Raw genomic sequence first — 115,343 nt, forward strand, 5'->3', positions numbered from 1 at the left:
AGAAAATCTTATAGATTCCATTTATTTAGAATCGGACCTTTATTTTATGCCTAGTCTTTTTGAACCTTGTGGGATCAGTCAGATGTTGGCCATGCGCAATGGAAACCCATGTTTAGTTCATCATACAGGAGGACTAAAAGATACTGTTTCCCATTTAAAGACAGGATTTAGCTTTGACGGGGATACCTATGAAGAGAAAATCAAAAGTATGTTGGATTCCTTTGACTTGGCTTTGGATGTTTATGCGAACGATAGGTCCACTTGGAAAAAAATACAGGCTGCAGCCAAGAAAAAACGTTTTACGTGGGCAAAATCCGTAGATAATTACTATATGTACCTCTACAATTTTGACAAGAGCTAATTAAGCTGTCACTTAACATTTATTTGTGTTTTTGTACTGGTAGAAATAAACAGCAGAAATTGTTAATGGCTGTGCTTTTTCGTAATTTCCGCTTTCTATTTTATTAAACTCTTAAATTATACAATGTCGGATAAAGCTATACTCGAATATGAAGGTAAAAGATATGAATTCCCAGTTATAAAAGGTACTGAGGACGAACTGGCCATAGATATTAAAACGTTACGGTCCGTTAGTAACATGGTGACCATTGATCCTGGGTATAAGAATACAGGCTCTTGCGAAAGTGCCATTACTTTCTTGGATGGGGAAAAGGGCATATTGCGCTATAGAGGGTATTCTATAGAGGAATTAGCCGAAAAAGCGGATTTTCTAGAGGTGGCCTATCTCTTGATTTTTGGTGAACTGCCTAATAAAGAACAGCTTACCAATTTTCATAACGATATAAAAGAAGAGTCCCAAGTAGACGAGGAAATGAAAAAGATTTTGGATGGTTTTCCAAAGTCAGCTCATCCTATGGGAGTACTATCATCATTGACAAGTGCTCTGGTCGCTTTCAATCCCACTTCTGTAGATGTCTCTTCTGAAACAGCTATGTATAACTCGATCGTTCGTATTTTGGCCAAGTTCCCGGTATTGGTAGCATGGGCACAGCGAAAAAAGAAAGGATTGCCATTGGATTATGGTGATGATAGTCTGGGGTATGTGGAAAACATCCACAAAATGATGTTTAAAAAGCCCAATCAAGAATATAAAAGAGACTCCATAGCCATAGATGCATTGGATAAATTATTGATTTTGCATGCGGACCACGAGCAAAATTGTTCCACTTCGACGGTACGTATTGTAGGTTCATCCCATGCTGGTCTGTTTGCGTCTCTTTCTGCGGGAATATCAGCATTATGGGGTCCGCTTCACGGTGGTGCCAACCAAGCGGTTTTAGAAATGTTGGAAGCGATTCAGGCAGATGGCGGTGATACTAAAAAATATATGGCCAAGGCCAAGGACAAAGACGACCCTTTTAGGCTAATGGGCTTTGGTCACAGAGTGTACAAAAACTTTGATCCTAGAGCTAAGATTATTAAAAAATCTGCAGATGAAGTTTTGGGGAATCTAGGCATACAAGACCCTATTTTGGATATTGCCAAAGGGTTGGAAAAAGAAGCTTTGGAAGATGAGTACTTTGTAAAGAGAAAACTATATCCAAATGTAGATTTCTATTCTGGAATTATCTATCGTGCATTGGGAATCCCTACCGAAATGTTCACAGTGATGTTTGCATTGGGAAGATTGCCAGGTTGGATTGCACAATGGAGAGAAATGCGCTTAAAAGGAGAACCTATAGGAAGACCTAGACAAGTATATGTTGGTGAAAACCATAGGTCTTTTGTCAAGGTAGAAAACAGGTAATTTATACTTAACGTTGAAAATTTAGGAAGGACGGCATTTCAACAGAATTGCCGTCTTTTTTGTTTAATACTTTTACAATGCTATCACCAGAAATTAGATTCAAATCTTTGTCTTTTTCATAGCATATGCGCATAATACCAAAATGATAGTATGTTTTTATTTCCGATAATGCGTTGGTACTGATTTTATCTTTACTTCTTCGGTATTCATTATGTATGAATTCATGCGAATCCAAAGTGTTCAGATTTTTTATCGTATTGTTCAATGTGTTTTTATATTGATCCAAACATCTATTCATTTCCTTGAGCAAAATGGGTTGCTCCTTTAATAATTGGTTTACATCTACGGATGAAAATTGGGATAGATCGGTTTCGTGAAGACAATCGGAATATTTTGTGTCATATTCTGAAAGCTTATTGTTCTTAGAATTGAAAGTATGGGAAAATGAAATGCCATCAGGTAAAGAATCCATGGACAATAAACCAATGCAGACCGTGGTCACAAAACAAAAAGAGAAAACAACTTTTTTCATAGCTAAAGTTCTTTGTTGTTTAAATGTAGTAATTATGATGATTTTTTTGCACTTTTAAAGAAGAAAAATCATGATAAATATTAGTTTTATATCATTGAAAATCAAATAGTTGTGAAATAACTAATTTAATATGGCAAGTCTGGTATAAAGCCTTAGACATACTGATTTTTTTTCTTTTTTTGTCAAAGGGAAATCGTTAGTAAAGCACTAGTTTTGCCATACAATTTTTAAGGATTATGTCCTATATAAAAAGGAAGTCACTTAATTATTCAAGTATACTTTTATGATGCAGTTGCATATTCAAAATGAAACAGATCTATTGAAGGCCGTGATTTTGGGAACGGCAGAAAACTGTGGGCCAATACCAACTCCAGAAGAAGCTTATGATCCAAAGTCGTTGGAACATATTTTGGCGGGAACCTATCCAAAAGAAGAGGATATGGTAAAGGAGATGAAGGCTTTTGCACAAGTTTTTGAAAAATACAGTGTTGAGGTCATTAGGCCTGAAGTGCTAAAAGACTGCAATCAGATTTTTTCGCGTGATATAGCCTTTGTGATCGAGGATAAACTGTTCCATGCCAATATTCTTCCAGATAGAGAACGCGAGTTTGAAGCTATTCATAAGGTTTTGGAAAAAGTAGACCCTATTAAAATTGTTCGTCCACCCGAAGAAGTTCACATAGAAGGAGGCGATGTAATGCCTTGGAACGAATACATCTTTGTAGGCACATATACTGCTGATGATTATCCCGATTACATAACCGCACGGACCAACAAGGCCGCTGTAGCATATCTAGCGGAACAGTTTCCGCATAAAACGGTAAAATCTTTTGAGCTAAGAAAATCCAATACAAATGCAAAAGAAAATGCACTGCACTTGGATTGCTGCTTTCAACCTGTGGGCAAGGATAAGGCCATTCTCCATAAAAATGGGTTTTTGGTAGAAGAAGAATACCAATGGTTGGTAAACTTTTTTGGTAAAGAGAACATTTTCGAAATTACAAAGGACGAAATGTACCAGATGTTCAGTAATGTGTTTTCCATTTCGACTGAAATAGTCGTTTCGGAGCAAAATTTTACGCGGTTGAACGATTGGCTACGAGAAAAAGGTTTTACCGTAGAAGAAATACCGTATGCGGAAATTGCAAAACAAGAAGGGCTGCTTAGATGCAGCACATTACCATTAATAAGAGAATAAATTTAGTTTTTGATGCAGATTACCAATAGCATTTTAATGATTAGGCCCGTCAATTTTCGTATGAACGAACAGACAGCGGTCAACAATTACTTTCAAGAAGAATTGAGCTTAAAAAACAATGAAATAAACAAAAAAGCCCAGAAAGAGTTTGATGATTTTGTAGATAAACTTAGAAATCATGGGGTCAATGTGATTGTTGTTGATGATAAAAAAGAAACAGATACTCCAGATTCTATCTTTCCCAATAATTGGATTTCGTTTCATGATAGTGGTATCATCTGCGTATATCCAATGTTTGCACCAAACCGACGAAAAGAACGAAGGGAAGATATCTTTGACGTGCTCGAAGAACATGGTTTTCATATAGACAACATTGTTGATTATACCGCTGCGGAAGAGGAAGGTGTTTTTTTAGAAGGAACGGGCAGTATTCTAAAAGATAGGGTCAACCAAAAAGCCTATTGTGCCCTAGGGGAACGAGCAGATGAGGGGCTCTTTATAGAGTTTTGTGAAGATTTTGACTGTTTTCCCGTTATTTTCACGGCCAACCAAACAGTTGATGGCAAAAGGCTGCCAATCTATCATACCAATGTAATGATGGCCATGGGCGAGACCTTTGCCGTAATCTGTTCAGATACCATTGACGATAAAAAAGAACGCAAAAATGTAATCGAGCACCTTAAAAAAGATGGTAGGGAGATAATTACCATTACAGAAGAACAGATGTACCAATTTGCGGGAAACATGCTTCAGGTCATTGGTGCCAACGACCAACGTTTTATGGTAATGAGTTCGGCAGCATATAAAAGCTTGAAACAATCCCAAATTGAAGCTATCGAAAAGCACTGTGAAATCATCCATAGCCCCTTGGATACCATTGAGACCTGTGGTGGGGGCAGCGCACGTTGTATGATGGCCGAAGTGTTTTTACCGAAGGCTTAATTTAGGTGACAGGTGACAGGTGACAGGTGACAGGTGACAGGTGACAGGTGAAGGTTGACGGTTGACGGTTGACGGTTTTCCTTTGTAGTTGAGCTTGAGTTTGTCACTTGAACTTGATTTTTGAATTTGAGTTTGGACTTCAACTTCTCAACCCAACTATTAATCCTCGTATTGCTGAAACCACTTCTCGCACTTCTATGGGGTCGAAAGAATCGGGTTCTAAATAGAATAGCATTTCTATACCATAATCCAATACTTTTCCTAATTCTTCAGGACTGCCATAAGTGTCTTCAATCCATTGAATTAAATATTCACCTTGTTTCATTTCACTTTGAACTTGTCATATATGACATTTATAACCGTAAATATAAATCTTTTATTCACTTGTCAAATATGGCAAGTATGAAAAAAGATGAAGTTTTAAGGAAAATCGGTGAAAATGTGAAAAATGTCCGTTTGAAAAAAGGGCTTACACAGGTAGATTTAGTGGGAAGAATTGAAGCCAGAATTGACACCACAAATATTTCCAGAATAGAAAAAGGTAGAACTAACGCGACCATTCATACATTGTTCCGTATTAGTGAAGCCTTAGAAGTACCTCTATCTGAAATCTGCAATCTAAAATCTATTCAGTTACCGTAAACTCCCGTATTGCCTGATTGGGTTCCATAATATTATAACCTTTCCAAAACTCAGGATTATAGGCCGATAAATAAGTTGCTTTTACGGTTTCGTCCTCTGTAATTCCATCTAAACCAGATTTAGGGATTGTATTGGAATCAAAAACGACCATTTCAAACTTTTCGGTGTTGTAGTTAATGACATCTAGGGCTAGGGACAGTTCATTCTGTTTTCTACGCCCTTTTACATGTTTGTTCTTTTCAATCACTTTTAAAGGCCTGTCCACACCCATTTTACGTCCAAAAGTCAAGGCCATAAACTTAATGTTGTATTTGTCCTTTCCAAATTTGGAAAAAACCGTACTCCCGTTATACTTCTGTTCCCTGTAGCTAAACCCTAATAGTTTAACACTCTTAATGGGTTTTACATTTTCATAATCTATCCGCATAATGGCAAAATCCTCTATGTTTACAAAAAGCTTTCCCTTAAAATCCGCACGTCCCGATGGTTCATAGCCAATAATATATACACCTTGATTTTCCAGTTCTGAATACCCAAGAAGCTCAAAGTCATACCGATTCAGTTTTTTGACAACATCCAGCTTTGATTTTTTCCCAAAGAGCTGGTTATGTATTTCGTTTAGCACATACTTTCGGTTTCCAAGAAAATCGCTCTTTTTTGGTTCTTTGAGTTCAGCTTCAAGTTCATCCGTATCTTCCTCCGCATCCAGAATGGAATCTACCTGAACTTTTTGCCCAAATATTCCAGACTTTATTTTCAAATATGAGTCAGGTTTTACGTTGGCCTTAAAAATAGTTTCAAGCTTCTCCGAAAGTGCCTCCATAGAACCTTCGTTGCTTTTATCGTACAGTTCCGCTGCTTTAATGACCTCTAATTTGTTCTGTTCATCGGAACGGTAAAAATCGCCAAGGGTTTCTGTATAGTATTGTGAGTTACGCGGAAGAATCGTGATGACACTGTCAATGAGTTTTTTATCAAGCTCTTCTATAGTGGATTTTTTAAATTCGATATCAAGTCTTTGCAAAGTATTGAAACTGGATTGTCTCAAAAAAAAACGTTGTTTTAAGGGCGCTTTATTATAGTTTGCTGGAAGACGTTCCTCCACTTTTTCCATAATGTCATCTACACTAAGTTCCTTATTAAAAAGATAGACACCACTAAGTTCAATGGCTTTTGGGGTAACGGCAATCACGCTATCCAAAATCCGCTCAAAAGAAATTCCAGTTTTGGCATATCCCATGCTCGACACATAAATGGAATCCAGTTGTTGTTCGGATTCGTTCAGTTCAAAACTAAAGCGGCCTTCTTCATTGGTAATAACACCTTGGTTTTCGCCATACTGAACTGTTGCATAGGGAATAGGTTGCTTGGTCTTACTGTCTATTATTTTTGAGGTGATGGTCTGTGCGGATATGTTTAATTGAAAAAAAAAGAAACTAAAGGTGAATGCGACAAACTTGATGTATTGCATAGTTATATTTTTCATGGTCGTTTAAAGAAAAGACACCTTTTTATGGTAAAAGGTTGCTTATAGCTCTAAATTTTTGAATTTATTCAAGTAAGTTTCTCAAAGTTTAGGCCAGAATGCTAGGTTTTGGAAATATTTCTGATCATACCTCCAAAAATAAAATAGTGAAAGGGTAAAACACTATACCAGTACAACCTTCCCCTAAGTCCTTTTGGCCTAAATGTTGCTACTTGGTGAAGGGTATTGTTGTTATCTATCTTAAACTCCAGCCAAGCTTCTCCCGGCATGCGCATTTCGGAAAAAAGCAAAAGACGTTTGGATTTTTTATCTGCAAGAAGTACGCGCCAGAAATCAAGGGCATCTCCAGGGAATATTTTATCAGGATTGGTGCGCCCACGTCGTAAACCTGGCCCTCCATTGAGTTTATCCAAAAATCCGCGTATTTTCCAAAGCCAATCACCATAGTACCATCCTTGTTTGCCACCAATTCGCCATATATTTTCCAGAACCTCATCTTCATCTGTAATGGACATCTTCTTTACATCTTTCAGAACCCCATATTTTGGTACCTGTATGTATTTTTCTAGATCATCACTTGTTCGGCCGCTGGCAATACTATCCTTCCAACTGCTCAAGACCAGGTTTTGCTCAATTTTTTTAAAGGCCATTTCAATGGCTTGTGGATAGGTATGGGTTTTAATGCCCAATAGTTGCTGTAACTTATCATCTTTGGCAACGACTTCCATCTTCATGCTATCTACCAGGTTAACGGCTAGTTTGTATGAGGTTGAGGTGACAAAATAGAGCCAATAGGAAGACAGCTTTGGTGTCATAATGGGCACGGTAAGTATCCAGTTTTTAAACCCTCTCACTTCAGCATATTTATGGAGCATTTCTTTATAAGTAAGAACATCTGGCCCACCAATGTCAAAAGACTCGTTGTAGGTGTCTTTATTGCCCAATACACCAGTAAGAAAATTGATAACGTCTCTTATGGCAATGGGCTGGGATTTTGTCAATACCCATTTTGGAGTAATCATAAAGGGAAGTTTTTCGCACAGGTCTCGAATAATTTCAAAAGAAGAACTTCCGGATCCTACAATGATGCCGGCTCTTAAAACTGTTAAATTGAACCTTCCTTGGTATAAAATATCCTCTACGTTTTTTCTGGAGCTCAAATGTTTGGAAAGTTTTTCGTCATTTACGATGCCGCTTAGATAAATAACCTGCTGTATCGATGTTTCCGATACATATTCATTGAAACTTTTAGCTGTTATGGCCTCCTTTTCATCAAAATCATCAATAGATGAGGTCATGGAATGGATAAGGTAATAGGCGGCATCAATATCTTTAGGGATTTTAGTTGAATCGACTTCTTCCAGAAAATCAATTTCAACTACCTGAATCCTTCCCCGTGTCTTTTTATCGATGGACAAACGTTTTTCATCCCGAACGGCACAGATGACTTCGTGGCCAAGTTCCAACAAACGTGGTAATAAGCGCATTCCAATATAGCCGTTGGCACCGGTTAGAAGAATTTTCATAAATCCTCAATTGAAGTGGGGGCATTGTCAGCTTTATAATCCAATAGCTTTTTAAAAAACTTTTGTATCGCTTTGGTGTCGGACCTTACCTTTATAAAATAACTATCACGGTAGATGGAATAAATTGCAAAGTCACCTTTATAGATAGTGAGTTTATAATAGGGGATAATCAGGCCATAAGTTTCCAATAATGACCTAAAACGCACGATGATGCCTTTTGGACGCATTTCAATATTACATGCATTCAGGTTGTTGTCCAGAATCAATAGATTCTGGATTTCTATGCTGGTTTCCGTAATAAAAAGTTTTGGAGAACCTATTCCTTTTAAGGCAAAGCGTTCTTTTAGGGTAAACGGTTTACCGACCGCCTCGTCAATTTTTTTGGTGATCGTTTTGTCGTTGTAAGAAACATTTAAAAGCATAGCAAACCGTTTTTTTTCAATTTTAAAACAATGTTTCTGGATTATCTAAATAAATATGGTAGTCTGTATGTTCCTAATAGATTTTATTACTCCACTATCAAAAAAAGAGGTCTACTTGGTTACGACCATCACCACATGCGTATCAACTTTAATCTTCCTAATGCGGGCAATAGTTTTGTGGATAGCAAAATAGACCAATACAAGGATATTGCCTTGCAAACGTTCCATAGCATTGTTTTCCATAAAAATAATCATAATAAGAGGTTTAGCCACTTATATCTACTTAGAAAAGGGTAAAAAATATGTAGTTTTGCTGGCTGAAAAAGGCTTTCTAGATGAGTTTACAAAATGAATTGTCCAAAAATGTTGTCACTGCGATAACCGAACTATACGGTGCGGAATTACCATCTGTAGAGTTTCAACCTACTCGCAAAGACTTTGAAGGAGATATTACGGTGGTAGTTTTTCCTATGTTACGGGTGGTAAAAGGAAACCCTGTTGAAATCGGCACTAAGATTGGGGAATATTTAGTGGAAAACGTTGCAGCGATTGAGAAATTCAATGTGGTGAAAGGCTTTTTAAATCTGGTGATTCATGATGTATTTTATATCGATTTCTTTAACTCGATCGTTAATGAGAAAGATTACGGATTTGTAAAAACTGCGACCAAAGATGCGGTCATGGTGGAATATTCTTCGCCAAACACGAACAAGCCTTTGCATTTAGGCCATATCCGAAACAATTTATTGGGCTACTCCGTAGCGGAAATCTTAAAAGCTTCGGGAAAGAAGGTCTATAAAACCCAAATTATCAATGACCGGGGAATCCATATCTGTAAAAGTATGTTGGCCTGGCAGAAATTTGGTGAGGGTGAGACTCCTGAATCGACTGGATTGAAAGGCGACCATTTGGTGGGGAAATATTATGTGGCTTTTGATAAGGTATATAAAGAAGAAATTGTTAAAATCACTTCCGAGGGCATAGAAAAAGAAAAAGCTGAAAAGGAGGCGCCCATACTATTGGAAGCACAAGAGATGCTTCGGAAATGGGAAGCTGGGGATGCGGAAGTTGTTGCCCTTTGGAAAATGATGAACGGTTGGGTGTACGAAGGGTTCGATACTACCTACAAAAACCTTGGAGTTGATTTTGATACACTCTATTATGAAAGTGATACCTATCTTTTAGGAAGGGATGTTGTAAAAGATGGTCTTGAAAAAGGCGTTTTCTTTAAAAAAGAAGATGGTAGTGTTTGGATAGACTTAACGGATGAAGGTCTTGATGAAAAAATCGTATTACGTTCAGATGGTACGGCAGTTTATATGACCCAAGATATTGGAACGGCCATTCAACGGGTAACGGACTTTACAGATATCAATGGAATGGTATACACTGTTGGCAATGAACAGGATTACCATTTTAAGGTACTTTTCTTAATCCTGAAAAAGCTTGGGTTTGCTTGGGCAAAACAACTTCATCATTTAAGTTACGGAATGGTCGATCTGCCCAGCGGTAAAATGAAGAGTAGAGAAGGAACCGTTGTGGATGCCGATGATCTTATCGATAATATGACCCGTACCGCCGAGGAGATTTCTGAGGAACTTGGTAAATTGGAAGGATATTCCAAAGAAGAGAAGCAAGAACTCTATAGCATTATTGGTCTTGGGGCTTTAAAATATTATATCCTTAAGGTGGATCCCAAAAAACGTATTCTTTTTAACCCTGAAGAATCCGTGGATTTTCAAGGGAATACCGGGCCTTTTATTCAGTATACCTATGCAAGGATTCAATCTATTCTTAGAAAAGCTGATTTTGAAACTTTAGCTACGCTTGATACAAAACTGGTCTTGCACGAAAAGGAAAAAGAACTATTGAAACACATTCAGTTATTTCCCGAGACCATTCAATTGGCGGCCGAAAGTTATAGCCCAGCTTTAATAGCCAACTATACTTATGATTTGGTAAAAGAGTTCAATTCCTTTTATCAACAGGTTTCTATTTTAGGGGAATCTGATGTACATAAAAGACAGTTTAGGGTGCTCTTGTCCAAAAAAGTGGGAGCTATTATCCAATCTGCATTTCAACTTTTAGGAATTGAAGTTCCTGAACGAATGTGATTTGGGAATTACAGGCGTGGACATATTTGGATTTTGTTGCATTTTATTTATCCTAAGCTATCTTGGTTACATCATATACTATGCTTTTGGTCTATATGGCATAAATCCATTTTTAAAACCCAGTCCCTTAACTACAAGAGAAGAAAATCGATTAATTGGGCTAATTGGTTTTCTTGGCCTTTTGGATGAAGAAAAAAGAGCAACGTTTTTTAAAAGGGTCTCTTGGTTTAGGTCTAAAAAGACGTTTTCTTTTAAAGGACCTGTAGAGAACAAGGAAGAACTAAAACTTTTGATCAGTGGTGCAGGTGCCTTGTTGACCTTGGGTATGAAAAATTATAAATACATTAAGTCGGTACAGCAGATTGTTATTTATCCATCGGAGTATTATTCTATCATTAATAAAAAACATCATTTAGGAGAATATAACGTAGGTCTCAAAACTTTGGTTTTTTCTGCGGATACTTTGGTGCATGGGTTTGAAAGCAGTACCGATAACGTAAATTTAGCCATACATGAGTTTGGGCATGCACTTTTTTTCGAAACAAAAGGTAAAAATACGTGGGAAGCACTACGATTGCAATGGGGCTTTAAGAAACTAAAAAAACTATACGGTACTCCTGAATTAAATAAAGAAGCATTAGGATTGAATTATTTTAGAAAGTACGGAAACACGAATGTGTTTGAGCTTTTTTCCGTGTTATGTGAAAACTTTATGGAGACCCCGGTTCACTTTAAAGAAAAATCCCCAGAAGTTTATCGCATCGTAAAACAGATGCTGAATTATCATTTTTCCAAATCACATTGAAAGGTGTGGTTTCTTAATACATAAAAAACACCGCCCTTTAGAGCGGTGTTTCCTTAACCAACTAAATAAATGAGCTCAGAAAGACCTCATTTTCGTTTGAAAGATTTATGCTTCAGCAGTTTTGCTGGTTTGTGATACGGCAAGACCATAAATTACCAATCCAAACCCAATTTTGTTAATGGCATCACCAATGTTGTAAATCACATTTAAATCCAGACCTCCAAAGATTCCTTCATACCATCCTGGCGTACCTGCCATATACCCTATAGGATATATTGCCCATCCAACCAATACGAACCAACATAAGGTTTTGTGTGCTTGCAAGACCGAACCTCCTGCTTCGACAGCCAATTTTTTCGCTTTGCCCAACCAAATGTCGTAGACAATAACAAAGTAAGCAATACCGGATACAAGACCCCATAACCAAGCATTGTCTCTGTCTACAGCTTCTCCTATGTACCCAGTGACCAACATCACAACTGAAAGGAATATCAACCTCCACATTAAAGATGTTTTAGCACCTGCTACGCGTAGAATTAAAAAGAATTCAACGCACATTAATGGTACCGTTAATACCCAATCTACATATCTGAAAAACGTTGGTGATTCTTCAAATCCAGACCAATAATCTCTCATGTACCAATAGTGTACTGCGGCAATAAATGTAATCAATCCTGAAACTAAAATGGATGTTCTCCATTTTCTGTCAAAACTGTTCATCGATAAAAAGAAAAATGCGGAAGCGGCCATCATGGCCATGCATCCTACAAAGAACGTGAAGCCCACATAATCATCGGTAGCAAGTTGCGCTACCATGGGCAGTGATGTAAATAAATTTTCCATGTTATTTTGGTGTTAATTAATTTTGTTTAACCAAATCTAATAAAAATTAAACAATAAATTCATATTTTTGTTTATTATTTTTTATCAATGATTCAACAAAAAGAGTTAAATTTTGTCAAATTGAGAAGTGCTATGATAGTGGTTACCATCTTTGCATTGTGGTTTTCCGTATTTTCAAATGATGAGGTTGAGGGTTTTGTTTCTTATTTTTTCATATTTACTTTTGGCATCCTACATGGTTCAAATGACATCAGGCTAATTCAGGTGAGTGCAGAAAGAAGTAAAGGTAAAGTCCATAAAATGAAGGTTTTTGGGTTGTATGTAATGACTGTTTTACTGATACTGTTAATTTTTTCATTCTTCCCGGCGTTGGCATTGATTTTCTTCCTTCTTATAAGTGGATTCCATTTTGGAGAGCAGCATTGGAATAAAAACCTGATTAAGAAAACCAAATGGGACGTATTGTTATTTACATTTTACGGATTATTTATTTTGTTTATCATTTTTTATGTAAAACATGAACAGGCATCTCTCATTATCCAGGATATTTCTGGTTTAGCTCTAGAAAAAAATAGTTATCTCATCGCTACGGTAGTCATTGGTATACTTTTTTTGCTACAATTGGGCTTGTATTTTTATTTCAATCTGTTGAAAGCAAATATCTGGGAAGAGCTATTCTTTTTATTGGTCTTTTTTATCATATTCCAAACCGCCTCTTTACTTTGGGGTTTTTGTATATACTTTGTGGTTTGGCATAGTATACCTTCCTTGGTGGATCAAATGAACTATCTCTATGGAACGTCTAATAAGTTGACTTTTATAAAGTATTTGAAATCATCATGGATGTATTGGGTGATTTCTTTGGTAGGACTTTTTGGACTGTATTTTCTCCTTCGCGACAACAACCAGTTCTTCACTTCGATTTTACTGTACTTTTTGGCTGCTATTACATTTCCGCACGTTATTGTTATGTCAAGACTTGAAAAATAACTAAAAATTAACCCTAAAGCTTACGTTTGGTGTAATTCCCAGTGAAACGTTTTCCACTGTTTCAATTTGGTTGTCCTCAGTTACGCGGTAGTATTTGTCAAGCGTGTTTTTTCGGTTGGTAATGTTCAATATTGAAACTCCAGCATTGGCGTTAATGCCTTGACTCAACTTAAATTTATAGATGGCAGAGGCATCTGCCCTAATGTACTGCGGAAGTCTACTGCTATTGGGTGACTTGTAATTGATTCTTGTTGGTAAAACAGAAGTATTTAGGGCAATGTCACCATCCTCTGGTTCTGTAAACGGTTTTCCAGTACGATAATTGATCCCCAATCCTAATTTCAGGTTTTTATAGGTATACGTACCAGCCACAGAAATCGTATGCCTTATGTCCAAATTATTGGGAAAGCCATTTGGGACTATGGCATCAAAATTATAATTGTTATCGTTGAAGGTATAGCTTAACCACGTACTGTATTTTTCCCCTTTTTTGTTTATCAAAAACTCAAGTCCTTTAATAGTATAACTTCCTATTTCCCCATTAAATTGATTTTGGTTCTGAAAGCCTTGGGTATTGGTACTTATTCCATCTACTTCTTTGTAGAACCCTTCGACTCCAAGATAAAAATTGTTATTGTCATAATTTATGCCGATCGAACCTTGTCTACTTCTGGTTATCGGTAGCGTATCATCATCGGATAAGACCCACCTGCGCTTTTCAATGCCCAAGAAATTTTGTTCCAAGTCTATAATTTGGTTAACGGTTTGACTCTTGAACTCTCCTAAAACTTCTCCCCGTATATGTTTTGCAAGCCTAAAGTTGAGGTTGAGGCGGGGCTCTATAATAAACTTGGAGAACGTATCCACATTCTCGATATAATTAAACCGCAAGCCTCCTTTTGCAATAAATCGGTTCTCTGGAGTGCTAAAGCGGATTTCTGTATGTGGCGCGTGAATTCTTATCACACCTTTCACTTCACTGTCGAAAGGTGGCTGGGTCAAATTTGTAGTGTTTACGATACCTGTCTCTATATATTGATATCCATTTTTCCATGTAAAACTATTCGATATGGCATAATCCGTATCTAATTTGATGGCATTTTCACTCACCTCATTATTTTGTAGTAAAAACTGAATCCGATTTCCAAAAAAACTTTGTGAATCTAACGTGTAGCGCGAATAATAGACGTTTAGGTTGGAACTGAACTTGTTTGTCCAATTGCTTTGCAGTTGTACACCGATCGACAAATTATTTTGTGTTAAGACACTATTTGTGGTTTCTGGCTCGGTCAAATTGGTCTCCGAGTATTCAAGATTGTTTGTTATGCTGATAAGGTTTACCCTAAACTTGTGCTTGTCATTGATATCATAAAGTAGTTTTCCCGTAAAATCATAAAAAAAGAAATTTTCATCCCTGATGATATCTTCATCTATGGTGACATTATTTTGATTGGTTACCTCGCTATCCTGAAATGCTCTATCAAAAAATTTTGCATACGTGGGCGTATTTAAAAAGTCTGTTGAAGAACGTCTGGCGGAAAGTTGTATTCCCACTTTATCGCTCAAAGGGATTTGGCCATAGATATCTCCACTTATAAAGTTAAAACCTGCACCGCCTAAAATAGTATTGGAAAGTTCGTTCCTGGTTTCCATTTGTATAACACTGCTTACGCCATCGCCATATGTAGAAGGTGTTCCGTTCTTTATTACGGTGACTTTATCTGTCAAATACGGATTAAAAGCAGAAATCAATCCAAAGAAATGTCCGGATTGATACATTTTGATTCCATTCCAAAGCAATAGATTTTGATCATTGGTGCCACCTCTTACGTTAATATCGGATACTGTCTCATCAATGCTTTTTATTCCGGGCAGCGCTTGGACCGTTTGGAGGATATCTGGTTCTATAAGTCCGGGTAAAATTCCAAAATCCGAGGTGTTTAAAGTAATGCTGGCATCCATTTCCTTTATAATACCCGAGGTGAGAAATTGATATACCACAACTTCATTGAGTTCTTCATAATGTTGGGCCATAAGAATTTTGGCACATCCGTTCTCCTTTACAATATCTTCAACACTTAGGTATTGTGTAGTATAACCTAGATATCTAATTTTAAGCGAAGCGTTCCTTGGGATAGTATCAAAGGTAAATGAACCTTCCGTATCTGTAGTTACGGCTATTTTGGTTCCAATAATCTCTACTGTAGCCCCTGAAACGTTATTTTTTGCAAAATTGTCCAATACTTTTCCGCATATGTTAACAACTGCATTTTTGGTCAATGCGTAATATCGGTCATCTATTTTCTCGGTTTTTAGCTGTAAATGTTGTTCAAGAAAATTTAGAATGTCATTTAATGAAACCACATTTTCAGGTATGGAAATGGTCAAGTTGTCCAAATCCTTATCAAGGTATGAAAACTTGATATTGAAACGTTCTTCCAGATTTTTTATATAATTAGTGAGCACAACAGGTTTATCCTGTTCTTCCTGAGCATTGATATGGGCGCAATACAGAAATAACAGGAACCCTAAGAAGAGTTTAAAACACTTGCTACGGAGTGTTCTTGGCATAGAAAAGTACGTTGTTACCCTCAATTTTGTATGTAATGCGAGATGGGGTGCTTATACTTTTTAACGCCATATTTAGGTCTGTGTTGCTAAAAGTTCCTGTAAATAATAAACTTGTATCAACATCCTTGGAATTTACCTTGATATCATACTGTCGTTCCAGTTCTTTAAAAACATAGGATAATGGGATACTGGCAAAATTACTTTCGTTATTTATCCATGAAGGTTGTATGCCTTTTGGTTTGGAAACCTCCATTACCTCTCCCTCAAGTACTAAAAAAGAAGTACCTGCAGGTAATTTGGTATCTAGATTCTTGTGCGAGACGCTTACTAAGCCTTCATAACAAGTAACCTCGAAAAAACCTTCTCTATTTTCAACGTTAAACTGGGTTCCCAATACAGAAACAGTTCCATGATCGGTTGAGACAGTAAACTTTTTTCCTTTAGCAACCTTAAAAAAAGCCTCTCCCTTTAGTTTGACATTACGTTTTTCATTCCATTTTTTTTCACTGTAAGAAACTTTTGAATCTGCGTTTAGGATAATTTTTGAACTGTCCGGTAACAACAGCTCTGAGCGTTCTGCCAATTGGGTGGTAACTGTTTGATCCATTGAATTGACAAAAAAGTAAGAACCCGTCAGCAAAACAACAATAACAGCAGCAACACGCAGGAATTTTTTAAATGGATTTAGGGTGATAACTTTTGGAGCATTCCCAATTCGTTCATTTTGTAGCTCCATTAAAGATTTGTCAACATCGAATTCAGGGGCTACTAACGTACCCGAAACCTCTTTTAGCTTTATAAAAGAGGCATACGCATCGGATTGCTTAAATTCCGCAAGCTCATCTTCGGAAAGTTCTCCGTTAAGCCATTTTGCCAGATAATTTTCTTGCATGGGTGCTATGCTTTATAGTTTGTAACAATTTGAGAGTTAAAAACCCTACTTTTTGGTTCTCAGTTCTCAGTTCTCAGTTCTCAGTTCTCAGTTCTCGGATTTCAGATTTCAGATTTCAGATTTCAGATTTCAGAAAAGTGCTTTTAAAGATAGCTCATAAATGATTATATCCTTTTATTGTCAATGTACTTGTATTTTTTAGGCTAAATCTTATCAACCATCAAATCCCATCTATCTCCTCGCGTAGGCTTTTTAAAGCCAAGTGCATTCTTTTTTCTATAGCCTTTAAGCCTACACCTTCTATTTCAGCAATTTCAGCATATTTCTTCCCATCTATTCTATTGAGTAAGAATGTAGTTCTTTGGTTTTCGGGTAAATTGTTCAATGCCTTATCCAATTTCTCCTTGTATTCTTTTTCTTCCAACAAAAATTCGGGGGACTCATTGGAGTGCTCAAGCGTTGGTTGTGCGTACTTCAACCGTACCTTTTCTGCCTTTATTACATTTAAATAGGTATTGTTTGCAACGGTGTACAGATACGATTTTGCCTTTTCGGGCAGTACTTTTGCACAGTTCTCCCATAGCTTTACAAAAGCTTCTTGCACTGCATCGTGTGCTTTCTCTTCATTCCCAAATTTATAATATATGTAATTGAATACCGTTTTGGAATTAGTCTTGAATATAGAACTGAATAGTTGTTCTTCGCAAACATTTTTCATTTAAAAAGGTTTGTCATTTGTCCAAAGATATTTTAAAAAATTGAGCTTGAGTAGGGTTTTTTAACCGAGAGTTGTTTTAACATTGTAGTATGATTCTCTATGTCAAATCATTATGAAAAAACGTATTGCTAGTTTAATTTTTCTAGGTGTTTTTATCATGGCACTCAATTTTACGGCCTGTCAAGAAGGACCAGAGGAAATAATTGAGGACGCTGCTCAAGAGACGATAACATCCAATTCAAATATTGGTATGTTGATTAAAAAAACTTCTTCTAACGATGGCTCTTTTGATAATATAGTGGACAGGGCCAGTTGTATCGAAGTACAATTTCCGTATACAGTAGAGGCAAATGGGGTTCAACTTACTATAAATTCAAGAAAAGATTTTCAAGCCATAGAACGGATTTTTGATGAGAGTGATGTGGACAATAATAATTTGGATATTTTTTTCCCAATTACGATAATTTTAGCCAATTACGATGAGAAAGTAATTAATACTAAGGAAGAGCTACTGGAATTGGCTGCAAGTTGTGTTGAGGGGGGAAATGATGACAATATCGAATGTGTTGATTTTATATACCCTTTGACTCTTTTTTCATTTAACCCAAACAACCAGCGCACGGGAGAAATTACAGTAACTAGCGATAGGGAACTAAGAATGTTCTTTAAAGGATTAAACGATACTGATCTTGTAGGTGTGGAATTCCCATTGACTTTACAAAAATTTGATGCTACGGAGATTGTCATAAACACCAATAGTGAACTTATTACTGCATTGGAAACGGCAAAAGACGAATGTGATGAAGATGACGATAACGATTTTAATGATGACGATTTTGATGAACAACAATTTGATGCCTATCTAGGACTATGTGAATGGGAGATCACGGAAATGGTCAGTGAAGGTAATAGTCAAGTAGAACAATATGTTGGGTATACATTGGCGTTTTTGGAAGAAAACATTTTGCTGTTAAAAGATATGAACGGAAACACTTTTAATGGCACTTGGAGTTCAAACTTTACAACCCAAGGTGCATTAGTGACGATACAGCTCGAAGAATTTATTGAATTTAACCTTGAATGGTCGGTGTCTGAAATAGCACAAATTACCATAAGGTTCAATTTCAGCAACGAAAACAAAATAATACTTGAGCAAAGCTGCATGGACGAAACCGGGGCAATTACACACTAGCAGAGACTGGATGTATACAGATGCTATAAGATGATTATGGTATATTAAATGATTAAAGCTTTTTAGAAAAAGAAGATTTCCCCATTTTTTTAGAAAAGGACGGCTATCCCTAAAACCGTCCTTTTCTTTTTCTGGCCAAATAGTGTTTTAAATTAAGATCTCTCAATTATTTTTTAAGAAGGGGGGTGGGGTATATTTTGTTTAGCCTGTTCTATCAATGTAACAGATAAAATAGTAACATAAACAAAATGATCATGAAGTATTTAAAGCAAATTTTTTTAAGTAGTGTATTAATCCTTACCGTATCATGCGATAATAACGAGGATGGGAATGATGATTTCAACAGCAACGATTTTTTTGACAGTACCGATGTAATGGCAATGGAGAATATTGCCGAAACTGGTAGCTGGAGAGTTGCAAAATTTATTGACGATGGTGTTGATGAGACCGATGACTTTGCAACATATGCCTTTATTTTTAATGAAGATGGAAGTATTGTTGCGGATAATGGCTCTGAAACGGTAACAGGTTCTTGGAAAATTGAATATGATGACGATGACGATGACAAGTCAGATGATTTGGAGCTTGAAATATCCTTTTCAACATCAAACGATATTCTGGATGATTTGGACGATGATTGGTATGTTCTCGAATACAGCGTAAATCGTATTCGTTTAGCTGAAGATGATGATTTGGATGACGATGATGACGATGACGACGACGACGACGACGATGATTTTTTAACTTTTGAGCGAATCTAATAGGAGATTATAATTTGAGATAGTATGGATAAGGAGCAGTTATTTTACCGCTCCTTTTTCATTTGTGCATTTTCATTAACAAAATGTGGGCTTCCCATTGCTTATTCTTAAATTTGTCCTTCTTAAAAAATTAGGTAACAAGATGTTTGATAATTTAAGCGATAAGTTAGATAAGGCGTTACATGTCCTTAAAGGGCATGGTCAGATAACGGAAATCAATGTAGCGGAAACCCTAAAAGAAATAAGACGGGCATTGCTCGATGCCGATGTCAATTTTAAGATAGCCAAAGAGTTTACAAATAAAGTCAAAGAAAAAGCTCTTGGTCAGAATGTACTGACCAATTTACAGCCTGGCCAGCTTATGGTCAAGATCGTAAAGGATGAACTGACTGCTTTAATGGGGGGAGATGCCGAAGAAATTGACCTTTCAGGAAACCCTTCGGTCATTTTAATGTCTGGTCTGCAAGGTTCAGGTAAAACTACGTTTTCAGGGAAACTGGCGAATTACCTGAAGAACAAAAAAAATAAGAAACCACTTTTGGTTGCTTGTGATGTATATCGTCCAGCGGCTATAGACCAGTTGCACGTAGTTGGGGAACAAATTGGGGCAGAAGTATTTTCGGATAGGGATAACAACGATCCCGTTGCAATTGCCAAAGCAGGTATAAATCACGCAAAAACTTTGGGTTGCAATGTAGTTATTATCGATACTGCGGGTCGTTTGGCGGTTGACGAGCAGATGATGACAGAAATTGCCAATATCCACAAAGCAATAGCACCACAAGAAACACTGTTCGTGGTAGATTCCATGACAGGACAAGATGCTGTGAATACCGCAAAAGCCTTCAATGATATCCTAAACTTTGATGGTGTCATACTTACAAAGCTGGATGGTGATACCCGTGGTGGTGCGGCCATTTCCATAAAATCCGTGGTGGATAAGCCTATCAAATTTATCGGTACTGGAGAGAAAATGGAGGCAATCGATGTCTTTTATCCTTCCAGAATGGCAGATAGGATTTTAGGAATGGGAGATGTGGTCTCTTTGGTAGAGCGTGCCCAGGAACAATTTGATGAAGAACAGGCACGTAAAATCCAAAAGAAAATCGCCAAGAACAAATTTGGGTTTGATGATTTCTTGAGCCAGATACAGCAGATCAAGAAGATGGGGAATATGAAGGACCTCATGGGAATGATCCCAGGCGCGGGAAAAGCATTAAAGGGATTGGATATCGATGATGATGCCTTTAAGCATATTGAAGCTATTATACATTCCATGACGCCCGAAGAACGCTCAACACCCTCAAAGTTGAATGCAAGTCGGAAAAAGCGCATCGCTAATGGTAGTGGGCGAACGGTGCAAGAAGTAAATCAGTTGCTGAAACAGTTTGAGCAGATGAGCAAGATGATGAAGATGATGCAAGGCGGTGGAGGTAAAAAAATGATGCAAATGATGCAGAATATGCGTTGATTTTAGTCAGTAGTCAGTAGTCAGTAGTCAGTAGTCAGTAGTCAGTAGTCAGTAGTCAGTAGTCAGTAGTCAGTAGTCAATAGTCAATAATTTGTTATCTAAAATAAGTGTATAGATGGAAATCCTAGACGGGAAAAAAGTATCCAACGACATTAAAAATGAAATCGCGGCCGAGGTTGTCAAAATGAAGGAAAAAGGAGAAAAAGTTCCTCATCTTGCGGCAATAATCGTCGGTAACGATGGAGCAAGTCTTACCTATGTAGGAAGTAAGGTGCGATCCTGCGAACGTATCGGTTTTGAGTCTACGCTCATCCGTATGCCAAGTACAACATCGGAACAAGAACTACTTAAAAAAATACATGAGCTCAACGAAGATGAAAATATAGATGGTTTTATAGTCCAACTTCCACTTCCAGAGCAAATAGATACACAAGAAGTTATTATGGCCATTCATCCAGATAAAGATGTTGATGGCTTTCATCCAACGAATTTTGGTAAAATGGCGTTGGATATGAGTACATTCATTCCTGCTACACCCTTTGGAATTCTTGAACTTCTTGAACGTTACAATGTTGATACCAAAGGCAAGCATACGGTCGTAATCGGTCGCAGCCATATTGTTGGTAGGCCAATGAGTATTTTAATGGGCAGAAAAGGATGGCCCGGAAATTCCACGGTTACCCTTACCCATAGTCATACCAAAAATATCACCCAGATTATTTCTCAAGCAGACATTGTTATCTCAGCACTTGGGGTACCTAAATTTCTTAAAGCGGAAATGGTAAAGGACGATGCAGTAATAATAGATGTGGGCATAACCCGTGTCCCCGATGATTCTCGTGAAAGAGGATATTATATTACAGGAGATGTGGATTTTGAAAACGTTAGCAAGAAGGCTTCTTATATTACTCCGGTTCCAGGGGGCGTAGGTCCAATGACAATAGCCATGTTGTTAAAAAACACCTTATTGGCAAGAGAACGCCATAGAATGAAAAAATAATTATTCGTTTTCCTTTAATTGGGTTTCTTCGTCTGGGGTCAATATTTCCAAATCTTGGTCGCCTTCGTCATTGGTACAACTTGTAACGGCCATTGTGGAAAATACTAAAGTAATTAAAAGTAAAATTGTCTTCATCATCTGGTAATTTAGTAGGCGTTATACCTGTATGATTTCTAATTAGATAACGCTAAGTCCTACCCAAATAGTATCTAGAAATGGTTGAAAAAAGAATTGGTTTGAAGCAAGGTTTAAATTCAGTATCTTTTAATTCAAATTCAACCATCCATGAAAATTCGAAAATATTTTCTTTTATCCTTTTTATTGGTGCTAAGTTCTTGCACTAAAAAAGAAGAAGCTACAAGCCGTATTTCTGTGTCATTTTCTAATGAAGCAAGCGAAAAAGCTTTAGATGGGCGTTTACTGCTAATGCTTTCTACAAACGATGAAAAAGAACCCCGTTTTCAAATAAATGGAGCGTTGAATACACAATTGATTTTTGGTGTGGATGTGGAAAATATGAACCCAACAGAAGAGTTTGTCTTTGATGATACTGTTTTTGGATTCCCTTATGCCAGTCTAAATAAAGTACCTCCGGGAGAGTACAATGTGCAAGCACTTCTTCACACCTATGAAACCTTCAATTTAGCTACTGGACATACGGTTAAATTGCCAATGGATAATGGAGAAGGCCAGAAATGGAACAGGTCTCCGGGAAACCTATATAGCGAGCCTTTTAAGATTAAAATCGACGAAAATGGAATTAAGAATGTTAATGTGGTCATGGATAAAGTAATTCCACCCATTGAAGAGGCAAAAGACACCGAATGGATAAAACATATAAAGATTAAATCTGAAAAGCTTTCTGAATTTTGGGGAAAGGACATGTACTTGGGAGCTCATGTGCTACTTCCAAAAGGTTTTGATGCGCATCCAGAAGCAAAATATCCATTGATGATTTTTCATGGTCATTTTCCCAGTGATTTTGGCGGCTTTAGAACAACACCGCCAGACCCAAATACAAAGCCTGAGTACTCGGCACGTTTTAATGTTGAGAGTTACAATATTGTACAGCAGCAAGAAGCGTATGATTTTTATCAACGCTGGAACGAACCTGATTTTCCAAGGTTTCTAATCATTGAAATTCAGCATCCAACACCATACTATGACGATTCCTATGCGGTCAATTCAGCTAGCCAAGGCCCTTATGGTGATGCGATCACGCATGAATTGATTCCGTACATAGAAAAAGAGTTTAGGGGTATGGGAGAAGGATGGTCTCGGTTCTTGTATGGTGGCTCTACAGGTGGTTGGGAAGCTTTGGCAGTACAAGTAAAATATCCGGAAGAATACAACGGTTGTTTTGCTGCTTGCCCAGACCCTATTGATTTTAGGGCGTATTGTCTCACCAATATTTACGAGGACACAAATGCTTACTATTATGAAAGCGAACACAAACAATTGGAAGTTCCTGCACACCGGGACTATCTGGGGCAAATTCAGACTACCACCAAAGAGTACAACCATTTGGAATTGGTCTTGGGTACAAAATCAAGATCGGGACAACAATGGGATATTTGGGAAGCCACCTATTCTCCTCAAGGTAAAGATGGGTATCCAGAGCGTATCTGGGATAAAATGACGGGAGAAATCAATCCAAAGGTCGCCGATTATTGGCGGGAAAATTTTGACCTTAGGCATATTTTGGAACGGGATTGGGATAAATTGGGCGAAAATTTAAAAGGTAAAATTCATATCTATTGTGGGGATATGGACAACTATTATCTCAACAATGCAGTTTACTTAATGGAAGACTTTTTGGAAAATACCACTGACCCGCATTATGACGGTGAGGTATTATATGGCGATAGGGCCGAGCATTGTTGGAACGGAGATCCAGAATTACCAAATCACATAACCCGTATGCGCTACAATACCATGTATGTGCCTAAAATTATGAAACGTATAGCGGAAAGTGCCCCAAAAGATGCGGACTTAACAAGCTGGCGGTATAAATAAATCATGAAGAATCCAACAAACAAGATAGCTTGGGTAGTATTTGCCTTTTTGGCCATAGGAGTAGGTCTGTATCCATTGGTCTATGCATATTTTGGGAGACAATTTGGCATATTGCTCTCAAAGAACGCCGAGCTTCTATCGAATACAGTTTGGAACATTGGTTTCTATGGGCACATTACATTTGGAGGCCTGGCATTGATGACAGGATGGTCACAGTTTAGTGAAAAAATTCGTTCCAAGAACTTAAAACTACACAGGAATCTTGGTAAATTTTACGTCTTTACTGTATTGATAAGTGGACTTTGTGGCGTATACATCGCTTTTTTTGCCACTGGTGGGTTTATAACATCGTTAGGATTTTTCTGTTTAGGCGTAGTTTGGTTGTATACTACGCTAAGAGCTTATACGGCTATACGATCAAAGGATTTGACCCTGCACCAAGGGATGATGATTTACAGCTACGCTGCATGTTTTGCCGCGGTCACACTGCGTATATGGTTACCTCTTTTAACCATTGTATTTGGAGCATTCTTGCCAGCCTACAAAATTGTGGCTTGGCTTTGTTGGATTCCAAATATAATATTCGCTTTCTTCTGGATACGGAAAAAAGGTATTGTTTTAGTTTAAAATTTCTGTAACGTATTTTCAATTGAGTCGTCTTACCCCAGAAATATCATTAAAATGCATGTATGAACATCAATGGAACATGCAGATTTTTTGGTAGCACACTTAGAAAACGAACAAGTCACTAAACTGGAAAACGACTAAATGAAAGCTTATTACTACACCCCAATTCTCATTATTTTTTTAAATACAAACCTTGCACTGGCCCAAAATGCACCAATTAAGAATTTTGAAGCTTTATGGAATCTTTTTGATCAAAACTATGCCTCCTTTGAAGAAAAGGGAATTGATTGGGACGGGGTAAGAAGAACGTATAGCGTAAAAATAAATAAAAACACTTCTGATAATGAGCTTTTTACGATTTTTAAGGAAATGCTTGCACCACTTAACGATTCACATGTAACGTTAAAGGCAAAGAGTATTGATTCTTCTTTTAAGGCAAGAAGACCATCAAGAATAACAGATGCACTAAGTTCAATTCCCAAAGCGGATAGAAGGGTTAAGTTTAGAGAAATGACAGAAGAAACCTTGAAAGTAAGTGGGTTTGAAAATTTAAACGAAATAGGTCCAGAGTTTAGGGGAGAACGACTTTTTACTTATGGTAATAACGGAAAAATAGGATATCTACGTTTTATGAGAAGTTTTAGTAAACTTTCCAAAATGAAAGGTCCTACCTTGGAGAAAGAGCTTGATATCATTTTTTCTTCTTTTGAAGGTTTGGAGGGAATCATTTTAGATGTTCGCTTTAATATTGGAGGTGATGATGCTTTTTCTCAAACAGTTGCAGGTCGGTTTGTGAGCAAAAAGACGATAGGTTTTTACAAACAGACCAGAAAAAACAAAGAATTCGGAGTATTACAAACGAAGTATATTGAACCTGCCGGAAAAAATCCGTTTACCAAACCTGTTATAATGCTTACAAATGATAGAACCGTAAGTGCAGCAGATGTTCTGTGCATAATGATGGCACCAATGCCCAATGTTACTCTTATTGGCGAACCTTCAAATGGTTCTTATTCTGATATGTATGAAAGGAGGCTTCCAAATCGATGGGAAATTTCATTGAGTAACCAACGTTACTTAGATATAGATAAAAACAATTATGAAGGACAAGGAACACCAGTAGATGTTGAAGCACTTAATACATTTGATGATATAAAATCAAAAAACGATACCGTATTGCTAACAGGACTGGACTTTCTTAAGAACTAATAATGGACCATTTTTATTTGGCGAACAGTTGTTCCATATCCTTAAAGGCCTTAAACTCCAGAGCATTGCCAGCAGGATCTAGGAAAAACATTGTAGCCTGTTCCCCGGTTTCTCCTTCAAATCGTATGTAGGGCTCAATAACAAATTTTACATTTTTGGATTTGAGGGTACTGGAAAAAGACTGAAAAGTATCCCATGGCAATACAACTCCGTAATGCGGAACAGGTACATTTTTTCCATCGACCGTATTGGTATGTACTTCCTCTTCAGATTTAGCTTTGTAATGAATCACTACTTGATGACCGAACAAATTAAAATCTACCCAATGGTCGCTACTACGACCTTCTTCACACCCTAAAACATCTTTGTAAAAGGTTCTGCACTCATCTAAATTGTGAACGGGAATTGCTACATGGAAAGGTGTTACATTTTTCATATTGGAGACTTTTAGTAAAATTAGGACATCATGCCTAAGTCTCCAAGAAATTAACAATTTGGTCGTTCACTTCCTCTTGGTGCATGGAATGCCCCAAACCTTCCGTTGTGATCAATTCACTTCCCTTCCAATTTTTATGTACTTTTTCTGAAGCATGATATGGAGCAATAAGGTCAAATCTGTCATGGAACAACAACCCTTTCTTTGTATTCGACTTGGCAAATTTTGAAGCGGAAAAATCAGGGATTCGAAATCCAAACCGGTTAAAAATATAATTGTCCAATGCTGTCATGACACGATTACTGAATCGTAATAAGTCCTGGTAATGGTCCATAATTTCATGAAACTCGGATGGAGCCCCTATGATGACCAATTTTTCCACTGAAGGATTCGGATTTTTAAATTCATTGTACATAAGCGTCATTCCACCTACAGAATGCCCAACTAGATATTTAGGATTGTACTTTTTGATTATATGGTGCACCGCCTCTTCATATAAAGGAACATACAAAAGCTTGCCAGTAGAATATCCATGGGAAGGTGCATCAAATGCTATAACATCAAAATTGGCTTTGGTCAATTTTTTGATAAGGTTACGCCAACGAAACGTATTGCTTTCCCAACCATGAACCAGTAAAACAGTTTCTTTGGTTCCCGGCCAACGGTACGATTGTAACTTATGGCCAGCCACCAATTCTGTTTCGTTCTTTGCACTATCCAAATAATCCTTTTGTTGTGGTAGCACCCTTCCTTTTCTTACGGTACAAAATAAAGTGAAAGCTTTACTGGCGGTCTTCTTGGGTGTAAAAAGAGAAAGTATATTAAAATACGTGCCATAGATTCTTGGAAGTATTACAGCTATAAGTTTTTTCATATGGTTACTTTTTGTAACTTACTCTATAAAAGAGATTAAAAATACAGATTACTTTTTAAAATACTTGGGGTTACTAGAATCAAATCAGGTGTAATTATGGAAACTATTGCTGATAATCAAAAAGTTAGAACTGCAAAAAAATTAGAAAAAATGTTTGGACATATTGACTACAAACATCCGCCAGAATTATGCCCTGTGCGAGATGTAATGTCCGTAGCATCTGACCAATGGAGTACGTTGATTATTCTTTGGTTGGGTTATTTTCCTATATTGCGATTCAATAAGCTTAAAAAGTTTGTCTACGGTATATCGAATAAGGTATTAAGCCAACGCTTGAAAGTTTTGGAAGCTGATGGGTACATCTCCAGAAAAGCTTATGCCGAAGTGCCCATTAGAGTTGAATATAGTTTGACGGAATTTGGTCAATCCTATGTGGAAAAATTATTGGAGCTAACCGAATGGATGCAAGCCAATAGCCCAAAAGTTTTGGCCAATCGAGAAAAATATGGATTGCTATGATGCTAGCTTAATCCCATCCCAACATCATGTATTTTATTTTGGCATCATCGGGTATTTGAACCGCCTCAATAGTTGAAGTGCCGTATCGAAGATTAGCGGGCAATTCCTCCTTGTCGATGGTAAAATAAATATTGCTGCCCTTCGGGAAAACCACAATGCTTTTTATAGTGGTCACAATTTTTTTGATGGGATATTTTTGCTGAATTTCTCCAAAAGTACTGGCCAGCCCAATACCTTTTTCGGTTTCATACCGTATATCAAAGATTCGCACATTCTCTACGGTCGGTATGCTATCCAAACTAGGTGTCAGTGTCAATAGATGTTTCCCACCTTTTTCAAATACCTTCACTTTTCTTGTTCTTGTTCCAATTTTAAGATTCAAAGTGTCTTTTACAATAGAATCTTGCACAAAAACAGTTTCTAAATCATTTATAGGTGTCGTATTCAAAAGCATACCGACACTATTTTCTGAAATTAAGAATGTAGTATCTTTTTCTTGGCATCCAAGAAAAACCAACAAATTCAAAACACCAAATACCAATATTAATTTTTTCATTCAACTAACAACTAACAACTAACAACTAACAACTAACGGATAACTTTTTTTAAGACTCCAAGTACACCGCGAATAAAAGTAGCACTGGTCAACACCTTTACAACAGGATTCATTCGGGTGCTCTTTCTGGCAGAGGTACTTCTTCTGGATGTAGCTTTTTTTTCTTTCTCTTTTTCGGCCTCTTTCTCGGCTACTTCTATTTTTTCATTGAGAATTTCATAGGCACTTTCCCTATCAATATCCTCATTGTATTTTTTAATGAGTTTGGACTTGCCCAAAACATCTTTTAGCTCAGTATTCGTTAAAACGTCCATTCTGCTCATGGGCGCGCGTAGCATAGTGGCCGCAAGTGGCGTAGGTCTTCCCTTTTCATCCAAAGCAGAAATTAAGGCTTCACCAATTCCTAATGATGTCAAGACCTCTTTGGTATCATAAAATTCAGAATCTGGATAATTTTCGGCAGTAAGTTTAATGGCTTTTCTATCCTTCGCCGTGAAGGCTCTAAGCGCATGCTGTACTTTAAGCCCCAACTGTGACAAAACTGCATCTGGGACATCGGTTGGGTTCTGTGTTACAAAATAGAGCCCAATACCCTTGGAACGGATTAGTTTTACGATACTTTCAATCTGGTCCAATAACGCCTTTGACGCTTCCTTGAAAATCAGATGGGCTTCATCTATAAAAAGAATCAGTTCTGGTCTGTCACTATCACCTTGTTCTGGGAATGTACTGTAAATTTCAGCCAAAAGACTCAACATAAAGGTTGAAAAAAGTTTGGGCTTATCTTGAATGTCGGTCAATCTAATGATGTTGATAAAACCTCTACCATTTTCATCTATCCGAACCAGGTCGTCCACTTCGAATGATTTTTCACCAAAGAACAAATCTGCCCCTTGTTGCTCCAGCTCTATGATTTTCCTTAAAATAGTTCCCGTAGAGCTGGTTGAGATTCTTCCATAGGATTCCTGAAATTCTTTCTTCCCTTCGCCAGTGGCATATTGCAATACTTTTTTAAAATCCTTTAAATCCAATAATGGAAGTTTGTTATCGTCGCAATATTTAAAAACAACCGCGACAATACCTTCTTGTGTGACCGTTAGGTCCAAAATTCTTGAAAGCAATACAGGACCAAATTCTGAGACCGTGGCACGTAAACGAACCCCATTTTGTTCTGAAAGGGATAAAATTTCTACAGGAAATGCGGTCGCATTAAAAGGGATTCCAATTTTTTCATGACGCTCATCTATTTTGGGATGGCCAGGACTGGGTTGTGCTATACCACTTAGATCACCCTTTAGGTCCATTAACAATACTGGAATTCCCTTGTCCGATAAATTCTCGGCAATCACTTGGAGTGTCTTGGTCTTTCCCGTACCTGTTGCTCCAGCAATCAACCCATGGCGGTTAAGAGTTTTCAACGGAATCTTTACTAAGGCATTGGTGACAGTTTCACCATTAAGGATTCCTGCGCCCATGGTTATAAAATCACCTTTGGTCGTGTAGCCTTTTTCAATATGTTCAAAGAATTTTTCTTTGCCTTCCATGGACTTCAATTTCTGATAAAAATAGGGTAATTTTAAACAAATCTAAAAACACGATTATGAAACTGGTTCAACGTTTTTTTCTTTCTGTTCTCATGCTTGGAATATTTGCTACGTCATATGCTCAGGAAACCACGGAAATTGTTTTTCACAAATCGCATGAAGTAAAAAAACAAAAAGCTCCTTTTAGTGATGTGGTGCAAGCAGGAAACCTTTTCTTTTTGGCAGGACAAATAGGAATGGACCATTCTACCAGAACCATGGTCGAAGGTGGCATAAAAGGTGAGACCGTACAGGTGATCAAAAATATTGAAGCTGTATTGGCACAACATGATATGAAATTGGAAAATGTTGTAAAATGTACCGTTATCTTAAGTACTATGGATGATTTTGGTGCGTTTAACGAAGTGTACTCCAAGTTTTTTACAAAAAAGCCTGCAAGAACCACTTTTGCAGCTAGTGGATTGGCAAGAAACGCCAAAATTGAGATTGAGGTTGTCGCTGTCAGATAACCGATGATTACAGACAGATTGTTCTAAAATCCCTTTTTTAGGAATACTGATTCCAGAAACCTACTAATCGGAAAATCCAACCATCCAACCTATCTTTGCAAAATGGTTTCAGAACAGGTTATGGATTTGGTGGAAAAAGGGTTGATGCTTCCTTTAATGGAAGAGTTCTACACTATCCAAGGAGAGGGGTTTCATAAAGGTACGGCTGCTTATTTTATACGTGTTGGTGGCTGCGATGTAGGTTGCCATTGGTGCGATGTAAAAGAAAGCTGGAATGCCGATACACATCCACCTACTCAAATTGGAAGTATTGTTGAGAATGCTGCCAAATATTCAGATACTATTGTTGTTACAGGTGGTGAGCCGCTCACTTGGGATATGGGGCCATTGACCTCTGGATTGAAGAACATGAACCTAAAAACCCATATTGAAACTTCTGGGGCATATCCGCTAACAGGTATTTGGGACTGGATTTGTCTTTCACCTAAAAAGAATAAGCTCCCTGTTGATGAAGTTTATAGCGTTGCCCACGAATTGAAGGTTATAATTTTCAATAAGCACGATTTTATATTCGCTGAGGAGCAAGCTGCAAAAGTTAATGGAGATTGTATTTTGTATTTACAGCCAGAGTGGAGTGTGCGTGAAAAAATGGTTCCACTAATTGTGGATTACGTTATGGAGCATCCAAAGTGGAAAGTATCCTTACAAACCCATAAATACTTGAATATCCCCTAGGAGGTTAAATTAGCGTCCGCCGTTGTTTTGTAAATCCAAAATACATTCGGCATCAAGACGTGGAACTGCAGCAGACCCTCTAGCGACATTGCTTTCCAGCATTTTTAGGATTGTATTCCCATTTAAGTTACATGCCGAACGCAACCCTGAAGTCTTTCCGGCTAAACTCAGCATTCTTGCTGCGGAACTTCCAAATACCAATTCAGCGCGCATTAGGCAACCTTCAACGTTACAATGATCATTACCAATAGGGTTGCCATTATCATCCAGGACGGGATTGCCATTCTCGTCCCTTTGAATGTCTTCATGTTCATTAATGGCTTCAGTACCTAAGTTTACCAATCCGAATAAATGTCCAAATTCATGATTTAACGTGGCCGTCTCAACATCTGTAACAGTTATTGCCGAGCTCCTACTTGCCAAACTCCTTATGGTGGATTCGTAAATTATCATGGAAGTATTTCTGTATACAGCTCCTAAAGTAACCAAGCCTTCGTCCAAATCATCACCATCTGATGGTGCATCTGCAAAATAAATGTAGATGGCCAAAGTGCTACCGTCGTTGTATGCTGTTCTATTTTCTTCCTCTAAATCCGCAATTTCGTCCAAAATCAGTGTTTCCTCATTTGGAGAGGGTAATTCCCTATATGTAACTTCAATATCCGTTTTAAAAGTCCTATCGGATAGATAGCCCACAAAATTATCAATTGAGGTTTCTGTAGGGCGAAATCCGCGAACATAGGTAATTTCAATCAATAGTTTATCAAAATTCACATTAGATAAAATATCGTTCGCAGAAGACCCTGTAGCTTGTAAGTTAGGTGTTTTGTTTACAGTTGCTGAGGAATTGGAGTCATCGTCCGAATCATTGGAACAGCTACTGGCAAATGCCAAAACAATTAATAGAAGAATCAGATTTTTCTTTTTCATAGCAAAATGATATGTAATGAAAACGCCAATGGGCGAATTCTATTATACAGGTAACGAAAGTCTTGCCAAATAGTCGTAATGTTTCCCTTGGCTTACAAGCTCGCAATTAAATCCATTGGTTTCACATGCGTTTTTTAACGTATTAAAATCAACATAGAGCCAATTTAACGGTGGTCCTTTATGTCCTTTATATTCCAATGTAAAACATACCTCTCCATAATACTCTAAATTGTTGGGAACCCAAAACCCACCATCTTCATCTTGGTCGAACATGTAGATGATATCGCTTGAATCCAATAGAATTTGCCCGTTTGGCAATAACAATGATTTTAAATGACTCATAAACTTAGCTAAGTCTATCAACTTTCCTGCCAAACCAATGCCGTTCATAAGTAATAATAAAGTATCAAATTTTGATTCGTTATAGTTGAGTATGGTATTTTGTACGGTTGTTTTTACACCCCTTTCTTTGCAAACTTCTATCGCTCCTTTTGAGGTGTCCAAAGCGGTAACTTCCAATCCTTTATTTTGAAGGTATAGTGCATGACTTCCTGCACCACAGCCTATATCCAATACTTTTCCCTTTGCCAAACGTAACGCTTTTTGCTCCAAGAGTGGCATTTCATTATAGCTGCGGAACAGGTAGGGTAGCGGGATAACATCTTCCTCATCAAGTGAAGAATAGGTTTTTATATCTTCTGAATAGTTTTTATTCTGATAATCCAGTAAAGCTGTACCAAAAATATCTTCCATACATTAAAATCGAATACTGCAAAAATGGGACTTTAATCGAAGATAAGGGTTTAAATGAAATCCATTTTTTAAGTTTGCTTCATGATGAAGAAGGAATTTGAGCAATTGCCTAAAAAAGCAAAAGAAAAGCATGCAGAGAATAAAAGATTTTTTGCGAAGCTCAGAAAACGTCCTCCAAAAGATTTGGATTATGTTATGCAGGACCTTCATGATGCAGAATTTCAACGCACGGATTGCCTCACTTGTGCCAATTGCTGTAAGACAACAGGGCCTCTTTTCACCAATGCCGATGTTGAGCGAATAGCTAAGTACTTTAGAAAGAAACCTTCGCAGTTCATTGATGAATACCTTCGGGTCGATGAAGACAACGACTATGTACTAAAAGAAGTCCCTTGTACATTCTTGGGAGATGATAATTACTGTTCCATTTATTCGGTGCGTCCTAAAGCATGCCGTGAGTTTCCCCATACAGACCGAAAAAAGTTTCAACAGATTACTAACCTTACTTTAAAGAACGTTGCTATTTGCCCCGCCGCCTTTAATATTGTCGAAGAAATGAAGCGTAAAATCAAGTTTTGACGATTTCTTATATTTGAAGGTATGGAGCAGATAATCACCTATTTCGAAAATATACCCGCATTGCACCGAAGCCTAATTCTAATCGGTGGAATTACCTTTTTTTGGGTTTTGGAAGGCATAGTACCGCTCTTTAGTGTTGATTACAAAAAGTGGCGTCATTCCGTTCCTAATTTTTTCTTTACGCTTACAACAATAATTGTCAATTTTCCTTTGGCGTTTTTACTATTGAAAACAGCGGATTGGTCAGTGGAAAATGAGTTTGGAATTATTAATTGGCTTCCGGAAATGCCGTTATGGTTATACGTTTTGTTGGGTGTCATGCTATTGGATTTGATAGGAGCCTATACTGCACATTTGGTGGAACACAAGGTAAAACCCCTTTGGATGGTGCATTTGGTACATCATTCCGACCATAATGTAGATACCACAACAGCCAATAGACATCATCCTTTAGAAAGCCTGATTCGTTATACATTTACCTTGATAGGCGTTTTCATTGTTGGAGCGCCAATAGGTATCATTATGCTCTACCAAAGTCTGTCTGTGGTGCTTTCACAGTTCAATCACGCCAATATACGCTTGCCAAAAAAGGTTGATGATGCCATAAGTTGGATTATTATAAGTCCGGATATGCATAAAGTGCACCATCATTACCAACTTCCCTATACCGATTCCAATTACGGAAACATCTTTTCGATTTGGGACAGGCTTTTTGGGACATACATGAAAATGGATGTGGATAAAATAGTCTATGGAGTTGATACTTTTCCTGATGAGAAAGAGAACAGTAGCATTATTGGTTTGTTAAAGCAGCCTTTTCACAAATACCGCAAGCCGACCACAAGTGATTAGTCGTAAATCAGATATTTTTTTCGGATAGCTTTAAAGGTCTCCAATTCTTCTTGCCAAGTAGCTTTTATCCCATCTTCTGAAAGTCCAGCTTCAATTTGTTTTTGTAACTCAGGGGTGCCCGAATGTTTGGTGAAGGATTCGGTCTTGAAGAATTTTGACTTATCCGAGGTGTTTGTATATGCATCAATCAACCACTTTAAGGACATGGTATTCATGCGTTTTTCTTTAGATAGATCCCTTCCAAAACATGTTTTGCCTTCTTCTTTTGGATACTTGGACCCAAAATTTGGTTGAGGTACATAACTGAAATCATATTGGGTACTGTCCAAAAACGATGCTCCATAGCGTTGAAATTGAAACTCGGTACCTCTCCCGGCATTTACATTGGTTCCCTCAAAAAGCCCTAAGCTGGGATATAGATGTATGGAAGTATCGTTGGGTAAGTTGGGCGATGGTCTAATCGATAAGCTATAATCGGTATTTCGGGTATAATTCTCAATAGGAATGATGGTCAAATCAGCAATAACTCCATCAGTGAGCCACCCTTCCGTATTGATCATTTTTGCATATTCCCCAATGGTCATTCCATAAACTAGAGGAATCGTGGTCATTCCCAAAAAGCTTGTATGTTCTTTTTTCATTGTCGGTCCATCAACATAACTTGCATTGGGATTGGGTCTGTCCAACACAATTATGGGAATGTTATTTTCAGCACAAGCTTCCATCACTAATTGCAATGTTGCGATATACGTATAGAACCGCACCCCCACATCTTGAATGTCAAAAACAACAATATCCAAGTCCTGTAATTGTTCCTTGGAAGGTTTTTTGTTTTTTCCATATAAGGAAACAATGGGAAGTCCGGTTTTAGTATCGATGCCGTCCTTGACCACTTCACCAGCATCTGCTTTTCCGCGAAATCCATGTTCTGGCGCGAAGACTGTTTTAATATTGACATTGAGGGAGATCAAAGAATCCACTAAATGCGTGTTGCCCGCTTTTTTGAAAATAACACTGGTTTGATTGGCCACTACTCCAATAGCTTTGTCATATAGCAAATGAACATAAGCAGCTGTCCTGTTAGCTGCCACCTGGACTTCTGGTAAAGTGTCCTTTGCTATATGAACTGATGTATTTTTTGGTTGCTTTTCCTGTCCTCTACATGAAGAAATCAGTAAAAACAACAATAAAACAGTACTTTTGAAAACAGATAAAATGGACATTCGTTGAATTTAGAATTGTTTATTGCCAAGCGCCTTATTACAGGGAAGGAGCATAAAATTAGTATATCCGCTCCTATAATAAAAATTGCCATTGCAGCAATTGCCATTGGAATCGTAATGATGCTGATCGCTATTGCAACTGGTGTGGGCCTTAAACAAAAGATCCGTGAAAAAGTTGCTGCTTTTAACGGGCATATCCAAATTTCGAATTACGATAATAATACTTCGGATGTTTCTGTAGAACCTATCTCCTTAAATCAAGATTTTTATCCAAAGTTTAGTGATGTTGATGGTATTGCCCATGTGCAAGCTGTAGCTACAAAAGGCGGTATCATTAGAACCGAAGATACTTTTGAAGGAATGCTGGCCAAGGGTGTAGGGCGGGATTACAATTGGAATGCTTTTGAAGAATTTGTAGTAGATGGTCGATTGCCCGATTATGGTGGTAAGCTAAATGATGAGGTTTTGATTTCCAGAATCATGGCAAATCGGTTGCAACTTAAAGTTAACGATACTTTTTTCTCTTTTTTTCTAAAAGATGGAGATGCTTCAAAAGTCCCCAATAATAGAAAGTTTAACATAGTTGGCATTTATGATAGCGGTTTTGAGGAGTTTGATGGCACCTATGTTTTTGTTGATATCCGTCACATTCAACGTATGAACAAATGGAAAGCTGATGAAATTGGGAACTTTGAGGTTTTTCTGGAAGATTTCAATCAGTTGGAAGAAAAAAGCAATGAAATCTACGGAAAAACGCTCTCTAATCTCGACACACAAAATATAAAGACGAAATACTTCAGGATTTTTGAGTGGATAGGATTATTCGACTTTAATATAGCTCTGATCATAGGCATCATGATCATTGTTGGAGGAATCAATATGATCACTGCCTTGTTGGTACTTATTTTAGAGCGTACGCAGATGATTGGGGTTTTAAAAGCATTGGGGTCAGAGAATTGGAGCATTCGAAAGGTGTTTTTGTACAATGCCACCTATCTGATTGCTATAGGACTACTTTGGGGCAATGGTATTGGTTTGGGATTGTTGTACCTTCAAAACAAGTATCGATTATTTAAATTCCCCAATCCTGAAGAATATTATATCGAATACATTCCTGTTCATATCGATGTGCCTATGGTTCTGTTTTTGAACCTAGGTGTTATGCTCTTGTGTTTGTTAATGCTTTTATTGCCTTCGTACATCATCACTAAAATAACTCCGGTAAAGGCCATTAAGTTTGAGTGAGGTTCAAGTTCAAATCTCAAGTTCAAGCGCAAGCTAAAAATTCAAATACAAGTGCAAATACAAACTCAAAATTCAAGTACAAGTTCTAATTTTTATTTTTTCCTAAACCCTAAACCCTAAACCCTAAACCCTAAACCCTAAACCCTAAACCCCAAGTACAAGTACAAGTACAAGTTCAAAAAGCAAGTTCAAATGTGAAAAATGTTTTTTCTAAACCAACAACCAACAACCAACAACGAACAACGAACAACGAACTCAATCTCGTTTGATTATCTTTGCGCCGATTATGGAATACGCTAATAATATACTTGAAACCATTGGGAAAACACCCTTGGTAAAATTGAATTCATTGACCGCTGAATTACCTTGTTTGGTGTTGGCGAAATATGAAACGTTCAATCCGGGAAATTCCGTTAAGGATAGGATGGCCTTGCAAATGGTCGAAGATGCTGAAGTTGCTGGAATTCTTAAGCCAGGTGGAACGATTATAGAGGGCACATCTGGGAACACTGGGATGGGATTGGCCTTGGCAGCAGTGGTAAAAGGCTATAAAATGATTTGCGTTATCAGCGATAAGCAATCAAAAGAAAAGATAGATATATTAAAGGCGGTTGGTAGCGAAGTGCATGTTTGCCCTACAGATGTAGCTCCAGAAGATCCACGTAGTTATTATTCAACAGCAAAACGACTTTCTAAGGAGATTCCCAATTCTTGGTATGTGAACCAATACGATAATCCATCCAACTGTAAAGCGCACTACTTAAGCACAGGTCCAGAGATTTGGGAACAGACCGACGGTAAAGTAACCCATTTTGTAGTTGGTGTAGGTACCGGTGGAACTATTTCTGGCGTGGGCAGTTATCTTAAACAGCAAAATCCCAATGTAAAGGTATGGGGAATCGATACCTACGGTTCTGTCTTTAAAAAATATCATGAGACGGGTATTTTTGATGAAAATGAAATATATCCATATGTGACCGAGGGGATAGGGGAGGACATATTGCCCAAGAATGTAAACTTTGGAATTATTGATGGCTTTACAAAGGTGACCGATAAAGATGCAGCGGTGTATACGCAACGTTTGGCAAAAGAAGAAGGCATGTTTTTAGGGAACTCGGCGGGAGCCGCCATTAAGGGTTTACTTCAATTAAAGGAACACTTCTCTAAAGATGATGTTGTCGTAGTACTTTTCCATGACCATGGCAGTCGTTATGTTGGCAAAATGTTTAATGATGATTGGATGCGCGAGAAAGGATATATAGATTAATTTTCTATACTTTAGAGCTAAAATCCAAACTTATGTCACTAAAGAATCTTCTAACTGTTAGCTGTTTTTTGCTGACTGTCTCACTAGTTGCACAAAATCTTTCAAAAACCGAGAAGAAGATTATAACTTCCGTTGAGAAAAATAATTCCGAAGCTATATCCTTTCTAGAAAAGGTAGTCAATATCAATAGCGGTACACTAAATGCCAAAGGTGTAAAAGAGGTAGGTATGGTCTTTAAGGATGCTTTTGAAGACATCAACTTTCAGACGAATTGGATTGATATGCCACAGGAAATGAACCGTGCTGGACATCTGTTTGCAGAGACTACAGGTAAAAAAGGAAAGAAATTATTGCTTATAGGGCATTTGGATACTGTTTTTGAAGAGGATAGTCCTTTTCAAGCTTTTAAGATGGTAAATGATAGCATTGCACATGCACCTGGTGGCAATGATATGAAGGGAGGGAACGTTATCGTGCTTTATGCATTAAAGGCGCTGCACGAAAATGGATTGTTAAAGAAGGCACAGATTATCGCAGCCTTTACCGGAGATGAAGAAAGTACCGGAAAGCCTTTAGAAGTTAGTAGGAAAGATTTGATCGATGCAGCAAAACGCAGTGATATTGCTTTGGGTTTTGAAACTTCTACAGGTTTTAATTACGCCACGGTCGCCAGACGGGGTTCTTCGGGTTGGGCGGTCGAGGTTAAAGGTAAACGAGCACATTCCTCTGGAATCTTTAATGAGCGAGTAGGAGCGGGAGCCATATTTGAGATGTCGCGCATCTTACATCAATTTTATACCGATGTCAAAGGTGAAGATTTGCTCACGTTTAATCCCGGTACTCTTTTAGGAGGAACTTTTGTCAATTTTGATGGTGCAACAAGTAAAGGCGATGTTTTTGGGAAGACCAATGTAGTTGCCCAAAAAGCTATAGTACGGGGAGGATTGCGTTTTATTTCGGAAGAACAAAAAGAAAGGGCACGAGAAAAAATGCGAAATATCATATCCAATAATCTTCCACACACTTCTGCTGAAATAACCTTTACAGATAGCTATCCAGCAATGGGGCCAACAGAAGGAAACAAGGCGCTTTTGAATGTTTTAAATAAAGTAAGTCTCGATTTGGAACAGGGCGAAGTTTTGGCGTATGATCCGGGGAAACGCGGTGCGGCAGATACATCCTTCGTTGCCGAATATGTAGATTGTCTAGATGGTTTGGGAGCTATGGGCACTGGGGCGCACACCCCTGAAGAAACCGTAAATCTAAATACAATAGAAGCTTTAACTAAACGTACGGCAATCTTAATCTACAGACTTATCAATACAAACTAATGATAACTCTAAAAAGCGAAAATAGTACGGTCGGTATTGATGACGGGGAATTGGTTAGCTACGTTGTTAATGGTCACGAATTCATCCATCAAAAAGGAAGCCCGGGTTGGAGAAGTTCGGATACGGAGATGTTTCCTATCATTGGACCGGTAAATGAAGCAAACTTTAACGTACAGGTCTCCAAAGGAAATGCTACACAAGATCAGCACGGTATTTTACGGGAATTGGAGTACAAACTTGTTTCCAATACAGAAACTTCGGCAGTCTATAAAAAAGAGTATAAAGCTGGAACGCCCATTAAAAATTCCAAGTATCCTGAAAAATCGAATAAGCAATGGTTGATGTGGCCTTTCTCTTTTGGTTTTGAAAAGTCATTCAACCTGAACAGAGAAGTACTGGAAGTCACATTTATTATTACAGGCGAACGTGATATGCCTTTTATGTTAGGGTACCACCCGGCATTCAAACTTCATACGGATAATCCGATAATAGTTGCCGGTGAAAAGGAAATCACATTGGATGAGGTTCTGGCGGTTGGGAATAGAGCTTTGCAGGTTGCCAATTGTAAATCCATCATATTAAAAGACAAAAAATCCATTACCATTGAAACCGAAGGCTTTGAACATTTTATGTGTTGGACGGAGGTAAACAACATGGTCTGTATTGAACCCATTACTTTTTATCCCTATGCGGTTGAACAAAGTAAGCTGCACGAAGGATTTCAATATTTGAAGGATTCAGCCCGATTCAAAGTAACTTTGAAGGTCAACTGAATTTTTGTTGTAATTCATCTACAGCAGCTTCGGTCATGGCATTTTTTTCTTGTTCGAGCAAGATTGATGCAGGTGCCATTCGCTCGGCACAATCCGCAATAGCGCATCTTTCGCAGGTAACACCCACATTATAGGTTTTGATTGCTTTGTCGTCCAGAAAACTTACTTTTCGCTTCAGTTGGTCGTTAATGAGCAATCCAATGCCCACGCTTCGGTACATGTCTTTTTTAAATGGATCTTTGGTGGCAGAAGAAAAAATTAAATATGAGAATTTATCATCTGGATAGTGGGAAATCTGTACTTCAATATCATGCTCAGCATCTGTTTTTTCAATTTTTTGTAGTACGCGAACCGAAGCCCATCTGCGACAGTACTTTTCATTGGTCTCATTGCCGTGGGGCGAGTGTTGATGGGTAAGATGAAGTTCTTTGGTGATATCGAAGTGTTGACTCCCTTTTAGATATGCAAATCGCAGGAAAAATATATTCTCCATCTGATAATCGGCAGGCAATAGGTTTGTCAATCGTTGATATAAAGACTCAGGAGACGCATTGAAGCGCTTTGTCATTTTAGCCAAAAACGTCTTGTCGAACTTTGGCTTTGCCAAAAAATCGTCCAGATTACGTTTGAGCAATTGCCTGGGGATGATCAGTGCACCCGCAAAGTAAGAGGCATACAGATTGTTGAGTACTTGGTCAAAATTTTCAAACTTGATCCAGGTAAACGTATACAAACGTTCTGTGATTTTTAAATAATTATAACCGATTTCTTTAGCGTAAATAAAAGTACGTTGTGCCTCATCTACATGGTCGGCAACTAAAAGTGTCTTTGTTTTAGGAACAAAAATAGAACGTAGATTATCCAACTCCCTATAGGTGATCAAGTCTTCATTATTTATTGTGTAGCCGTATTCTTCAACTAGGATCTCTTCCAGCTCAGATGAAGAGACGGACTTTTCCATATTGATATGGTATGCTTTTGCAAAATCAATAACAGCACTTTCCAAATCTGGAAAAAAGTTTTGATTTGCTTCTTGGTACGAACGTAGGGAAGCAAGATAAAAGCTTTCCTTACCAAAATCATAGTGTTTTGCAATTTCAATAATGGTGCTGATAAAGGCATTTACCTTGGTCGGCGCATTGGCAACAATATCGATAAGGTCACTTTCCTTAATCCCAAATAAGTGCAGTGGCAACTCCTTTAATACTTTGGATTGCAATATTTCCCCGACGGGAGCTAGGTTTTTATCCAGCTTTAAGGATACCATTTTATCGTAAGGCACCTCTAGCTTCTCTGCAAGCAGGACAATTTTATCGGTTTTTGGATACTTTTTTCCTTTCTCGATTTCGTTCAGGTAGGATTTGGAAAGTCCGGTAAGCTTAGAAAGCCCGAATAGTGATAGGTTTTTCTTTCCGCGTATTTGTTTGAGTTTTAGCCCAAAAATTAGTTTGATGTATTCTTCTTCCATTTTTCGCAATCAAAGATAGTATATTTTGCGAATATTATAAAAATAGCGATTATATTATATTTAGCGAACGTTCGCTTGTTTTTGAAAAAACTTTGTAGTATCCTTGTATGTCTAAAATAGTTAGTTATGGAAAAAGCATTGATTACCCCAGCGGATTTACAATTCTCAAAAACGGTGACGAACTATTATCCTGAATTGCTAATGGACGGAGCATTGGAATTCTTGATAGAGTTGCATCAAAAGTTCAATAAGGAACGGCTACAGTTATTACAGGAACGTTTAAAACAACAGGTGCTATTTGATGAAGGGGTCATGCCATCATTTCCAAAAGAAACAGAAGAAACAAGGAAAACGGATTGGTGCGTAAAGTATATACCCGAAGATTTACAAGACCGTAGGGTGGAGATTACAGGTCCAGTGGAACGAAAAATGGTCATAAATGCCTTGAACTCTGGTGCAAAAACGTTTATGGCGGATTTTGAGGATAGCAATTCACCTACTTGGGATAATTGCTTGCAAGGTCAGCAAAACCTGATTGATGCGAACAAAAGAACAATATCGTTTTACGATTCCAAAAAAGATAAATCATATCAACTTAATGATGAAGTGGCTGTGCTTTTGGTAAGACCTAGAGGACTTCATTTGAACGAACGCCATATTTTGATCAACGGTGAAGAGGTATCTGGAAGTTTGTTTGATTTTGCACTCTATGTCTTCCATAATACCAGAACCTTAATGGAACGTGGGTCGGCTCCCTATTTTTATCTGCCAAAACTAGAGCATTATCTAGAGGCACGATGGTGGGATGAGGTCTTTTCGTTTTCAGAAGAATACCTAAGTGTTCCGGTAGGTACATTTAAAGCTACGGTATTGGTCGAAACCATAACAGCAAGTTTTCAGTTGGACGAGATTATCTATGAGCTTAAAAATCATATTGTTGGGTTAAATTGTGGGCGTTGGGATTATATTTTTTCATATATAAAAAAGTTTAGGAACCATCCTGAATTTATCCTTCCCGATCGTGATCAGGTAACGATGACCGTGCCTTTTATGGATGCTTATTCAAAATTAGTGATTCAGCGTTGTCACAAAAGAGGTATTCTGGCAATTGGTGGAATGGCAGCTCAAATTCCAATTAAGGGCAATCCTGTAGCAAATAAAATTGCTTTGGAAAAAGTACGTGCAGATAAAGAACGTGAGGTCAAAAATGGCCATGATGGTACATGGGTGGCCCATCCCGGATTGGTAAAAATAGCTAAGGATGAATTTGATACTCATATGAAAAGAGCCAATCAACTACACGTATTGAGAGAAGGAGATAAAATATCCGAAGAAGATTTGATAGCCGTGCCAAAAGGAACGATTACCGAGAAAGGAATTCGAAAAAATATCAATGTTGGCATATTGTATCTAGAAGCATGGCTTAGGGGAAATGGATGTGTGGCACTCTACAATTTAATGGAAGATGCGGCAACAGCAGAAATTTCACGAACCCAAATATGGCAGTGGCGCAAGTTTAATGTGCTATTGGAAGACGGGCGCAAGTTTACGGACAAGCTGTATGCCAAGATTTTTAGGGAAGAAATGGATAAAATTATTCATGTGGTAGGGGAAGCTAATTTAGGTGCCACCAAGTTTGAAAAAGCTTTCAAGTTGTTTGATAAACTAGTTAAAGCCAGAGAGTTTGAAGAATTTTTAACGCTTAAGGCCTATCAGGAAATAGAGTAATCAAAATAGAAATAAAAAAATCCCAAGAATGGGCGAACATTACCTGGGATTCAAGTTCAAAATTGAAAAATTAAAATTATGGAAAAAAAGGAGAAAGTCCAAGCATTACTTACGGATTGGATGGTAAACCCAAGGTGGAAAGGTGTTGAAAGACCTTATACGGCTGAAGAAGTCATTAAATTAAGGGGTTCTTATGAAATTGATTATTCTATCGCTAGAATAGGAGCTGAAAAATTCTGGAAGCAACTCAACAGTAAGGATTTTGTCGCTGGTTTGGGAGCTCTTACAGGTAACCAGGCCATACAAGAAGTAGAGGCTGGGTTAGAAGCAATTTATTTAAGCGGTTGGCAAGTGGCTGCAGATGCGAATTTGGCCGGTGAAATGTACCCGGATCAATCATTGTATCCTGCCAATAGTGTTCCAATGGTGGTTAAAAGAATCAATAATGCACTTTTGCGGGCAGATCAGATTCAAACGGTAAACGAAACCGAGGATAAAAAGGATTATCTAGTACCCATAATCGCAGATGCCGAAGCCGGTTTTGGTGGAAATCTAAACGCTTTTGAATTGATGAAATCCATGATTGAAAGTGGGGCGGCAGGTGTTCATTTTGAAGATCAGTTAAGTTCTGCAAAAAAATGTGGGCATCTTGGAGGCAAAGTGCTGGTGCCTACCCAAGAAGCAATCAATAAATTAATTGCAGCAAGATTGGCTGCCGATGTAATGGGAGTTCCCACATTGATAATAGCTCGAACAGATGCGGATGCCGCTAACCTGCTTACAAGCGATATCGATGAAAGAGACCACGAATTCATTACAGGGGAACGTTCCCCAGAAGGTTTCTTCTATGTAAAAAATGGCTTGGAACAGGGCATTAATAGAGGATTGAGCTATACACCGTTCGCAGATTTGATCTGGTTGGAAACCTCTACACCCGATTTGGAACAGGCAAGAAAATTTGCTGAGGGCATTCATGCAAAATATCCCGATAAAATGTTGGCTTACAATTGTTCGCCTTCTTTTAACTGGGCTTCCAAGCTATCTAAAAAGGAGATGGAGACTTTTAGGGAAGAATTAGCAGGGATGGGCTATAAATTCCAATTTATAACCTTGGCAGGCTTTCATGCATTGAACACAAGTATGTTCGAGCTGAGCAAAGCCTATAAAGAAAAAGGAATGGCGGGGTATTCTGAGTTGCAAGAGCGAGAATTTGCTTTACAGAAATATGGTTTTAAGGCTGTTAAACATCAAGGTTTTGTTGGCACCAGTTATTTTGACGAAGTTCAAGATGTTATTACTTCGGGGAAATCAAGTACAGTTGCTATGAAAGGAAGTACCGAGACTGCCCAATTCTGAGGTATTCTTTGTTAGTTGGTTGATAAAATGCCCCTTTTTGGGGCATTTTTTTGATGCTAAATCTTAATTGTTAAAGAAATCACAATTTTTCCATGCTTCTAGCCGTTATAATAAGTATCTTAGTAGGAGTAATTTTACGAAATACGCTTACATGTTCCGAAAATTTATTGAGAGAGTAGGGGTTATGAACTGTATCATGCTCCTAGTGGTAGTTTCGATAATTATCGTCTCTGAAACACTTTTCCTTCAAGGAAAAAAACTGGATGCAATTTTTATTGCATTTTGGGCACCGACCATACTTGGTTTTATGAATTACTTGAAATACAAAAAGTAATGGATTTTGTTCTTATTTATTCCATTATTGTCGCCATAATCTTTCTGATTTGGCTGCTTTTTGTTGTGCGCATGTACAAGAAAATCAAAGATTGACCGCACGTTGTTTTTTCAAACGGAGAAAACGGTAAGTTTTTCGATTGCACTACTTTTTTTCAATAAATAAGAATTTAATATCCTATCTGTTTCAACCGTATTCTTTTGAGGAATTATAAAAGCCTCAATATCAGCAATAGACGAAACTTCTAACTGGTTATCTATAAATCCATAACCCTTATAGACTCCAGAGTCAATAAGCACAACTGCATTTTCTTCAATATTCCTACCTTTCTCCTTAATAATGCGCACTTCGGATTGTGAAGCTTTAATGCTGGAAATAGCAGCTTCCACTTTTGCATTATAGTCGGTCACAGCTTCTTTGGAAGCACAAATACCTTCGCAAGAGTTCAAAGTGTGGTGTGAACAAGATGAATGGGTCTCTTGTAAATGGCAATATTTGGGACATAATGCAAATACTTTACATAGTTCTTCCAAATAAGCCCTACAATCTGTTTGGTTATAAAAAACCTTTAGCGGTCTGGGTACAACTTTACTACTGTTGTAGGCCAGGTGCAAAACTCCTTTACGATCTTCATAAGTAAAGATGGCGTATTGTTTTACATTTCTTTTTTGAGCTCTGTTGTATATGGGATAGTGGGTCTTTATATCGGTTGATTCCATGAGAAGGGCAACCAACTCACTTCCCGAAAGTTTAAAATCGATATTTGCGGTTTCACTGCACATTTTGATTTCTCTGTTGCTCTTGTCATAAAAATGGCTCAAAACCCTTTTCTTTAGGTTTTTTGCTTTGCCCACGTAAATAATCTCTTCCTGTCGATTTTTGAAGTGATAGATTCCAGGCTTTTGGGGAATATTATTAAAAACGACTTTTGGTAAATGCGGTGGTAATGTTGCTTCTTGACTTCTCGAATTCAAGAATTTTTTAAAGATATCTTGAGCATTCGGGGCATTTATCAGTTTTTTAAAAAGCAAAACTGTAGCGTGTGCATCCCCTCTTGCCCTGTGCCTATCTGCCAAAGGAATATTTATGGCCGAACATAACTTGCCCAAGCTATAAGAATGTAAGCCTGGAATCAGATTTCTAGACAAGCGAACCGTACAAAGCTTTTTGCGAATAAAATCTACGCCAGTTTGCCTAAATTCTTCTTTAATGACACCATAGTCAAAGTTTACGGAATGTGCTACAAAAATGCAGTCTTTGGTAATTTGTTGAACCTTTTCTGCAATCGTTGCAAATGTTGGGGCATCTCTAATCATTTGGTCATCAATCCCAGTAAGTCCCGTAATAAAATAGGGTATGGGGGATTGAGGGTTTACAAGCGATGTGAATTCGTCCACGACTTCTTCACCATCAAATTTGAAAATGGAAATCTCGGTTATCTTATTTCCCCTAATACCGTTTCCGGTGGTTTCTATGTCAATTATGGTATACAAATCCTTAATACAATTCTTGATTGAATTTATGGATAATGTAAAAAGCCACCAAACGGTAGCTTAAAATAATAGTGCTGGGATTGGTCGGTTTTATCTCAAACCAATTTGTCTTACATGATTTTGATTACAAAAGCGTTTCCCTATTCAAGACGGCCATGATAAAGAAAATTGTGACAGAGATGATGAAACAGCTAATGGCAGCGGTCATATTATCGGGAGTAAATTCTTTCTTGATATTTTTTAGCAGTATTCTCATTGGGGTTTTATTTACTGCAAAGTTGTTGATGCTTCGAATAGTATCATAAAGCAATCGTTTAAGGAAAAAAAGATGGGGTGAAAAACAGGAGTAAAGGATTTTATCGAAAATTATATCTTTTCATCTAGTTTATAATAATCGGATTTTTCGATAGCGTTTCATAGTATGAACTCTGCTTGGTAACAATAAGAAAGACACCTTAAGTAAAGTTGTTAGGATTATGTAAAGTTCTATGGAAGACTATAACTTACCCATTAAACAACCCTTAAACAATAGTTTTGAGAGAGTTTTGAATATGCGCACTGAATAGGTTACTTTCCCTTAATGCAAAAGTACTCTCCAAAAATATAACCTAAGTATGCACTCACGACAAAATCCTCCATAGTACATTTACAAGCTATAGAGGATTTAATGCTAACTCAAAAAACTAATTCAACTCATTTTATTAATTCACGTTTGGTGCCGGATAAGGTTCATTTCTAACTGGGTCGTTAATGCTGTGCCCGATACCGTTACTAAACACGTAATTATAATTTCGTAATCTTTCGTTATTATTGTTGCCTGTCGCAGTAGATGGTAATGGTGCGGGAGATGTATTGACATCAATACGCAAGCGGTCGTCTCTCCTCAAAATTATTTTGCCAGCTTCACCAGGAATCAAGGTTTGAAATTCATAGTTTACGTTAAATTCAATCAAGGGGTCATTTTGGGTGATATAGGTAGTGATAATATGGTACTGCAAGATTAGACGTAGTACTTCCACATCTGCCCGTGCCATTATTTGGGCTGGTGTTTCTCCCTCGGGAAGGTCATCTTCTCCTAAACCGGTTACCAAATCGATAACATTACCATTACCTAAAAAAGCATTGTTATTAAGCATTAAATAGGTCCTGTCCGAATTAGTACTATTGTATTCCTCTACCATGCCGGCAGCTTCTATGGCAGCAATCAAATAGTTGAATCCATCCCCACTGAGTTCACCTTCAGAGTTAAGCCTTCTTGCTGGTTCCGAGTTTAAAAATTCCCAAGCGGTTATGTCCGCATATGGGTCGGAAAGGTCAACATCTGGCTCAAAAACGAACCTTTCTTGCAAATCTAAATCGCAGCCAAACAAAAACATGGTAAAGCTCGCAAATGCCAAAAATTTTATAATTTCTATTTTTTTCATTGTTATTAGTTTTGTTTATGTTGTGATTTAGTAACCTGGCGTTTGGTCCAACAACGGATTTTCTATTAAATGATCATCAAAAATTGGAAACAAAAGCCTTTCTTGGGTTAAAGGTATACCTCCAGTGAGTGTGTCAAGTATAGGGTTCATTAGCTCAATTGCTCTATTGGTTCTTCTAAGGTCCCACCATCTTTGGGCTTCGCCCAAGAGTTCCAATTGACGCTCATCAAGGATAAAGAGCTCGCGTTCATCTTCCGTAGCTCCAAATTCAATAGTATCTACTAAAGGAAGTTGCCTGGCCGTTCTAAGCTCGTTGACCAACTCCAATGCTCTGGTAAAATTTCCTAAGCGGTTCTCCACTTCTGCTAAGTACAAGATTATATTGGCATAGCGGTACAGCACTATATCGCTATCATCTAAGCTTGCGTTATAATTTGCTTTGTTGTATTTGGCCACTCTCGCATTACCTAAACCTTTTGATTCAAGGTTTATATAATTCTCTCTAGAGAGGTAATAGCGAAAATCACCATAGACGAATTCTTCTTCACCTTCTTCGTTTACGGTTGTTAACACTGGATCGGTATCCGGGTATTTGGTCACCCAACCTAAAGAGTCGATAGGGAATTTTTCCCTCCATTTATTTTCTAGAGCAGGTGAAATAGTGTAAGAGGGTATACCTGCAAAAAACAAAGAATAAATACCAGCTCTATTTCTATTGCCTTGGCCTGCGTCTTCATTTAAACTGAATCCTATTGACATTATTAGCTCTGGACCTTCCTGTACTTTCAGGGGTCCATTACTTTCAGAGGTAGGGTCAAAAACATCGATATCATCATTAAGGAAAAGGTTCTGCCATGCTTCGGCAGACGTTACCAAACTAAACTCATTACTATCAACAATTTTTAACAATGCTTCCCGAGCGTTTACATCATCGCCCAAAAAGCCATAGACTTCTGCTTGCAGCCCCCAAATACTGGTTAAAGAAAATCGATATTGAGCTGTGAGCAGGTTCATATTTTGCTCAGCTGCCAACATATCTGGTATTATAATTTCATTGATAATGGTTTGTGCATCTGTTCGCGCTCTTTGTAGCTCTGGTCCGGCAGCAACTACGGGTTCTGTGAAAAGAGGTACCGCTCCCCAAACCCTAACAGCTTGAAAATAAGCGTATGCTCTCATCGCTTGGGCCTCTGCCAGAAGATTTGGGTCAAAGCCATCAATAGTTGGGATATTGGCTATAGCATAGTTTGCCCTATTGATCATATCATAAAAGTCGTTCCACCGTATAACATTTTGATTGCCCGAAGTAATATCATTTGTAGTCAATTCTATGTTATCGGCATTGGCACCATCATTTCCGTTGATATAGCTATCTCCTCGAAACTCTCCCCAGTAATAGTGCTTTAGTCTAAATGTGGGTTGCATGGCATCATACATTCCTATGATAGCCACAAGAGCATCGTTATTATTTCTAAAAAAATTATTTGGATCTATTTCACTTATTGGTGACTCATCCACCAATTCATTACATGATATCGTACCTATGAAGACCATAACAACCGGCAACATTAATGCGATATATTTTTTTATATTTTGAATTTTCATCGTTGTTATTTTAAAATTTAAGATTAAGACCTAAAATTACCTCACGATCATTGGGAAACCTTAAGTTGTCCACCCCGGGTTCCAATGGATTGCCCCGAGTACCCAATTCTGGATTAAAACCTGTATAATTTGTCCAAGTCAATAAATTGTTGCCAGATATAAAAAATGAACATTTTTTAAGAAAGCTTATTCTATCCAATATCTTTTGTGGCAAATCATAGCCTAATCGAACAAAACGTAGTTTTATAAAACTACCGTCGGTAACAAAAAAGCTGTTGGGCGTATCTCTATTTTGTGGTACCCTGGTTAACCTAGGGTATACTGTAACATCACCTGGGTTTTGCCAAGCACCTTCAATACGGTTTGGGCCAGGGGTTTCGTTTGAAGAATTCAAATCATTACGTAATTCATCCCATCTTCTCCAAAGATCGTTACCCAAGGTAAAATCAAAAAGGAAGCTCAAGCTGATATCCTTATACCTAAAATCATTTGAAAAACCACCAAAAGCTGTTGGCAATCCATTACCTATTATCTGTCTATCCTCGGTGGTGATGACAAAATCACCATCCAAATCGTCCCAGATAATATCGCCACCTTCGGCTATCCGCCCATCATTTCTGATCTGATTGACATTACCCGTAAATTCAGAACCGTTCAGAGTATAATTCACAAAATCCCCTGTACCGTTAAAGTTGGGGGTGAGTTGCACACCATCATCGGTATAGGCATTGGATTCATCGTATTGATAGACACCAAGATTTTTGAAGCCAAAAATATTACCAATAGGCTGCCCCTCTTCAATTAAATAATTCCCTGATTGAAATGAAGTACCTTCAAACAGTCTAGTTACCTCATTTTCTTGAAAGCTTATATTGAAATTCGTGTTCCAACTAAAGGTTGGTGATTGTATGATACCGCCACCAATATTAATATCAATACCTTGATTACGTACAGCGCCGACATTCTGACGGATTCCATCAAAACCAGATTCTTCGGGTAGTGGAACACTTGCTAACAAATCTTCCGTGTCTTTTCTCCAAACATCGAAGTTGATGGTCAGTCTGTTTCTAAACATACCCAAATCAAATCCAAGATTAGTGGCATTGGTACTTTCCCAGCTAAGATTAGGATTTCCCAATCGAGTTGGTGCTACACCACTTATACCATCATAGACCGCTCCTGGTTCAAAGGCTGAAGTAAATTCATAATCGCCAATTCTGTCATTACCTGTTTCACCATAACTGGCACGCAATAATAGGTTATTTAAAGTATTGTTTCCTTGCAAAAAAGGTTCATTGCTTACACGCCAACCAATGGAACCTGATGGAAAATAACCAAATTCTTGATTATCACCGAATCGGGAAGATCCATCTCGTCTTAACGTGGCACTGATTAAATACCTATTATCAAAATCATAATTAAAGCCTGCAAAAAGTGAAAAAAGATTACTTCGCGTATTAAAGGTTTGATTAGCATCAATACCTAGTCCATCTGGATCTACGTTATTGAAGGTTTGAATATCTTCAGAAACAAAGAGCGCGTTTGATATACCAAATTCCTCTTGATACCGCTTTAGTATTTGCATACCTGCAAACGATGAGACGCTGTGTCTTCCAAACTTATTCGTGTAATTCACAAAGTTCTCTTGTTGAATATCATAATCGATGCGATCTCTGAAACTTGCCAGTGGATTGGTATTTCTGGGGTTTAACACCAACAAGGGTTGAAAATCGTTGTTTCTCCTTAATCGAAAGTTAATACCCAAGGTAGATTTGATGGAAAATGAAGGAGTTATTTTATATTGGGCAGAATTGAAACTTTGACCTCTCCAGGTTCTTAACTTAAGTTGACGTAAACGCGCCTCTGCTACGGGATTTTGACGACCTGCAATTTCCGGCGTCAAATCACCATTGGGCTCAAAGATTGGAAAGTAGGCGATTCGTTCTACCAACTGTTGGAATACCTGACCTTCACTAAGTCCACTGAACTCTTCAAATGAAGCGTTAAAATTTGAACTAAGTGCTAACTTTTCATTCGGTTGAAAGTCAAGTTTTAAACGTGTGTTTATTCTTCTAAAGTTACTATTGACGACAATTCCATCTTCGTTTAAAAAGCCCGTATTCCAATAAGCACGTACTTTATCACTACCTGCACTCACAGCAACGTTCACCTGGTTCCTTGTACCAGCTCTGGTAATCAAATCTTGTAGGTCGAATGAATTTCTAAGCAATAGACTTAAGGAATCCCTCTGGTTACCTGTAGGATTTTCTCTTTGCGACTCCGTTCTACGCACATCTTCGTAAAACAATCGCTGTCTCGTATTGGCTACTGGAATCGCTCCATTTAAGGTGTTAATACCAGTTACAACATTTACATCGATACTTACATCCCCGGCCTTACCGGATTTAGTAGTGATCAGCACAACACCATTGGCTCCTCGAGTTCCATAAATGGCAGTTGTAGCACCATCTTTTAAAACTTCTAATGAGGCAATATCATTAGGGTCAATGTTGTCTATATTATCCAACTGTTGTCCATCTACCACATACAATGGTCCCGTACCACCAGCGCTAAAGGTAGAAGTACCTCGCACTCGTATATCAAAACCACCCCCAGGCCCACCGTTTGTTGCAATTTGCACCCCTGCCAAACGACCTTGTATTCCTTCAAAAGCATTTGTTGGAGTCACTTCGGCAATCTTTTCAGATTTAACGGTAGATAAAGCACCAAGTACTTTTTCGCGGGATACGGCAGCATAACCAATTACCACGACCTCGTCAAGGTTCTGGGTGTCTTCCTCAAGAGTTATGTTCATGGTAGTGGCATTGACCGTGACCTCTTTGGCATTGAATCCGATGTAAGAAAAGACCAAAACCCTGGAGCCTTGCCCTATTCTTATGGAGTAATTACCATCAAAATCGGAAGATACTCCATTTGTCGTTCCTTTTTGAACTACGTTTACCCCTGGAAGAGGTTCTCCGTTGACATCCGTCACCGTTCCCGTTACGGCCTGTATCTGAGCAAATGAAGATGAGATGGAAAATATACATAATACCATCGTCACCATAAATGCCGAACCAGCAAACCGGAATCGTTTGTTAGACTTTTTTTTCATTTCAAGTTTAGTTTTGTTATTGTTTAATACATTTTTGGTTTAATGACTAAACGCCATTATTACTTAGAGTTGATAAAATACAATCGATTGTATTATTGATTTTAATAAAAATTACCTCGTCCAAAATAGAATAACATCTATCTTTTACTATCCTGTACCATCCTGTTTTTTTGATATTTTATAGCTAATCTCTTCTTGATTTTTATTATATCATAATTCTTAGCAGCAAAAATTGCTGAAATTATAGTTTTAAATGTTTTCCCGATAGTGGAAAAAATTATTATTACTAGGATTAATCAAAAGCAGATTTAAGTTTGAATTATCGGGAATTAGCTAATAAATTTGTATTTATACAATCGTTTGTATTAAAATTTTCAAATGAAAAAAGTTACAATACACGAAATAGCAGAAATCTTAAATATAGATAGTTCTACTGTGTCTAGAGCTTTAAATGATAGTGATAGGGTAAATTCAAAAACTAAGAAAAAAGTTCTGAAGAAAGCTGAAGAATTGGGATACAGACCTAATTTATTAGCATCCAACCTAAGACAGAACAAGAGTAATACCATTGGGGTTGTAGTACCCAGAATTTCTAGAAGTTTTTTCTCATCAGCAATTGCAGGGATAGAAGAAATGGCACATAATGCCGATTTTAATGTAGTTATTTCTCAATCCTTGGAGAAACATAAACGTGAACAAAAAATAGTAAATAACCTTTTCTCAAATAGAGTAGATGGAATTTTAATCTCAGTTTCTATGGAAACCGAAACAAGTTCCCATTTAGAAATTTTAGAACGAGCTGGTGTACCCTTTGTTTTTTTTGACCGCCATTGTTCCGATATGAGGAACAGTAACAAGGTTTTGATAGATGACTTTGCAGGTGCTTATGAGGCTGTGAGTCATCTTATTCGAAATAACTGTAAAAGAATCGTTCATTTTTCTGGCCCACAAACCTTAGAGATTTATAAAAATAGATTGGCTGGGTATAAAAAAGCGTTAGAAAGTTATGGTATCCCTTTTGACCCCAAACTTGTAATTACGTCGAACTTAATGCAAGAGGATGGGAAAAGGATGGCAGGAAAACTTATAAAAACTGAGTCTGCTATAGATGCTATTTTTGCTGCAAATGATTTAGCTGCAATTGGAGCCATGAAATATTTAAAGAGTATTGACAAGAAAATACCAGAAGATATCGCTATAGTAGGCTTTAGTAATGAACCTGTTTCTGAAATGATTGAACCTTCATTAACAACGTTAGATCAATTAGGTTTTGAAATAGGTAAAATATCTTGCAGTTTATTGTTGGATAAAATTCAGGTTAAGGATAATGAATCGGAAAATAAAACTATAATTCTAAAACCCAATTTAATTATTAGGGATTCATCACAAAAAAAAGGTAGTCTTTGAATATTCTAAAAAACGTTTGCTAGTTCCAAAACTTCTTCTCTTGTACTAAACCGAAAACCTGTCAATGAAGTTGAATTCATTTTTAACGTTAATTGATTTGTTTTTCAGAATCATGTTGGCAGCTTCCTCACCCATTTTTTTAAAGTTTGTACTTATGACCGTAATCCCCAATAACTCTTTTAATGGTGTGTCATTGTATGAAATAATACCGATATCCTCACCTAGTTTATAATGCCTATCCCTAATCTGCTTTACCAGATTAACAAGATCTGATTCCTCAATGATAATATAAAGATCTTTCAACTGCAGTTCCATACCGTCATATATCTCATAAAGAATTTCGTAATCTATGTCATGCTGAATACAAAATCTTTTAAAACCAGTTACTATTCCTTTTGGGTAGGGGTAAATGGCCTTATTTGGGTATACGAGTATAATTTTTTTATAATTTTTTAATTTTTCAAAACCGGTAGTTAATGCATTAAAGATATCTTCAGTAAAATCTTGATAGATTCTACCCGCCTCCTTGGATAAACTTTTAAGATTACGGTCCATAATGATAAGTTTTCCATTGGGAATTGCATGAATAGCTTTTAGGATGTCATCGGTACAGCCCATATGCTGTAAATTTTCATTTTTAAAATGAGGCATTATTACATAGTAGTCATATAAATTCTTTTTCTTCTCAAGAATATCGCTGAAGACTATCGGTTCGCAATGGTAAATGTCAAGATCCACCTTTGCATTCGCACCTAACGTATTAACAAAAGAATTGAAAATACGCATCTTATAAGTACTCAATTTGTTGATGAGAAAAAGAACATTTGCCTGAATGGATAAGTCAGTTTTCGCGATATAGTATCCTTTGCCTTTTACGGATACAATAATATTTTGTTTTTTTAAAAGGCCATAGGCTTTTTCAACAGTATCTCTCGACAACAAATACTCCTCACTTAGCTCATTGATGGAAGGTATTTTTTCCCCCATACCTAGACTACCTTTGTGAATACTCTTCAGTATCGAATCCATTACTTGTTTGTATTTTGGAATTCTCGAGTTGGTGTCTATTTTTATGTATTCCAATCTTTCCAAGGTATTTATTTGTAGATTATAAAATGTTGTTCGAATATATTCTAAAAATTTAGAAATGGACAAAACATAATTTTGTTTTTGTAAAATTAGCTATCAGCATAGTACAGGATGCTTTGTCTTTTCCCATGGTATATTTTCGTTATCGGTACATTTAAAATCAATACCAATGCAGGTTAAAACATATAAGCATGTAGACTATCTCTGGGATGATGCACATGCGGCAAATCTAGGTGATGACCAAGTGCAATTATTTCTTTATAGATCTAATATTCTTGGAGCAGATTTACGAATCACTAACTATGGAGGTGGTAATACAAGCTGCAAAACCATTGAAAGAGATCCCCTGACCAACGCAGAGGTTGAGGTAATGTGGATAAAAGGTTCAGGAGGAGATATAGGAACGCTTACCAAGGCAGGGATTGCAGGTTTATATACGGAGAGATTACGGGATTTAAAAAGTGTTTACGGAGGCCTCTCCGATGAAGACCGTATGGTAGGTCTCTTTAACCATTGTATCTATGATTTAAAGAGTAAAGCACCTTCCATTGATACACCATTGCACGGTTTGTTGCCCTTTAAACATATAGACCATCTTCATCCGGATGCACTTATCGCAGTAGCTGCTGCGAAGGATAGCGAGAAAGTTACCAAAGAAATATGGGGCGATACTATGGGCTGGGTTCCATGGCAGAGACCAGGTTTCGATTTAGGTCTACAATTGGAGAAATGTTTGAATAAAAACCCTGATATACGCGGAATTGTTCTGGGAAGTCATGGTTTGTTTACATGGGGGGATACTTCATACGAGTGTTATCTTAATAGTCTTGAAGTAATTGAAATGGCCTCTGAATATATTGATAAAAAAATAAAAGAGAACGGTAGCGTGTTTGGCGGTCAAAAAATAGAAAGCCTTCCTAAGGAAGAGCGTTCCCAAAAAGCAGCGCAACTTCTTCCTTTATTGAGAGGGTTGTGTTCATCGGAAAACCGTATGATAGGTCATTTTACGGATAGCGATATTGTTTTGGAATACATCAATAGTAATGATTTGGAACGATTGGCTCCTATGGGAACTTCGTGTCCCGATCATTTTCTGCGAACCAAGATTCAACCTCTAGTTTTGGACCTAGATAGGAAAGCCGACTTATCAGATTCCAAAGAAGTCCTTAAAAGCTTAGCGCCCGCGTTTACTAAATATAGACAAGAATATAAAGAATATTATGAAAGCTGTAAACATGATAACAGCCCAGCAATGAGAGACCCAAATCCGGTTATTATTATTTATCCGGGTGTTGGAATGTTCAGCTTTGCCAAAAATAAGCAGACCACGAGAGTAGCAAGTGAGTTTTACATAAATGCGATTAATGTAATGCGAGGTGCGGAAGCAATAACCGAGTACACATCCTTACCGCGACAAGAAGCATTTGATATTGAGTATTGGCTTTTGGAAGAAGCCAAACTACAAAGAATGCCAAAAGAAAAACCATTATCCAGAAAAGTGGCTATTGTAACCGGAGCGGGCGGTGGTATTGGTAAGGCTATTGCCGATAAATTAGCTGAAGAAGGTGCCAATGTGGTCCTGACCGATATTGCAGAAGATAGACTGAAAGAAGCGGTGGAAACTTATGGAAGAGATACGGCAAGTTACGCCGTATGTGATGTTACTGACAAAAACTCTATTTCTGATGCCTTTGAAAAAGCCTGTCTGGATTTTGGTGGTGTTGACATTGTTGTCCACAGTGCAGGCTTGGCAATTTCGAAACCTTTGGAAGAGACCACTGAGAAGGATTGGGATATCCTTCAAGATGTTTTGGTCAAAGGGCAATTTGAATTGGCCAAACAAGGTGTTGCCATCATGCGAAGTCAAGGTCTTGGCGGTAATTTTATTAGTATTGCAAGCAAAAATGGATTGGTCTCTGGGCCAAATAATGTAGGCTACGGGACATCGAAAGCGGCACAACAGCATATGGCGCGCTTACTTGCCGCAGAACTTGGTAAAGATAAAATAAGAGTAAATGTCGTCAATCCAGATGGGGTTATTGTGGGGAGCAAAATTTGGGAAGGTGATTGGGCAGAAGGTCGTGCAAAGGCCTATGGAATCTCAGTTGATGAACTGCCGGACCACTACGCAAAAAGAAATTTACTTAACGAAATAATTTATCCTGAAGATATTGCAAATGGCGTTTTCGCCTGTGTAGCTATTTTAGATAAGACTACCGGAAATATAATAAATGTGGATGGTGGAATGGCCAACGCATTCGTAAGATAGTTTGTTTAGTTATTTTTTTTCAAGCTTCTATGGGTGAATGCCTGTAGAAGCTTATTTTAAACAAAAAAAGGAAAGAAATCACTTATGAGGATAAAAGAGAGTCAAATTAAAGAAGTCAATACCCAACATCTCTTGGCACATGAGAACAGATTAAATGCATTGGGTGCTGTTTTATCGAAACAAGGAAAAGATGTGAACGCCATTGTCCAAAAGCTTGAAGATTTTCAAGTTGCGGTTCCAAGTTGGGCACTAGGTGCAGGTGGCACAAGGTTTGGTCGCTTTGGTTTTAAAGGAGAGCCTAGCCGGTTGGAAGAAAAAATCGATGACGTTGGGTTGCTTCACAAGTTGACACAAACTGCGGGTGCAATATCGCTCCATATCCCTTGGGACGTTCCTGAGGATTATGTTGCGATAAAGGAATTGGCTTCCTCTCATAACATTCTGTTCGATGCAGTGAACTCCAATACCTTTCAAGATCAAAAAGTAGCGAAAGAAAGTTACAAATTTGGATCACTTTCCAATACAAGTAGCGTAGTTCGTGACCAAGCTATAGCGCATAATATTGAGGTCATGGAAATTGGAAACAAACTGGGCTCCAAAAGCCTAACGGTATGGTTGGCGGATGGTTCAAATTTTCCCGGGCAGAGTAATTTCCAAACTGTACTTCAGCATACAGAAGACAGTTTAAAGGAAATCTACAAAGAGTTACCCAACGATTGGAAGCTTTTTATAGAATACAAACCTTACGAACCCAACTTTTACAGCACTGTTATTCAAGATTGGGGCACTTCCTTTATGCTTGCAAATGCTTGTGGTGATAAGGCTTATAGCTTGGTCGATTTAGGCCATCATTTACCCAACACCAATATAGAGCAAATTGTTTCTACTTTGATGATGAAAGGAAAACTCGGTGGCTTTCATTTTAACGATAGTAAATACGGAGATGACGATTTAACCGTAGGTAGCGTAAAACCTTATGCCCTCTTTTTAATTTTTAATGCGCTGGTCTATGGGATGGAAAACAATCCACAAAACCCGTACCCCGCATGGATGATAGATGCAAGTCACAATATCAAAGACCCCTTAGAAGATTTGATACAGTCGCTTGAGGCGATTCAAGAAGCATATGCAAAAGCGTTATTGGTTGACCAAAAACAATTGTTAGAGGCGCAACAGCAGCATGATGTGGTGAAATGTCAGGAAATTCTCCAAGATGCATATCGCACCGATGTTAGACCTTTGCTCGAAAAAGCAAGAATCAATAGGGGAGGAGCCTTACGACCGATAGAGGCTTATCGTTCTTTGGCTGTACGCCACCAGTTGATACAGGAAAGGGGTGAGGATTCGGTAGCTTCGGGCTTATAAAAATGAACTATGAAAACTGACTTAACTGCAGTATTCGATATTGGAAAGACCAACAAGAAATTGTTCTTATTTGATGAAGATTATCAAGAGGTTTATCGGGAATACAAAAAGTTTGACCTTATTGAAGATGAAGACGGACATCCAACAGAGGACCTGAATGCACTTCAAGCTTGGTTAAAAGAGGTTTTTGATAGAATTCTCCAGAACAAAAAACATAACATAACGGCGACAAACTTTTCAACCTATGGTGCGAGTTTTGTTCATTTGGATGAGGACGGTAAAGTATTGACACCATTGTACAACTATACAAAACCCCTAGATGGGAAATTGTTGGAGGGTTTTTACAAGAAATACGGACCGCAACCTGAATTTGCTAAAGCTACGGGCTCATCGGATGCAGGGATGCTCAATTCGGGAATGCAATTATATTGGTTAAAACATTCAAGGCCTGAAATCTTTAAACAAATTGCATATTCACTGCACCTTCCACAATACATCAGTTACATTTTTACCGGAATCCCCTTGAGCGAATACACGAGTATTGGTTGCCATACAGGGCTTTGGGATTATTCCAAGAAGGACTATCATGATTGGGTGTATGCAGAGGGAATAAATAGAATTCTTCCTCCCATAGTTTCCGCAGCGACCAGTATCAACATGAACTACAATGGTAAACATATCAAACTTGGTATCGGAATTCACGATAGCTCAGCAGCATTATTGCCTTATGTTAGGAGTATTGGAAGTAAGTTTATTTTGGTCTCGACAGGAACCTGGAGCATAGCTTTAAACCCGTTTTCCGAAAAACTTTTAGCTGAAGAAGATATCCAAAAAGACTGTATCAACTATATGCGGATCAATGGTAAACCCGTAAAGGCCAGCCGTATGTTTTTGGGTAATGAATATATTATTCAAACCAAGCTTCTTTCCAAACAATTTGGTGTCTCCGATGATTATCATAAAACAGTGGAATTCGATTACGATACTTTTTTTGCCATTATAAAGGACTTTACACATTGTTTTAGATGGGAAGGAATCAACAATGTAAACATGCCACCTGAGACAAATTACAGTTATGACAAGTTTGAGCACGCATACCATCAGTTAATGGTGGAATTGGTACTGCTTCAAGTAGAAAGTATAAAAATAGCCATGGGAGATGATGATATTGAACAGCTTTATATTGATGGCGGTTTTAGCGATAATGATGTTTATATAAAATTGGTGTCGCATTACCTTAGAAATATGGAACTGCGAACTACGGACTCTTCTTTGGGGTCAGCACTGGGTGCGGCCATCGCAATATCCGGTTCAAAGTTGAACTCCAAATTTTTAAGAAAGAATTATGCGCTAAAAAAGCATGTTCCCTTCATTTTAAAATAGTATAGTATGGCCAATGAATTCAATTCAAATTACCCCTCTATTGAGGATTTAAGAAGAAAGGCTAAAAAACGGATTCCAAAGTTTGCTTTTGAATATTTGGACGGAGGTTGCAATGAAGATGTTAGTATCACAAGAAATACTGCGGATATTCGTAAAGTACAGTTGCAGCCACGATATCTTAGAAATCGAGGTATTAGTTCTGCAAAAACAACGGTGATGGGTATGGAGTTTGATGCCCCTTTTGGCATTGCCCCAGTTGGACTTCAAGGGCTCATGTGGCCAAATTCACCAGAGATTCTTGCTAAATCGGCTCTTAAGCATAATATTCCTTTTATACTTAGTACGGTGACCACTATGGATATTGAAAGAGCAAGCGAACTTACTGAAGGTAAGGCCTGGTTTCAACTTTACAATCCAGCTGAAAATGAGTTAAGGGATGATATAATTAATAGAGCCGCTGCTGCCGACTGCCCGGTTTTAGTTTTGCTCTGTGATGTGCCAACTTTTGGCTATCGCCCCAGAGATATAAGAAACGGTCTAGCATTACCGCCTAAAATGTCATTTGCCAATATTCTCCAGATTTTAGGAAAACCTACATGGGCAATCAATACGCTAAAATATGGCCAGCCCACTTTTGATGTACTGAAACCTTATACCCCCGAAGGTTTGAACCTAAAACAGTTGGGACAGTTCATGAATAAGACCTTTTCCGGTCGCTTGAACGAGGAACGGATAAAACCAATTCGCGATAAATGGAAAGGAAAACTGGTATTAAAAGGAGTGGCATCCGCACAGGATACCGAAGATGCCATTAAATTAGGTTTTGACGGTATCATTGTATCCAATCACGGTGGCCGACAATTGGATGCCGCCGAATCCACCATTAATTCGCTAGCCGAAATTGCAACTAACTATGGAGACCAAATAGAGGTGATGATGGACAGCGGTCTGCGCTCAGGACCGGATATTGCCAGGGCAATCGCAACAGGTGCTAAGTTTACCTTTATGGGCAGGTCTTTTTTATATGGATGTGCCGCTTTGGGCAATAATGGAGGTGACCATACCATAAGCATGTTGAAAACACAGTTTAAACAAGTAATGGACCAGCTTTGCTGTGAACGTGTAGAAGATTTGCCAAAACATCTTATAACCAACTAAATACAACCTTTTTATGAACCAATATGATATTGATGAAGAAGTAGGACATAAAGCAGGGGGAGAGTTTGAAAGAGAACCTGTTCCACAATCTAAATTAAAAGGATGGAAAAGTTTTTTGGGCATGTATGCAGGCGAGCATGCGGCAGGAACTGAATTCATGATCGGTCCATTGTTTCTTACGGCAGGCGTTAGTGCTTTTGATTTGATTATTGGGCTACTGCTGGGAAATCTATTGGCAGTTTTAAGTTGGCGTTTTTTAACCGCAAAAATCGCAGTTGAGAACCGATTGACTTTATATTATCAGTTAGAAAAAATCTGCGGAAAAAAACTGGTGATTGGCTATAATCTGGCCAATGGGATACTTTTTTGTTTCCTGGCAGGTTCTATGATCACGGTCTCTGCAACGGCCGTTGGTATCCCTTTTAACATGGAAATGCCTAAATTGACGGACACCATGCCCAATGGAATGACTTGGGTGATCATCGTTCTTATTCTTGGTACCGTTATTTCCTTGATTGCTTCAAAAGGATATGATACGGTTTCCAAAGCTGCGAATTGGATGTCCCCTGTTATAGTACTTGCCTTTGTAGCATGTGGTGTGGTAGCTTTAAATCAATTGGGAGTCAAAAGCTTTACGGATTTCTGGAATATTTGGGGAGAAGGGTCAGAACCTTTTCCAGGACAGATTAAATACACATTTTGGCACGTTGTCATCTGGTCTTGGTTTGCAAATGCAGCAATGCACATTGGTATGTCGGATTTATCTGTTTTTAGATTCGCAAAAAAGCCTAGTGCTGGTTGGACAACGGCAGCTGGAATGTATGTAGGTCATTATATGGCCTGGATAGCCGCAGCCTTGCTTTATGCAGTATATCTTAAATCCCCTGAAGCACAAGGTTTTTTATCTAATGGCGAAGCACCTCCGGTTGCACCAGGTCCTTTGGCGAACAATGCCATAGGTATATTCGGTATTATCGCCGTTGTGTTGGCGGGCTGGACAACCGCCAACCCTACCATATACCGTGCAGGACTTGCTTTTCAGGCAATCATACCAAAGGTTTCTACATTTTGGGTAACTATTATTGCGGGTACGGTAGCCACTATTGCGGGTCTCTTTCCGGCATTTGCAATGAAACTATTAGGTTTTGTTGCTCTTTACGGTTTTATTCTTTCGCCATTTGGGGCTATAATCGTATTTGAACACTTTTTTCACGATAAGGCGGGAATAGTAAAAAACTATGCGGAGGTTGCGAACATAAAGTTTAATAATTCGGTTTTTTTAGCATGGGGCATAAGTTTTGGCCTGTTCTATTTTATATCGATCAAATTTGATGTCTTTTTATCTTTTGTCACACTGCCTGCATGGTTGTTGTGTGGCATCTTATTTTTAATCTTAAGCAAGAAATATCAACAAAAAACATAATATTCATTTAACGTATGAAAATACATGAACTGCTTCATCCTAGAGATCAAATAATCAAAATAATAGACCGCATTTATAAAAGAGGTATGACCACTACATCCGGCGGAAACATTTCAATAAAGGATGAAGATGGAAATGTTTGGATAACTCCTTCCGCAGTTGATAAGGGCACTTTACAACCTACGGATATTGTTTGTGTAAAAACAAACGGCGATATAGTAGGGAAGCACAAACCTTCTTCAGAATTTCCTTTCCATAAGGCTATCTATGACATCCGACCGGATATCAATTCAATTATACATGCACACCCACCAGCGTTGGTATCGTTCAGCATTGTGCACAAAATACCTAATACGAATATCATACCGCAGGCCAAAAATGTTTGTGGCCCGATCGGTTATGCTTCGTACGAACTACCTGGGAGCGATAAATTGGGAACGGTCATAGCCAAAGAGTTTGAGAAGGGGTTCAAGGCTGTTATCATGGAAAATCATGGGATTGTTTTGGGTGGAGTCAATATGGATGATGCCTATGAACGCTTTGAGACTTTAGAGTTTTGCGCCTGTACTATTTTATATGGCCAAATGCTTGGGGAACCCTCATATCTGGAAGATGACCAAATAGTTTCGTTTTATGAACAGGTAGCCGAAATACCTGAACAAGAACAAGATGCTTTTCATCCATCTAAGGAGAGGGAAAAGAGGTCGGAAATATGTTCAATTGTGCATCGAGCATGTGAACAAGGCTTAATGATAAGTTCCTATGGCACGGTTTCGGTACGATGGCAAGAAAATGACTTTTTGATTACCCCAAGGGATTTTTCGAGATGGGAAATGCAGCTGGAAGACATCGTACAAATAAAAGATGGAAAACGAGAAAAAGGCAAGTTACCGAGTAGGGCAACCAAAATCCATCATGAAATTTACAAGCGTAATCCTTCGGTCAATTCAATTATAATGACCCAATCCCCCTATTTAATGGCGTTTGGAATTACAAAAACCCATATGGATGTTCGCACCATTCCTGAAAGCTGGATTTTTCTACAAGATTTGGCGGCTTATCCGTACGGGCATCATTTTTTGCCAAATATCAACGAGGAACTACTTTCAAATGCAAAGCCTGCGCTCATAATTCAAAACGATTCTGTTTTGGTGACTGGAGATGATCTGTTACAAACTTTTGATAGGTTGGAAGTTGCGGAATTTAGCGCAAAATCCTTGGTGATGGGTGCTTCTTTAGGCAATCTCAATCCAATTAATGAGGATCAAATCAAGGAGCTAAAAGAGAATTTCTTGTAATTGTAATCCATGCGAATTAATTGTACGATTTGATTACTATAAATGAATCTTAAGCTAAAGAAGAACAGCTAATTTTGTAGTGGTTTTTACATAATGAATTATAATAAACACCAATAATAAAACTAGAAGTAGATGAAAAAGGTAGTGACTTTTGGCGAAATCATGCTACGCTTGTCCCCACCGGGATTTTTGAGGTTTTCACAAACAAATACTTTTGATGCGGTCTATGGTGGTGGTGAGTCCAACGTAGCTGTTTCTTTGGCCAATTATGGTGTTCCCGTGGAATTTGTGACCCGATTGCCCAAAAACGATATTGGCGAATGCGCGCTTATGGAAATGCGTAAGAGAAACGTAGGCACCGATCATATCGTTTACGGTGGTGACCGTTTGGGAATCTATTTTCTTGAAACCGGTGCGGTAAGCCGGGGAAGTAAAGTGGTCTATGATAGGGCACATTCCGCTATTGCAGAAGTTGAAGCGGGAATGATCGATTGGAAAAAAGTTTTTGAGGGCGTCGAGTGGTTCCATTGGACGGGCATAACCCCGGCCATATCCCAAGGTGCCGCAGATGCCTGTTTAGAAGCGGTGGAGATGGCAAGTAAAATGGGTGTTACCGTTTCCACGGATTTAAATTATCGCGCAAAATTGTGGAATTATGGTGGGGATAGAGAAGCCATAATGACGGAACTTACCTCGTATTGCGATATTATTTTAGGAAACGAAGAAGATGCTGAAAAACATTTTGGTATTAAACCCGAAGGTCTGGACATCACAACACAGGGGGAGCATGTAAAAGCTGAAGCGTTCCTATCGGTCTGTGAGCAGATGATGAAAAAATTTCCCCGTGCGAAAAAAGTGATCACAACGCTAAGGGGTTCAATTTCTGCTTCCCATAACACCTGGGCGGGAGTTCTCTATGACGGTAAAACGATGTTTACATCACCCGAATATCAAATTACCCACATTGTTGATCGTGTCGGTGGCGGTGATTCTTTTATGGGCGGTCTGATTTACGGTTTATTAAAATACCCCGAGGATGATCAGAATGCATTGAACTTTGCAGTTGCCGCATCTTGTTTAAAGCACACGATCAAAGGCGATGCAAATCTGGTTACGGTCAGTGAAGTGGAAAAACTCATGGGAGGTGATGCTTCCGGAAGAGTAGCGAGATAATAGAGTTAATCGAATCAAGTTTTTAAAAAGTTTACGTATGGCACAATATTCAAGGATAGAAGTTGCATCCGTCATGAAGGAAAACGGTATGGTGCCCTTGTTCTACCATCCAGATATAGAACTAGGCAAAAAGGTGCTGAAAGCCTGTTACGATGGTGGATCCCGTTTAATGGAATTCACGGCACGTGGTGATTTTGCTTTTGAAGTGTTTTTAGAGCTTAATAAATTTGCAATTGCAGCACTTCCCGGAATGATAATGGGAGTTGGTTCGATAACCGATGCTGCGGCAGCGAGTACCTTCATGCAAATGGGTGCCAACTTTATCGTAACGCCATCTCTTAGGGAAGATATTGCTATTGTTTGCAATCGCCGAAAGGTATTATGGTCACCTGGCTGTGGTTCCTTAACAGAAATCAACCGAGCAGAGGAGATGGGTTGTGAAATCATCAAGTTGTTCCCAGGTTCCACTTATGGTCCGGGCTTTGTAAAGGCAATTCGCGGTCCACAACCTTGGACCAGTATTATGCCCACTGGCGGTGTAAGTACAGAAGAATCAAATTTAAGGGCTTGGTTCGAGGCTGGAGTTACCTGTGTGGGCATGGGATCTAAACTAATAAGTAAAGACATCTTGGCAAACAAAGATTTTGAAGGGTTACGAAAAAGCGTCTCTGAAACCCTGACATTGATAAAAAGATTACGTTCTTAAATCTCAAGTATGAAAACGTTTATTACGGATGACTTCCTTTTACAAAATACATTTGCCAAAAAGTTGTACCATGGGGTTGCGGCCGATTTACCGATTATAGATTATCACAACCACCTTCCACCTAACGAAATAGCGGGAAATCGTGTTTTTGAAAATATAAGTCAGGTATGGCTTGCAGGCGATCATTATAAATGGCGGGCCATGCGCGCTTTAGGCATTGATGAAGCTTACATAACCGGCGAAGCCTCTGATGAGGAAAAATTCTTAAAATGGGCAAAAACTGTACCCTATACCGTTAGAAATCCATTATATCATTGGACACACCTCGAATTGAAACGTTATTTTGACGTGGATGAGTTGTTAAGTCCCGACAATGCTAAAGAATTATATGCCATCACTTCTGAAAAATTACAGGAACAATCCCATTATACGCTGGGATTGCTTCAACAGAAGAAAGTAGATTTCTTGTGCACTACCGATAACCCTACGGATAATTTGGAACACCATAAGCACATTGCTCAACAAGAAATTTCACCAAAGGTTTATCCGACTTTTAGACCGGATAAAGCGTTTGCATTGGAAAATGCAACAACCTATATAGCGTTTTTGGAACATCTGGAATCGGTTACAAATACTAGAATTAGCTCGTATGATGCTTTGCTATCAGCGTTGGAAAAAAGAATCGATTTTTTTCATGAAACAGGGTGCAGATTGGCGGACCATGGTTTGGAGCAGCTTTACCATTTTGAAAATGATGATTTCGACTGTAATGTCATATTTCAAAAAACCAGAGAACAGAAAGAGCTTTCAATCGAAGAGATATCTTATTTCAAGTCAAAAACCTTACTTTTTCTGTGTAAAGGCTACCATAAAAAAGGATGGACACAACAATTTCACTTAGGAGCTATCAGAAATAATAATAAAAGACTTCTAAAAAAACTTGGCCCTGATACTGGATTTGATTCCATGGGAGATTTTTCACAGGCTAGGGCATTGAGTGGCTTTTTAAATGATTTGGACAGCACGAATGAATTGGCAAAGACGATTCTTTATAATCTGAATCCATCGGATAACGAAGTGTTCGCTACAATGGCCGGTAATTTTAATGATGGCAGTATTCAAGGTAAAGTGCAGTACGGCTCTGCATGGTGGTTTTTGGACCAAAAGGACGGTATGGAAAAGCAACTGAACACGTTATCCAACATGGGGTTGTTGAGCTGTTTTGTGGGTATGCTAACAGATTCGAGAAGCTTTTTATCCTTTCCTAGGCACGAATATTTTAGGAGAATTCTTTGTAACCTTATTGGAAAGGATGTAGAGAATGGAGAGTTGCCCGCGGATGAAAAATGGCTTGGTAAAATTGTAAGCGATGTATGTTATTACAACGCAAAATCCTTCTTCGGACTCTAGAATAGATAGGAATGAATATTGAGTTTCTTCAAGAAAAGGTCTAGCGTATTTAAAAAACCGATATTTTTTCTAAAGCCCAAATTGTCTAGGCAGCCACAGGCTCAACCCCGGGAAATAAGTGACAAGGAACAAAGCGATGATCATTGCGATGAACAATGGCAACAAAGGTTTTACCACTTTTTCGATCGATGTTTTGGCAATACCGACCCCAACAAAAAGCACGGAACCCACTGGTGGCGTACAAAGACCAATACAAAGATTGAGTACCATGATAATCCCAAAGTGGACAGGGTCCAATCCTAATACTGTTATCACAGGCAGAAATATGGGGGTGAAGATCAAAACCGCCGGGGTCATGTCCATAAAGATGCCCACAAAAAGGAGAAGAAGGTTGATGATCAAAAGAATGACTATCGGGTTATCACTAAGTGCCAAAAGACCAGTACTGATTTCTTGTGGAATATTTTCATAACTCAACGCCCATGACATACTCATCGATGCTCCGATCAATAACATGACAATGGCAGTTGTCGCAGATGAATCCAACAGAATCTGTGGCATTTTCGGTAAAGAGATCTCTCTGTAGATAAGTCCCAATAGAAAACTATAAAGTACGGCTATGGCCGATGCCTCCGTTGCTGTAAAAATTCCTGTTACAATACCACCAATTACCACCACAAGCATGAAAAGACTGGGTAAGGCATCGATAAATGTTTTGAAAACTTGTTTTAAACTACTTCTTTTTCCAACTTTATATCCCTTTTTCTTTGCCCAAACCGAAGCCACGATCATTAAGAAGAGCCCCGTAAGAATACCAGGTATATATCCTGCTAAAAACAAGGCTGCGATAGATGCCCCTCCACTTGCCAAGGAATAAACAATTAAAACGTTACTTGGAGGAATGACCAAGCCGGTAGTAGCAGCTGTAATGTTTACAGCTGCCCCAAATTCTCTTGAGTAGCCCTCTTTTTCCATTTCTGGACCTAAAATGCTTCCCATTGCAGATGCTGCAGCCATGGCAGACCCAGCAATTGCACCCATCAACATTGCAGAGATGATATTGATCAATGCCAATCCTCCTGGAAGTGCACCTACTAGAGTTTTGGCGAAAGCGATGAGCCTATGGGCAATACCGCCCTTGTTCATCAATTCCCCTGAAAGTATGAAAAGGGGTATGGCAAGAAGTGCAAAGCTGTCCAGACCCGTACCGATCCGTTGCGAGACCGTAGTTGCGGCCGGTAGAACAGGTATGCTGACCAATAGGGTCAAAAGCGATGATATCGCGATGCTCCATGCCACTGGTGTTCCAATAGCCAATAGCCATACAAAACTAAGTACCAGAACGAGTATGGGAATGTATTCCATGTGTTATTGTTTTTTTAAGATATCAGAAGTTTTATAATAGATAATCAATATTCCGCTAATGGGAATGACCATGTAGACCACTGCCAATGGTACCTGGAGTGCTGGCGAGTTCTGACCCAATACGTAAGTGATATAAACCAATCTTGATCCACCGATTACCATGGCCACCAAACAGAAAACAATGATCAACAAGCGTACGACCAGCATCAAGCGTTTTTGAACAGGTTGATTTAATCTCCGGGGCAATACATCAATGGCAACGTGCATATTTCTTCCAGAAACATAAGCGGCTCCCAGAATACCTATCCATATCATCAGATAACGGGCCAGCTCATCTGTAAACGAGCTTGGTGTACCCACTATAAAGCGGCTCGCGACTTGCCAAAGCACATTGATTACCATAACGGTCATGATAATGACCAAGAAATTGGCAAGTATCTTATCAATGGTTTTTCGTATTTGCATTTTTTTGGTTTTTGGTTATGTCTATTCCGTGGCCTTTATTTCCTCGATAAGTCTGTAAAAGGCCTCATCGTCCTTATACTTATCGAAAGAATCCTTGATCTTTTCCGAAAAGAGGCCTTTGTCGGGTCTTATGATTTGTACCCCGGCCTTTTCAACAGCTTCCAAAGCTTCATTTTCCGCTTCTAACCAAAGCTTTCTTTGATATACTACGGAGGTTTCCACTGCGTGTTTTAGCCAACCTTGTTCTTCGATTGAAAGTTTTTCCCATAATGCCGTACTTGCCAACAAAACATCGGGTAGAACGGTATGCTCGTTCAAGGTGTAATATTTACAGACTTCATAGTGACGGGAAAGGTAAAAACTGGGGGGATTGTTTTCTGCTCCGTCCACAACGCCTTGTTGAAGTGCTGTATAGAGTTCTCCCCAAGAAATTGGTGTGGGCGATCCGCCAAGACCACGAACCATGTCCATTGCGGTTACGCTTTCCATGACCCTTATTTTTTGACCTTTTAAATCTTCTGGCTTATGAACCGGTTTGTCTTTTGTATAGAAACTGCGGCTTCCCGCATCATAATAGCCAAGACCTTTAAGCCAGTATTGTTCCCCATCATTTAGTAGTTGTTGGCCAATAGGCCCATCCAATACTTTGAAAGCATGTTCCCTGTCCCTAAAAAGAAATGGTAGCCCCAGCACTTTCATTTTGGGAGCAAAGTTTTCAAGAACGCCTACGGACACCTTTGTCATGTCCAAACTGCCTATTTGCAAAAGTTCCAAACATTGCCTTTCGGTTCCCAATTGCTGACTTGGATAGATTTCAAGTTTTAATTTCCCGTTGGACAACCGTTCCAAATCTTCTCCCATTTTCACCATTGCCTTGTGTACCGAGTGGCTTACATCCAATCCATGTCCCAATCTCAAAGTTTTGGAACCTTCGACTTCAGCACAAGAATTGGTCAAGGCCAAAAATATAATAAGGACTAAAAGGCTTTTTAGATTCATAACATTTTACTTAACGGTAACTTCTAAAGGGTTGTTTACTTTTTTTGCAAATTCATCGATATAAGCATCCCATTCTGCTTTATTTGCGTATTGGCCACTTTTTTTCCATCCAAAACCTGCATAATAAATAGCTTTGCCATCATTGACCTTGATATGTGCAAAAAGATTACTTTCATCTTTTCTATCGGTTTCGAAGTGTTCGTGACCTACCATCCCTTTTTCGGGAACAACAATGGCCGTACCTAGTTCTGAACCTTCATGGGGTTCCCAATAGCTTACCCATCCATTTTCTAGATTTATTCCAACTTCCCCATCTTTTTCGTGTAGTGTTAGCCCCGCTGAAATGGTATCGATCCCTTTAAGGCTAATCTCGAACTTGGATAGGTTACTGCCGTAATCAAGGGATATCTTTTTTTCTTCGGATATTTTGTTGCCTGCTGCATCCCAATCAGCATAGGAAAGTATAAAACTTGTCCGTATAGGCCCTGTAATCAGCGTTTTCCATGAAGTGAAATTTTTTGAAATATAGTAGGTGGTGTCTACCTTTTTTGCAATTCCGCCAACCCCGCGGCTTATACCAACGTGGAAGTTATCCAGCCCTTCACCGTCATCTTTATGGTAACTGCCATCCGTTTCCAGCTCCTTTTTATACCATTTATTGATGATAGGGTAATCAACACGTTTTAACCAAGCATCAATACCGCTGGACAATGTTCCCCCTTTTACCCCATCTTCAATCATTTTTTGAGCTGTTGGCCCATAAGTTCTAAAAGCAACCCGGTTGTTCTCCCAAGCATAGTCGTCCGTCCGTTCAGGCACAAATCTGGAATAGCAAGCGGGAATACTGTCTTTTTGCTTCGTTGTTTCAGAAAATGTGACTTCATATACTTTTTCACTATTGGCAGCAATTTCAGGTTGAAACAAGAGCACATCCATCTCTCCATCACCATCTGTGTCCATTAGTTGCGAGGTGACCTCAGTCTTGTTTTCGGTGTCGAAAAGAACAATAGTACCTTTTGCCCCATCAACATGGAGGGAAGCCATGTCTACCGAAACTGTTTCTAAAGAACGGTCTATATCCGTAGTGTTGTTTACAACGATCTGCTGGTTGTTTTTTGACTTTTCTTGGCATGAGAACGCAATAATTGAAAAAAGCGCTATTAGTAAAAGGTTATTTTTTCTCATAATAAGTGCTATTTAATTTTCATTGGAAGGTTTTCCTATCGTAGCCAGAATGCCTCCATCAACATACAGGATATGCCCATTGACAAAATCACTTGCCCTTGAGGCCAAGAATATCGCCGCTCCCGCCAAATCATCTGGATCCCCCCATTTTGCAGCAGGTGTACGGTTTACAATAAACTCATTGAATGGATGGCCATCAACTCTAATTGGGGCCGTTTGGGAAGTTGCAAAATAGCCCGGTCCAATTCCGTTTACCTGAATATTATGTTTGGCCCATTCCGTTGCCATATTCTGCGTTAGCATTTTTAAGCCACCTTTAGCAGCGGCATAGGCTCCAACCGTATTTCGCCCCAATTCGCTCATCATGGAACAAATGTTGATGATTTTTCCTTGCTTGCGGGCCATCATGGTCTTGACCACATGTTTGGAAACGATAAAGGGACTGACCAAATCGACATCGATTACCTCTTTGAAATCGGCGACTTCCATCTTTTCCAAAGGGGTCCTTTTGATGATACCCGCATTGTTCACCAAAATATCGATAGGTCCAACCTTACTTTGAATCTTGCTAACGGCATCTATTACTTGTCGTTCATCGGTTACGTTGAACTTGTATCCCACAGCCTTAATGCCTTCCCTTTCATAAAGCTTTACGGCATCATCGATTTTTTGTTGTGATGAATTACCATTAACGACAATGGTGGCGCCTGCTTTACCGAGTCCTTTGGCCATGGCCATGCCCAATCCATGTGTGCTGCCAGTAACCAATACGGTTTTCCCGGTTAGGTTGAATAATTCTGTGCTCATTGCGTTATCTTAAATCTGTTATCTTGGCAGCGTCCATATCACCATAATCCATATTTTCCCCAGCCATACCCCATATAAAAGTGTAGTTCGAAGTTCCTGAACCACAATGGATGGACCATGGTGGTGAAATAACGGCTTCATGGTTTTGCATCCAGATATGACGTGTTTCTTGGGGTTGTCCCATAAAATGACATACGGATTGTCCTTCGGGAACATCCAAATAAAAATAAACCTCCATCCTTCGGTCATGCACATGTGCCGGCATAGTGTTCCAAACACTTCCTGTGCTCAACTCGGTCATTCCCATCTGCAATTGGCAAGTTGTTACTATCCCCCCGATGATCATTTGGCTTACAGTACGATCATTTGCCGTTTCCAGTGAACCAAGCTCTAATTTATTAGCCTCCGCAAGACTCACCTTTTTAGTTGGGTAGGTTGTATGTGCGGGTGCTGAGTTTATGTAGAACATGGCAGGCTTGTCATTATTGTCACTCTTGAAAACAACTTCTTTATTGCCCATACCAATGTATAGAGCATCCTTATGGCCCAGTTCAAAGGAAGTGCCGTCCACTTCGACCGAACCTGCCCCGCCCACATTTATAACCCCTAGCTCACGTCTTTCCAGAAAATACTCTGCCTTTAATGGGTCGATCGTGTCTAGCTTAAGCGGACTTTCTGGGACTGCAGAACCAGCGATATAGCGATCATAGTGGGTATAGGTCAAATTAATTTTCCCTTTTTGCATAAGATTGTCTATCAGGAACTCATCCCGTAGTTCGGTAGTATCGTATTTTTTTACGGCCTTTGGACTTGAGGCATATCTGGTTTCGTAGGATATTGACATAATATGTATTTGTTTTATTCGTTAGCTATTGATTTTCTGATTCCTAGTTCAAGACCACGTAATTCCGCTAGGCCTCTGAGCCTGCCTATTCCAGAATATCCGGGATTTGTTTTCTTGTGAAGGTCATCGAGCATTTTATGACCATGGTCCGGACGCATTGGCATTCTCAAATCTTTTCTTCCAGTTGATTTCCGTTTTTCATGCTCATTGATCAGTGCTTTCATGACACTGTACATATCAACATCACCTTCCAAATGATTGGCCTCATGAAAATTGCCTTCTGAGTCACGTTTAGTGCTTCTTAAGTGGATGAAATGAATACGGCTGCCCAAACGTTCTATCATTCCTGCCAAATCATTGTCCTCACGTACCCCAAAAGAACCAGTACAAAAAGTCAAACCGTTGTTTGGACTGTCTACAGCATTATAAAGGTCAACAATATCCTGTTCTGTACTGACGACTCTGGGTAAACCCAAAATAGGGTAAGGTGGGTCATCAGGATGAATACACATTAAAACTCCTGCCTTTTCGACTGCTGGGATAATATGCTCTAAAAACTCAAACAAATGTTTTTTGAGTTCTCTTGGGCCAATTTCATCGTATGTAGCAAGAACAGTATTGAAATCTTCCAAAGAATAACCTTCTTCAGCACCAGGAAGACCAGCAATGATATTGTTGCTAAGTTGTTGTTGTTTTTCTTCGGATAGTGTTTCGAAGTATATTTTTGCAGAATTTTTTTCATCGTCTGTGTAGGATGTATCCGCGCCTGGACGTTTTAGCAGGAATAACTCAAACGCGGCAAATGCCGCTGCTTCGAAACGAAGCGCTGTTGAACCATCTTCAACTTGATAATCAAGGTTCGTACGTGTCCAATCAAGAACTGGCATAAAGTTGTAGCAAACAATGTCAATACCACATTCCCCTAGATTTAACAGTGTTTGTTTATAGTTTTCAATGTAGACCATATACCCATCAGCCTGAGTTTTAATGGCCTCATGGATAGGTACACTTTCAACAACTGACCAAGTGAGACCGACAGCCTCAATTTCTTGTTTTCTTTTTTGGATTTCGGCAATGGGCCATATTTGTCCGTTTGGAATGTGATGCAAGGCAGATACAATACCAGTGGCCCCAGCTTGTCTAATATCTGCCAATGAAACAGGGTCGTTGGGTCCGTACCATCGCCATGTCTGTTCTAATGTTATATTCATTTTGCGTTCACTACTATTTTTATACACCGCTAAAGGCACTAAAACCACCGTCTACCGGTATAACTACACCAGTTACAAAAGAGGCTCCATCTCCACAAAGCCAAAGGGTGGTGCTGATAAGATCTTCGGGTTCCCCAAAGCGACCCATCGGGGTCTGGTCTATAATCGTATTTCCTCGTGCCGTTAAAGAGCCATCAGCCTCCGTTAACAGTGTTCGGTTTTGTTCCGTGAGAAAGAAGCCCGGTGCCAGTGCGTTTACCCGAATCCCTACTTTGGAAAAATGCACGGCCAACCATTGCGTGAAGTTAGAAACAGCTGCTTTGGCGCCACTATAGGCAGGAATTTTGGTCAAAGGAGTAAAAGCATTCATCGAGGAGATATTCAAGATGCTACATCCTTCCCTCGCAATCATATCTTGTGCAAATACCTGGGTAGGTAAAAGCGTACCTATAAAGTTCAAATTGAAGGTGAATTGTATGCCCTCGGTATCAAGATCAAAAAAGGTCTTGAAGCCTTTCGTAGTATTTTTTAGGTCCTTGGTTTCCAGATAAGGATTACTGGTGGTTCCTAAAGGGTGGTTGCCACCGGCACCATTTACTAATATATCACATGTCCCCAATTTTGAATTGATTTCATTTTTTGCCCTTTCCAGTGATTCCTTTTCCAATACATTGGCTTCCACACCTAAAGCTTCTCCACCTGCATTATTGATTTCACCTGCTACTTTATCAGCGGCGTCTTTTTTTAAATCCAAAACCGCAATTTTATGTCCTTTACTGGCCAATGCTTTGGCCAATGTACTGCACAAAACGCCTCCAGCGCCTGTTAAAACGACTACTTTTTTATTCATTGGTTAATGTAGTTTTCTAAAATCAGATACTTATTAGACTTGATTGTACCTCTTACTCAAATTTCAAGCTTTTAATTGAAAAGAACTAATGAGTCACCTGTCCAATAGTGCAAAATAGGGGGTAAATAAGTCCAATTTATTATTTCTAAAAGTACTAAATAGGGAAAATGTAGCTATCCTGTGGTATCTTGTTTTTAATTCATTTTAAAGGTTCTTTTCTAAACCAAACTCAGTTATATGATATCATTCTCTAATGTTAACCATCAGTTTTTCCCCCATCTTGTTTTTTACTTCTTTCCCTTGTTACTTCTTTCCCAAGAGCTTCCAAAAATTTTACAGTTCTCGAACGAATCAGATGTAGCATATTTGCCTGATTTCAGCTATGCCGGTTATGGATTTGGTGAAAAAGAAATGCCTGTGCATGCTAAAAAGATAGTTTTGGCAACAGATTATGGGGTGGTGGCAAATGACGGTCTTGATGATTCCAAAGCTTTATTGAAGGCCATGGGAGCAATTAAAGAAATGAAAGGAAATACTGTTTTACAACTGCCTAAAGGAAGACTCATATTAAGTGATATTCTTTACATAGAGCGAAGTGATTTTGTATTACGAGGCGCAGGGTCTGGACCCAACGGTACAGAGATTTATTGCCCAAGGCCTATGATGTACTTAAAAGACCCAGAAATTTTGAAAGAGCTACGGGAGTATTTGCTCAAATTTGATAAACGGCAGAAGGAGCCGGAGAACAACATCGACCTTCCTTTTTCTCAGTACGCTTGGTCTGGCGGAATGATATGGACCCAGGTTCCAGGAGAGCGGGTGAAATCATACCTGGGCAAATACGATGTTCCAGAAACAGTTGTGGCCGAAATATCAAATGGTAAACGTGGTGGGCATCAACTGAATGCTACAACTATTGAAGGCTTGAAGGTTGGTGATGTGGTACAACTCCAGCTTTTTAATAAGACGGGTACCGTAAATTCTGATTTGGTAAATGATCTTTATAAAAGCGCCAAGGTTGAAATTGGTTCTCATCATTGGTCGTTTCCTACGCTTCCTATTGTTCGTCAGGAAGTACTTATCACTAAAATTTCAGGAAATGAAATAACGATAAAGACACCATTAACGGTAACTATAAAGCCAAGTTACAAGGCTCGTTTGGTTAAATGGAAACATTTGAAGGAAGTAGGAATAGAACATTTTAGCATTGTGTTCCCGGGTGCTTCATACATCGCACATCATGTTGAAAGAGGTTTTAATGGTATTTTTTTAACGAGGGTTTTTAACAGTTGGGTCAAAGATGTAACCATACATAATGCGGATAGTGGTATATTGAGCGAAGAAATTGCAAATACTACCATTGCCAACATACGTACAACAGGAGAAAATAAAGCACATTATACCGTTGCCATGGCAGGAGTACATAATGTGTTGGTAGATAATCTAAAGGTTTTCAACCACGCGGAACACCCATTGAGCTTTAATACGTTTTCTACAAAAAATGTCTATAAGAACTGCGAGGTTTTCGTAAAAGCCATTCTTGACCAGCACTCTGGTGCAAATCACCAAAACCTTTTCGATAACATCACCGTTTATGTTGAACCTAAAGATGATCATAGTTACCCTTTGTTTGAAGGAGGCGGAGCTGGTTATTGGAAACCGTCCCATGGCGCTTTTAGCACATTCTGGAACATTAACGTTCATTTTTTAAATGGTTTTGAAAATAATGAACCTATTGTATTGAATGGAATGGAGGATGGACCTTTCGCACACTTGGTAGGAATCCATGGAAATCATCCAGTTAAGGTGACCTATGGCCCAAGTGCTTACATGGAATTTATAAACCAAGACCTGGAGCGTATACCTTCGTTGTATGATTATCAACTGAAAGCAAGGCTTCGGCAATAACCTAGGTTATTTTATATATTAGGACTAAACTTAATTCGTGAGTGCCATGTTGCTCATTCGATTTTATGAAAAATCTGTGTATAGTTTGTTTTACTTTTTTAAGTGTTTTCTGCTTCGGTCAAAGTCTGGAAAAGACTTATCAATTTAAGCACTTAAACACCAGTGATGGACTTTCTCAAAGTTCTGTTATTGCAATGGAGCAAGATCGGCTAGGGAGGATGTGGTTGGGTACTCGTGATGGCCTCAATGTGTATGATGGCACTAAATTTAAGGTGTATCGTACAGTTTTGAACGATAGCACATCCATTAGTAACAGCGACATTCTTTCAATAATGGAAGATAGTGAGGGTTTTATATGGATAGGCACTTATAACGGATTAAACAAATATGACCCTATTAAGGATACCTTTGAGCGTTTTTATCATTTTAAGGACAAGAATTCGCTTAGCAACAATACCGTTTGGGCAATAGAGGAGGTCGCTAATGGGGATATTTGGATTGGTACTTCGAATGGACTGTCCATCTACAACAAAGAAACTGATGTATTCACTAGCATATATAATGAAAGTGATTCAATTTCTGATAACGGAATACCTTCTAATTATGTTCTCAGCATAAAGGCGGCCAATAATGGGACTATTTGGGTAGGTACATCCAAAGGTTTTTGTAAAGTGATAAAAGATGAGGCACTCACTATTGGTTTTCAACAATTCAACCCAACCGATTATCTTGAACAACCTTTTGTGCAGACTATTTCGGATTGTGGGGAAAATAGTATTTGTGTAGGTACCAAAAATATGGGGTTACTCAATTTTGATTTGATCTCTGAACGATTTCTTACCAATTCCTATACCATTGAACATAAAGATGTAAGGGCCGTTATCTCTGCGGAAGAAGGTTTGTTGTGGGTAGGCACTTCTAAAGGAATTCTTTTATTGAATACCAATGGAATCTTAAAAAACATTGCTTACGAACCCGAAAAACAAAACGGTTTAAGTCACAACTATATCAAATCTATTTTTAAAGATAGGAAAGGATCTGTTTGGATAGGATCTTATTACGGGGGCATAGATATCTGGGACGTTTCAAATACCAACTTTATAAATTATAAAGAATCTTCGGGCAGGCATAGATTGGGTCATAAGGTGGTAAGTTCTATAGTGAGCGACACTAAAGGGAATCTATATTTTGGGACGGAAGGTGGTGGGATAACAGTTTTTGATAAACAAGGAAAAGCACCGCGTTACATCAATACATCAAATACCGATATTCTACAAAGTGATAATATAAAATCGCTGTTTATTGATGATAATCTCCTTTGGGCAGGAACTTTTAATGGCGGAGTGGAGATTTTCAATATTGAACGCAATCGGTTTGAAACTAATATCCTATCAACAGTATTGGATGAGATTTTAAATACGACCGGTGTCTATACCATTAAAAAAGGATTATATGACGATTACTGGTTTGGCACATTTGGTCAGGGACTCGTCCGTTACGATTTGCAGAAAAAAACACATGAGGTGTTTGACCATGAACCGGAAGTCGATAAATCCATTTCAAGTAATAGAATTCGCAGCTTAATGATCGATAAAGGTGCAAATGTATGGGTTGGTACGCAGAGTGGTCTTAATTTATTGCCTTTCTCCAACGGAGGATATACTTCGAACAGGATAACTAGATTTTTTTATGATCGGGAAACGGGTTCCGGTGATGACATTCTTACGATTTTTCAAGATACAAGTGGTGTTGTCTGGGTTGGGATAAGAGCTAAAGGCCTATTTCGTTTTGATGGTAAACAATTTCAAGAAATACCTTTAAAGACCGATGTTCAGGTAACCTCTATTTACGCCATTTTGGAGGATGTTGACAATACCTTATGGATGAGTAGTAACCAAGGGCTATTAAAATATAATACGTATGAAGATTCGTTTGTTCTCTATAGCGAAAAAGATGGTCTAGTAGGAAATGAGTTCAGTACAGGTGCAGCGCTAAGACCAGAACCTTCAAAGTTTTATTTTGGAGGCCCAGAAGGAGTATCTTATTTTGATTCCAAAACAATTGCACAAAATTCCTATGTTCCGCAAGTAATTCTAACTGACTTAAAGGTTAAGAACGAAACTGTTTCGGTCACTAATGAAGATGGTATCCTGAATCAAAGTATGCCTTTTACCAAAGAAATAACACTTGATTATAATAAGGCTAATTTTTCAATAGATTTTACAATTCCCAATTTTATTAATCCAAATAGCAATCGGTACCAATATCGCATGGTAGGACTGGATGAAAATTGGACACTTACGAATCAATCCAAAGCGAACTATACCATACAAAGACCTGGAGATTATGTGTTTCAAGTGAAGGGAGCCAATAATGATGGATATTGGAATACTGAACCTACGATCATAAAAATTCAAGTACTTCCAGCTCCTTGGCTAAGCATTTGGGCAAAAATGCTATATGGTCTTTTGGTTTTAGCAGCACTTTTTGGTTTGATCAGTATTATACGTTCCAAAACAAAGCTCAAACATAAATTGGAATTGGAACATTTGGAACATGAACGTAATAAAGAACTTAATGACGCCAAGCTACGTTTCTTTACCAACATCTCCCATGAATTTAGAACACCTTTGACCCTTATTACGGGACCATTGCAACAATTGCTGACGGATTATAAAGGCAGTAGAGTGGTCTACCAAAAGTTATTGGTAATAGAAAGTAGTGCCAAACATCTGTTACAGTTGATAAATAGACTCATGGACTTCAGAAAACTGGAACACCAAAAATACAAGCTTGAAACTGCGGAAGGCAATATCGTTAAATTTCTGAAAGAAATCTACCTCTCTTTTTCGGAGTTCGCAAAAGGTAATGGCTACGAATACACATTTGAAACAGAACAGTCTAAAATTCTGGTCTATTATGATCGTTCAAAGCTAGAGCAAGTGTTTTATAACCTAATTTCCAATGCATTTAAATATACCCCATATGGAGGAAAGATTACCATTCAGATAAAAAAGGATGGAGAATCCGTGCTAATAGATATTAAAGATTCAGGACGTGGGATACCTGAACAATATAGGCATAAGGTGTTTGATCGATTTTTTGAAATACCTGATTTTGCCAAAGATGAAAATACTCAAGGTACTGGAACAGGAATTGGGCTATCTATAGCCAAAAGCATTGTAGAACTTCATAAAGGGGATATTTCCATTATTGACCAAAATATACCTGGAAGTACGTTTAGGGTAACATTGAAATTAGGAAGACACCATATTACGGATGATGAAATAATCAAGGATTTTAAATTTAGTGATGATCTGGGCCTATATACCTCGCAATTAAAACAAAAGTTGTCGGATCTTTCGATAAAGTCAAATGAACTTTTGATGAACGAGGAACGGGAAGTAGTTCTAATAGTTGAGGACAATGTACCCTTAAGAAACTTCATTAAAGATATATTACAGGATACATACAATGTAGTGGAAGCAGGTGATGGGAAAGAAGCACTGGAAAAGGCTTTGAAATATATTCCCTCTTTAATTGTTTCTGATGTGATAATGCCTGTAATGGTGGGTACAGAGCTTTGCGCAAAGATTAAGGAAAATATCCAAACCAGTCATATTCCTGTAATATTGCTTACCTCTAGAACGTCTTTACTGTATAAGTTTGAAGGTTTGGAAAGTGGTGCGGATGATTACATAAGCAAACCTTTTGATATTAAAGAATTCAAGCTCCGAATTAAAAATTTGATAGATTCCACAAATAGACTTAAAAGCAAGTTTTCTGACGATAAAGGCCTTACGCCCAATGAAATTGTAATCTCATCAATAGATGAAAAGTTATTGAAGAAAGCACTCAAAATTGTGGAAGATAATATTTCCAATGATCAATTTGATATCATAACCTTCGGTACCGAGCTTGGCGTTAGTCGAACTTTACTCTTTACCAAAATTAAAGCCTGGACCAATTTCACACCAAATGAGTTCATTCAGGAAATCAGAATGAAACGAGCGGTTCAATTGCTAGAGCAAGGAAACCTCACAATCGCCGAAATTGGATATCAAGTAGGGTTTAAAAATCCAAAATACTTCAGTAAATGCTTTCTGAAAAAATTTGGTTTAAGTCCCTCCGCTTACTTGAAAAAATTCTCCCAAGAGTTCTTCGATTTAAATTAAACTACTGTAAAATAGAGTGTTAAAATTATTTTACAGGATTTTTGAACCCCTATTTCTGGACTTTTAACGCTCGCTTTTAACATAACTTTGGGATAATGCGATTTTGCAAACGTCGATTCAAAGAACAACAACAAAAAGTTCTTTTGACGCAGTCAATCTTTCGATGAATTTGGTATTGCTCATTCTCATTATCTGAAATTAACTCAAAAACAACTAAACTTATGTTAAGAACAAGAATTTGTAAATGGATAAGGGCACTTACTTTTGGTGTTTTTATTCTTACCGGTACACTGACTTATGGTCAGCAAAAAAGTATTACAGGTACCGTAGTCGCCAGTACGGATGGTATAGGTATACCTGGTGTCAATGTGGTTGAGAAAGGAACGACCAACGGTGTCACTACTGATTTTGATGGAAATTACGTAATTACGGTGTCAAGTCAGGATGCGACTTTGGTTTTCAGCTATATTGGCTTTGTCTCGCAAGAACAAAACGTTTCTGGTAGCACTGCCATTAATATAAGTCTCGATGAAGATGTTAGTGCGTTGGACGAAGTCGTAGTGGTCGGTTATGGAACCGCAAAAAAATCTGATATTACAGGTTCAGTTTCTTCGGTTAAATCGGAAGAATTAGCAGCTTTTCCGGTGCTGAGTGCAGAGCAGGCACTTCAGGGACGTGCGGCAGGCGTTGCTGTACAATCCAACAATGGTGGTGAACCTGGTGCACCAATAGCAATCAGTATTCGTGGTAATACTTCAATAGGGTCCAGTAGTGCTGCATTGGTGGTAGTCGATGGTTTTGTTGGTGGTGCTTTACCACAACCTGCTGATATCGAATCCATAGAAATACTCAAAGATGCTTCCGCCACTGCCATTTATGGTTCTAGGGGAGCTAATGGGGTGATTATGGTAACTACTAAAAAAGGAACAAAGGGTAGAATGGTTGTCGAAATTAACTCCACATATTCTTCCCAAGCAGTTACAGAAAGAATCGACCTGTTAAATGCAAACCAGTTTGCATCCTACAGACAAGCCATTAACCCCAGCTATGAACAAGGACCAGCTTCAACAGATTGGCAAGACCTAATTTATAGGACAGGGAACATTTCCAATCATCAACTTTCTTTTTCAGGGGGATCTGATAAAATTAACTACTATGTATCCGGCAACTATTTTAAGCAAAACGGAGTAGTAATCAATTCAGCTTTTGAACGGTTTTCATTTTTGAGCAACATTGAGGTCCAGGCAACGGATAAATTAAAACTTGGCTTTAATGCATTTGCCAACCGCGGCAATAAAGATGGTATACAAAGCCAAGCAGGAAGTGGTGGAAGTGGGGAAGGAGATGTGATTTCCACTGCATATCGTTTTGCACCTGATACTCCGATACAAGATGAAAATGGCGTGAACACTACAAACCCGGTCGGAGATCAATTTGATAATCCATTTGCTATTGCTACGGAATCGGTTGATGAAACCACAACAGATGATTACAGAGCCAATTTTTATGCTGATTATGAAATAATAAAAGGATTATCGTTTAAAACTACATTTGGATTTAGTACGGAAAATAGAACCCGTGGTAGGTTTCAACCTTCAACGTTAATAGGCCAAGCCAGTATTCAAGGCGGTATTGCCAGCGTGGAATCTGTTAAAGGGACCAATATTCTTTCTGAAAATTATTTGACCTATACTACCGAAATTGGTAAAGGTAATTTAACCGCTTTGGCAGGTTACTCATACCAAAAAGATAGAACGGAAAGATTTAGTGCAGCATCGCAGGGGTTTCTTAGCAATAGTTTATCCTATTTTGCCCTCGATGCCGGTTCTGATATTCAGACACCTTCTTCATCGCTCACCGAAAGGGAAATTGTTTCTTTATTTGGGAGACTTAATTATGAGTACGATGATCGTTACCTATTGACTTTTACGGCAAGAAGGGATGGAGCTTCCAATTTTGCCAAAAATAATAAGTACGCTTTTTTCCCTTCCGGAGCAATTGGATGGAGAATTTCCAATGAAGAATTTCTAAAGGACAATAAAACACTCTCCAATTTAAAACTGCGGGCTAGTTATGGTGTAACCGGAAATCCTTCTCTGACTCCATACCAGTCTTTGGCAAATTTTCAACCTATTTATTCCAATGTAGGAGATCAACAAGTTGGAGCTGTTGTCCCAGATCTATTGGAAAATCCCGACTTAAAATGGGAATCTTCGTATCAAACCAATATAGGTCTTGATTTTGGTCTTTTTGACAACCGAATCAGCGCTACGTTGGATTATTATACGATTGATACAAAGGACTTGATTTTACGAAATACCGGTCTAATAGAGTATGCCGGTCTGTTGAGTGATCCATTCCAGAACGTTGGTGAAATCAACAATACTGGATTTGAGGTGACTCTTTCCACAAAAAATGTAACTACTGAAAACTTTTCATGGACCACAGATTTGAATTGGTCGACCAATAAGGTTGAAGTAGTAAAACTTATAGATGGAGAGGATATATTTTTGGATTCTTCACCTGGTTCGTTTTTACAGGATGAAACCCATATTTTAAGGGAAGGCGAACCTGTTGGAGTTTTCTGGGGCTATGAATATCGAGGGGTAAATCAGGGCACACCAGAACCTGGTACAGCTGGTTATGACGAAACTGGAGCCGGGGACGAACTGTTTACCGATTTGAATGATGATGGTGTAATTACCGGAGAAGATCGTAAAATTATTGGTGATCCTAACCCAGATTGGATCGCTGGTCTGAACAATAATTTTAGATATAAGAATTTTGACATGAATGTTTTTTTTCAAGCCTCGGTGGGTGGTGACATCTATAGCTACACCTTTCTTGAGTTGGCTTCGGGTGAATCCAATGCGACACCAGAGGTGTTGAACGCTTGGACGCCAAGTAATACAAATACCAATGTGCCTTCTGCCGCCGTTCGTGAAAAGCGTATTACGAATCGCTTCGTATACGATGGTAGCTACGTTCGATTAAAAAACTTGTCCTTGGGATATAACCTTCCTACTGACATTGTGAATAAAATGGGAATGCAGGGAGTACGTCTTAGTTTGAGTGGTCAAAATTTATTGACTTTTACCGATTTCCCCGGTACCGACCCCGAGGCACAATACCAAGCTACGGCCAATAGCCAGGATAGTCAAGATAGTAACGTAAACAGAGGATTCGACTACGGAAGTTACCCTAATATAAGGTCGTACACATTATCAATAAATCTAAAATTCTAAAAAATAGCACTATGAAAAATTTTAAAACTTTAGGAATTCTTCTGGCATTCGCTACGGTAGTGGGGTGCTCGGATTTAGAAGAAGTACCAGTTGGCAGACTTTCTCCGGATGGTTTGGTACAATCTCCCGCAGATGTTCAAACTTTGATCAACGGTGCCATCGGCAATATGGCTACGGAAGCGTATTGGGGTCGAAAACTGTCGTTGCCAATTATGTTGAGAAGTGATATGGTTTCCATAGGAGATGTCGGTACACCGGGCCGGCGGCAAGATGTCGATAGATTTTCAATGTCCGATGATAATGGTATGGTCACGGCATTATGGCCAAGGGCATATCAAGTCATAGCGGCAACGAATGAAGCCATTGCAGCGGCAGCTACCCTGACGGGGTTTCCACCGGAACAAATTGATCCGGTAACAGCTCAAGCACACTTTTTCAGGGCATATACGTATTATCATTTGGTTCGATTGTTTGGCGAAATCCCATACATTGATGCGCCAGTAGTCAATGTCGAAGAAGCTAGTCAAATAGCCAAGAGCTCCGTAGATGCGGTATACAACAATATCATTGCTGATTTAGAGCTTGCCAAATCACAGCTTCCAGATACGCAAACTATCAGTGCATTACCATCGAGAGCAACGGCAGCAGCTTTTCTTGCTTCGGTATACCTTACTAGGGGCGAATACCAACTTGCTTATGATGAAGCAAAATTTGTTATAGATAACGAAGGAACTTTTAATTTGGGGCTTGCCGTGGATTTTCAAGATTTGTTTGACCATGCCGCCCAAACAAGTACGAACGAATTTCTTTTAAGTCTGGATTTTAATGGTTTCAGTGATGGGGATACAGGAAGGGATTATACACCTGCCCTAACTGGAATACGAGCAAATGAACGCGGCAACATTGGAGGTGGTTGGTCTGTTGCTGTACCTACTATTAATGTATATAATTCATGGGATGGTCGTGACTACAGAAAAGCGGTAAGTTTGGACACCACAGGAATATTCGATGGCGTAGAAGAACCCTTTACTGCTTTCCCTGATTTTGATTCAAGAAACATCCAAAGTGCCTATATCGCAAAGTATACAAGAGCCATTGGGCCTACAGGAACAGGAAATGGTCGGGCGTCAAGTTTAAATTATGGATTAATGCGTTATGCAGAGGTCTTGTTAATAGCTGCAGAAGCTTTAAACGAATTGAGCCCGGGTTCTGGAGAAGCGGCCGGTTATGTCAATCGCGTAAGAGCAAGAGCAAGGGGAGGCAACGGTTCAGCTTTCCCAGCGGATGTAGCAGGAGGAATGTCGCAAGATGATTTCAGGGATATGGTGCTTGAGGAACGTAAATGGGAACTTGCCTTCGAATTCAAAAGGTGGTACGACATCAAAAGAAGACAACTGGGCCCCGAGGTTTTTGGGCCCGGAAGTTTAGAACCACAACCTAATTTTGATCCAAGTCGAGATTACTTATTTCCTCTGCCCTTCGATGAGTTGGATAGGAACCCCAATTTAGCTCCCAATAATCCCGGTTATTAAAATCAAATTCTTCCAGGGTTGTCTTTTGTCTTTAGAAAAGTAGCCTTGGAAGAGTTTTAAAAATCCATTTAATGAATAGAGTTAGTTACTTTGTCTTGACTATTGGTTTTACTTTATTTTTTCTGTCTTGTAAAACCGATGGTAAAGACGAAAATGTTACAAGTTCTGTATCGATAGACTCATTAGTACAAACACGGTATCAAAAATTATTGGAGTATCCTTTGGATTCCGTAGGATTTCCCAGAAGCTATAACCTATCAACAGATGAAATAAGAAAAGTTCCTTCTAGGGATTGGACCAGTGGATTTTTCCCAGGTAATCTTTGGCATTTGTATCAGCTTACGGGTAACAAAGCATTTAAAAATCGTGCACAGGAATGGACAAGTTTTATTGAAAAAGAAAAATTCAATACAGGCACCCACGACATGGGCTTTAAAGTATTCTGCAGTTTTGGTGAAGGGTTAAGAATTAGTGGAAATGAGGATTATAAGAGCATTATCGTAGAAAGTGCCAAAACCTTATCTACCCGTTTTAATAAAAATGTAGGATGCCTTAGATCGTGGGATTTTAATCAAGATGTTTGGGAATTTCCGGTAATCGTTGACAATATGATGAATTTGGAATTGTTGTTCGAAGCCACGAAAATTTCAGGTGACAGCACGTATCACAATATTGCCGTTTCCCATGCCAATACTACACTCAAGAATCACTTTAGGGAAGATGCAAGTAGCTACCATGTAGTTGTTTATGACACCATAAATGGCAAGGTGAAAGATAAGGTTACCCATCAAGGTTTCAATGCTTCCTCAGCATGGGCTAGGGGCCAAGCTTGGGGTATTTATGGCTATACAATGGCATATAGATATACCAAAGATGCTGAATATCTGGCACAGGCAAAATCTAGCGCTTCATTTTATATGCAACATCCAAATATGCGAGATGATGGTATTCCGTACTGGGATTTTAATGACCCTAATATTCCTGATGCAGTGAGGGATGTCTCTGCTGCAACAATTGTTGCCTCAGCGTTTTATGAGCTTTCACAATATGATAATGATTCTCGGTATTTGGAATATGCAAATAAGGTCATGGAGACTTTAAAAACTGAGGAATACATTCTAGGACCAGAAGTTCAAGCACCATTTATTTTAAAACATAGTACCGGTAATTGGCCAAGGAAAGACGAAATGGATGAATCGATTGTTTATGGAGATTATTACTACTTGGAAGCACTTCTGAGAAAAGAAAGTCAATAACCGATTTAGGAAAGTTCATATCCCAAATCAAAACAAATACGATATAGGCAAAGAACAGTAGCGTTTAATACCCGAGTACAAGGATAGTACAGGATGAAACCAAAACTTGACCACCCTACTTTTAAGCGCAATGGGAGACTCTCATCATTTTTAATAGGTTTATAATGAAATTAAAATGTATCATTTTCTGTGTTGCTTTATTTCTTTTGAATTGTGCACAGAAACCTGAGGAAGGCGCACTTAGAACAAAAGAGAATATAAATAAGGAGTGGTCTTACTTAGAGAATCCTACCCATGAAATTACAGATGTTGAAAACAATGTAGATTGGGTTACCATTGATTTACCCCATACCTGGAACAACGAAGACCCAACAGATAATGTGGCAGGCTACCGAAGAAGTGGTAGCTGGTACAAAAAAGAGCTTGAACTCGATGGAATAAACCCAGATAAACGATATCTCCTCTATTTTGAGGGAGCAAACATAACCACAAAGGTTTACGTGAATGGTAGCGAAGTTGGTGGACACATTGGTGGTTATATTGGTTTTGAAATTGATCTTTCAGAACACTTGAAAAAAGGCAAGAATAATGTTTATGTGCGTGTGGACAATAGTTACAATAGAGATATTATTCCTTCCCAAAAAAGCGACTTTTTCATCTACGGAGGTATTACAAGGGATGTTTGGCTGATTACCAAACCTAAAATTTCAATTGGGAACGTAAAATTGACCACCCCAGATGTATCCCAAGAAAGAGCTTCATTACAAATTGAAATTCTCTTGGAAGGAATGGAGCAAGCATCGGATTTGAAGCTTACAGCAGTATTGAAAAATCAAGAAGGAGAAGTTGTCATGTCTAAGTCGGAAAATGTGACCAGCGGAACTACAACAATAGCAATCAACGATATTCAAGACCCCCAACTATGGGATATATCAGACCCAAATCTTTATGAAGTAACCGTTTCATTGTCAAATAATGAAGAAATTATCGATGAGGTTTTGGAAAAAGTAGGTTTTCGTTGGTTTGAGTTTAAGAAAAACGGGCCATTCTATCTTAACGGTAAACGTGTATTGCTCCGCGGCACCCATCGTCATGAAGAACATGCGGGTGTTGGAGCAGCAATGTCAAATCAACAGCACCGAAAGGATATGGAACAAATTAAGGAGATGGGTGCAAACTTTGTTCGTTTGGCGCATTATCCCCAAGACCCAGAAGTTTATAAAGCTTGTGATGAACTAGGTCTTTTGGTTTGGGACGAACTTCCTTGGTGCAGAGGGGGTCTAGGTGAAGAAAAATGGCAAGAGAATACCAAGAATATGCTAACGGAAATCATTGACCAGAATTTCAACCATCCAAGTATCATTATTTGGTCATTGGGCAATGAAATGTATTGGTTGCCCGATTTTGAGGGCGGGGGAGATATCAAGAAAATGAATACATTTTTAAATGAGCTGAATACGCTTGCCCATAAATTAGATCCTACACGTAAAACAGCGATAAGAAAGTACTATGAAGGTGCAGATATCGTAGATGTTTTCTCACCGTCCATTTGGTCGGGTTGGTACTCTGGGAGCTATAAGAGCTATCAAAAAGCAATAGAGACGTATAAACCACAATACAATCATTTTTTACATGCCGAATATGGCGGGTCTAGCCATGTGGGCAGGCATTCCGAAAATCCCATTACTGGCGAAGGAATCATAAAGTCGGAAGGATGGGAAGAAGCCATAGTTCAGACCAAGGTTGCCAACATTGCCAAAATAGGTGACTGGAGCGAAAACTATATTGTTGACTTATTTGACTGGCACCTGCGCATAACCGAAACGGACTCGACTTTTGTAGGCAATGCACAATGGGCATTCAAGGACTTTGGAACACCTTTGCGGCCAGAAAACGATATTCCCTACATGAACCAAAAAGGTTTGGTTGACCGAAACGGAAAGCCAAAGGATGCATACTATGTTTTTAAAAGTTATTGGTCCGAAGACCCTTTTATTTACATAGAATCTGAAACTTGGACCGAGCGCCAAGGACCAAAAGGCAAACCAAGAAGCATCAATGTTTTTAGTAACTGTGATGAAGTCAATCTCATCCATAATGGTAAAGAACTGGGGAAAAAAATGAAAGACATCACCAAGTTTCCGGCTTCAGGTCTTGTTTGGGAAGTTGATTTTGAAGAGGGTGACAACCAATTGATTGCTGTTTCTGAAATGGCTGGTAACACTATAAGTGATACGCTGAATATCTCTTACAGGTATACTAAAAACGGTTCGGCCAAAGAACTGTTGCTCTCTTCATCTAAACTAAAAAATGGAAATTTCTTGTTAACCGCCATGGCTGTCGATGAAAATGGGTTACGATGTCTGGACTATGAGGACAAGGTATATTTTCAATGCCTTGAAGGCGGTAAGGCCCTTAAAAACCAAGGAACACCTACTGGTAGTGAGGTCATTGGCATGGCAAACGGGCAGGCATCCATAGAAATTATTCCAGATAATACCGAGATTGATTTAACTGTAATGGTCCTAAATCAAAATTTTAAGGGTACTTATCTAACCATTGAAAAATAGGGTGCGAGGTTTTAATAACAAGACGATATGAAAAATATAATCGTATTACTATGCCTTTTCCTTCTCGGATGTAAGCAAGAGCCAAAAATATTTGATGACCCTATTTTCGATAAAGAAAAAGCAAGGATATTAAAATTAGCTGAAAAATATATCGATGCAACACCAGTAACGGTAACAGCTGAATCTTGTGAACGTAGTGCCGGGGGAATACATGATTTTTATTCTGAAGGTGATTATTGGTGGCCCGACCCTGAAAATCCTGAAGGACCTTACATTCGAAAAGATGGAATGACCAATCCGAATAATTTTACGGCACACCGCTATGCTATGATACGGCTTAGCCAAATATGTGGTGTTTTGGCGTCCGCCTATCTAATTACTGATGATACATTCTATGTAAAGCAGTTGGTTCCACATTTAAAAGCATGGTTTATTGATGAGGCAACATTGATGAACCCTAACCTAAAATATGCACAGGCAATAAAAGGTAAGGTATCGGGTAGAGGCATAGGCATCATTGATACGATTCAATTATTGGATGTGGTAAAGGCAATCATCGCGATACAGGATGCTAATTTGCTTTCTGGTGAAGAAATCACCAAGTTGAAGATTTGGTTTGCAGATTATTTAAGATGGATGGATACCCACCCTTATGGAGTTTCGGAGCAGGCTAAGGATAACAACCACGGAGCCTGTTGGTTTCTACAGGCGGCTGTTTTTTCTGAATTTACAGAGAATGAAACCATGCAGGCTTATGTAAAACAAAAGTTTAAAGAAATTTTGTTGCCATGCCAAATGGCTGAAGACGGTTCATTTCCAAAAGAGTTGAATAGGACCAAGCCTTATGGATACTCTTTGTTCAATTTGGATATCATGACAGGCATTGCCCAGGTAATCTCCAACGCAAATGACAACATGTTTTTGTATGATTACGAAGGTAGAAGTATAAGAAAGGGAGTTGAATTTTTATATCCTTATGTAAAGAACAAAGAAGATTGGCCCTATGAACAGGATGTGCTTCATTGGGATGATTGGCCGGTACGCCATCCATTTTTATTGTTTACAGGCAGGTCACTGGACAATATGGAATACCTTGATGTATGGAACCAGCTAGATGCCGATTTTGATAATCCGGAGGTAATACGCAATATGCCTATACGCTATCCATTGATTTGGTTAAATTAGGCTACGTCAAATGAATTGCAAAGTTCAATATGTTAACTTATGAATTATAGAATTGTTATTCTTTTGCCCCTACTTGGCTTATTGCTGAATTGCTCAAATAAGACCGCAAAGACTTTTTTGTTCGTAGGGAGTTTTACAGAGGGAAAACCAGTAAAAGGAATTCATGTTTATGAGTTTGATACCAATTCTGGGGCGTTACAACTTGTACATGAGGAAGAAAATACCATCAACCCCTCATTTCTGAAGATTTCGTCTAACGGTCGCCATTTGTACTCCGTTTTAGAAAGTCAATTGCAATCCAATGGAAAAGTAGCTGCATTCGCTATAGATTCCTTAACGGGTAAGCTAGAGCTATTGAATTTGCAAGATTCTGGGGGTAGAAACCCTGCCCACTTGGCTGTACATCCTACTGGAAATTATTTGATAAATTCAAATTATACCGATGCTGGTATATCGGTCTTTAAAATAAATGCCAACGGTAGTTTACAAAAAAATCACCAACTCATTACTTTTCAGGATAGTAGTATTGTAAGGGGCAGACAAGATGAAGCACATTTACATTCCACTAATTTTTCACCAGATGGGGATTTTTTGTTCGGACAGGATTTGGGAGCAGATAAAATAAGGGTTTTCAAAGTGATCTATCCCGCAGAGGATACATTACGACTCAAAGAATCTGGCTATGTAGCAGTAAAACCAGGTAGCGGTCCAAGACATTTCACGTTTCATCCCAATGGCAACTTTAGTTATGGCGTGGCGGAATTAAGCGGCACGATAACAGCATATTCCTATACAGATGGAAAGCTTGAGTACATCGAAGATTACCTGTCATACAGTAAAAAACAAGACCTTTATCGCGCCGCTGATATTCATATTTCACCAGATGGAAAATTTCTTTACGCCTCTAATCGTGGTCCGGAAGAGGATAGCATTTCCATTTTTTCAATAGACGAGAATACAGGTAGGCTTACACTGGTGGGACACGAATCGACTTATGGCGAACATCCTCGAAATTTTTGCCTTGACCCGTCTGGTAATTTTTTGTTGGTGGCCAACCAATTTACCAACAATGTGGTCGTTTTTAAAAGACATAGTGAAACAGGTAGATTGTCAAAACTGCAAAAAGAGTTAGCTATCAAAAATCCTTCAAGTTTGCAAATGCGAACTTATGGAGAGTAAATAATAAGTTAAATCTACATTTTATAAAATGGTATTTTAGATATGTTTGAGAAACATTGGATTGGCTAGACTAAAAAAGGAAAACCACTGTATCAATTTTTTTCTGATTCAGCTGTACCTGCTAAAAAATCCTTACCCCATTTTTCCCGTAATTCTTTTGCAAGTTTGGCAACTGTTTCTTGGTATGCTACTTTTTCTGCTAAATTATCAAGCTCCAAAGGGTCTTTGCTATGATCAAATAGCATGCGCTCGTAAGCAATACCCTTGTCATCCGTCCATTCCGTATAGAATAAATCTCCTTTGATCAAGGTGACGGCATCTTTAAATTTACTGACAGCCCAGTTCTTATTGCTTTCCTCACCATTAATTATGGAAACAACACTACGCCCTTCAACAGTATTTGGAATAGCTATGCCGATAAGTTCACATAGTGTAGGGTATACATCAACGTATTCGGTTATTACTTTTGTTTTCTGACCGTTTGTTTTTCCTGGCACTTTTATAAATAATGGGGTTCGCAAGGCCTTTTCAAATGTTGAATGCTTGCACCATAGCTGATGGTCGCCTAGATTCCACCCGTGGTCTCCCCAGAGCACTACAATGGTGTTCTCTGCCAATCCTAGCTTATCCAGTTCATCCAACACCAGTCCTATTTGGGCATCGATATAGCTCACTGCGGCATAATACCCATGAATTAATTCTTTGGCTAAAGCCTCAGGGAGATGCCCTTCTTTTGGGATTCCTTCGTAATTGCGTAATTCACCAAACTTATGAAAGGCGTTTTTGGGTGTGGATGTTGGTTGGATATAACTTTCGGGCAATTTAATTTCTTCACGGTCGTATAAATTCCAATATTTTGTTGGAGCTGTGAAAGGAAGGTGGGGTTTTGCCACGCCCATGGTCAGAAAAAAAGGTTCTTCCGAACGTTTAAACTTTTTTAAATCTTCGATGACTTTCAAAGCCAATTTACCATCGCGATAAACCGAATCATGCACATCAGCTGATTCAAATGGGAGCCCCCTGTGCGTATTTCTTCGAATTTCTTGACTTACTTCAAGAGCATAATCCCATAATCGGTCAGCTTGCCAGATTTCGTCCCAAGCATCGGCATCATCGGTTTTATGATGGTAAATTTTACCGTTTGAAATTGTTCGATACCCATTTTGTTTTAATAGCATCGGTAAGGAAACAGCTTCGGGATAATCTTCATCTTTCTTTGTTTGTGCTACAATGAAACGATTTCTAGTGGGGCGAGCCCCAGTCAATATACTAGCTCTTGAAGCTCCACATACGGGAATATTACAATAGGCACGCTCGAATACCACACTTTCAGAACCAAGCTTGTCCAAATTTGGGGACTTAATATGGTTGGCCCCATAAATATTGAGTTCGGGCCGTAAATCATCAACCGCTATCATTAAGATATTCAACGGCTTAGACTCATTTTTTTGAATCTCTTTTTGTTGGCCTTTACATGAAATCGACAACAAAATAACTAGTAAAAAATGATAGAGACAGCGCTTCATATTTATTGGAATAAGTGTAATTATACGATATTACCAATAATACAAATATCAGAACAGTAAACTGTCCTGCACTCTCTGGCAAATTTGTACTTTGATAGTACTCACCCAACAGTTATCTCACACTTAATTTCATTTGTACCCTCTTCAAAGACCGCTTTTACAAGGATGGCTTCCATGCCAGGTACCATATTGAAAACCCGTTTCTTTTTTGTTTTAACAATGATAAAGGGAACATTGGCCATAACCGAAATCTTACCTTCTTTTTTTTGAATCTCAATAAGGTTTTCTGATACCTGGACAACTTGTTCGTGTTGCGGGGAAATTATTGGAAGTACCAATGACGCTTCTTTATCCAACGGAGTATCATTTACTTTCTTGGCCACAATAATCGTCTTTTCTATGCTGAAGCTGTAATTTAACTGATAATTGGAATCAGGTAAAATTGCTCTTTCCCTATCAGTCAATTGGGTTACTACTTCAAAGTTAAGCGTGTTGTTTTTTTCGTTTGTTTTAACCTTTGCTTTTAAATCGAACAGATTGCTATACCATTTCCCATCTCTATTGGACTCAATTCTTGGGGTCAAGGGAAAATCCTCTCCATTTGGTTGGGGTTGTTGGTTGTAACGCTCTACCAATATATATTCGGCCATACTTGCTGTGAAAATAGGTCCTACTTTATTGTGCCAAAGAACTGCAAGCGAGCCTCCGGTCGCCCCTTGCGAATGCGGTTTTTTAAAAATAACATCGTTGGAGGACACTGTAGCTCTCCATGGTCCCTTTGCGGCCAACCATACATCTAGTTCGGGAAAATGTTTTATTCCTTCGGCTTTACTTCTGGGCAGGGCTATTTTTTTTGAAATCTCAGGTAACCTATCAGTATTATCTAAGATAAATGCCAAAGATTTTGCGTGTGCAAAGGTGTGGTGCAGGCAAGGTTTTATGCCATGGGATTCGTAATGAAGACCTCCGGCCAACAAGCCGTTTATGGTACAACGTTTCAAAAGCTCCGTGCTTAAGAATGCAGCGGTGCCGAATGCGGGGTTTCTATCTGCCATCAAAGCAAATGCGGGTTGGCAACCATCTGTAGTTCGACTGCCCCAATAGCTCCATTTGTTTTGACGCGTACCCCAGCTATTGTCCCATGCACCATCGGGTAACATAAACTCCAGATGTCCATTCATTGACTCTGTTAGCAGCTGTAGCAATTGTTCATCTTTTTCTAGGATGGCATATTGCACCAATCCGTTCAAGGTTTCTTCAACATTGTAACCGAGGTCTACTGGCAACAGCCCTTTTGCACTTGGTTCATCGGAAGGTTTGTTTTCCCCGAAAATGAGTTTGTTCGGTTTTGTCAGCCAATTAGGAACTTCATCTGCCAACTGTCGACTATGATCTATATATGCTTCATTTTTGAACATACGACCCAAAAAATTAAGACCATATACAGCTGTGAAGGCATAATTTATGTGACTGTAATCTATAGTGAAATTTTCATGGATAAACTTTGCTGCTTTCTGTAAACGTTGTGTCCAGTCATCACGAATTTCCTTTGGTAAAACGTGTCCGTGATGATGTAAGGCTTCGCCTAAGGCGATTGCTCCAAAAACGGTAATGCCTCTCCAAGACTTAGGGTCGGGAACTACTGTCCAACTGCCATCTGGCATGGAGACGTTTTTAGACCATTTCATCACATTGATTGCCGCATCCAAGTATTTTTGCTCTCCAGTTTTATCTGCCATATATAAAAAAGGATACACGGCATCCATACAGCGACCATGAATTCGGTTACAAGCTTTGCAATACAAAGCTCCGTGTACTTCCGGTTTTTCAGGGTCATCAATTTGAGTGTCAACCATGGCATCGCTCCACGTGGTCAAAAGTTGAAAAGTTAATGCTTCAAATGGTATTGACCCACCACTTTCTTGATGCTCTAAATTAACTTTGTTCCTGCAGGCTTGTAGGGGTAATAACAATCCCATACTAGCTAGAGCGGAGAGTTGTGTGAAGTCCCGTCGTTCCATTGAATTTTATTTAAAAGTCATTTTTAGCATTCATATCATTTTTTGGTGAACATCCAATAAAAAACATTAAACCTTAAAAAAAGTACATACTGTGATAAAACGTGTTCTTCAGATAAGATTTAGATTTTGTTTCTATAATTTTCAAAATAGGACACTTTACAATGATAAGTTTAATGTTACCATCTTTTTAGAAATCTGTCATCCTGTACTATACTGGATTTTTTTCAAAGCAAAGGACCCATACTGTTTTTCAGATAAAAAATGCACCTATGAATTAACATAGGTGCATCAACAGTAACGTGCTTGTTCTACAAACTATTCTTTCACAAATTTTTTCTTCACTGTTTCGTTCTTGCCTATGATTTCCAAAATATATATTCCTTTTGATAATACGCTTACATCAAGTTGGGAATATGTGCCATTGCCTTCAACATGCTCTGACATAACCTTACTACCGGATAAATCATACACATTGATTGTATTCATGCCCTCTAGGGCATCATCAATCCGTAACGAGTAACTCACAGGATTTGGATATAACTTAAAATTAGATGGCACTTCCTCTAAGCTATCCGGTATTAAAAGTTGTGTTGTAAGATTAGTACTTACCGGCTCCAAAGTCCATTGTGCTCTAGGACCATTCCATGTAGTAGTATACTCGACAATACCTGTTGAAGTATCTACTGCTAAATAACCTCTTCCAATAAAATTGTTTTTAAACCTGTATATATTTCCACTAACTGATTCAACACTCCATTCTTTATCATCCGTAGTAACCACCGGTTCTATGTTGCTACCTACAACAGCACCATTTCCATTTGTATCCAAAACTCCTCTACCCCCTGAAAATTCTGAATCTATATTGTACAAGCCTGGCGCCGATTCTACCACTCTCCAAAGCCTATCACTCCCGCTGGGAGAGCTGCTTGAAGCCACAGTTGCCCCATTCGAGTCCATATATTGTCCAGTGGCCACATTTTTAAACCGATAGGTGCCCTCTATTGAAGAACCACCAGTATTACCGGCGGGCTCTGGTCTGGCCTCACTGTATGTTTCTGCCACCCGCATGTCATCAAAATCGGTCAGAATGCCATAGTCACAAGCATTTTCATTGTAAGAGCCCCACTTCATGTAGACTTCAGACCCATCATTGGTTCTGTGATATGCCCTTTTGTTATTATTTGCCAATACTACTTGATATTCATCGAAATCTGAGTTCATCAAGGTTTGCTTTGAACCGTTGAACCAGAATTCTATAAAGCCGTTGTATCTATTGTTGGAGCTATCAAAATCCCGATCTACTTTGACCCTGAATACCAAACTTACCCAACTATTTTCGGATACGTTTTTTTTCCAAATCGTAGTTTTTCTTTGGTTTATAGACCCTGGCTGATCCCAATTGGGTTCTGCAGGCCCATAAGCATTAATGGTAAGTTCATTGCCATCATAGCCCATATTGAACGCGTAGTTTTGTTTATTGGAGTTTGTATTTCCTCCTGGGTCGGTTTTCCATTGAAATACGGCTATCCCATCATTCAAATTTGGGGTTGAATTAATTCTCCATCGCCATCCGATATAGTATGTCTGGCCTTCTTGGGGTATAAAACCGTTGGTACGTGCAAATTCAGCCCTCTTTCTAGATGTTGGCTTTGTAATCCGCCAGTATTTACCAAAATCGGAATCGGTGGGAGTGGATACGGTAGGGGGATTGTTTGGGTCATCAACGCATTGGCTTCCGGATGGATTGCTATTTCCATTGGGATCTAATCTTCTAAACACGGTTCGTACATCTTCATTTGGGTCACCGTACCAAAGTACTTGAGCCATAGACATCTCTACACATAAAAAAGCGAGTACGGACCAAGCCGCACAACGGAAAGTAATTCTTTTCATGACATGGGGTTTTATAGGTTTAATACTACAATTAATGGAATATTAACTGAACAAGCATCCTGCACCATCCTGTAAAACAATACTTTATCTTTAGTACTTTTGATAATGATTTGATGGCAATATGTGTTTCACTTCATATAGAAAACCTCTTCTAACGAATATGAAATTGGTGAGTTATCCGGATTGGTTTCCATAATGTCCGCCATAAAGGCCCACCATTTTTTCACGATGGGATTGTTTGAAAGTTCTTGTGATCCCTCTTGACCTGAAACCTTTTGAAAGGCAAAGAGCGTATGAGTTTCTTCATCCAAAAAAATAGAATACTCACTTACTCCTGAATCCTTAAGAATTTTTTTTAACTCTGGCCACAATTCATTGTGTCTTTTTATATAAACATCCTTTTGACCAGGATTTAATTTCATTTTAAAGGCTAGTCGTTGCATTTCGTGGATTTTGTCAGCTTATTCAGCAGCAGTTTTTAGCTCTTCTTGTATTGGAATTCTTTTTCCAAACTCACATTTTCAAACTCAGTATTATCCGGAAGCACAAAATGGTAATCGGTCTTTTTATCAATACCAACGTTTAGGATATTGGAGGATTCAAAATCCATAACATGGCCACCAAGCTTTTTATCGCCAGAAATAAAATGAAAATGAAATCCTTTTACATTGATATTTCCGATGAAATCAGGGCAATAAAAACCAACAATGGTTCCAGAAACGTCATTGCCTTCAAAAATGGGCCTATTGGGGATAAGCACATCAAGTCCTTCGTCAAAGGGAGGTTTTTGTTTTTTGAGTCCACCACATTTCATGTAGTCAAAAACTCCATTAATTTTGAATACGTAGAAGAAATTCTTAGAGGGAAGGGCTTCTAAAAGTTTTGATTTTAAAAGCTCGATGTCAGTAATCGGTTGATTTTTTAATTCAACCGTGATTTCTTTATTAAAAAAAGCTGCGTTTGCATATACGATGGTATCCGAATCCGCTCCTTCACTAATGGTGCCATCTTCTCGAACACGATAAGCGATTCCATCAATCATCACCATTTCACCATCAAGTAGGTTAAAGGAGCCAAGTCCTGTGTCACCCTTGGTTTTTAAGGTTGCCACAGAAAGGTCCGCATCAAAAACCTTATTGACAAAAGCCCACCAAATACTGTAATGGTAATAGGTGTCGTTTACCATTACGGCCCTTTCACTACTTTCTTGTTTTTCATCATTTTTTTTTGCAGTGGGTTTCTGCTCATTGCAGCCAAAAAGGCACAATAAAAGAAATACAACACTACATCCACTTAAAAACTTCATATTGAATCAATATTTTCTTTTTTTACGTTTTCTCATTTTATTCGCTTCAGAGTCTCCAATAAACTTCTCTTTGTATGGATTCCATTGTAACGGTCTATTGAGTTCATAAGCGATATTGGCAATATGGCAAATGGATGCAGAACGATGTCCTGTTTCCACGTCACATATAGGTTGCTTTCTGCTTTTTATGGCATCCAACCAGTTTTGATAATGATTGCCTTGGTCATTGAACAAGCCTTTAGGGTCACCTCCATTGGGCATTAGTATGTTCTTAGGCGTAGTTTCGATAAAGCTTCTGCTCACATCCAAAGTTCCTTCGCTACCTATAAAACGAACGGCCCAGCTTCTGCCAAAATCTTCATGCACCAGTTCTACACCATTTTCATAGAACATTTGCAAACCCCTTACAGCATTAGGGTCTTTAGGAGGAATAAAAGATACGGGACCCGTGTTGTCCATGCCTAAACACCATTGGGCAATATCGAACATATGTGTGCCCCAATCTGCTAGTCTTCCACCGCCAATCTCTTTAAACTCGCGCCAATCAGGGTAGGACTTCACGACTTTTGGTGCAATAGTATGATGGTAGGTTAGCAGTGGTGCAGGCCCACACCATAAATTCCAATCTATCCCTTCTGGTGTTGGTTCTGCCGGCAAGTCATAACTACGATAGGGATCCCCAACATTAACCAATACTTTTTTGATTTCTCCCAGTTTTCCAGAGGATACTATTTCATGGGCTTTTTTAAATTTTGCCCATGATCGTTGCATACTGCCAACCTGTAGTACACTATCATATTTTTGTAGTGCATTCACCATGTCCCTTCCATCTTTAATGGTATTGGTCATGGGTTTTTCACAATACACATCTTTCCCTAATTTCATGGAATCAACGGTTTGTTTGGCATGCCAATGGTCAGGAGTGGAAATAACTACCGCATCCAAACCCTTTTGCTGCAAAAGCTCTTCATAGTTCAAATAAGTGGTCACTCCTTTATAGCCTGAAACATTTCTTTTTTCTGCATAATAGCCCTCGACCAGGCCTTTAAACCATTCTTGTTTTGGTATCCACACGTCTGTACCAGCGACAATTTGTGCTTGGGTATTGCTCAGAAATTTATTTGCGAGAATTCCGCCTTGTTTCCCGAGGCCAATGTATCCCAAATTGATTTTATCGTTTGGGGCCGTAAAACCTCTACCTAAAACATGCCTTGGCACAATAGAGATTAAACCTGCGGTCAACGCAGTATTTCTGATGAATTTTCTCCTGGAGATTGATGCCTTGGTATTGCTATTGGTTTTCTCCTGTTTTTTCATGTTTGAGTTTTTTGATTTTGTCCAATATATATCTTAGTCCATTACGGTAAACAAGGATGTGTAAGTTGTTGTAAGTTATCACTTCCTTTAAGTTCAGAAGCTATTTGGCAGTATTTTTCAATACTCAACATACTCCCTGAAGTTACAAACATTCTTTGTAATCGTTCTATGGCTTTATCCATATCTCCTAGCTGTTCGTAAGGCCAACTGTTTTTTTTGTTTAGGTACGGATAAAGATAGTCATAGGCTTTTTGCATATCTCCATCAGGTGATTTTTGGTTCCATAAATCTACATTGACCCCCTCTTTTCTTCCATAAAATGCAAGCTTTGTAAGTCCTGATAGATTTAGAATGCTATAAGTAAGCGCCTTTGTTCGCTTAAGCTCATTAGGTTGACTCCCATCAGCTTCGATATGCTCGACAATTCTTTTTTCAAAAACACTTTCCAAAACAGTCCTTGCTTCAGCTGTTTTATCGAAGAATAGCAACAGCGCTACTTCTTGCACGTCGTATAATGTACCGTGATTATTGGTTCTAGATTTTTCAAAAAGTCCAAATTCGCTGGTCTGTAGCCACTTGAGATACTCATCCATCCATTTTTTAAGAGCACTGTCCAAATCAGGTTCTAGCAATTGATTTAGTTCTAAAATTTCTATGGCAGTCAGGATATTAACGATACCTGAAAATTCTATAATGCCAAACCCCCTTCCCGTATTCTCGCCAGGTATGCCTTGGGCGTGATTTAAATTGGGATTCATTCTAGTGGCCTCATCCACAAACCAGACCTTTAGCAGTTCTTTAATTTTATCGGCATATTTTTCATCATCAGAAAAGAAGTATGCTAATGAAAGGCTACTTACGTTATTGAACATTTTGTTCTTGGCAGTTTTATCTACATTCTCCCCTGTAGTGACCGGGTTGACTTCACCGTCTTTTCTGATCCATGGAAGTCCGTCCGTTTTTTCTGGATCTGGCCACCAATATGGTGCCAAGCTCAAATAATCATGCTTATCGCCACTGGCTGCCACTTTCTTCTTTTGCATTACAGAAAACGGGCCTTCTTCTAATGCATTATCCGCAGCTTCAAGCAATTTTTTGTAGGCTGGCAGATACGTTTCCGATTCATTTCTAATTACTTGTTTCACCAATAATAACTTGTTATAGTTGTGGTTGGTCAATGTATTGCTTATAACAGGTATGGTATTTGTTTCCAGGATACTGGTTTCTTTGGAATCATTTTTATTTTCTGCTGTATAATCCTGCCCAAAAGTATGGGCTGTTACAAAAAAGATCGCTAAAACCACTGATTTAAATGAGTTGATATACATATGGTCTATTCTAATTTTAATAACTCACTTCCTGCCAATAAAAAAGCTCCAGTACCGTAGTTTTGCCAGCTATCCTTGGTTGCAGGTTCTGGACTTGCACCGATATCCTGCACCCAACCAACCATGCCATTTTCATGCTGACATGCTACCAAAGCCTTCCATGCTTTTTTTACCTTCGGGGTATATTTGGTTTCATCAAGAATGCCATTGTTCACCCCCCATGCCAAAGCATAGGTGTAAAATCCACTTGCACTTACTTCACCATGATCAAACGATTCCGGTGATAAAAGACTGGTTCGCCATAATCCATCTTCTTGTTGTAATGATGCAATTCGGGCTGCCATTTCCTTGTAAAGATTCAGGTAGAAATCATAATGCTCATACTCTTTTGGTAAATCGGTTAGTATTAAAGCTAGGCCACCAAGTACCCATCCATTTCCTCGGGCCCAGAATATTTTCTTGCCATTTGGTTCTTTTAAATCCTCATCATTTACACCCCATTGAAAACGAGTATCCCTGGCAAAAAGTTTTTCCTCTTTATCGTACAAAAGATTATAGGTTTCCATATAGTACTTGTGCATGGCATCCAAGTATTTTTGTTCACCTGTTTGTTTTGCATAAACGGTTAGTACCGGTGGTGCCATAAAGAGCGCATCGCACCACCACCAAAGAATTTTTTTCTCTTTTTTCTTGTCCGTTCCGTCTTTCCATGGGTTTGGTTCGTAGAGGTGAGTGTCCAAAAATACTTTTGTTGGTCCAAGGTCGACTAAGTTCTTCCTTGTAGAATTGGCATAGAGGTACATATACGAAATGGCGACATCATCAGCATGATATGTGCGGTATAGTGGTTTCCATTCATTGTAATACCCCATCGTTTTTAAAGCAGCTAAAAAAATGGGATTCTTTGTTGCTTGATGGGCTTTACTTACCCCAACATAATATGCTCCGTTGGTCCAGTCTGTTGGCGCCAATGCAAAAATTGGATGTGCTTCTTGCCATTCTAAGGCTTTTACCATGGCTTTTTCAATTTGCACCTTATCCAAGGTGTTTTGTGCCAAGAGTGTCGAACAGGCTAAAAATAAAATTAGTGCTGTGCCCTTGCTTTGTAATAGTTTGCTTTTCATTGTGCTGTGTTAAAATAGTATTAGTTATGGTGTGTTGGAGTATATGACTTCATATGATTTGCTCCTGACTTAAGTATGATTTTTTTGGTTGTACTGACCTTGGGTTCACCATCTTCAAAAGAGATAAACACTGCGGCTGTTTCTTCTTTTTCAACTTTGACGCTTAAATTCCCATAATTCAAAGCACTGCCATCACCTATATAAGTTGAAAATAAGTTGTTACGTTCATCTAGGGTGATAACAGCATAGCGCCCGGTAAACGATAGTTTTTGCTTTGAATCCATATACATATCCAATGGAGATTCTTGAATGATAATGTATTGTTTTAAGGGTCCCCTGGAAGATTCACTTGTAACTTGAAAACCTTTGAATATACCATCACGCTCTATTTTAATTACCGATGTAAGATGGCTCTGATTGTTGCTGATGGGCTCATAGATTACTGCAAATGGATTATGCCATGCCTCACCATTTTGCCGAACGACCAGAGTAGGGGTCTTTGCATCACGATACACTTTAGGACCTTCTAAAGTGGGTGGTGCCATGGTTTTGGTGTAGGTTCTATTTTCATTACCCATGATGAAAGCCTTCATACCAATAGATGTTTTGGCAAGTTTTTCCGCTTTGAATACCGCAGTAACATTTTCTTTAAATGTATCACTAGACTTAATTTCTTTGAAATAATGCCAACCAGGGTGGCGAGCTTCTTTGTTATTTGTCCAGGGTTTGTTTTTGGAATTTGAATATCGATTGGGGTCAGAAGTTAAGGTTAGTTCTCCTTTGCTATGTTTTAATTGAAGAGATTCCCCAATGTTGTGGTAAATGTAATCATGGAATTCATTAGGTAACTCAGATTTGGAACGGAACACATCGATATAATATCCGGTAGTGGGTGAAGTTCTCACAATACCCATAGTCCGTTCCTGTATTGCTTCTGCATTATCGCCTTTATCATCTTTAAAACTTGTCATTGAGAATGAATGAAATGGTGATACAGGTTTTTTTTCTGGTCTAGGTTCAACGGCAATTTGTGCTACTGTATTAATTTCCAATCCGGCCCAGCCACCTTTACCTTCAGAAGCACCATTGACCACCACGGTATTGTTAGAAGCAAAAATCCGATAGTAATTTTCATGGATTTCGGTTCGGTATGTGCTACGGCCCGATTTATTACCTAGTACGAAACCTTTGCCATATAATTCCATGAACATTCCTGTAGCATGCCCATGAACATAATGACCACCACCAACAAAACTCATTAGGCCATCTTTGGGATTATTGGTTTCACTCAGATTTCGTTGCAAAACAATACCGGCAAAAGGTAACTCATCTGTTGAAGGCAAGGGATAGTCTTTAACGCTACCCTCAATGCTAGGTTCAAACCAAAGTAACTTAGTGGGTTCACCATAATATGTGGCACTATAACTTCGCTCCTTTAATTGAAATCTCTTATACTTTTTATTGGCAACAGCACTATTGATAAGTGAGCCAAATTTATCTTGTAATATTTCTAGTTTTTCAAGTTTAGCTAGATGATAAGCAGTTTCATAGGCATGATGATTGGGACGATATTGGCGATGGCCGTCACCAAAGCTGAGCGTTTCTGTTTTATTGGGATAAGTCAGAAAATAATCTTTGGGCAGTGCCTCTAAAATATGGGAATTGTTCTTGCCCAATTGTAATGAAGGTCGATATTTGACCATGATTGTCATCAAATACGTCAAAAATCGATTTACTCCGTTTGAATAATTGATGCTCTCGGGCCAATCCCCACCATAATCTAGATAATGGGCACTAATTTTTTCAAAGGCGTCTTGGCGCTTGGTATTCTTTGTTAAAAAATAGGGCAGTAGTTCTTCACGTTCTTGTTCGTCATCCAAAGCCAGAATATTGCCTACCAAACTTGGAGATTCCAATATAGGCCAATTACAGTTTATAATCCCTCGTTCAAGTGCAAGGTCAACATAAGTTCGAAATACCTTTTGGCCATTTGAAAAATCAAAAAGTACCATTTCAGACGCTGCTAAATCATACACTTTCCCACCTGGTTTTAAGTACGAATGCACAAAATCATAAATAATGGGCAATTGTGCTCCTATTTCCCTTGCCTCGCGAAGATGGTCCTTGGTGTAGATCCAACCTGCATTGTGATATTCTTTTTTGATGGGGAGTTGAAGCAGGCCATTGACAAACGTATGAAGTATGGTAGCGGCATATTCTGCATACGATTCTTCTTCCGTCAAAAAATAAAGTACACCACAATCTACAGCAGTTTGCAAATAATGCATCATTATGTCTTGTTCCTGTCTGTCCTTTCCATTAAAAGAGATGTATGTTTTAAAGGGAGGGTAGTTTTTGGCTTTATTTAAATCCAAATTCCATGGTAGTTGGAATAGGTAACGTTCTTTATCTTTTTGATACTGTGCGATATCTTTTTCGACCCTTTTCTGAAATTTTTGATAGTATTGTTTTACTTCATGGTAATCTTTGATTTTTTTTAGAATTCCAGCTCTGTCGGCTGGTTTTACCCAAATTAATGGACGCTCTGTTGACTGGGCAAATAGCTTATTGTTTACTATAAGCATACAGTTAATGACAATGATCAAAGTCAAAACCTTTAACTTACAATTCCCTATTTTTAGTTGTCGACCCATACTCATTTTTCCAATCTAAATTTTGCAGTTAGATTTTCTTTTGAAGAAGTTCCCGTCATGACGCTGTAGTCACCTGGTTCTAAAATTTTCTTCATTTTTAGCCCTGTGAATTCCAGCATTTTGGGTACGATGGTAAAGGTCACTGTTTTTGATTCACCTGGATTGAGCTCAATTTTCTCAAATCCTTTTAACTCTTTGTCAGGTCGTGTTACGGAACCTATCTCATCTTTAAGATAGAGTTGTACCACCTCCTTGGCTTTCATTTTACCTATATTGGTCACTTGAACGTTAACCGTAATTTCTGAAGTTGATGTCATTGTTTCCGAAGAAAGACTAAGGTTACTGTAAGCAAATTTTCCATAGCTCAAACCAAAACCAAAAGGATACAATGGCCCATCTTCCAAAAACAAATAGCCTTTTTTATTATTGATTTCCTTCATGCTGTAATGAAAGGGAAGTTGACCGATAGAACGCGGCACGGTTACAGGTGATTTACCAGATGGGGAAACTTCCCCAAAAATGATTTTGGCCATAGATGAATCTCCAAATTCACTTAAATCCCAACCGTCTAAAATAGCATCGGCTTTTTCTGAAATTGTATTGATTGAAAGGGTCCTTCGGTGTTTTAAAACAACAATAACTGGTTTGCCCAATGCTTTTACCCGTTTTACCAATTCGTCTTGAGCACCAACAGGCTCAATTGTGGCACGATCACCCAATGCATTATTAAAGTAAGCTTCTTTAGATGTGAATTCATCCCCACCTAGAAACAGGATTACCACGTCTGACTGTTTTGCTATATCCAAAAGCTTGTCCAGTTCTTCAGGTGTGGTAGAACGTATTTTTGGTACACTTGTATTCCCATCGGTCAATTCAAAACCCTGTTCGGCAACAAAAGTAACAGTGCTTTCTGCTACCTCTTCAAAAGCAGCCTTAGTACCTTCGTAAAATAACGGACCCAACAAGGCTATTTTTTGGTTTTCCTTTTTAAGTGGCAGTATACTGCCTTCATTTTTTAAAAGGATGATAGATTCCAAATCGGCCTCTTGTGCTAACGCTAAAGAAGCTTCGGAACGTACTTCTTTTTCAACTTTTTTGATGTCGATATATGGATTGTCAAATAATCCCAGTATCATTTTGGTCCGAAGCACACGCCTAACGGAACGGTCTATCATTTTTTCAATACTGGGTTTTTTTTTGGTCATTTCCGGTAGATAAGCATAGGAATCTTCCGCATACAGGTCAATATCTATTCCAGCGACTAATCCCATTAAGGCTGCGGCTTCTGGACTTTCAGCAACTTTCATAAAATAGTAGAGCCTGGCAATGTCATTGGAATCGGATACGACATAACCATCAAAGCCCCATTGGTCTCTCAAAACGCCTGTCAATAGTTCTGGGTTACCGTGACTGGCAACACCGTTCAAATCACCGTGTGAGGCCATGATTCCCAAAGTGCGTGCTTCTTTTACAGCTGCTTCAAATGGCGGGTAGATTTCATCGATAAGGGTCCTTGGCGAAATTTCTACTGCTGCGAAATTGGATCCGCCAAGTACTTGTCCGTAACCAGCAAAGTGCTTTGCAACCGCTCCAATATGGGTTCCATTACCAAGGCCTTCATAGTCGCCTTGAACACCTTTTATGGCATTGACAACCATTTGAGTGGTCAAATAGGTGTCCTCCCCAAACGCTTCCGACATACGGCCAAACCTTGGGTCTCTTACGATATCGGCTTCGGGGGAGTGGCACATATGCATGCCGCGCAAACGGGCTTCTTTACCGACTACATCCCAAATTCGATTAACGAGTTCTGGATTAAAGGAAGCCGCTGAGGTTATCGGACGACCAAATTTGGTGCAACCCGCTGCATCTACACCATTGTAGGATTCGGTTACGAACAACGCTGGGATGCCCCATCGATTGCTTTTAATGATGTATTTCTGAAGCTCATTGTTCAGTTTGGCCGCTGCCAATGGCGAAATATGTTCTCCAGGATTTTTAATTCCGGCTATACCGAGTTTTAATTTTTCAATAACCTTTTCAGATAATTCCAGTTTCCCTTTTTCATCTGATTTCACACCAATATTAGCATGAAAAATGCGCATCTGTGCTACTTTTTCTTCCAATGACATTCTAGGCAACAAATCTTCAACACGTTCTTCAATAGAAAGAGACGTGTTTTGATAAGGCATTTTGTTCTTTTGGGCACTTGTGCCAATAGCCAAAAGCAATAGATAAAATAGAAAACGGTATTTCATGCGTATTATCGTTATTTATAAAATTTAAAATTGTCAATTTCGAGTGCTTCACCACTTTTCTGATGAATCAAAAAGTATAGGTTCTCGGTTTCTTCAAATCCGCTGGTGATAGGTATTGAAACTGATGTGAAATCTTTGTCTAACGGTGCAATCTGGATTTCTTTGGATGCCAGCACCTCACCATCCAGTTGATTCCTTCGAATTTCAATAGAAAATTGGCTTTCTTCAATCGAATCAATCGTAAACGTAATTCCTGAATATCCTTTAATCTCTTTGATGTTCGGAAAATTCAAATAGCTCTTTTTAGTATTTGTAGCAACGATAAATCCATTTTCTCCATATTCTTTTTTTACCATACCTTCCATTTTAAAGTAATCCTCAGCTTCAATTACAGGTTGATCGGCGTTATAATTTGCGACACCAATGCCATCTACACGGATTGTAGCGATTTTGCCATTGTCTTTATAATGTACATAGCTAATGAAAGTGTCCCTAAACCATCGGTTACCAGTTTGGCTTATATCGCAATACGTATAATACCATTGGTTGTGCCACTCAAAGAATGAACCATGCCTGCCTTGAAGAAATCCATTTGGCCAAGTAGGGGCTTCGTAACCCTTGACAAAGCTTTCTTTTTTTATAACGGTGTCTATATAGTTATATGGGCCATATAGATTATCGGATATGGCATAAAAACAGCCCCATGATAGGTAATACTTGTCTTTATACTTGTGAACAAAAGGTTTGTCGTCGGTTGGTTTTTCAGTGTTCTTGCCGTCTTGGTTATAAGGTCCCCTCGGATTATTGATTTCAATTTTCTTGGGTATTTCAGCCAAGCTTATCATATCGTAGTTGAGCTTGGCGATGTAATAGTCCCAAACACCAAAGATGATGTAATGTTCACCATCTTCTTCAAAAATGGCCATATCATATTCATCTGTAGGGGTAAGGTCTTCTTTCAACAATGGTTCTCCAAGGGGGTCTGACCACGGGCCCGTTGGTGAATCGGCAACCATAACCCCAGTTTGTTGATTACGTTCTGAAAAATACCAATAGTATTTTCCGTTTCTGTATCCGACGTCGGTTGCCCAACAGCCCTCAAAAGGTTTTCTAATATAGGTTTCTTCTGGTTTTAGGGTACTTCTGTGCGTCCAATTGACCAGGTCAGGGGAGGACCACACCCACCAATCTTCCATGATAAATCTCTTGTTTTCTATAGATTTGTCATGGGAAGCATACACGTAAGCGGTATCTTTAAATATGTGTATATGCGGGTCGTTAAGCCCTTTATTTGGGACGATAGGATTTTGCCCTGTAGCGATTAAGCCCATCAGGAATAATGAAAAAAGTAATGTACTTTTTTTGTTTTGCATATCGATTCTACCACTTAAGGTCTAACAATTTCACTTCTTTCCGCATTTTGAGCTTCCGATAATGTCTTTCCTTCTATAAACAGCACAAACCTGTCCAATCCATGGAATCTTGACCTTCCGGAAACCTCCATCGTATATATGCCCGCAGTTTCAAACGTAACAAAAATATCATGCGGGTCGTTATCACTGGTATTGGAACGCCAAAACCATTTACCAACTCTGTTCATATAAATTTTGAACCAACCATCTGCACTATTTCCTTCGGGATTAGGAGTTTTACCAGTACCCTTGGGATATACCGTGCTACCCTCCCTTTGCCCAAAAAAATCTGCTGCATCCCCAAATCGAAGCCAAGAATCATTGGCTTCTGAAATACTATTGCCCTCAGAAATTCTTGAACGCCAGACAAACTGATACGTTCCAGGGGTAGTGATATTTATTTTATAGGTCAATGTTCCGATACCTGGTGTCGTGAAGTTATCTTCCTTGTTCCAAATCAGATAGCCTTCACCATCAAAGCCTTCCAGGGTTGCTCCTCGTTCCCACTCAATCGTTCCTTCAACAGTTTCGAATTCGACACTGACAATACCGTCTTTTTCCACATAGGTCAGTTGATCAACGGTAGGGCTATGATTTGCTGCATTTTCCGGTTCTTCTTGCTCTTTTTCATTACAAGAAGCTATGAAGATTAACATAACCCATAATTTAAAGTGCAAGTAATTCATTTGCTTAGTTTGAAGATTTCGTTATTGTCTTTGAGAAATGAATTTGTACGGGCCCTATCAATCCTGAAGGAACTAATGGATCATCTTTCTTATAAAAGGGCGCTGTGGTGAAAGTTGTTCTTTTTCCCGGGGGCCTAGGTTCATTGTTGGTGTACCATTCTGGCATCGTCAAGGATGTAGCTCTATGCTGCCCTAGTTGATACCCACCATCATTTGGGGGATAGCGTTCATCACCAATCAAACGGTTGCTCCATAGATTGGTAAGTTGAATTTCTAAGGTATTGTTTCCAAGATGAACAAAATCGGTTACATCCAACTGGAAAGGTGGCATCCACGAAACAGCAACTTTTTTTCCATTGATGATAACTTCTGCAGCGATATGGACCGTTCCCAAATCTAAGGTTACGTTAGTATTCGCTTCAATATGGTCTTTGGTCAAATTGAAATCTTTCACATACGTAGCGGTACCGCTATAATAGTTGATGGAGTCTATTTCATGTTTGCTCCAATCCACTAAGGATTCAAATTGCACAATACCGCCATAACCATGGCCTTCTTGGAACGAAACTTCCCAATCTTTTGAAATATCAACAGGTTCAGGAATATCTTTTATTGAAACTTCCCATGTTTTTCCTGATGATAATTGCACGTCGTAATTACCGATTGTAGCTGTAGTGGCTTGTAGTTTATTTTCCTTGGATAACTTAAATAATACATCATCTACAGGTGTATGTATCGATTCAATATCGGAAGCTTCTTCACGGAAAACTACGAATACCGATTCGCCTGTATTCAACTCAATATCTGTAACTGTATTATTTCCTTCATTTTTGAACTGTGCCATTTTGGTAATGCTACCATCCATGGGATTCCATAGTTCAGGAATTTTATTTGCTACCCTAAAAGAGGTCCTGAACGTTTTGGTGCCAATGGTATCGGCATTAAAAAAGAAGTAAATATCCTCTTCATTTGTTTTTCTATGGACGTAATCTACCGCATCACCATTGAGAATGTCCATATCGGGCACCAATTTAGCGGTGTTCATTACCTTTTTCCAATCATCTATATCACCTATCAAAGGTGCCAATTCCTTGGCCAACTGCTCAAACTGCTTTTTTGATTCTGCTGATGCTTGATATCCGGATAACTTTTTCGGTCTATCACCGAAAATGGGAACCCCGCTTTTTGCAATTTCAAGGATTCGCTTTAGTGTTGGCAGAGAAAGTGTCTCACTATTTTTCAACACCAATATTTTGTAGGTGGTTCCCTCCGGAAGTTTTAATTCGCCATTTTCAATTTTTAATCGGTTGCGAAGTACATCGGTGTTGACATTGTCAAAATTGATTTGTTTTGGAATCACGGGATTAAAATCTGTTCTGTAATAGGAAGAATTTGGGGTTCCTTCACCCACATAGACCAACATATCGGAAACTGGTACGCCTTGCCGAAGCATATGAGAACCACGAGCGATATAATCGAACCAAGCAGCTCCTGCGTTTTTCCACCAGGTTTGGGTACGGTCAAAATGAAAGCCCCAACGGTTCATGGTCATGCCGGGTTCGGCATGAGTGTTGGCTTGATGCGCAAAACGATGAAACATAAACTCATTGATACCATAGGTCCAGGCTAAATCACCGGATGTTTTTGCCATTGCCGGGTGACCTTTCCAGTTGATTTCTGGCCTTGAGGTAAAGGATTCTGCAGAAATGACAGGTTTCCCATAAATATGTGCCGAAGAAACCGCAGATGCGGTCTGGGTAATGGGTCTATTCATCCAAAATTCGCCCATGGGGATATCGGTTACTCCACCAACGTCCAAATCATTTAAAGGGCCAAATCCATAAGGTTCAATGTAGCTTTCCAGACCATCAGCATTACAGAGTTCGGTAAAGTATTGAAAATAGTTTTTGGTCATTAAGTTAGTTATGACTTGACGATAGTCATAAAGAACGGCTTCAGAGGCTTCTGGACTTTCTATGAAACGCCCTGCAACTAGAGGTAGTTTGGAGATGAAGTCATATCCTTTTTCATTTGAAAATATTTCAGCAAAACCCTCTGTCCAGTTTTGCCCTCCCATTTCATAGCTGTCGATTTCAGCATACTTTAAAGCATTAGGTGCTAACCCTTCAGCATTTTCAACCACTTTCTTGATAAAGGCGTCGTAGTGTTTTTTAAAAGGCGCCCGACTTAATTTATCTACCTCCAATCCACGACCCTCGTCAGATGCAGGATTGTTAAAGGCACCTGTAGAGGTATACCCGAAACGTAAGATAGTCCAGCTTCCTCTAGGTAGAGTTGCTTTCAATATTCCGGCTTCGGTCATGTTTTTACTTAAATCTTTAATGTCTTCTTTGGCGATAATCATTCCATCATTTGCATTGCCAATCGCATCCAATTGATGGTCTTCTGTTCGGGCAATCGAAGTCCTGCCTAAAGGGTTGTTTATGAAATAGGTGCTAGTGAGCTGCGCCTCTTTTAGTTTGATTGATTGGTTGAACTGTAATCTAAAGTATTTTGATGTGATACCTTCAAAATGGTCGTTAATGGCCCATTCCCCTTTTCCGGTTCGGACTTTAAATAAATCTCTTACGTCCTTGAAATTTGTACCATCTTCACTGGTCTGCAAAATTGCTTTTGCATGCCTGTCATTGAAGACGATCTTGACCGAGCGTATGGTCTTTGGATACTGGTAGTTGAATTGTAGCCAAGGATTCTTATTGTTTTTGGCACCTAATTCGGATACATCATCGACTTTACCATCAGAAACTATTGAAATATCAAGGCGTTTATCTGAAGAGGTTAGGGTGGGCGTGTTGGTGGCATCATCCAGTTCGGATTCCAAAGCTGGATAGGCGATTACGGCAATGTCTCTATAAAAACCTTCTCGTTCCGTTGGTTTTTCAAGTACCAATTCAATGTCTCCACCAGATACTTGCGTTTCACTCCAAACTACCATTTTCATGGATTCCTCAGGGGTAATCCAAGGTCCACCACTGGCTGACCATCCATCACAATTGTGTACCCCAAAAGTGAGTCCCAATCGCTGAGCTTCCTTGGCGGCATGTGAAATCATCTCATGATGTTCGGGAGAATTGTATTTGATAGGGCCATTGGGTATACCCTGTGTGATATTGAACAACAACAAGCCTCCGAGGCCAACTTCTGCCATTGCTTCTAAATCTTTCGTAATCCCGGCTTTGGTCATATTTCCGCTCATGGCATGCATCCATGTTCTAGGTCTAGATGCCTCTGGAGGATTTTTGAATTCATCTTCTAGGTTGGATGTTTCCTTTTTCTCCGTTTGGCAAGAAAGGAGTAAGATGAACGGTAAAATAAAACTAGCTATGAAGTTTCGCATACTACAAAATCCTGGTCAACTAAAATACTTTATTGCCCTTGTTGAAGTATCCTGTACTGTATGGTGTTAAAAGTTCAAGTTATACTATTTAGAAATCCAAAATCCAGAATGTATCTGTAGTGTATTATCGGTATTTAATCAATGTACAATTCATCAATAAAAGGTCCGCTTTTGCCAGTAGTCTTTAATTGAATGTTATTTGCTCCAGTGTTAAGGGTAATAATGGTTGGCACAAATTTCCATTCTTTTTCCCAACCCCCCGTTGGATGAAACTCTAGCGTTCTGATGTATTCATCGTTTACGTATAATTCCATCGGATGCAGTTGATCTGTATTGTTGTGCATATATCTGAACCGAATGCTATAATCACCGGCCTCACCATCGTTTTCTTGATACCACGTTATTGCACCTTCTTTTCCATCGAATTTTACAAACCCACTACCTTTAAATCGATGCGCATTTTTACTCGATTTTGCTCCACCTTCCATGATACCCTCTTCTGCGGCAATATTGATTCCTCTCCCGATCCACATATCTTCTGAATGTTCATCACCCCAAAATAGGCCTTCATTTTTTTCAAATTTCTCAATCATATTCAAAACGACTTTCCCATTTTGTTTTACAACAGCCTTAACGGTAGTGCCATCTGTAACTTCGAAAACTCCTTTATAGGCTATTCCGTTAGTTTCTGGGTTATCACCATTTGTAGTGTACAAAATTTCTAATTGAGGGAAACGTGATTTGCCGAATACACGTATCTGTTTTGCATCGATTGTTATTTTATTGGATACATACAAAGCTTTGTCGCCTAAAATGGCTCCGGTAATAAGTGAACCTTCTTGAGCATTTTGTTTTTCTTCTAGAAACAATCTTACTTTTCCAAAAAACATACTCCTATAATCTGCTTTGGTACGACTTGTTGGATCTATAGGGTTTCCGTTTTCAATCGATACTTTTTCTAAATTGCCCAATACATTATAATACACTTTGTTTTCTGCATATGGAAATAAATTGCCGTTGGCATCCAAACCTTCTGAGGTTACTATATAACTAGAATTAAAACCACCTTCAGCATCTAATTTATGTATTGTAGTTTTTAATTTTGAAGGTTGCCCGCTTGTGTTTAAAGTTATGCGCTTCACCTCTTTTCCTTTATTGTACGCTATGGCTTCCAATGTTCCTTCTTGGTAGTGCACCATCCATTCGCACTGCATTTCGTTCCAAACTTTGCCTGGTCTATCTTTTCCTAAGGACTTTCCGTTAAGGAACAATTCTACCTCATCGGCATTGGAATAGACCCAAACAGGGATTACGGTTCCTTTTTTCATTCTTGGGTGTGTCCAGCTTGGAAACACATGGAGCATAGTTTCTTTGGTCCATTGGCTTTGGTAGAAATAGAACAAATCCTTTTTGAATCCTGCTACATCCAAAGCACCGCCCATGAATAAATTAAACGGTAAACCTCCGTGTGCCAGACCAGCTTCTCCATAATAATCAAAACCTGTCCAGCGGAAATGGCCGCTATGCCAAGGTAAATCGCGTACTACTTCCCAATATTTTCTTGCAGATACTCTAACCGTAGCATTATCGTATGATGAATTGAAACTTTGCTTTCTATTTTTCCAATTTTTAGGGTTGATACCTTCATAAAAGAAAATTTCCTTTTCCGTTAAATTTGGTAATGGATATGTGCCAGGCAACTCATTGTCGCGCCACCACGTTTGTGTTCTGTAATAGCCACGCGTTTGCCATGTATGGGGTGCTTCAGTAGAAATGAACGGCTTATCAAAGGTTTTACTTTCAATGAATCTTTTTGTTTCAGAACCCCCATTAACGCCAATAATTTCCATGTCCTCACTATTCCCCGCTCCAGAGGTGAACAAGCGTGTAGCATCCAAACTCTTTCCGAATTTCACTAGTTCTGGAGCAATAGTACTATAGGTTTCATTACCCAAACTCCAAACAAAAATGCTGGGATGATTACGGTCTCTGGTAATCCATTCTTTGACATCACGCTGCCACCAGGCATCAAATGCTTGTTTTCCATAATCCTGTGCTGCTTTTTTATGCCAACCATCAAAAATTTCGTCCATCACCAACAAGCCAATTTCATCACAAAGATCATAGAACATCGGTGGAGTAGGGTTGTGTGATGGACGAATGGCATTAATGCCCATGTCTTTTAGTAATTGAAGTTTCCAACGCAGCATAGGTTTGGTCCAAGCACCGCCGACAGGGCCACCTTCCCAATGCTCGCAGACACCTTTTAATTTGATATTCTCACCATTGAGCCAAAACCCGGTTTCTGTCTTCCATTCAATCGTTCTAAAACCAAAATTGGTCTTGACTTCGTCAAGTACTGTTCCTTTGCTCTCTATTTGGGTGATGAGCTGGTATACTTCCGGTGTTTCTGGACTCCAAAACGAGGGGTTTGCCACCTCAAGTTCAACTTGGAAGTCATCTTCGATGTTTTTGATATTTTTTGAAGTAGTTACAAGAATTTTTCCTTTAGGAGAAAGTACGCTTGCCTTTAAAACCAAGCCTTTTTTTACTTTAATCATGTTGATTTTTGCAACTACTGTGGCTTTTGAATCAGTAATATTAGGGGTGGTTATAAAAATGCCATTTG

91 protein-coding genes (2 of these 91 cut by a window edge) are annotated in these 115,343 nt (G+C 38.8%); 44 read left to right on the forward strand and 47 right to left on the reverse strand.

Annotated features, from left to right (window positions below; translation table 11 throughout):
• Both KIM67_RS05065 and KIM67_RS05070 read left to right on the forward strand, forming a co-directional pair.
• Window positions 1-361 carry the 3' portion of a glycogen synthase gene (locus tag KIM67_RS05065; protein WP_213830261.1) on the forward strand. It extends 1,184 nt beyond the left edge of the window, so only the last 361 of its 1,545 coding nucleotides appear in the window; its start codon lies off the left edge, out of view; it ends in the stop codon at window positions 359-361.
• A gap of 123 nt (window positions 362-484) precedes the next feature.
• On the forward strand, window positions 485-1,768 hold the full coding sequence (locus KIM67_RS05070) for a citrate synthase (protein WP_213830262.1): 1,284 nt from the start codon (window positions 485-487) through the stop codon (window positions 1,766-1,768).
• Window positions 1,769-1,775: 7 nt separating this feature from the next.
• On the opposite strand, the gene KIM67_RS05075 is transcribed toward KIM67_RS05070, so the two are convergent.
• On the reverse strand, window positions 1,776-2,300 hold the full coding sequence (locus KIM67_RS05075; protein WP_213830263.1) for a hypothetical protein: 525 nt from the start codon (window positions 2,298-2,300) through the stop codon (window positions 1,776-1,778).
• Window positions 2,301-2,583: 283 nt separating this feature from the next.
• Here KIM67_RS05075 and KIM67_RS05080 point away from each other — a divergent pair, with 283 nt between their 5' ends.
• Both KIM67_RS05080 and ctlX read left to right on the forward strand, forming a co-directional pair.
• Window positions 2,584-3,498: a dimethylarginine dimethylaminohydrolase family protein gene (locus tag KIM67_RS05080; protein ID WP_213830264.1), complete on the forward strand. Its 915-nt coding sequence runs from the start codon at window positions 2,584-2,586 to the stop codon at window positions 3,496-3,498.
• Between the two features lie 12 nt (window positions 3,499-3,510).
• On the forward strand, window positions 3,511-4,440 hold the full coding sequence (ctlX, locus tag KIM67_RS05085; protein ID WP_213830265.1) for a citrulline utilization hydrolase CtlX: 930 nt from the start codon (window positions 3,511-3,513) through the stop codon (window positions 4,438-4,440).
• 139 nt (window positions 4,441-4,579) lie between these two features.
• On the opposite strand, the gene KIM67_RS05090 is transcribed toward ctlX, so the two are convergent.
• The gene (locus tag KIM67_RS05090) at window positions 4,580-4,765 is read right to left on the reverse strand and encodes a hypothetical protein (RefSeq protein WP_213830266.1); all 186 of its coding nucleotides are present in this window, start codon (window positions 4,763-4,765) and stop codon (window positions 4,580-4,582) included.
• A 77-nt stretch (window positions 4,766-4,842) separates the two neighbouring features.
• Here KIM67_RS05090 and KIM67_RS05095 point away from each other — a divergent pair, with 77 nt between their 5' ends.
• A complete protein-coding gene (locus KIM67_RS05095; protein WP_213830267.1) occupies window positions 4,843-5,082 on the forward strand; it encodes a helix-turn-helix domain-containing protein in 240 nt (79 codons plus the stop codon).
• On the opposite strand, the gene KIM67_RS05100 is transcribed toward KIM67_RS05095, so the two are convergent.
• From KIM67_RS05100 to KIM67_RS05115, 4 genes are all read right to left on the reverse strand, one after another.
• Window positions 5,066-6,568 carry a carboxypeptidase-like regulatory domain-containing protein gene (locus KIM67_RS05100; protein WP_250149158.1) on the reverse strand — a complete coding sequence of 501 codons (1,503 nt, stop codon included), beginning with the start codon at window positions 6,566-6,568 and terminating at the stop codon, window positions 5,066-5,068. The genes KIM67_RS05095 and KIM67_RS05100 overlap by 17 nt on opposite strands.
• A gap of 101 nt (window positions 6,569-6,669) precedes the next feature.
• Window positions 6,670-8,094: an SDR family oxidoreductase gene (locus KIM67_RS05105; protein WP_213830268.1), complete on the reverse strand. Its 1,425-nt coding sequence runs from the start codon at window positions 8,092-8,094 to the stop codon at window positions 6,670-6,672.
• Complete coding sequence (locus KIM67_RS05110) at window positions 8,091-8,516, reverse strand: hypothetical protein (RefSeq protein WP_213830269.1); 426 nt, start codon at window positions 8,514-8,516, stop codon at window positions 8,091-8,093. Before KIM67_RS05110 ends, KIM67_RS05105 begins: the two co-directional genes overlap by 4 nt.
• 111 nt (window positions 8,517-8,627) lie before the next feature.
• A complete protein-coding gene (locus KIM67_RS05115) occupies window positions 8,628-8,771 on the reverse strand; it encodes a hypothetical protein (protein ID WP_213830270.1) in 144 nt (47 codons plus the stop codon).
• 80 nt (window positions 8,772-8,851) lie between these two features.
• On the opposite strand from KIM67_RS05115, the gene argS reads away from it, so the two are divergent.
• Window positions 8,852-10,630, forward strand: a complete 1,779-nt coding sequence (gene argS / locus KIM67_RS05120) for an arginine--tRNA ligase (protein ID WP_213830271.1) — start codon at window positions 8,852-8,854, stop codon at window positions 10,628-10,630.
• Complete coding sequence (locus KIM67_RS05125) at window positions 10,608-11,435, forward strand: zinc-dependent peptidase (protein WP_213830272.1); 828 nt, start codon at window positions 10,608-10,610, stop codon at window positions 11,433-11,435. Before argS ends, KIM67_RS05125 begins: the two co-directional genes overlap by 23 nt.
• Before the next feature lie 105 nt (window positions 11,436-11,540).
• Here KIM67_RS05125 and KIM67_RS05130 read toward each other — a convergent pair whose 3' ends face one another.
• Window positions 11,541-12,278, reverse strand: a complete 738-nt coding sequence (locus tag KIM67_RS05130; protein ID WP_213830273.1) for a bacteriorhodopsin-like — start codon at window positions 12,276-12,278, stop codon at window positions 11,541-11,543.
• Between the two features lie 132 nt (window positions 12,279-12,410).
• Between KIM67_RS05130 and KIM67_RS05135 the strand changes: the two genes are divergently transcribed.
• On the forward strand, window positions 12,411-13,268 hold the full coding sequence (locus tag KIM67_RS05135) for a Brp/Blh family beta-carotene 15,15'-dioxygenase (protein WP_213830274.1): 858 nt from the start codon (window positions 12,411-12,413) through the stop codon (window positions 13,266-13,268).
• On the opposite strand, the gene KIM67_RS05140 is transcribed toward KIM67_RS05135, so the two are convergent.
• The 3 genes from KIM67_RS05140 to KIM67_RS05150 form a co-directional block, all read right to left on the reverse strand.
• Entirely contained in the window at window positions 13,269-15,839 is a 2,571-nt protein-coding gene (locus tag KIM67_RS05140; RefSeq protein ID WP_213830275.1) for a TonB-dependent receptor, read from the reverse strand.
• Window positions 15,820-16,731: a FecR family protein gene (locus KIM67_RS05145; protein WP_213830276.1), complete on the reverse strand. Its 912-nt coding sequence runs from the start codon at window positions 16,729-16,731 to the stop codon at window positions 15,820-15,822. Before KIM67_RS05145 ends, KIM67_RS05140 begins: the two co-directional genes overlap by 20 nt.
• Before the next feature lie 220 nt (window positions 16,732-16,951).
• On the reverse strand, window positions 16,952-17,449 hold the full coding sequence (locus tag KIM67_RS05150) for an RNA polymerase sigma factor (protein ID WP_213830277.1): 498 nt from the start codon (window positions 17,447-17,449) through the stop codon (window positions 16,952-16,954).
• A 112-nt stretch (window positions 17,450-17,561) separates the two neighbouring features.
• On the opposite strand from KIM67_RS05150, the gene KIM67_RS05155 reads away from it, so the two are divergent.
• The 4 genes from KIM67_RS05155 to KIM67_RS05170 all read left to right on the forward strand — a co-directional run bounded on the left by KIM67_RS05155 (window position 17,562) and on the right by KIM67_RS05170 (window position 21,873).
• Window positions 17,562-18,641: a hypothetical protein gene (locus tag KIM67_RS05155; protein WP_213830278.1), complete on the forward strand. Its 1,080-nt coding sequence runs from the start codon at window positions 17,562-17,564 to the stop codon at window positions 18,639-18,641.
• Window positions 18,642-18,895: 254 nt separating this feature from the next.
• Window positions 18,896-19,402 (forward strand): hypothetical protein, encoded by a 507-nt coding sequence (locus tag KIM67_RS05160; RefSeq protein WP_213830279.1) that lies wholly within the window; start codon window positions 18,896-18,898, stop codon window positions 19,400-19,402.
• A gap of 142 nt (window positions 19,403-19,544) precedes the next feature.
• Window positions 19,545-20,873, forward strand: a complete 1,329-nt coding sequence (ffh, locus tag KIM67_RS05165; protein WP_213830280.1) for a signal recognition particle protein — start codon at window positions 19,545-19,547, stop codon at window positions 20,871-20,873.
• Window positions 20,874-20,988: 115 nt separating this feature from the next.
• A complete protein-coding gene (locus KIM67_RS05170) occupies window positions 20,989-21,873 on the forward strand; it encodes a bifunctional 5,10-methylenetetrahydrofolate dehydrogenase/5,10-methenyltetrahydrofolate cyclohydrolase (RefSeq protein ID WP_213830281.1) in 885 nt (294 codons plus the stop codon).
• On the opposite strand, the gene KIM67_RS05175 is transcribed toward KIM67_RS05170, so the two are convergent.
• Complete coding sequence (locus KIM67_RS05175; RefSeq protein WP_213830282.1) at window positions 21,874-22,011, reverse strand: hypothetical protein; 138 nt, start codon at window positions 22,009-22,011, stop codon at window positions 21,874-21,876. It abuts the gene before it with no gap.
• A gap of 147 nt (window positions 22,012-22,158) precedes the next feature.
• Here KIM67_RS05175 and KIM67_RS05180 point away from each other — a divergent pair, with 147 nt between their 5' ends.
• From KIM67_RS05180 to KIM67_RS05190, 3 genes are all read left to right on the forward strand, one after another.
• Window positions 22,159-23,889, forward strand: a complete 1,731-nt coding sequence (locus KIM67_RS05180; protein ID WP_213830283.1) for an alpha/beta hydrolase-fold protein — start codon at window positions 22,159-22,161, stop codon at window positions 23,887-23,889.
• Window positions 23,890-23,892: 3 nt separating this feature from the next.
• Window positions 23,893-24,516: a DUF2306 domain-containing protein gene (locus KIM67_RS05185; RefSeq protein WP_213830284.1), complete on the forward strand. Its 624-nt coding sequence runs from the start codon at window positions 23,893-23,895 to the stop codon at window positions 24,514-24,516.
• A gap of 141 nt (window positions 24,517-24,657) precedes the next feature.
• Entirely contained in the window at window positions 24,658-25,725 is a 1,068-nt protein-coding gene (locus tag KIM67_RS05190) for a S41 family peptidase (RefSeq protein WP_213830285.1), read from the forward strand.
• Between the two features lie 13 nt (window positions 25,726-25,738).
• Here the strand turns inward: KIM67_RS05190 and KIM67_RS05195 are convergent, their stop codons facing one another.
• Together KIM67_RS05195 and KIM67_RS05200 are read right to left on the reverse strand one after the other, a co-directional pair.
• A complete protein-coding gene (locus KIM67_RS05195; RefSeq protein WP_213830286.1) occupies window positions 25,739-26,161 on the reverse strand; it encodes a VOC family protein in 423 nt (140 codons plus the stop codon).
• A 34-nt stretch (window positions 26,162-26,195) separates the two neighbouring features.
• Window positions 26,196-27,035 (reverse strand): alpha/beta hydrolase, encoded by an 840-nt coding sequence (locus tag KIM67_RS05200; RefSeq protein ID WP_213830287.1) that lies wholly within the window; start codon window positions 27,033-27,035, stop codon window positions 26,196-26,198.
• Between the two features lie 96 nt (window positions 27,036-27,131).
• Between KIM67_RS05200 and KIM67_RS05205 the strand changes: the two genes are divergently transcribed.
• Complete coding sequence (locus tag KIM67_RS05205) at window positions 27,132-27,554, forward strand: helix-turn-helix domain-containing protein (RefSeq protein WP_213830288.1); 423 nt, start codon at window positions 27,132-27,134, stop codon at window positions 27,552-27,554.
• Between the two features lie 7 nt (window positions 27,555-27,561).
• Here KIM67_RS05205 and KIM67_RS05210 read toward each other — a convergent pair whose 3' ends face one another.
• Both KIM67_RS05210 and KIM67_RS05215 read right to left on the reverse strand, forming a co-directional pair.
• Window positions 27,562-28,110 carry a hypothetical protein gene (locus KIM67_RS05210; RefSeq protein WP_213830289.1) on the reverse strand — a complete coding sequence of 183 codons (549 nt, stop codon included), beginning with the start codon at window positions 28,108-28,110 and terminating at the stop codon, window positions 27,562-27,564.
• Window positions 28,111-28,142: 32 nt separating this feature from the next.
• Window positions 28,143-29,654, reverse strand: coding sequence for a helicase HerA-like domain-containing protein (locus tag KIM67_RS05215; protein ID WP_163418060.1), 1,512 nt, complete (start codon window positions 29,652-29,654; stop codon window positions 28,143-28,145).
• A gap of 56 nt (window positions 29,655-29,710) precedes the next feature.
• Here KIM67_RS05215 and KIM67_RS05220 point away from each other — a divergent pair, with 56 nt between their 5' ends.
• Window positions 29,711-30,163, forward strand: coding sequence for a RidA family protein (locus tag KIM67_RS05220; RefSeq protein WP_213830290.1), 453 nt, complete (start codon window positions 29,711-29,713; stop codon window positions 30,161-30,163).
• A 102-nt stretch (window positions 30,164-30,265) separates the two neighbouring features.
• Window positions 30,266-30,898: a 7-carboxy-7-deazaguanine synthase QueE gene (locus KIM67_RS05225; protein ID WP_213830291.1), complete on the forward strand. Its 633-nt coding sequence runs from the start codon at window positions 30,266-30,268 to the stop codon at window positions 30,896-30,898.
• Window positions 30,899-30,907: 9 nt separating this feature from the next.
• Here KIM67_RS05225 and KIM67_RS05230 read toward each other — a convergent pair whose 3' ends face one another.
• Window positions 30,908-31,828 carry a hypothetical protein gene (locus tag KIM67_RS05230; RefSeq protein ID WP_213830292.1) on the reverse strand — a complete coding sequence of 307 codons (921 nt, stop codon included), beginning with the start codon at window positions 31,826-31,828 and terminating at the stop codon, window positions 30,908-30,910.
• Between the two features lie 42 nt (window positions 31,829-31,870).
• The gene (locus KIM67_RS05235) at window positions 31,871-32,581 is read right to left on the reverse strand and encodes a bifunctional 2-polyprenyl-6-hydroxyphenol methylase/3-demethylubiquinol 3-O-methyltransferase UbiG (protein WP_213830293.1); all 711 of its coding nucleotides are present in this window, start codon (window positions 32,579-32,581) and stop codon (window positions 31,871-31,873) included.
• A gap of 84 nt (window positions 32,582-32,665) precedes the next feature.
• Here KIM67_RS05235 and KIM67_RS05240 point away from each other — a divergent pair, with 84 nt between their 5' ends.
• Window positions 32,666-33,160 carry a YkgJ family cysteine cluster protein gene (locus tag KIM67_RS05240; protein WP_213830356.1) on the forward strand — a complete coding sequence of 165 codons (495 nt, stop codon included), beginning with the start codon at window positions 32,666-32,668 and terminating at the stop codon, window positions 33,158-33,160.
• A gap of 21 nt (window positions 33,161-33,181) precedes the next feature.
• Window positions 33,182-34,012: a sterol desaturase family protein gene (locus KIM67_RS05245; protein WP_213830294.1), complete on the forward strand. Its 831-nt coding sequence runs from the start codon at window positions 33,182-33,184 to the stop codon at window positions 34,010-34,012.
• Here KIM67_RS05245 and KIM67_RS05250 read toward each other — a convergent pair.
• Window positions 34,009-35,235, reverse strand: a complete 1,227-nt coding sequence (locus tag KIM67_RS05250) for an exo-beta-N-acetylmuramidase NamZ domain-containing protein (RefSeq protein ID WP_213830295.1) — start codon at window positions 35,233-35,235, stop codon at window positions 34,009-34,011. The two genes, KIM67_RS05245 and KIM67_RS05250, sit on opposite strands and share 4 nt — an antisense overlap.
• 3 nt (window positions 35,236-35,238) lie before the next feature.
• Between KIM67_RS05250 and KIM67_RS05255 the strand changes: the two genes are divergently transcribed.
• From KIM67_RS05255 to KIM67_RS05270, 4 genes are all read left to right on the forward strand, one after another.
• Window positions 35,239-36,480 (forward strand): ABC transporter permease, encoded by a 1,242-nt coding sequence (locus tag KIM67_RS05255; protein WP_213830296.1) that lies wholly within the window; start codon window positions 35,239-35,241, stop codon window positions 36,478-36,480.
• A gap of 286 nt (window positions 36,481-36,766) precedes the next feature.
• Entirely contained in the window at window positions 36,767-37,747 is a 981-nt protein-coding gene (locus tag KIM67_RS05260) for a PLP-dependent cysteine synthase family protein (protein WP_213830297.1), read from the forward strand.
• Between the two features lie 32 nt (window positions 37,748-37,779).
• A complete protein-coding gene (locus tag KIM67_RS05265) occupies window positions 37,780-39,078 on the forward strand; it encodes a M20/M25/M40 family metallo-hydrolase (RefSeq protein ID WP_213830298.1) in 1,299 nt (432 codons plus the stop codon).
• A complete protein-coding gene (locus tag KIM67_RS05270) occupies window positions 39,078-39,851 on the forward strand; it encodes an aldose 1-epimerase (RefSeq protein WP_213830299.1) in 774 nt (257 codons plus the stop codon). The genes KIM67_RS05265 and KIM67_RS05270 overlap by 1 nt, the downstream gene beginning before the upstream one ends.
• Here KIM67_RS05270 and KIM67_RS05275 read toward each other — a convergent pair.
• Window positions 39,844-41,319, reverse strand: coding sequence for a helix-turn-helix domain-containing protein (locus KIM67_RS05275; RefSeq protein ID WP_213830300.1), 1,476 nt, complete (start codon window positions 41,317-41,319; stop codon window positions 39,844-39,846). The genes KIM67_RS05270 and KIM67_RS05275 overlap by 8 nt on opposite strands.
• Before the next feature lie 126 nt (window positions 41,320-41,445).
• On the opposite strand from KIM67_RS05275, the gene aceB reads away from it, so the two are divergent.
• Window positions 41,446-43,047: a malate synthase A gene (gene aceB / locus KIM67_RS05280; protein ID WP_213830301.1), complete on the forward strand. Its 1,602-nt coding sequence runs from the start codon at window positions 41,446-41,448 to the stop codon at window positions 43,045-43,047.
• A gap of 78 nt (window positions 43,048-43,125) precedes the next feature.
• On the forward strand, window positions 43,126-44,403 hold the full coding sequence (gene aceA, locus KIM67_RS05285; protein ID WP_250149159.1) for an isocitrate lyase: 1,278 nt from the start codon (window positions 43,126-43,128) through the stop codon (window positions 44,401-44,403).
• A gap of 444 nt (window positions 44,404-44,847) precedes the next feature.
• Here the strand turns inward: aceA and KIM67_RS05290 are convergent, their stop codons facing one another.
• The 5 genes from KIM67_RS05290 to KIM67_RS05305 all read right to left on the reverse strand — a co-directional run bounded on the left by KIM67_RS05290 (window position 44,848) and on the right by KIM67_RS05305 (window position 52,374).
• Window positions 44,848-46,230, reverse strand: a complete 1,383-nt coding sequence (locus KIM67_RS05290; RefSeq protein ID WP_213830302.1) for an exonuclease domain-containing protein — start codon at window positions 46,228-46,230, stop codon at window positions 44,848-44,850.
• 124 nt (window positions 46,231-46,354) lie between these two features.
• Window positions 46,355-46,486 carry a hypothetical protein gene (locus KIM67_RS18680; RefSeq protein ID WP_256442757.1) on the reverse strand — a complete coding sequence of 44 codons (132 nt, stop codon included), beginning with the start codon at window positions 46,484-46,486 and terminating at the stop codon, window positions 46,355-46,357.
• 445 nt (window positions 46,487-46,931) lie between these two features.
• A complete protein-coding gene (locus KIM67_RS05295; RefSeq protein WP_213830303.1) occupies window positions 46,932-47,654 on the reverse strand; it encodes a fasciclin domain-containing protein in 723 nt (240 codons plus the stop codon).
• Between the two features lie 27 nt (window positions 47,655-47,681).
• Window positions 47,682-49,259, reverse strand: a complete 1,578-nt coding sequence (locus KIM67_RS05300; RefSeq protein ID WP_213830304.1) for a RagB/SusD family nutrient uptake outer membrane protein — start codon at window positions 49,257-49,259, stop codon at window positions 47,682-47,684.
• 10 nt (window positions 49,260-49,269) lie between these two features.
• Complete coding sequence (locus KIM67_RS05305) at window positions 49,270-52,374, reverse strand: TonB-dependent receptor (protein ID WP_213830305.1); 3,105 nt, start codon at window positions 52,372-52,374, stop codon at window positions 49,270-49,272.
• 378 nt (window positions 52,375-52,752) lie between these two features.
• Between KIM67_RS05305 and KIM67_RS05310 the strand changes: the two genes are divergently transcribed.
• Window positions 52,753-53,781, forward strand: a complete 1,029-nt coding sequence (locus KIM67_RS05310; protein WP_213830306.1) for a LacI family DNA-binding transcriptional regulator — start codon at window positions 52,753-52,755, stop codon at window positions 53,779-53,781.
• 45 nt (window positions 53,782-53,826) lie between these two features.
• Here KIM67_RS05310 and KIM67_RS05315 read toward each other — a convergent pair whose 3' ends face one another.
• Window positions 53,827-54,873: a GntR family transcriptional regulator gene (locus KIM67_RS05315; RefSeq protein ID WP_256442763.1), complete on the reverse strand. Its 1,047-nt coding sequence runs from the start codon at window positions 54,871-54,873 to the stop codon at window positions 53,827-53,829.
• Between the two features lie 166 nt (window positions 54,874-55,039).
• On the opposite strand from KIM67_RS05315, the gene KIM67_RS05320 reads away from it, so the two are divergent.
• The 9 genes from KIM67_RS05320 (at window position 55,040) to uxaC (ending at window position 67,055) form a co-directional block, all read left to right on the forward strand.
• On the forward strand, window positions 55,040-57,139 hold the full coding sequence (locus tag KIM67_RS05320; protein WP_213830307.1) for a bifunctional aldolase/short-chain dehydrogenase: 2,100 nt from the start codon (window positions 55,040-55,042) through the stop codon (window positions 57,137-57,139).
• An 84-nt stretch (window positions 57,140-57,223) separates the two neighbouring features.
• Window positions 57,224-58,504, forward strand: coding sequence for a sugar isomerase (locus tag KIM67_RS05325; RefSeq protein WP_213830308.1), 1,281 nt, complete (start codon window positions 57,224-57,226; stop codon window positions 58,502-58,504).
• A 9-nt stretch (window positions 58,505-58,513) separates the two neighbouring features.
• A complete protein-coding gene (locus KIM67_RS05330; RefSeq protein WP_213830309.1) occupies window positions 58,514-59,887 on the forward strand; it encodes an FGGY-family carbohydrate kinase in 1,374 nt (457 codons plus the stop codon).
• Between the two features lie 6 nt (window positions 59,888-59,893).
• A complete protein-coding gene (locus KIM67_RS05335; protein WP_213830310.1) occupies window positions 59,894-61,045 on the forward strand; it encodes an alpha-hydroxy acid oxidase in 1,152 nt (383 codons plus the stop codon).
• Between the two features lie 13 nt (window positions 61,046-61,058).
• Window positions 61,059-62,468, forward strand: coding sequence for a cytosine permease (locus KIM67_RS05340; RefSeq protein WP_213830311.1), 1,410 nt, complete (start codon window positions 61,059-61,061; stop codon window positions 62,466-62,468).
• 14 nt (window positions 62,469-62,482) lie between these two features.
• The gene (locus tag KIM67_RS05345) at window positions 62,483-63,766 is read left to right on the forward strand and encodes a class II aldolase/adducin family protein (protein ID WP_213830312.1); all 1,284 of its coding nucleotides are present in this window, start codon (window positions 62,483-62,485) and stop codon (window positions 63,764-63,766) included.
• A 132-nt stretch (window positions 63,767-63,898) separates the two neighbouring features.
• Window positions 63,899-64,939 carry a sugar kinase gene (locus tag KIM67_RS05350; RefSeq protein ID WP_213830313.1) on the forward strand — a complete coding sequence of 347 codons (1,041 nt, stop codon included), beginning with the start codon at window positions 63,899-63,901 and terminating at the stop codon, window positions 64,937-64,939.
• Between the two features lie 37 nt (window positions 64,940-64,976).
• Window positions 64,977-65,645 (forward strand): bifunctional 4-hydroxy-2-oxoglutarate aldolase/2-dehydro-3-deoxy-phosphogluconate aldolase, encoded by a 669-nt coding sequence (locus tag KIM67_RS05355; RefSeq protein ID WP_213830314.1) that lies wholly within the window; start codon window positions 64,977-64,979, stop codon window positions 65,643-65,645.
• A gap of 9 nt (window positions 65,646-65,654) precedes the next feature.
• Window positions 65,655-67,055 carry a glucuronate isomerase gene (gene uxaC, locus KIM67_RS05360; protein WP_213830315.1) on the forward strand — a complete coding sequence of 467 codons (1,401 nt, stop codon included), beginning with the start codon at window positions 65,655-65,657 and terminating at the stop codon, window positions 67,053-67,055.
• A gap of 69 nt (window positions 67,056-67,124) precedes the next feature.
• Here the strand turns inward: uxaC and KIM67_RS05365 are convergent, their stop codons facing one another.
• The 8 genes from KIM67_RS05365 to KIM67_RS05400 are packed head-to-tail and all read right to left on the reverse strand — an operon-like array spanning window position 67,125 to window position 74,781.
• Window positions 67,125-68,420 (reverse strand): TRAP transporter large permease, encoded by a 1,296-nt coding sequence (locus KIM67_RS05365; RefSeq protein ID WP_213830316.1) that lies wholly within the window; start codon window positions 68,418-68,420, stop codon window positions 67,125-67,127.
• Between the two features lie 3 nt (window positions 68,421-68,423).
• On the reverse strand, window positions 68,424-68,885 hold the full coding sequence (locus KIM67_RS05370; protein WP_213830317.1) for a TRAP transporter small permease: 462 nt from the start codon (window positions 68,883-68,885) through the stop codon (window positions 68,424-68,426).
• 21 nt (window positions 68,886-68,906) lie between these two features.
• Window positions 68,907-69,884, reverse strand: a complete 978-nt coding sequence (locus KIM67_RS05375; RefSeq protein WP_213830318.1) for a TRAP transporter substrate-binding protein — start codon at window positions 69,882-69,884, stop codon at window positions 68,907-68,909.
• Between the two features lie 6 nt (window positions 69,885-69,890).
• Window positions 69,891-71,069, reverse strand: coding sequence for a DUF4861 domain-containing protein (locus KIM67_RS05380; RefSeq protein ID WP_213830319.1), 1,179 nt, complete (start codon window positions 71,067-71,069; stop codon window positions 69,891-69,893).
• A gap of 12 nt (window positions 71,070-71,081) precedes the next feature.
• Window positions 71,082-71,876, reverse strand: a complete 795-nt coding sequence (locus KIM67_RS05385) for a gluconate 5-dehydrogenase (protein ID WP_213830320.1) — start codon at window positions 71,874-71,876, stop codon at window positions 71,082-71,084.
• A gap of 4 nt (window positions 71,877-71,880) precedes the next feature.
• The gene (kduI, locus tag KIM67_RS05390) at window positions 71,881-72,720 is read right to left on the reverse strand and encodes a 5-dehydro-4-deoxy-D-glucuronate isomerase (RefSeq protein ID WP_213830321.1); all 840 of its coding nucleotides are present in this window, start codon (window positions 72,718-72,720) and stop codon (window positions 71,881-71,883) included.
• A 14-nt stretch (window positions 72,721-72,734) separates the two neighbouring features.
• On the reverse strand, window positions 72,735-73,931 hold the full coding sequence (uxuA, locus tag KIM67_RS05395) for a mannonate dehydratase (protein WP_213830322.1): 1,197 nt from the start codon (window positions 73,929-73,931) through the stop codon (window positions 72,735-72,737).
• 19 nt (window positions 73,932-73,950) lie between these two features.
• On the reverse strand, window positions 73,951-74,781 hold the full coding sequence (locus KIM67_RS05400; protein WP_213830323.1) for an SDR family oxidoreductase: 831 nt from the start codon (window positions 74,779-74,781) through the stop codon (window positions 73,951-73,953).
• 237 nt (window positions 74,782-75,018) lie between these two features.
• On the opposite strand from KIM67_RS05400, the gene KIM67_RS05405 reads away from it, so the two are divergent.
• The 8 genes from KIM67_RS05405 (at window position 75,019) to KIM67_RS05440 (ending at window position 91,831) form a co-directional block, all read left to right on the forward strand.
• The gene (locus KIM67_RS05405; RefSeq protein ID WP_250149160.1) at window positions 75,019-76,689 is read left to right on the forward strand and encodes a hypothetical protein; all 1,671 of its coding nucleotides are present in this window, start codon (window positions 75,019-75,021) and stop codon (window positions 76,687-76,689) included.
• Window positions 76,690-76,754: 65 nt separating this feature from the next.
• Window positions 76,755-80,864: a two-component regulator propeller domain-containing protein gene (locus KIM67_RS05410; RefSeq protein ID WP_213830324.1), complete on the forward strand. Its 4,110-nt coding sequence runs from the start codon at window positions 76,755-76,757 to the stop codon at window positions 80,862-80,864.
• A gap of 221 nt (window positions 80,865-81,085) precedes the next feature.
• Window positions 81,086-84,109, forward strand: coding sequence for a TonB-dependent receptor (locus tag KIM67_RS05415; RefSeq protein WP_213830325.1), 3,024 nt, complete (start codon window positions 81,086-81,088; stop codon window positions 84,107-84,109).
• Window positions 84,110-84,120: 11 nt separating this feature from the next.
• Window positions 84,121-85,641 (forward strand): RagB/SusD family nutrient uptake outer membrane protein, encoded by a 1,521-nt coding sequence (locus KIM67_RS05420; protein ID WP_213830326.1) that lies wholly within the window; start codon window positions 84,121-84,123, stop codon window positions 85,639-85,641.
• A 71-nt stretch (window positions 85,642-85,712) separates the two neighbouring features.
• The gene (locus KIM67_RS05425) at window positions 85,713-86,897 is read left to right on the forward strand and encodes a glycoside hydrolase family 88 protein (protein ID WP_213830327.1); all 1,185 of its coding nucleotides are present in this window, start codon (window positions 85,713-85,715) and stop codon (window positions 86,895-86,897) included.
• A 164-nt stretch (window positions 86,898-87,061) separates the two neighbouring features.
• Window positions 87,062-89,467, forward strand: coding sequence for a glycoside hydrolase family 2 protein (locus KIM67_RS05430; protein WP_213830328.1), 2,406 nt, complete (start codon window positions 87,062-87,064; stop codon window positions 89,465-89,467).
• A gap of 27 nt (window positions 89,468-89,494) precedes the next feature.
• The gene (locus KIM67_RS05435; RefSeq protein ID WP_213830329.1) at window positions 89,495-90,652 is read left to right on the forward strand and encodes an alginate lyase family protein; all 1,158 of its coding nucleotides are present in this window, start codon (window positions 89,495-89,497) and stop codon (window positions 90,650-90,652) included.
• Between the two features lie 39 nt (window positions 90,653-90,691).
• The gene (locus tag KIM67_RS05440; protein ID WP_213830330.1) at window positions 90,692-91,831 is read left to right on the forward strand and encodes a lactonase family protein; all 1,140 of its coding nucleotides are present in this window, start codon (window positions 90,692-90,694) and stop codon (window positions 91,829-91,831) included.
• Window positions 91,832-91,923: 92 nt separating this feature from the next.
• Here KIM67_RS05440 and KIM67_RS05445 read toward each other — a convergent pair whose 3' ends face one another.
• The 14 genes from KIM67_RS05445 to KIM67_RS05510 all read right to left on the reverse strand — a co-directional run.
• Complete coding sequence (locus KIM67_RS05445; RefSeq protein WP_250149161.1) at window positions 91,924-93,249, reverse strand: sulfatase; 1,326 nt, start codon at window positions 93,247-93,249, stop codon at window positions 91,924-91,926.
• Between the two features lie 209 nt (window positions 93,250-93,458).
• Window positions 93,459-95,378: a hypothetical protein gene (locus tag KIM67_RS05450; RefSeq protein WP_213830332.1), complete on the reverse strand. Its 1,920-nt coding sequence runs from the start codon at window positions 95,376-95,378 to the stop codon at window positions 93,459-93,461.
• 315 nt (window positions 95,379-95,693) lie between these two features.
• Window positions 95,694-97,271, reverse strand: coding sequence for a T9SS type A sorting domain-containing protein (locus KIM67_RS05455; RefSeq protein WP_213830333.1), 1,578 nt, complete (start codon window positions 97,269-97,271; stop codon window positions 95,694-95,696).
• 128 nt (window positions 97,272-97,399) lie between these two features.
• A complete protein-coding gene (gene rhaM / locus KIM67_RS05460; RefSeq protein ID WP_213830334.1) occupies window positions 97,400-97,714 on the reverse strand; it encodes an L-rhamnose mutarotase in 315 nt (104 codons plus the stop codon).
• Between the two features lie 35 nt (window positions 97,715-97,749).
• The gene (locus KIM67_RS05465) at window positions 97,750-98,577 is read right to left on the reverse strand and encodes an acetolactate decarboxylase (protein ID WP_213830335.1); all 828 of its coding nucleotides are present in this window, start codon (window positions 98,575-98,577) and stop codon (window positions 97,750-97,752) included.
• Between the two features lie 6 nt (window positions 98,578-98,583).
• A complete protein-coding gene (locus KIM67_RS05470) occupies window positions 98,584-99,894 on the reverse strand; it encodes a Gfo/Idh/MocA family protein (protein ID WP_213830336.1) in 1,311 nt (436 codons plus the stop codon).
• Between the two features lie 41 nt (window positions 99,895-99,935).
• Entirely contained in the window at window positions 99,936-101,222 is a 1,287-nt protein-coding gene (locus KIM67_RS05475; protein WP_213830337.1) for an alginate lyase family protein, read from the reverse strand.
• 5 nt (window positions 101,223-101,227) lie between these two features.
• Window positions 101,228-102,346, reverse strand: coding sequence for a glycoside hydrolase family 105 protein (locus tag KIM67_RS05480; protein ID WP_213830338.1), 1,119 nt, complete (start codon window positions 102,344-102,346; stop codon window positions 101,228-101,230).
• Between the two features lie 20 nt (window positions 102,347-102,366).
• On the reverse strand, window positions 102,367-104,931 hold the full coding sequence (locus KIM67_RS05485; protein ID WP_213830339.1) for a hypothetical protein: 2,565 nt from the start codon (window positions 104,929-104,931) through the stop codon (window positions 102,367-102,369).
• Between the two features lie 71 nt (window positions 104,932-105,002).
• The gene (locus KIM67_RS05490) at window positions 105,003-107,258 is read right to left on the reverse strand and encodes a glycoside hydrolase family 3 N-terminal domain-containing protein (protein ID WP_213830340.1); all 2,256 of its coding nucleotides are present in this window, start codon (window positions 107,256-107,258) and stop codon (window positions 105,003-105,005) included.
• 11 nt (window positions 107,259-107,269) lie between these two features.
• Window positions 107,270-108,631, reverse strand: a complete 1,362-nt coding sequence (locus KIM67_RS05495; RefSeq protein WP_250149162.1) for a family 43 glycosylhydrolase — start codon at window positions 108,629-108,631, stop codon at window positions 107,270-107,272.
• Window positions 108,632-108,645: 14 nt separating this feature from the next.
• Window positions 108,646-109,326: a hypothetical protein gene (locus KIM67_RS05500; RefSeq protein ID WP_213830341.1), complete on the reverse strand. Its 681-nt coding sequence runs from the start codon at window positions 109,324-109,326 to the stop codon at window positions 108,646-108,648.
• 34 nt (window positions 109,327-109,360) lie between these two features.
• Window positions 109,361-112,714: a glycosyl hydrolase gene (locus KIM67_RS05505; RefSeq protein WP_213830342.1), complete on the reverse strand. Its 3,354-nt coding sequence runs from the start codon at window positions 112,712-112,714 to the stop codon at window positions 109,361-109,363.
• Window positions 112,715-112,848: 134 nt separating this feature from the next.
• On the reverse strand, window positions 112,849-115,343 hold the 3' portion of the coding sequence (locus KIM67_RS05510; protein ID WP_250149163.1) for a glycoside hydrolase family 2 TIM barrel-domain containing protein. The gene runs 658 nt beyond the window's last position; the window shows 2,495 of its 3,153 coding nt (coding positions 659-3,153); its start codon lies off the right edge, out of view; it ends in the stop codon at window positions 112,849-112,851.

The organism is Flagellimonas sp. 389 (genome assembly GCF_018449435.1).
Classification (GTDB): Bacteria; Bacteroidota; Bacteroidia; order Flavobacteriales; family Flavobacteriaceae; genus Flagellimonas.

Bases quoted from the DNA above. Each gene is read 5' to 3' on its own strand.
- KIM67_RS05070 (WP_213830262.1), top strand. From the start codon at position 485: ATGTCGGATAAAGCTATACTCGAATATGAAGGTAAAAGATATGAATTC.
- KIM67_RS05075 (WP_213830263.1), bottom strand. From the start codon at position 2,300: ATGAAAAAAGTTGTTTTCTCTTTTTGTTTTGTGACCACGGTCTGCATT.
- KIM67_RS05080 (WP_213830264.1), top strand. From the start codon at position 2,584: ATGATGCAGTTGCATATTCAAAATGAAACAGATCTATTGAAGGCCGTG.
- ctlX (WP_213830265.1), top strand. From the start codon at position 3,511: ATGCAGATTACCAATAGCATTTTAATGATTAGGCCCGTCAATTTTCGT.
- KIM67_RS05090 (WP_213830266.1), bottom strand. From the start codon at position 4,765: ATGAAACAAGGTGAATATTTAATTCAATGGATTGAAGACACTTATGGC.
- KIM67_RS05095 (WP_213830267.1), top strand. From the start codon at position 4,843: ATGAAAAAAGATGAAGTTTTAAGGAAAATCGGTGAAAATGTGAAAAAT.
- KIM67_RS05100 (WP_250149158.1), bottom strand. From the start codon at position 6,568: ATGAAAAATATAACTATGCAATACATCAAGTTTGTCGCATTCACCTTT.
- KIM67_RS05105 (WP_213830268.1), bottom strand. From the start codon at position 8,094: ATGAAAATTCTTCTAACCGGTGCCAACGGCTATATTGGAATGCGCTTA.
- KIM67_RS05110 (WP_213830269.1), bottom strand. From the start codon at position 8,516: ATGCTTTTAAATGTTTCTTACAACGACAAAACGATCACCAAAAAAATT.
- KIM67_RS05115 (WP_213830270.1), bottom strand. From the start codon at position 8,771: ATGATTATTTTTATGGAAAACAATGCTATGGAACGTTTGCAAGGCAAT.
- argS (WP_213830271.1), top strand. From the start codon at position 8,852: ATGAGTTTACAAAATGAATTGTCCAAAAATGTTGTCACTGCGATAACC.
- KIM67_RS05130 (WP_213830273.1), bottom strand. From the start codon at position 12,278: ATGGAAAATTTATTTACATCACTGCCCATGGTAGCGCAACTTGCTACC.
- KIM67_RS05135 (WP_213830274.1), top strand. From the start codon at position 12,411: ATGATAGTGGTTACCATCTTTGCATTGTGGTTTTCCGTATTTTCAAAT.
- KIM67_RS05140 (WP_213830275.1), bottom strand. From the start codon at position 15,839: ATGCCAAGAACACTCCGTAGCAAGTGTTTTAAACTCTTCTTAGGGTTC.
- KIM67_RS05145 (WP_213830276.1), bottom strand. From the start codon at position 16,731: ATGCAAGAAAATTATCTGGCAAAATGGCTTAACGGAGAACTTTCCGAA.
- KIM67_RS05150 (WP_213830277.1), bottom strand. From the start codon at position 17,449: ATGAAAAATGTTTGCGAAGAACAACTATTCAGTTCTATATTCAAGACT.
- KIM67_RS05155 (WP_213830278.1), top strand. From the start codon at position 17,562: ATGAAAAAACGTATTGCTAGTTTAATTTTTCTAGGTGTTTTTATCATG.
- KIM67_RS05160 (WP_213830279.1), top strand. From the start codon at position 18,896: ATGAAGTATTTAAAGCAAATTTTTTTAAGTAGTGTATTAATCCTTACC.
- ffh (WP_213830280.1), top strand. From the start codon at position 19,545: ATGTTTGATAATTTAAGCGATAAGTTAGATAAGGCGTTACATGTCCTT.
- KIM67_RS05170 (WP_213830281.1), top strand. From the start codon at position 20,989: ATGGAAATCCTAGACGGGAAAAAAGTATCCAACGACATTAAAAATGAA.
- KIM67_RS05175 (WP_213830282.1), bottom strand. From the start codon at position 22,011: ATGATGAAGACAATTTTACTTTTAATTACTTTAGTATTTTCCACAATG.
- KIM67_RS05180 (WP_213830283.1), top strand. From the start codon at position 22,159: ATGAAAATTCGAAAATATTTTCTTTTATCCTTTTTATTGGTGCTAAGT.
- KIM67_RS05185 (WP_213830284.1), top strand. From the start codon at position 23,893: ATGAAGAATCCAACAAACAAGATAGCTTGGGTAGTATTTGCCTTTTTG.
- KIM67_RS05190 (WP_213830285.1), top strand. From the start codon at position 24,658: ATGAAAGCTTATTACTACACCCCAATTCTCATTATTTTTTTAAATACA.
- KIM67_RS05195 (WP_213830286.1), bottom strand. From the start codon at position 26,161: ATGAAAAATGTAACACCTTTCCATGTAGCAATTCCCGTTCACAATTTA.
- KIM67_RS05200 (WP_213830287.1), bottom strand. From the start codon at position 27,035: ATGAAAAAACTTATAGCTGTAATACTTCCAAGAATCTATGGCACGTAT.
- KIM67_RS05205 (WP_213830288.1), top strand. From the start codon at position 27,132: ATGGAAACTATTGCTGATAATCAAAAAGTTAGAACTGCAAAAAAATTA.
- KIM67_RS05210 (WP_213830289.1), bottom strand. From the start codon at position 28,110: ATGAAAAAATTAATATTGGTATTTGGTGTTTTGAATTTGTTGGTTTTT.
- KIM67_RS05215 (WP_163418060.1), bottom strand. From the start codon at position 29,654: ATGGAAGGCAAAGAAAAATTCTTTGAACATATTGAAAAAGGCTACACG.
- KIM67_RS05220 (WP_213830290.1), top strand. From the start codon at position 29,711: ATGAAACTGGTTCAACGTTTTTTTCTTTCTGTTCTCATGCTTGGAATA.
- KIM67_RS05225 (WP_213830291.1), top strand. From the start codon at position 30,266: ATGGTTTCAGAACAGGTTATGGATTTGGTGGAAAAAGGGTTGATGCTT.
- KIM67_RS05230 (WP_213830292.1), bottom strand. From the start codon at position 31,828: ATGAAAAAGAAAAATCTGATTCTTCTATTAATTGTTTTGGCATTTGCC.
- KIM67_RS05235 (WP_213830293.1), bottom strand. From the start codon at position 32,581: ATGGAAGATATTTTTGGTACAGCTTTACTGGATTATCAGAATAAAAAC.
- KIM67_RS05240 (WP_213830356.1), top strand. From the start codon at position 32,666: ATGAAGAAGGAATTTGAGCAATTGCCTAAAAAAGCAAAAGAAAAGCAT.
- KIM67_RS05245 (WP_213830294.1), top strand. From the start codon at position 33,182: ATGGAGCAGATAATCACCTATTTCGAAAATATACCCGCATTGCACCGA.
- KIM67_RS05250 (WP_213830295.1), bottom strand. From the start codon at position 35,235: ATGTCCATTTTATCTGTTTTCAAAAGTACTGTTTTATTGTTGTTTTTA.
- KIM67_RS05260 (WP_213830297.1), top strand. From the start codon at position 36,767: ATGGAATACGCTAATAATATACTTGAAACCATTGGGAAAACACCCTTG.
- KIM67_RS05265 (WP_213830298.1), top strand. From the start codon at position 37,780: ATGTCACTAAAGAATCTTCTAACTGTTAGCTGTTTTTTGCTGACTGTC.
- KIM67_RS05270 (WP_213830299.1), top strand. From the start codon at position 39,078: ATGATAACTCTAAAAAGCGAAAATAGTACGGTCGGTATTGATGACGGG.
- KIM67_RS05275 (WP_213830300.1), bottom strand. From the start codon at position 41,319: ATGGAAGAAGAATACATCAAACTAATTTTTGGGCTAAAACTCAAACAA.
- aceB (WP_213830301.1), top strand. From the start codon at position 41,446: ATGGAAAAAGCATTGATTACCCCAGCGGATTTACAATTCTCAAAAACG.
- aceA (WP_250149159.1), top strand. From the start codon at position 43,126: ATGGAAAAAAAGGAGAAAGTCCAAGCATTACTTACGGATTGGATGGTA.
- KIM67_RS18680 (WP_256442757.1), bottom strand. From the start codon at position 46,486: ATGAGAATACTGCTAAAAAATATCAAGAAAGAATTTACTCCCGATAAT.
- KIM67_RS05295 (WP_213830303.1), bottom strand. From the start codon at position 47,654: ATGAAAAAAATAGAAATTATAAAATTTTTGGCATTTGCGAGCTTTACC.
- KIM67_RS05300 (WP_213830304.1), bottom strand. From the start codon at position 49,259: ATGAAAATTCAAAATATAAAAAAATATATCGCATTAATGTTGCCGGTT.
- KIM67_RS05305 (WP_213830305.1), bottom strand. From the start codon at position 52,374: ATGAAAAAAAAGTCTAACAAACGATTCCGGTTTGCTGGTTCGGCATTT.
- KIM67_RS05310 (WP_213830306.1), top strand. From the start codon at position 52,753: ATGAAAAAAGTTACAATACACGAAATAGCAGAAATCTTAAATATAGAT.
- KIM67_RS05320 (WP_213830307.1), top strand. From the start codon at position 55,040: ATGCAGGTTAAAACATATAAGCATGTAGACTATCTCTGGGATGATGCA.
- KIM67_RS05325 (WP_213830308.1), top strand. From the start codon at position 57,224: ATGAGGATAAAAGAGAGTCAAATTAAAGAAGTCAATACCCAACATCTC.
- KIM67_RS05330 (WP_213830309.1), top strand. From the start codon at position 58,514: ATGAAAACTGACTTAACTGCAGTATTCGATATTGGAAAGACCAACAAG.
- KIM67_RS05335 (WP_213830310.1), top strand. From the start codon at position 59,894: ATGGCCAATGAATTCAATTCAAATTACCCCTCTATTGAGGATTTAAGA.
- KIM67_RS05340 (WP_213830311.1), top strand. From the start codon at position 61,059: ATGAACCAATATGATATTGATGAAGAAGTAGGACATAAAGCAGGGGGA.
- KIM67_RS05345 (WP_213830312.1), top strand. From the start codon at position 62,483: ATGAAAATACATGAACTGCTTCATCCTAGAGATCAAATAATCAAAATA.
- KIM67_RS05350 (WP_213830313.1), top strand. From the start codon at position 63,899: ATGAAAAAGGTAGTGACTTTTGGCGAAATCATGCTACGCTTGTCCCCA.
- KIM67_RS05355 (WP_213830314.1), top strand. From the start codon at position 64,977: ATGGCACAATATTCAAGGATAGAAGTTGCATCCGTCATGAAGGAAAAC.
- uxaC (WP_213830315.1), top strand. From the start codon at position 65,655: ATGAAAACGTTTATTACGGATGACTTCCTTTTACAAAATACATTTGCC.
- KIM67_RS05365 (WP_213830316.1), bottom strand. From the start codon at position 68,420: ATGGAATACATTCCCATACTCGTTCTGGTACTTAGTTTTGTATGGCTA.
- KIM67_RS05370 (WP_213830317.1), bottom strand. From the start codon at position 68,885: ATGCAAATACGAAAAACCATTGATAAGATACTTGCCAATTTCTTGGTC.
- KIM67_RS05375 (WP_213830318.1), bottom strand. From the start codon at position 69,884: ATGAATCTAAAAAGCCTTTTAGTCCTTATTATATTTTTGGCCTTGACC.
- KIM67_RS05380 (WP_213830319.1), bottom strand. From the start codon at position 71,069: ATGAGAAAAAATAACCTTTTACTAATAGCGCTTTTTTCAATTATTGCG.
- KIM67_RS05385 (WP_213830320.1), bottom strand. From the start codon at position 71,876: ATGAGCACAGAATTATTCAACCTAACCGGGAAAACCGTATTGGTTACT.
- kduI (WP_213830321.1), bottom strand. From the start codon at position 72,720: ATGTCAATATCCTACGAAACCAGATATGCCTCAAGTCCAAAGGCCGTA.
- uxuA (WP_213830322.1), bottom strand. From the start codon at position 73,931: ATGAATATAACATTAGAACAGACATGGCGATGGTACGGACCCAACGAC.
- KIM67_RS05400 (WP_213830323.1), bottom strand. From the start codon at position 74,781: ATGAATAAAAAAGTAGTCGTTTTAACAGGCGCTGGAGGCGTTTTGTGC.
- KIM67_RS05405 (WP_250149160.1), top strand. From the start codon at position 75,019: ATGATATCATTCTCTAATGTTAACCATCAGTTTTTCCCCCATCTTGTT.
- KIM67_RS05410 (WP_213830324.1), top strand. From the start codon at position 76,755: ATGAAAAATCTGTGTATAGTTTGTTTTACTTTTTTAAGTGTTTTCTGC.
- KIM67_RS05415 (WP_213830325.1), top strand. From the start codon at position 81,086: ATGTTAAGAACAAGAATTTGTAAATGGATAAGGGCACTTACTTTTGGT.
- KIM67_RS05420 (WP_213830326.1), top strand. From the start codon at position 84,121: ATGAAAAATTTTAAAACTTTAGGAATTCTTCTGGCATTCGCTACGGTA.
- KIM67_RS05425 (WP_213830327.1), top strand. From the start codon at position 85,713: ATGAATAGAGTTAGTTACTTTGTCTTGACTATTGGTTTTACTTTATTT.
- KIM67_RS05430 (WP_213830328.1), top strand. From the start codon at position 87,062: ATGAAATTAAAATGTATCATTTTCTGTGTTGCTTTATTTCTTTTGAAT.
- KIM67_RS05435 (WP_213830329.1), top strand. From the start codon at position 89,495: ATGAAAAATATAATCGTATTACTATGCCTTTTCCTTCTCGGATGTAAG.
- KIM67_RS05440 (WP_213830330.1), top strand. From the start codon at position 90,692: ATGAATTATAGAATTGTTATTCTTTTGCCCCTACTTGGCTTATTGCTG.
- KIM67_RS05445 (WP_250149161.1), bottom strand. From the start codon at position 93,249: ATGATAGCGGTTGATGATTTACGGCCCGAACTCAATATTTATGGGGCC.
- KIM67_RS05450 (WP_213830332.1), bottom strand. From the start codon at position 95,378: ATGGAACGACGGGACTTCACACAACTCTCCGCTCTAGCTAGTATGGGA.
- KIM67_RS05455 (WP_213830333.1), bottom strand. From the start codon at position 97,271: ATGAAAAGAATTACTTTCCGTTGTGCGGCTTGGTCCGTACTCGCTTTT.
- rhaM (WP_213830334.1), bottom strand. From the start codon at position 97,714: ATGCAACGACTAGCCTTTAAAATGAAATTAAATCCTGGTCAAAAGGAT.
- KIM67_RS05465 (WP_213830335.1), bottom strand. From the start codon at position 98,577: ATGAAGTTTTTAAGTGGATGTAGTGTTGTATTTCTTTTATTGTGCCTT.
- KIM67_RS05470 (WP_213830336.1), bottom strand. From the start codon at position 99,894: ATGAAAAAACAGGAGAAAACCAATAGCAATACCAAGGCATCAATCTCC.
- KIM67_RS05475 (WP_213830337.1), bottom strand. From the start codon at position 101,222: ATGTATATCAACTCATTTAAATCAGTGGTTTTAGCGATCTTTTTTGTA.
- KIM67_RS05480 (WP_213830338.1), bottom strand. From the start codon at position 102,346: ATGAAAAGCAAACTATTACAAAGCAAGGGCACAGCACTAATTTTATTT.
- KIM67_RS05485 (WP_213830339.1), bottom strand. From the start codon at position 104,931: ATGCTTATAGTAAACAATAAGCTATTTGCCCAGTCAACAGAGCGTCCA.
- KIM67_RS05490 (WP_213830340.1), bottom strand. From the start codon at position 107,258: ATGAAATACCGTTTTCTATTTTATCTATTGCTTTTGGCTATTGGCACA.
- KIM67_RS05495 (WP_250149162.1), bottom strand. From the start codon at position 108,631: ATGCAAAACAAAAAAAGTACATTACTTTTTTCATTATTCCTGATGGGC.
- KIM67_RS05500 (WP_213830341.1), bottom strand. From the start codon at position 109,326: ATGTTAATCTTCATAGCTTCTTGTAATGAAAAAGAGCAAGAAGAACCG.
- KIM67_RS05505 (WP_213830342.1), bottom strand. From the start codon at position 112,714: ATGCGAAACTTCATAGCTAGTTTTATTTTACCGTTCATCTTACTCCTT.